The organism is Pseudomonas sp. IT-P4 (genome assembly GCF_949767755.1).
GTDB classification, from domain to species: Bacteria; Pseudomonadota; Gammaproteobacteria; order Pseudomonadales; family Pseudomonadaceae; genus Aquipseudomonas; species Aquipseudomonas monachiensis.
Genome location: NZ_CATKPX010000111.1, coordinates 115,343 through 209,276 on the forward strand (window position 1 = coordinate 115,343; position 93,934 = coordinate 209,276).

At 61.8% G+C, this 93,934-nt stretch carries 86 protein-coding genes and 5 pseudogenes (1 of these 91 only partly in view); 45 read left to right on the forward strand and 46 right to left on the reverse strand.

From position 1 onward, the window contains the following. Positions 1–183, forward strand: partial view of an SDR family NAD(P)-dependent oxidoreductase gene (locus tag ACM6IT_RS28500; protein WP_414912749.1) — the 3' portion only. 564 nt of this gene lie to the left of the window's left edge; 183 of the gene's 747 nt are visible here — the last part of the coding sequence; its start codon lies off the left edge, out of view; it ends in the stop codon at positions 181–183. Between the two features lie 72 nt (positions 184–255). Continuing rightward, the gene (locus tag ACM6IT_RS28505; protein ID WP_056722382.1) at positions 256–1,836 is read left to right on the forward strand and encodes a FadD3 family acyl-CoA ligase; all 1,581 of its coding nucleotides are present in this window, start codon (positions 256–258) and stop codon (positions 1,834–1,836) included. Between the two features lie 97 nt (positions 1,837–1,933). Here the strand turns inward: ACM6IT_RS28505 and ACM6IT_RS28510 are convergent, their stop codons facing one another. Then, positions 1,934–2,812: an SDR family NAD(P)-dependent oxidoreductase gene (locus ACM6IT_RS28510; protein WP_414919146.1), complete on the reverse strand. Its 879-nt coding sequence runs from the start codon at positions 2,810–2,812 to the stop codon at positions 1,934–1,936. Then, the gene (locus ACM6IT_RS28515; RefSeq protein ID WP_414919147.1) at positions 2,809–4,551 is read right to left on the reverse strand and encodes an FAD-binding protein; all 1,743 of its coding nucleotides are present in this window, start codon (positions 4,549–4,551) and stop codon (positions 2,809–2,811) included. Before ACM6IT_RS28515 ends, ACM6IT_RS28510 begins: the two co-directional genes overlap by 4 nt. A 264-nt stretch (positions 4,552–4,815) precedes the next feature. Between ACM6IT_RS28515 and ACM6IT_RS28520 the strand changes: the two genes are divergently transcribed. The 3 genes from ACM6IT_RS28520 to surE all read left to right on the forward strand — a co-directional run bounded on the left by ACM6IT_RS28520 (position 4,816) and on the right by surE (position 8,853). After that, positions 4,816–6,393, forward strand: coding sequence for a DUF1302 domain-containing protein (locus tag ACM6IT_RS28520; RefSeq protein ID WP_414912752.1), 1,578 nt, complete (start codon positions 4,816–4,818; stop codon positions 6,391–6,393). Positions 6,394–6,416: 23 nt separating this feature from the next. Beyond that, positions 6,417–7,796 carry a DUF1329 domain-containing protein gene (locus tag ACM6IT_RS28525; RefSeq protein ID WP_160389981.1) on the forward strand — a complete coding sequence of 460 codons (1,380 nt, stop codon included), beginning with the start codon at positions 6,417–6,419 and terminating at the stop codon, positions 7,794–7,796. Between the two features lie 79 nt (positions 7,797–7,875). Next, positions 7,876–8,853, forward strand: coding sequence for a 5'/3'-nucleotidase SurE (surE, locus tag ACM6IT_RS28530; protein WP_414919148.1), 978 nt, complete (start codon positions 7,876–7,878; stop codon positions 8,851–8,853). A 144-nt stretch (positions 8,854–8,997) separates the two neighbouring features. Here the strand turns inward: surE and ACM6IT_RS28535 are convergent, their stop codons facing one another. The 3 genes from ACM6IT_RS28535 to ACM6IT_RS28545 are packed head-to-tail and all read right to left on the reverse strand — an operon-like array spanning position 8,998 to position 11,856. After that, positions 8,998–10,107: a 3,4-dihydroxy-2-butanone-4-phosphate synthase gene (locus tag ACM6IT_RS28535; protein ID WP_414919149.1), complete on the reverse strand. Its 1,110-nt coding sequence runs from the start codon at positions 10,105–10,107 to the stop codon at positions 8,998–9,000. Continuing rightward, positions 10,104–11,030: an alpha/beta hydrolase gene (locus ACM6IT_RS28540; protein WP_414919150.1), complete on the reverse strand. Its 927-nt coding sequence runs from the start codon at positions 11,028–11,030 to the stop codon at positions 10,104–10,106. The genes ACM6IT_RS28535 and ACM6IT_RS28540 overlap by 4 nt, the downstream gene beginning before the upstream one ends. Further along, positions 11,017–11,856 carry an SDR family NAD(P)-dependent oxidoreductase gene (locus ACM6IT_RS28545; protein WP_414919151.1) on the reverse strand — a complete coding sequence of 280 codons (840 nt, stop codon included), beginning with the start codon at positions 11,854–11,856 and terminating at the stop codon, positions 11,017–11,019. The genes ACM6IT_RS28540 and ACM6IT_RS28545 overlap by 14 nt, the downstream gene beginning before the upstream one ends. Positions 11,857–12,002: 146 nt before the next feature. On the opposite strand from ACM6IT_RS28545, the gene ACM6IT_RS28550 reads away from it, so the two are divergent. From ACM6IT_RS28550 to ACM6IT_RS28565, 4 genes are all read left to right on the forward strand, one after another. Then, positions 12,003–13,046, forward strand: coding sequence for a Rieske 2Fe-2S domain-containing protein (locus ACM6IT_RS28550; RefSeq protein ID WP_223541594.1), 1,044 nt, complete (start codon positions 12,003–12,005; stop codon positions 13,044–13,046). A gap of 135 nt (positions 13,047–13,181) precedes the next feature. Beyond that, positions 13,182–14,312 carry a helix-turn-helix transcriptional regulator gene (locus ACM6IT_RS28555; RefSeq protein ID WP_056722410.1) on the forward strand — a complete coding sequence of 377 codons (1,131 nt, stop codon included), beginning with the start codon at positions 13,182–13,184 and terminating at the stop codon, positions 14,310–14,312. 87 nt (positions 14,313–14,399) lie between these two features. Next, a complete protein-coding gene (gene nudE, locus ACM6IT_RS28560) occupies positions 14,400–14,948 on the forward strand; it encodes an ADP compounds hydrolase NudE (protein WP_414912757.1) in 549 nt (182 codons plus the stop codon). Between the two features lie 203 nt (positions 14,949–15,151). Then, positions 15,152–15,319, forward strand: a complete 168-nt coding sequence (locus ACM6IT_RS28565; RefSeq protein WP_414919152.1) for a hypothetical protein — start codon at positions 15,152–15,154, stop codon at positions 15,317–15,319. A gap of 64 nt (positions 15,320–15,383) precedes the next feature. Here the strand turns inward: ACM6IT_RS28565 and dmpG are convergent, their stop codons facing one another. Genes dmpG through ACM6IT_RS28585 form a run of 4 tightly spaced genes read right to left on the reverse strand, consistent with a single transcriptional unit; the run spans position 15,384 to position 18,990 of the window. After that, a complete protein-coding gene (gene dmpG, locus ACM6IT_RS28570; protein ID WP_223541595.1) occupies positions 15,384–16,418 on the reverse strand; it encodes a 4-hydroxy-2-oxovalerate aldolase in 1,035 nt (344 codons plus the stop codon). 13 nt (positions 16,419–16,431) lie between these two features. After that, positions 16,432–17,340, reverse strand: coding sequence for an acetaldehyde dehydrogenase (acetylating) (locus tag ACM6IT_RS28575; RefSeq protein WP_056722416.1), 909 nt, complete (start codon positions 17,338–17,340; stop codon positions 16,432–16,434). Positions 17,341–17,359: 19 nt separating this feature from the next. After that, positions 17,360–18,151: a fumarylacetoacetate hydrolase family protein gene (locus ACM6IT_RS28580; protein ID WP_056722418.1), complete on the reverse strand. Its 792-nt coding sequence runs from the start codon at positions 18,149–18,151 to the stop codon at positions 17,360–17,362. Next, entirely contained in the window at positions 18,148–18,990 is an 843-nt protein-coding gene (locus ACM6IT_RS28585; protein ID WP_056722420.1) for an alpha/beta fold hydrolase, read from the reverse strand. The genes ACM6IT_RS28580 and ACM6IT_RS28585 overlap by 4 nt, the downstream gene beginning before the upstream one ends. A gap of 158 nt (positions 18,991–19,148) precedes the next feature. Here ACM6IT_RS28585 and ACM6IT_RS28590 point away from each other — a divergent pair, with 158 nt between their 5' ends. Together ACM6IT_RS28590 and ACM6IT_RS28595 are read left to right on the forward strand one after the other, a co-directional pair. After that, a complete protein-coding gene (locus ACM6IT_RS28590; RefSeq protein WP_414919153.1) occupies positions 19,149–19,919 on the forward strand; it encodes an SDR family oxidoreductase in 771 nt (256 codons plus the stop codon). Between the two features lie 113 nt (positions 19,920–20,032). Further along, positions 20,033–20,530, forward strand: a complete 498-nt coding sequence (locus ACM6IT_RS28595; RefSeq protein ID WP_414919154.1) for an SRPBCC family protein — start codon at positions 20,033–20,035, stop codon at positions 20,528–20,530. 55 nt (positions 20,531–20,585) lie between these two features. Here ACM6IT_RS28595 and ACM6IT_RS28600 read toward each other — a convergent pair whose 3' ends face one another. From ACM6IT_RS28600 to ACM6IT_RS28630, 7 genes are read right to left on the reverse strand one after another with little or no spacing between them, the layout of a single operon-like run. Then, a complete protein-coding gene (locus tag ACM6IT_RS28600) occupies positions 20,586–21,020 on the reverse strand; it encodes a nuclear transport factor 2 family protein (RefSeq protein ID WP_056722426.1) in 435 nt (144 codons plus the stop codon). Next, entirely contained in the window at positions 21,017–21,406 is a 390-nt protein-coding gene (locus ACM6IT_RS28605; protein ID WP_414919155.1) for a steroid Delta-isomerase, read from the reverse strand. Before ACM6IT_RS28605 ends, ACM6IT_RS28600 begins: the two co-directional genes overlap by 4 nt. Beyond that, complete coding sequence (locus tag ACM6IT_RS28610; protein ID WP_056722430.1) at positions 21,407–22,609, reverse strand: acetyl-CoA C-acyltransferase; 1,203 nt, start codon at positions 22,607–22,609, stop codon at positions 21,407–21,409. It abuts the gene before it with no gap. Between the two features lie 29 nt (positions 22,610–22,638). Then, positions 22,639–23,097: a MaoC family dehydratase gene (locus ACM6IT_RS28615; protein ID WP_414919156.1), complete on the reverse strand. Its 459-nt coding sequence runs from the start codon at positions 23,095–23,097 to the stop codon at positions 22,639–22,641. 2 nt (positions 23,098–23,099) lie between these two features. Next, entirely contained in the window at positions 23,100–23,882 is a 783-nt protein-coding gene (locus ACM6IT_RS28620; RefSeq protein WP_414919157.1) for an SDR family oxidoreductase, read from the reverse strand. A 13-nt stretch (positions 23,883–23,895) separates the two neighbouring features. Further along, on the reverse strand, positions 23,896–25,089 hold the full coding sequence (locus ACM6IT_RS28625; protein ID WP_414919158.1) for an acyl-CoA dehydrogenase family protein: 1,194 nt from the start codon (positions 25,087–25,089) through the stop codon (positions 23,896–23,898). Beyond that, positions 25,086–26,258 (reverse strand): acyl-CoA dehydrogenase family protein, encoded by a 1,173-nt coding sequence (locus ACM6IT_RS28630; RefSeq protein ID WP_056722437.1) that lies wholly within the window; start codon positions 26,256–26,258, stop codon positions 25,086–25,088. The genes ACM6IT_RS28625 and ACM6IT_RS28630 overlap by 4 nt, the downstream gene beginning before the upstream one ends. Positions 26,259–26,430: 172 nt before the next feature. On the opposite strand from ACM6IT_RS28630, the gene ACM6IT_RS28635 reads away from it, so the two are divergent. Continuing rightward, positions 26,431–27,075, forward strand: coding sequence for a YceH family protein (locus ACM6IT_RS28635; RefSeq protein WP_414912763.1), 645 nt, complete (start codon positions 26,431–26,433; stop codon positions 27,073–27,075). 130 nt (positions 27,076–27,205) lie between these two features. Here ACM6IT_RS28635 and ACM6IT_RS28640 read toward each other — a convergent pair whose 3' ends face one another. Next, entirely contained in the window at positions 27,206–27,724 is a 519-nt protein-coding gene (locus tag ACM6IT_RS28640) for a cupin domain-containing protein (protein WP_056722441.1), read from the reverse strand. A gap of 9 nt (positions 27,725–27,733) precedes the next feature. Then, positions 27,734–28,552 (reverse strand): shikimate 5-dehydrogenase, encoded by an 819-nt coding sequence (locus ACM6IT_RS28645; RefSeq protein ID WP_056722443.1) that lies wholly within the window; start codon positions 28,550–28,552, stop codon positions 27,734–27,736. A gap of 246 nt (positions 28,553–28,798) precedes the next feature. Between ACM6IT_RS28645 and ACM6IT_RS28650 the strand changes: the two genes are divergently transcribed. The 3 genes from ACM6IT_RS28650 to ACM6IT_RS28660 all read left to right on the forward strand — a co-directional run bounded on the left by ACM6IT_RS28650 (position 28,799) and on the right by ACM6IT_RS28660 (position 29,910). Beyond that, positions 28,799–29,173 (forward strand): hypothetical protein, encoded by a 375-nt coding sequence (locus ACM6IT_RS28650; RefSeq protein WP_056722445.1) that lies wholly within the window; start codon positions 28,799–28,801, stop codon positions 29,171–29,173. Positions 29,174–29,408: 235 nt separating this feature from the next. Then, positions 29,409–29,603: a hypothetical protein gene (locus ACM6IT_RS28655; RefSeq protein WP_056722446.1), complete on the forward strand. Its 195-nt coding sequence runs from the start codon at positions 29,409–29,411 to the stop codon at positions 29,601–29,603. Positions 29,604–29,718: 115 nt separating this feature from the next. Then, positions 29,719–29,910, forward strand: a complete 192-nt coding sequence (locus tag ACM6IT_RS28660; protein WP_414912765.1) for a hypothetical protein — start codon at positions 29,719–29,721, stop codon at positions 29,908–29,910. Here the strand turns inward: ACM6IT_RS28660 and ACM6IT_RS28665 are convergent. Further along, positions 29,907–30,968, reverse strand: coding sequence for an AI-2E family transporter (locus ACM6IT_RS28665; RefSeq protein ID WP_414912766.1), 1,062 nt, complete (start codon positions 30,966–30,968; stop codon positions 29,907–29,909). The genes ACM6IT_RS28660 and ACM6IT_RS28665 overlap by 4 nt on opposite strands. A gap of 164 nt (positions 30,969–31,132) precedes the next feature. On the opposite strand from ACM6IT_RS28665, the gene yegQ reads away from it, so the two are divergent. Beyond that, on the forward strand, positions 31,133–32,458 hold the full coding sequence (gene yegQ, locus ACM6IT_RS28670; RefSeq protein ID WP_414912767.1) for a tRNA 5-hydroxyuridine modification protein YegQ: 1,326 nt from the start codon (positions 31,133–31,135) through the stop codon (positions 32,456–32,458). A 102-nt stretch (positions 32,459–32,560) separates the two neighbouring features. Here yegQ and ACM6IT_RS28675 read toward each other — a convergent pair whose 3' ends face one another. After that, positions 32,561–33,424, reverse strand: a complete 864-nt coding sequence (locus ACM6IT_RS28675; RefSeq protein WP_414919159.1) for a LysR family transcriptional regulator — start codon at positions 33,422–33,424, stop codon at positions 32,561–32,563. Between the two features lie 96 nt (positions 33,425–33,520). On the opposite strand from ACM6IT_RS28675, the gene ACM6IT_RS28680 reads away from it, so the two are divergent. Beyond that, a complete protein-coding gene (locus ACM6IT_RS28680) occupies positions 33,521–34,432 on the forward strand; it encodes a DMT family transporter (protein WP_414919160.1) in 912 nt (303 codons plus the stop codon). A 157-nt stretch (positions 34,433–34,589) separates the two neighbouring features. Here ACM6IT_RS28680 and ACM6IT_RS28685 read toward each other — a convergent pair whose 3' ends face one another. After that, on the reverse strand, positions 34,590–35,300 hold the full coding sequence (locus tag ACM6IT_RS28685) for a FadR/GntR family transcriptional regulator (protein WP_056722458.1): 711 nt from the start codon (positions 35,298–35,300) through the stop codon (positions 34,590–34,592). A 280-nt stretch (positions 35,301–35,580) separates the two neighbouring features. Between ACM6IT_RS28685 and ACM6IT_RS28690 the strand changes: the two genes are divergently transcribed. The 5 genes from ACM6IT_RS28690 (at position 35,581) to ACM6IT_RS28710 (ending at position 43,917) form a co-directional block, all read left to right on the forward strand. After that, positions 35,581–36,927 (forward strand): MFS transporter, encoded by a 1,347-nt coding sequence (locus ACM6IT_RS28690; RefSeq protein ID WP_414919161.1) that lies wholly within the window; start codon positions 35,581–35,583, stop codon positions 36,925–36,927. A gap of 12 nt (positions 36,928–36,939) precedes the next feature. Continuing rightward, on the forward strand, positions 36,940–38,283 hold the full coding sequence (gene gudD, locus ACM6IT_RS28695) for a glucarate dehydratase (RefSeq protein ID WP_056722463.1): 1,344 nt from the start codon (positions 36,940–36,942) through the stop codon (positions 38,281–38,283). A gap of 160 nt (positions 38,284–38,443) precedes the next feature. Beyond that, entirely contained in the window at positions 38,444–39,553 is a 1,110-nt protein-coding gene (ampC, locus tag ACM6IT_RS28700; protein ID WP_414912857.1) for a class C beta-lactamase, read from the forward strand. 143 nt (positions 39,554–39,696) lie between these two features. Then, the gene (locus ACM6IT_RS28705) at positions 39,697–40,320 is read left to right on the forward strand and encodes a response regulator transcription factor (protein WP_056722467.1); all 624 of its coding nucleotides are present in this window, start codon (positions 39,697–39,699) and stop codon (positions 40,318–40,320) included. A gap of 3 nt (positions 40,321–40,323) precedes the next feature. Then, positions 40,324–43,917 (forward strand): ATP-binding protein, encoded by a 3,594-nt coding sequence (locus tag ACM6IT_RS28710; protein WP_414919162.1) that lies wholly within the window; start codon positions 40,324–40,326, stop codon positions 43,915–43,917. A 4-nt stretch (positions 43,918–43,921) separates the two neighbouring features. Here ACM6IT_RS28710 and ACM6IT_RS28715 read toward each other — a convergent pair whose 3' ends face one another. The 3 genes from ACM6IT_RS28715 to ACM6IT_RS28725 all read right to left on the reverse strand — a co-directional run bounded on the left by ACM6IT_RS28715 (position 43,922) and on the right by ACM6IT_RS28725 (position 46,572). Beyond that, positions 43,922–44,473, reverse strand: a complete 552-nt coding sequence (locus tag ACM6IT_RS28715; RefSeq protein WP_414912773.1) for a DUF4174 domain-containing protein — start codon at positions 44,471–44,473, stop codon at positions 43,922–43,924. A gap of 435 nt (positions 44,474–44,908) precedes the next feature. Further along, the gene (locus ACM6IT_RS28720; protein ID WP_223541409.1) at positions 44,909–45,694 is read right to left on the reverse strand and encodes a sulfite exporter TauE/SafE family protein; all 786 of its coding nucleotides are present in this window, start codon (positions 45,692–45,694) and stop codon (positions 44,909–44,911) included. Between the two features lie 128 nt (positions 45,695–45,822). Next, a complete protein-coding gene (locus ACM6IT_RS28725; protein WP_414919163.1) occupies positions 45,823–46,572 on the reverse strand; it encodes a hypothetical protein in 750 nt (249 codons plus the stop codon). A 279-nt stretch (positions 46,573–46,851) separates the two neighbouring features. Here ACM6IT_RS28725 and ACM6IT_RS28730 point away from each other — a divergent pair, with 279 nt between their 5' ends. Further along, positions 46,852–47,673 carry an aldo/keto reductase gene (locus ACM6IT_RS28730; RefSeq protein WP_414919164.1) on the forward strand — a complete coding sequence of 274 codons (822 nt, stop codon included), beginning with the start codon at positions 46,852–46,854 and terminating at the stop codon, positions 47,671–47,673. 25 nt (positions 47,674–47,698) lie between these two features. Next, the gene (locus tag ACM6IT_RS28735; protein ID WP_414912776.1) at positions 47,699–48,169 is read left to right on the forward strand and encodes a DUF1810 domain-containing protein; all 471 of its coding nucleotides are present in this window, start codon (positions 47,699–47,701) and stop codon (positions 48,167–48,169) included. Here the strand turns inward: ACM6IT_RS28735 and ACM6IT_RS28740 are convergent. Continuing rightward, positions 48,134–50,494 (reverse strand): DNA polymerase II, encoded by a 2,361-nt coding sequence (locus ACM6IT_RS28740; protein ID WP_414919165.1) that lies wholly within the window; start codon positions 50,492–50,494, stop codon positions 48,134–48,136. The two genes, ACM6IT_RS28735 and ACM6IT_RS28740, sit on opposite strands and share 36 nt — an antisense overlap. Before the next feature lie 330 nt (positions 50,495–50,824). Here ACM6IT_RS28740 and ACM6IT_RS28745 point away from each other — a divergent pair, with 330 nt between their 5' ends. Continuing rightward, positions 50,825–51,265 (forward strand): CBS domain-containing protein, encoded by a 441-nt coding sequence (locus ACM6IT_RS28745; RefSeq protein WP_056722481.1) that lies wholly within the window; start codon positions 50,825–50,827, stop codon positions 51,263–51,265. A 59-nt stretch (positions 51,266–51,324) separates the two neighbouring features. Here ACM6IT_RS28745 and ACM6IT_RS28750 read toward each other — a convergent pair whose 3' ends face one another. Continuing rightward, positions 51,325–51,948: a glutathione S-transferase family protein gene (locus tag ACM6IT_RS28750; RefSeq protein ID WP_056722483.1), complete on the reverse strand. Its 624-nt coding sequence runs from the start codon at positions 51,946–51,948 to the stop codon at positions 51,325–51,327. A gap of 261 nt (positions 51,949–52,209) precedes the next feature. Between ACM6IT_RS28750 and ACM6IT_RS28755 the strand changes: the two are divergent. Further along, a pseudogene (locus tag ACM6IT_RS28755) lies at positions 52,210–52,485 on the forward strand (hypothetical protein); the annotation flags it as partial. Positions 52,486–52,572: 87 nt separating this feature from the next. Here the strand turns inward: ACM6IT_RS28755 and ACM6IT_RS28760 are convergent. Further along, on the reverse strand, positions 52,573–53,664 hold the full coding sequence (locus ACM6IT_RS28760) for a DUF1615 domain-containing protein (protein WP_414919166.1): 1,092 nt from the start codon (positions 53,662–53,664) through the stop codon (positions 52,573–52,575). Between the two features lie 137 nt (positions 53,665–53,801). Here ACM6IT_RS28760 and ACM6IT_RS28765 point away from each other — a divergent pair, with 137 nt between their 5' ends. Further along, a complete protein-coding gene (locus ACM6IT_RS28765) occupies positions 53,802–55,337 on the forward strand; it encodes an FAD-dependent oxidoreductase (RefSeq protein ID WP_414919167.1) in 1,536 nt (511 codons plus the stop codon). 117 nt (positions 55,338–55,454) lie between these two features. Here ACM6IT_RS28765 and ACM6IT_RS28770 read toward each other — a convergent pair whose 3' ends face one another. Beyond that, positions 55,455–56,165 (reverse strand): glutathione S-transferase family protein, encoded by a 711-nt coding sequence (locus ACM6IT_RS28770; RefSeq protein ID WP_414919168.1) that lies wholly within the window; start codon positions 56,163–56,165, stop codon positions 55,455–55,457. A gap of 367 nt (positions 56,166–56,532) precedes the next feature. On the opposite strand from ACM6IT_RS28770, the gene ACM6IT_RS28775 reads away from it, so the two are divergent. Continuing rightward, complete coding sequence (locus ACM6IT_RS28775; RefSeq protein WP_414919169.1) at positions 56,533–57,204, forward strand: histidine phosphatase family protein; 672 nt, start codon at positions 56,533–56,535, stop codon at positions 57,202–57,204. A gap of 137 nt (positions 57,205–57,341) precedes the next feature. On the opposite strand, the gene mnmH is transcribed toward ACM6IT_RS28775, so the two are convergent. From mnmH to ACM6IT_RS28790, 3 genes and pseudogenes are all read right to left on the reverse strand, one after another. Then, complete coding sequence (gene mnmH / locus ACM6IT_RS28780) at positions 57,342–58,445, reverse strand: tRNA 2-selenouridine(34) synthase MnmH (RefSeq protein WP_414912782.1); 1,104 nt, start codon at positions 58,443–58,445, stop codon at positions 57,342–57,344. Further along, a complete protein-coding gene (gene selD / locus ACM6IT_RS28785; protein WP_056722495.1) occupies positions 58,445–59,479 on the reverse strand; it encodes a selenide, water dikinase SelD in 1,035 nt (344 codons plus the stop codon). Before selD ends, mnmH begins: the two co-directional genes overlap by 1 nt. A gap of 99 nt (positions 59,480–59,578) precedes the next feature. After that, positions 59,579–59,680, reverse strand: a pseudogene (locus ACM6IT_RS28790) (zinc-binding alcohol dehydrogenase family protein); the annotation flags it as partial. 94 nt (positions 59,681–59,774) lie between these two features. Here ACM6IT_RS28790 and ACM6IT_RS28795 point away from each other — a divergent pair. Next, positions 59,775–60,002, forward strand: a complete 228-nt coding sequence (locus tag ACM6IT_RS28795) for a DUF6555 family protein (protein WP_056722497.1) — start codon at positions 59,775–59,777, stop codon at positions 60,000–60,002. Positions 60,003–60,035: 33 nt separating this feature from the next. Further along, entirely contained in the window at positions 60,036–60,314 is a 279-nt protein-coding gene (locus ACM6IT_RS28800; protein ID WP_414919170.1) for a hypothetical protein, read from the forward strand. A 27-nt stretch (positions 60,315–60,341) separates the two neighbouring features. On the opposite strand, the gene ACM6IT_RS28805 is transcribed toward ACM6IT_RS28800, so the two are convergent. The 5 genes and pseudogenes from ACM6IT_RS28805 to ACM6IT_RS28825 form a co-directional block, all read right to left on the reverse strand. Next, positions 60,342–60,497 (reverse strand): metallothionein, encoded by a 156-nt coding sequence (locus ACM6IT_RS28805; protein ID WP_079246731.1) that lies wholly within the window; start codon positions 60,495–60,497, stop codon positions 60,342–60,344. A 119-nt stretch (positions 60,498–60,616) separates the two neighbouring features. Next, a complete protein-coding gene (locus ACM6IT_RS28810; protein ID WP_414919171.1) occupies positions 60,617–61,363 on the reverse strand; it encodes a C1 family peptidase in 747 nt (248 codons plus the stop codon). 154 nt (positions 61,364–61,517) lie between these two features. Continuing rightward, positions 61,518–62,339 carry a methyl-accepting chemotaxis protein gene (locus ACM6IT_RS28815; RefSeq protein WP_414919184.1) on the reverse strand — a complete coding sequence of 274 codons (822 nt, stop codon included), beginning with the start codon at positions 62,337–62,339 and terminating at the stop codon, positions 61,518–61,520. A 36-nt stretch (positions 62,340–62,375) separates the two neighbouring features. Then, positions 62,376–63,200, reverse strand: a pseudogene (locus tag ACM6IT_RS28820) (cache domain-containing protein); the annotation flags it as partial. A gap of 169 nt (positions 63,201–63,369) precedes the next feature. After that, on the reverse strand, positions 63,370–64,686 hold the full coding sequence (locus ACM6IT_RS28825) for a Na+/H+ antiporter family protein (protein WP_056722503.1): 1,317 nt from the start codon (positions 64,684–64,686) through the stop codon (positions 63,370–63,372). A 442-nt stretch (positions 64,687–65,128) separates the two neighbouring features. Here ACM6IT_RS28825 and ACM6IT_RS28830 point away from each other — a divergent pair. The 3 genes and pseudogenes from ACM6IT_RS28830 to ACM6IT_RS28840 all read left to right on the forward strand — a co-directional run. Continuing rightward, positions 65,129–66,199: pseudogene (locus tag ACM6IT_RS28830) on the forward strand (HAMP domain-containing protein); the annotation flags it as partial. Between the two features lie 264 nt (positions 66,200–66,463). Continuing rightward, a pseudogene (locus tag ACM6IT_RS28835) lies at positions 66,464–67,057 on the forward strand (methyl-accepting chemotaxis protein); the annotation flags it as partial. 215 nt (positions 67,058–67,272) lie between these two features. Beyond that, positions 67,273–68,949: an MFS transporter gene (locus ACM6IT_RS28840; protein ID WP_056722507.1), complete on the forward strand. Its 1,677-nt coding sequence runs from the start codon at positions 67,273–67,275 to the stop codon at positions 68,947–68,949. Positions 68,950–69,000: 51 nt separating this feature from the next. On the opposite strand, the gene ACM6IT_RS28845 is transcribed toward ACM6IT_RS28840, so the two are convergent. The 3 genes from ACM6IT_RS28845 to ACM6IT_RS28855 are packed head-to-tail and all read right to left on the reverse strand — an operon-like array spanning position 69,001 to position 71,303. Next, complete coding sequence (locus ACM6IT_RS28845) at positions 69,001–70,314, reverse strand: sensor histidine kinase (RefSeq protein ID WP_056722509.1); 1,314 nt, start codon at positions 70,312–70,314, stop codon at positions 69,001–69,003. Further along, positions 70,311–70,979: a response regulator transcription factor gene (locus tag ACM6IT_RS28850; RefSeq protein WP_414919172.1), complete on the reverse strand. Its 669-nt coding sequence runs from the start codon at positions 70,977–70,979 to the stop codon at positions 70,311–70,313. The genes ACM6IT_RS28845 and ACM6IT_RS28850 overlap by 4 nt, the downstream gene beginning before the upstream one ends. A gap of 3 nt (positions 70,980–70,982) precedes the next feature. After that, complete coding sequence (locus ACM6IT_RS28855) at positions 70,983–71,303, reverse strand: PepSY domain-containing protein (protein WP_056722513.1); 321 nt, start codon at positions 71,301–71,303, stop codon at positions 70,983–70,985. A gap of 269 nt (positions 71,304–71,572) precedes the next feature. On the opposite strand from ACM6IT_RS28855, the gene ACM6IT_RS28860 reads away from it, so the two are divergent. From ACM6IT_RS28860 to codA, 4 genes are all read left to right on the forward strand, one after another. Next, entirely contained in the window at positions 71,573–72,652 is a 1,080-nt protein-coding gene (locus ACM6IT_RS28860) for a patatin-like phospholipase family protein (RefSeq protein WP_414919173.1), read from the forward strand. Between the two features lie 75 nt (positions 72,653–72,727). After that, the gene (queD, locus tag ACM6IT_RS28865; protein ID WP_046042818.1) at positions 72,728–73,084 is read left to right on the forward strand and encodes a 6-carboxytetrahydropterin synthase QueD; all 357 of its coding nucleotides are present in this window, start codon (positions 72,728–72,730) and stop codon (positions 73,082–73,084) included. A gap of 122 nt (positions 73,085–73,206) precedes the next feature. Further along, positions 73,207–74,037, forward strand: a complete 831-nt coding sequence (locus ACM6IT_RS28870) for an alpha/beta fold hydrolase (protein ID WP_414912787.1) — start codon at positions 73,207–73,209, stop codon at positions 74,035–74,037. A 95-nt stretch (positions 74,038–74,132) separates the two neighbouring features. Further along, positions 74,133–75,377 (forward strand): cytosine deaminase, encoded by a 1,245-nt coding sequence (gene codA, locus ACM6IT_RS28875; RefSeq protein ID WP_414919174.1) that lies wholly within the window; start codon positions 74,133–74,135, stop codon positions 75,375–75,377. A 131-nt stretch (positions 75,378–75,508) separates the two neighbouring features. Here the strand turns inward: codA and ACM6IT_RS28880 are convergent, their stop codons facing one another. After that, positions 75,509–76,501 (reverse strand): diaminopimelate epimerase, encoded by a 993-nt coding sequence (locus ACM6IT_RS28880; RefSeq protein ID WP_414912788.1) that lies wholly within the window; start codon positions 76,499–76,501, stop codon positions 75,509–75,511. A gap of 165 nt (positions 76,502–76,666) precedes the next feature. Here ACM6IT_RS28880 and ACM6IT_RS28885 point away from each other — a divergent pair, with 165 nt between their 5' ends. After that, a complete protein-coding gene (locus tag ACM6IT_RS28885; protein ID WP_414919175.1) occupies positions 76,667–77,818 on the forward strand; it encodes an MFS transporter in 1,152 nt (383 codons plus the stop codon). Positions 77,819–77,901: 83 nt separating this feature from the next. Here the strand turns inward: ACM6IT_RS28885 and ACM6IT_RS28890 are convergent, their stop codons facing one another. The 3 genes from ACM6IT_RS28890 to ACM6IT_RS28900 all read right to left on the reverse strand — a co-directional run bounded on the left by ACM6IT_RS28890 (position 77,902) and on the right by ACM6IT_RS28900 (position 82,053). After that, the gene (locus tag ACM6IT_RS28890) at positions 77,902–80,325 is read right to left on the reverse strand and encodes a TonB-dependent siderophore receptor (protein ID WP_414919176.1); all 2,424 of its coding nucleotides are present in this window, start codon (positions 80,323–80,325) and stop codon (positions 77,902–77,904) included. 98 nt (positions 80,326–80,423) lie between these two features. Further along, positions 80,424–81,407 (reverse strand): FecR family protein, encoded by a 984-nt coding sequence (locus ACM6IT_RS28895; RefSeq protein WP_414919177.1) that lies wholly within the window; start codon positions 81,405–81,407, stop codon positions 80,424–80,426. Between the two features lie 145 nt (positions 81,408–81,552). Continuing rightward, positions 81,553–82,053, reverse strand: coding sequence for a sigma-70 family RNA polymerase sigma factor (locus ACM6IT_RS28900; RefSeq protein ID WP_056722530.1), 501 nt, complete (start codon positions 82,051–82,053; stop codon positions 81,553–81,555). 233 nt (positions 82,054–82,286) lie between these two features. Here ACM6IT_RS28900 and tynA point away from each other — a divergent pair, with 233 nt between their 5' ends. Continuing rightward, positions 82,287–84,575, forward strand: a complete 2,289-nt coding sequence (gene tynA, locus ACM6IT_RS28905) for a primary-amine oxidase (RefSeq protein WP_414919178.1) — start codon at positions 82,287–82,289, stop codon at positions 84,573–84,575. A gap of 93 nt (positions 84,576–84,668) precedes the next feature. Here tynA and feaR read toward each other — a convergent pair whose 3' ends face one another. From feaR to paaY, 3 genes are all read right to left on the reverse strand, one after another. Further along, on the reverse strand, positions 84,669–85,583 hold the full coding sequence (gene feaR, locus ACM6IT_RS28910) for a transcriptional regulator FeaR (RefSeq protein ID WP_414919179.1): 915 nt from the start codon (positions 85,581–85,583) through the stop codon (positions 84,669–84,671). Between the two features lie 101 nt (positions 85,584–85,684). Next, complete coding sequence (paaX, locus tag ACM6IT_RS28915; RefSeq protein ID WP_008003007.1) at positions 85,685–86,608, reverse strand: phenylacetic acid degradation operon negative regulatory protein PaaX; 924 nt, start codon at positions 86,606–86,608, stop codon at positions 85,685–85,687. 139 nt (positions 86,609–86,747) lie between these two features. Further along, positions 86,748–87,344 carry a phenylacetic acid degradation protein PaaY gene (gene paaY / locus ACM6IT_RS28920; RefSeq protein WP_414912794.1) on the reverse strand — a complete coding sequence of 199 codons (597 nt, stop codon included), beginning with the start codon at positions 87,342–87,344 and terminating at the stop codon, positions 86,748–86,750. Between the two features lie 349 nt (positions 87,345–87,693). Here paaY and paaF point away from each other — a divergent pair, with 349 nt between their 5' ends. The 6 genes from paaF (at position 87,694) to paaK (ending at position 93,902) form a co-directional block, all read left to right on the forward strand. Continuing rightward, positions 87,694–88,467, forward strand: a complete 774-nt coding sequence (gene paaF / locus ACM6IT_RS28925) for a 2,3-dehydroadipyl-CoA hydratase PaaF (protein WP_414919180.1) — start codon at positions 87,694–87,696, stop codon at positions 88,465–88,467. Between the two features lie 51 nt (positions 88,468–88,518). Further along, positions 88,519–89,310 carry a 2-(1,2-epoxy-1,2-dihydrophenyl)acetyl-CoA isomerase PaaG gene (gene paaG / locus ACM6IT_RS28930; protein WP_414919181.1) on the forward strand — a complete coding sequence of 264 codons (792 nt, stop codon included), beginning with the start codon at positions 88,519–88,521 and terminating at the stop codon, positions 89,308–89,310. Between the two features lie 3 nt (positions 89,311–89,313). Next, positions 89,314–90,831 carry a 3-hydroxyacyl-CoA dehydrogenase PaaH gene (paaH, locus tag ACM6IT_RS28935; RefSeq protein WP_414919182.1) on the forward strand — a complete coding sequence of 506 codons (1,518 nt, stop codon included), beginning with the start codon at positions 89,314–89,316 and terminating at the stop codon, positions 90,829–90,831. Beyond that, positions 90,824–91,273, forward strand: a complete 450-nt coding sequence (gene paaI / locus ACM6IT_RS28940) for a hydroxyphenylacetyl-CoA thioesterase PaaI (protein WP_409078891.1) — start codon at positions 90,824–90,826, stop codon at positions 91,271–91,273. The genes paaH and paaI overlap by 8 nt, the downstream gene beginning before the upstream one ends. Next, positions 91,266–92,477 carry a 3-oxoadipyl-CoA thiolase gene (gene pcaF, locus ACM6IT_RS28945; RefSeq protein ID WP_414912798.1) on the forward strand — a complete coding sequence of 404 codons (1,212 nt, stop codon included), beginning with the start codon at positions 91,266–91,268 and terminating at the stop codon, positions 92,475–92,477. Before paaI ends, pcaF begins: the two co-directional genes overlap by 8 nt. 99 nt (positions 92,478–92,576) lie before the next feature. Next, positions 92,577–93,902, forward strand: coding sequence for a phenylacetate--CoA ligase PaaK (gene paaK / locus ACM6IT_RS28950; RefSeq protein WP_056722547.1), 1,326 nt, complete (start codon positions 92,577–92,579; stop codon positions 93,900–93,902). Positions 93,903–93,934 lie beyond the last annotated feature (32 nt).

Genomic DNA, 93,934 nt, shown 5'->3' on the forward strand with positions numbered 1-93,934 from the left:
AATGACGCGTTCCACGCGTTTTTCGCTTCGCAACACATGCTCAGCCGCTCCGGGCAGCCGGAAGAAGTGGCCAACGTCGCGCTGTTCCTGGCCTCGGACGAAGCGTCCTTTGTCAGCGGCCAGATGATCGCCGTGGACGGTGGTTTCTCCGCCGGTCGCCGTTTCGCCCCGCCCGCCCAGTAATTCGTTATCCGGCCGGGCGCCCTGCCCGGCCTACTCCCTTTTTCGCAACTGTCTTCTAACCGGGGAGGCCCCATGCCGCCTGTCGCCACCGCACTGACCATCGCTCAACTGTTCGCCAACGCTGCCCAGGCCTACGGCGACCGCCCGGCCATCGAGGACGCGGGCCACGTCATCAGCTACCGACAACTGGACCAACTGCGTCGCCAGGCTGCCCGCGCACTGCTGGCCCTCGACGTACAGGTCGGGGACCGCGTGGCGATCTGGGCGCCCAACGTGTGGGAATGGATCGTCGCCGCCGGCGCCCTGCAAAGTGTCGGCGCCGCCCTGGTGCCACTCAACACCCGAATGAAGGGGAGTGAGGCCGGCTACATCCTGCGCGAAAGCGGCACCTGCGTGCTGTTTGCCATCGGCGAATTCCTTGGCGCGGACTACCCCGGCATGCTGGCGTCGGAAGACCTGCCTGAGCTGCGCCACATTGTCAGCCTGCGCAGTGCCAATCCGGGCACCCTGGCTTGGGAACGGTTCATGGATCTGGCGGCCGACGTGCCACACCTGGCCCTGCGCACCCGCGAACAGAGCGTTGGCCCACAGGCCTTGTCCGACGTGCTGTTCACCTCGGGCACCACCGGCAAACCCAAAGGCGTAATGACCAGCCACGGCCAGAACCTGCGCATCGTGCGCGACTGGAGCGATATCGTCGGCTTGCGCGAGAGCGATCGCTACCTGATCGTCAATCCGTTCTTCCACTCCTTCGGCTACAAGGCCGGTTGGCTGGCCGCCTTGATGCGTGGCTGCACCCTCCTGCCGCAGCAAGTGTTCGACGTGCAGGCCGTGCTCGAATGCGTGCAGCGCGAACGCATCACCGTATTGCCAGGGCCGCCGACGTTGTATCAATCGTTGCTGGCCCATCCGCAACGCAGTGCCTTCGACCTGAGCTCCTTGCGCGTGGCGGTGACCGGGGCAGCGGCGATCCCCGTGGAGATGATCCACCGCATGCGCGACGAACTGGGCTTCGCGACCATCGTCACCGCCTATGGCCTGACGGAAGTCTGCGGTTTCGCCACGATCTGCCGCGCCGGCGACTCCGCGGAACGGGTCGCCAACACCAGTGGCCGGGCGATGCCGGGGGTAGAAGTACGCTGTGTCGGCAACAACGGCCGCAGCCAGCCGGCGAACATTCCCGGTGAAGTGCAGATTCGCGGCTACAACCTGATGCAGGGCTATCTGAACAACCCCGAAGCCAGCCAGGAGATTCTCGACGCCGACGGCTGGCTGCACACCGGTGACATCGGCATGCTCGACGAACAGGGTTACCTGCGCATCACCGACCGCCTCAAGGACATGTTCATCACCGGCGGCTTCAATGTGTACCCGGCGGAGATCGAACAGTGCCTGCTGACCTATCCGGGCGTGGCCCAGGCAGCGGTGATCGGTATTCCTGACGAGCGCATGGGTGAAGTGGCGATGGCGTTCCTGCTGCCTGCTCCCGGGATGGAAATCGAACAGGTGCGGTTCCTCGCCTGGTGCCGTGAGCAGATGGCCAACTACAAGGTGCCGCGCCGGGTGCAAGTGCTGCAGAGCATGCCGATCAATGCGGCGGGCAAAGTGACCAAGAATGTGTTGCGCGAGTGGGCACTTCAGCCAGTCAATTAAGACCGGGGCCTCAAAAAAGATCGCAGCCTTCGGCAACTCCTACTGGTGTACACCGATCCCTGTAGGAGCTGCCGAAGGCTGCGATCTTTTGCTTGTTTCAGACCACCCGCGCTGGATGCTGCTGGCGCGGATCGCCGAGCATGGCGCGATGGGATGGTGGCTGGCGGCCTTCGGCTTCGCTGATGCCGTAGCCAGGGGCGATTTCGGCGGTGATCAGGGTCTGCCCGGACAACGCCATCAACTGCGGATCATTGAGCAAGGCATGAATCACCCGCCCGTTGAATTGCGGGGTTTCGGCGTGGGCCAGGAATGCCTGGTACTGCTCTCCATGCTGCTCGCCGGCAATCTTCGTGCGTTCGGTCAGTTGCGGGCCGAGCCACAGCGACAACGCCGCCACGCCCTGCCCCTCAAAATCGATGGCCATGTCCGCTGCCAGCTTGTCGACCCCGGCCTTTTGCGCGCCGTACGCCGGGCCATGCATGTAGCAGCCGGCGCCGAATGACGAGGTAAAGCAGATCAGCCCCTGGGCACTTTTCAGCAACAACGGCGCGGCGTAGAAGCTGGCGATGTAGGCCGAACGCAGACCGACGTCGAGAATGCGCACCAGCTCCAGCGGCTTGGCCCAGAACGGCCCTGGCTCGATCAACCGGTCATGGATGAACGCGGCGTTGTTCACCAGCAGATCCAGATGCCCGCACTCGTCTTCCACACGGCTGAACAGCGCCTGAACCTGCGCGTCATCGGCGTGATCACAGACCACCGCGATACCGCGCCCACCGGCGGCGGTGATCGCCGCGGCGGTGTCCGCAAGCGAACCGCGCAAGGCATGCCCGTACAAATTCGATCCGCCCTGCGCCGGGGCACGACCGGTGACATACACCGTCATGCCCGCCGCCCCGAGGGCCAGGGCAATGCCCTGCCCGACTCCGCGACTGGCACCGGTCACTACGGCGATCAGTGGATGCTGGTTGTTCATTCGACACTCCCGAACAAGGTTTTCGCCGAAGCGGTTTCGCTCTGGCGCTTGATGTGATTGGCGGCCAGGTAACCGAAGGTCATGGCCGGGCCGATGGTCGAACCGGCACCCGGATAGGTGCGGCCCATCATCGAGGCTGCGCTGTTGCCGATGGCGTACAGGCCGTTGATCGGTTCGCCGTCTTCATGCAACACGCGGGCGTGCACGTCGGTCAGCAGGCCACCCTTGGTGCCGATGTCGCCGGCGTCGATGCGCACGGCGTAGAACGGCCCTTTGAGCAACGGCGCCAGGCACGGATTGGGTTGCACGTTCGGGTCGCCGTAGTAGCGGTCGAACAGCGATTCGCCCTTGTGGAAATCCTCGTCGACGCCCTCCACGGCCATGCCGTTGAAACGCTGCACGGTGCGCATCATCCCCCCAGCGTCGACGCCGATTTTCGTCGCCAGTTCTTCCAGGCTCGACGCCTTGTGGAAGTAATCACGCAAATGCTCGGGCAACTGCCAATCGCGCTGGGCATAGCCCGGCAACAAGGCGCCACACGGGTATTTGCGGCGGAACTCGGCGTCGAACACCATCCAGCACGGCACGCTCGCGGCGCCTTCGCGGTTGTTGGCGTACATCGCGTAAACGATATCGGTATAGGGCGCGGCTTCGTTGACGAAACGCTCCCCCGCCGCGTTGACCATCACGCACCCCGGAAGAGTGCGTTCAACGAACAGCGCACGCTGTTTTTCTTCACCCTTGACGTAGGTGGTCGGCGCCCACCAGCTGTGCTCCATCAACGCGGTCCGCGCACCAAGGGCCTGGCCGGCGCGGATGCCGTCGCCGGTATTGTTGGGCGGCGTGGCACTCCAGTTCGCCCGGGACGGCTGCGGCAGGTACTGCTCGCGCATCGCCTGGTTCCGCTCGAAACCACCGGCGGCGATGATCACCCCATAGCGTGCCTTGACGTTGAGCAACTGACCGTTGCGATTGACCCGCGCCCCACCAACCCGGTCGCCGACCAGCAGCAGTTCTTCCAGCGCACAGTTGAGCCACAGCGACTTGCCGCGATCCTGCAACGAACAGCGCAAGGCACCGATCAAGGCATTGCCCAAGGTCAGGAAACGATCGCGGCGGGACAAGCGCCGGCCTTCGCGGTCCTTCCAATAACGCCACATCACCCGCAGGGTCAGGCGCAACCAGCCGGGGCCACGGCACAGCAGCACTTGCGCCTCTTTCATGGTCATCGCCATGCGCCCCATCATCAGGGTGCCAGGGGACGGTGCGCGCATGCGCAAGAATTCTTCTCCGAGTTCGGCGGCATCGAACGGTTGTGGATCCATCGAGCGATAGCCCGGTTTTCCGCCCTCGACTTCCGGGTAGTAATCGGCATAGCGCGGTTGCGCCTCGAAGCGCACGCGGGTGTGTTGTTCCAGGTACTCGACCATCTCCCGGCCATGCTCGACATAGGCTTCGATACGCCCGTCGTCGATCTCGCCATGGGTCACCGCGCGGATGTAGGCAATCGCTTCGGCCGCCGAATCACTGCCGCCGATCGCATTGATCCGGTGGTTGTTGGGGATCCAGATGCCGCCGCCGGACACCGCCGAGGTGCCGCCGTACTCGCCGCTCTTTTCGATCAGCAGCGCATTGAGGCCCAGGTCGTGGGCGCGCAGCGCAGCGGTCATGCCTCCGGCCCCAGAGCCAATCACCAACACATCACAGCACTCGTCCCATTTGATCCCGGCAGCGTTCATGCGATCACCCTTGTTCAGCGCCCATCAGGCAGAAACCGCCACCGCCGGATCTTCGCCCGGTGCAGTCGGTCTCGGGATTGTTCGCCGCGCGCGCCGGGTGTTCATCGTCCGATAAGACTAAGGCCAGGCCTGCTGCCACCCCGTACAAATCGCTTAGTCCGCTTGGACGATGTTGCGCGCAAGTCGTGACTCCATAGTCGCCCACAACACCAATCCCCCCTGAAATGCAGGTCGGGCAGGTCTGACCTGGGCCATGAGGACGACATGATAAAAACAATAATCGCCCCACCAACACAGCACACTCGCACACAGCTTGTTCTATTGATGCTGGCTGGCGGACTTAGCGCTCACGTTAACGCCATGAGCTTTCAGCCAAGCGAAGACTTGAGCATCGACTGGGACACCACACTGACATACAGCCTCGCCTGGCGGACCGAATCTCGCGATCACAAATTGACCGCCAATGCCAACGGCAACGACGGTGACAACGCGTTCGATAAAGGCAGCCTGATCAACAACCGCAGTGGCTTTCTCACCGAAGCCAACATCAAGTGGCAAGACGACTACGGCGTGTTCGTGCGGGCGACGGGCTTCTACGACAACGTCTACGATCAGGACAACGACAACACCACCGGCACTTCCAACTGCTTCGCCGGCGGCCATTGCAGCAAGCCTGACCGCTTCTCCCAGGACACCATCGACCAGCACCGCAATGAACTGCGCATGCTCGATTACTACGCCTATGGCACCTGGGACCTGAGCGGCCATGCCTTCAACGCGCGCCTGGGTAACCAGGTGGTGAGCTGGGGTGAGAGCCTGTTCTATCCGGGCATTTCCGCGGCCCAGAGCCCGGTGGACGCGACCAAGGCGACCACCCCGGGCGTCGAGGTCAAGGAAATCCTGCTGCCGGTCGGCCAACTGTTCACCCAGTTCGCCCTGACCGAAAGCCTGGGTATCCAGGCCTACTACCAATACAAGTGGGAAAAGACCGAGCTGTTCGGCGTGGGTAGCTACTTCTCCACCACCGACTTCATCGACGAGGGCGGCTTCAACGACGCCTCCGGTTTCGTCACCCGTATGAAGGACGACAAGCCGAGCGACAGCGGCCAGTACGGTGTGGCCTTCACCTACGCCGCCGAGTCGTTGAACAACACCGAGTTCGGCCTCTTCTACTCGCGTTATCACGACAAAACGCCGTCACTGGATTTCGCGACGAACCTGGGCCGCTACCAGGTGCGCTACTTCGACAACATCGACCTGTTCGGCGCGAGCTTCGCCACCGTGCTGGGCGACGTCAGCTGGGCCGGTGAAGTCAGCTACCGCGACGGCACGCCGGTGATGGTCGACAACGGTTTCTCCAGCCCCGTGCGTGGCAAGACCGTGCAAGCGCAAACGTCGATGATCTACGTGCTCGGCCCGACCGCCTTCGCCGACAACACCAGCCTGACCGGCGAGTTGGTCTACAACACTGTGGTCAGCAACGACAAGTCGCAGCCGGTGACCCTGGCACCGGGCTTCGCGCTGCCGGGAACCGACAGCCTGGTCTATGACCGCGATGCCTGGGGCTACACGGTGCAGGCGAACTTTGACTACAACGACGTGTTCAGCGGATGGGACATGTCGGTGCCTGTCACCTTCAGCGCCGCCGCCCACGGCGACAGCTCGATGGTCGGCTCGATCAACGCCGGCCAGAACGATAACCGCGCCAGCATCGGCAGCTCGTGGCGCTACCTGGGCAACTTCACCGTCGAGGCCCGCTACAACGCCTACCTCGGCAGCGCCAACAACAGCCCGTTGGCCGATCGCGACAACGTCGCGCTCAACTTCAAGTACCGGTTCTGATTCCCCAATCGGAGGAGCACAGCATGTCCAGATTCACCCAAACATTATTGAGCACCGCGCTGACCGTCGGCCTGCTCGGCAGCGGCCTGGCCTACGCCAAGGTCAGCCCCGAAGAAGCCGCACGCCTGGGCCAGGACCTGACCCCGATGGGCGCCGAAAAGGCCGGCAACGCCGACGGCAGCATTCCGGCCTGGTCCGGCAAATGGCTCGGCCTGCCGCCAGGCCTCAAGTTTGACGGCCCCGGCACGCCATACCCGGACCCCTATGCAGCGGAAAAACCGTTGTTCGTGATCGACTCCAAGAACATGGACAAGTACGCCGACAACCTCACCGATGGCCAGAAGGCGCTGCTCAAACGCTACCCCGACACCTTCAAGATCCCGGTGTACCCGAGCCACCGCGACTTCCGCGTTGACCCGAAACTGGTCGAGGCGGTCAAGCACAACGCAGTCAACGCCGAGTTAGCCAACGACAACAACGACACGAAAAACGCCTGGGCCGGTTCGCCGTTCCCGATTCCAAAAAACGGCAGCGAGTTGATGTTCAACCACACCCTCGCCGGCCGTGCCGCCGCCGAAGAGGCCAACTACCGGCAGGCCGTGGTGTACTCCAACAAGGAGCGAGTGCTCGAAGAGGTCAACTACAAGATTTTCTCGATCTGGTCCAACCCGGACAGAACCCTGGAGACATCCAACGGCATCCTCACCAACTTCCTGATCACCACGCTGGAACCGGTGCGCAAGAAAGGCGAAATCGTCGTCGGGCACGAGTTCATCAACCCGACCGCCTCCCCGCGCCAGGCCTGGCAGTACAGCCCCGGTCAACGCCGGGTACGTCGCGCACCGACCGTGGGCTACGACTCGCCGACCGGCGCGGGAGGTTTTCGCGTGTACGACGAAGACCGTTTGTTCAACGGTGCACCGGATCGCTACAACTGGACCATCGTCGGCAAAAAGGAAATCTACATTCCTTATCACAACTACAAGATCGATGACCCGAGCGTAAGTACCGATCAGATTCTGGCCACCACCGGTCATATCGATCCGCAGTACATGCGCTATGAAAAACACCGCGTCTGGGTGCTGCAAGCCACCCTCAAGGAAGGTGCCCGCCACGTGTACGCCAAGCGTGTGATGTACCTGGACGAGGACACCTGGGCCGCGACCCTGGCCGACAATTACGACAGCCGTGGCCAATTGTGGCGCACCAACATGCAGACCTCGATCTACGCCTACGAGATGCAGCGCTACCACGCTCGCCTCGGGATCTACCACGACCTGATCGCCGGCTCGTATCTGGTTGACCGGATGCTGATCGATCAGAAACCGGCCAAGCTCAACGCCACCGCCTTCACCGAAGACGAATTCACCCCTGGCAACCTGCGCAAACTCGGCACCCGCTAAACTCACCGCGCCCCGACCGAATCATTCGGTCGGGGCGTTGTGCTTTGTAAAATCCGCTCCTTCCACGGAAGACTGCACCATGAACAAACTCCTCACCGGCATCATCGCCATGGCCAGCGTTGGCCTGTCGCTGCAAGCCAACGCCCTGAACATCCTGCTGACCAACGACGATGGTTGCCGCGCACCCGGCATCGACGCGATGTACCGCGCCCTGACTGCTGCCGGGCATAAAGTCACCCTGGTCGGCCCGTTGAACGACAGCAGCGGCATCAGCGCCGCCAGCGTGGTCGTACCCGGGCAGACCCTGGCGGTGACCGAACTGGCGCCGGGCCGGTTTTGTGTCGGCCCGCCGGAAGGCTACACCCCGCCCGCCGGCAAGACCTCTGCCATTGGTACACCGGTGGATGCGGTGAATGTCGGCCTCGACGTGATCCTCAAGGATTCGCCACCTGACCTGGTGGTGTCCGGCAGCAACTTCGGCGAAAACGTGGGCCCGCTAACGCAGATGTCCGGCACCCTTAACGCTGCCGTGCGCGCCATGTTCAAGGGGATTCCGGCGGTGGCGGTGTCCACGGCCATCGACATGGACCTGATCATCCGCGACCAGCAGGCCGGTTATCGCAAGACGTTGGGCGCGATGGATGACACGGCGCGCTTTGCCGTGAAGGTCATCGAACAGGCGAGCCAGGCCGGTACTGAGGCCAGACAGGCCTGCGCCAGGAACAAACATCAGTGTGATTTGAACGTGCTCGGCCTGCCCGGTGTCAGCGGCTTGAACCTCAACTACCCACCCCTGAAACCCGAAGATGTCAAAGACGTAAGCTTTGCGCCGATCGGCAACTGGGACCGCGTGAACTTCACCTCACAGCGAGGCGCCGACGGCGTGGTCCACGTTAACCTGGCCCCACCGCCGACACCCACCGAAGCCCAGCAACAGGCCGATGCCTATCAACTGTGGCAAGGCCACGCGGTGATCACCGTGATCGACGGCAACATGACCGCGCCGCAGGCGATGCAGGATCAGGCGAAAAGGATATTGCGAGGCATCAAGCCTTAAGCCAACCCGGAACCTGTGGAAAATACAAACATGTGGCGAGGGAGCTTGCTCCCGCTCGGGCGCGAAGCGGCCGTAAGATTTTTACGACTGCTGCGCAGCCGAACGGGAGCAAGCTCCCTCGCCACAGGTGTATGTCAATTCAAGTCACGATTGAAACGGCACGAACTCCGTCACTTCCAGATCAAACCCGGAAACAGCGGTGTACGGCACCGGCGAGCTCATCAGGCGCATTTTGCGCACGTTCTGGTCCCGCAGGATCTGCGCGCCGATGCCCAGGGTCCGTTGCGGAAACTGTGGTGCCCGGTGCTTGCCTCCACTGCGCTGACGCAGTTGTTCGAGCACGCCCTCGGCGGATTCTTTTTGCGCCAGCAGCACCAGCACACCGCTACCGGCCGCCGCGATACTGGCCAGCGAACGCTCCAGGGTCCACTGCTGCGGCCCGCCTTCATTTTCACACCCAAGAACGTCACGCAACGTCTCGATGCTTTGCACCCGCACCAGCGCCGGTTGCGTGCTGTCGATCCGGCCCTTGACCAACGCCAGGTGCAGCGAGCCCTGGTAGGTGTCCTGATAGGTGGTCACCTGGAACTCGCCGTGGCGGGTTTGCAACGGATATTCGCCGCCGCGTTCGATCGTGCCTTCATGCAGGATGCGATAGTGAATCAGGTCGGCAATGGTGCCGATCCGCAAGCCATGGCGTTGGGCGAAGTCATGCAGCTCGGCACCACGGGCCAGTTCGCCGTCCTCGTTGAGGATGCCCACCAGGGTTGCCGCCGGTTGCAGCCCCGCCAGTCGCGTCAGGTCGCAAGCGGCCTCGACATGGCCGGCCCGCTGCATCACGCCACCGGGCAAGGCTTGCACCGGGAAGATATGCCCCGGTTGCACCAGGTCCGTCGGAACGCTGGCCGGGTCGACCGCCACCTGGATCGACCGCGCCCGGTCCGCTGCCGAGATGCCCGTGGACACTCCGGTGGCGGCTTCGATCGAGCGGGTAAAACCCACGCCATGTTGCGCCCGGGAGTTGGGCACCATCAGGTCCAGGCCCAGTGCGCGGCAGCGCTGCTCGGTCAGGGCCAGGCAAATCAGCCCGCGTGCCTGCACCGCCATGAAGGTGACAGCCTCGGCCCCGGCCTGTTCGGCGGCCATCAGCAACGAGCCTTCGCCGTTGTGTTCATCGTCGGTGATCACCACCATCCGACCGGCTCCGATGGCCTCGATCAGTTGCGGCACCGTGTTGAAAGCCAGGTCGTTCATTTGAGTGCCCCGCGCAGGTCGGTCGCCGCATCGGACAAAGCCTGTGCCGCCCCTTCGACGAATGCCGCCATGCTGATAAAGCCGTGGATCATGCCGTCACAACGCTGTACGCGCACAGGTACGCTGGCCTCGCGCAAGCACTCGGCCATTGCCTCGCCTTCATCGCGCAACGGATCGAATTCGGCGGTAATCAGGGTCGTTGGCGGCAATCCCGCCAGGCTCTCGGCGCGCAACGGCGAGGCCAATGGGTCCTCCGCCTGCCCGACGTCTTGCAGGTACTGCTGCCAGAACCAGCGCATCATCCCGGCGGAAAGCAGATAGCTCTGGGCAAAGTCTTCGAAGGACTGACTGTCGCAACCGGCGTCAGTGACCGGATAAAACAGGCACTGATAACTGATCTTCGGCCCCTGGCGTCGTGCCGCCAACTGACTGACCGCCAGCGCCAGATTGCCCCCGGCGCTGTCCCCGGCCACAGCCAGCCTGCTGCCATCGACGCGCAGTTCAGCTGCGTGCTCGACCAGCCAGCAAGTGGCCGCATAACAATCGAGAGGTGCAGCCGGGAACTTGCTTTCCGGCGCCAGTCGGTAGGCGACTGACACCACCACCGCCTCGGTCTGGCGGGCCAGCGAGCGGCAGAGATTGTCGTGGGTATCGAGGTTGCCCATGACAAATCCGCCGCCATGGAAAAACACCAGCAACGGCAGGTCGGGTTCTTCCGATGGCCGGTACAGCCGTGCGTCCAGTTCACCGTCCGCGCCGGCCACCCGCAGGTCGCGCACTTCGCTCATCGGTTCGCCGGGCATGGCCGGCAGCAGGTTGTCGGAGAACTGCCGGTATTGAGCCGCATCGACCTGGCTGAAATCGGGCTCCGGGATGTCGCGAAACTGCTGTAGCACTCCTGCGATCTGCTTATCGAGCGGCATGGGCATCGTCCTCTACGTCGGCCATTTGAAACTGCGGATTGGTCTCGCCCAGGATGCTTTGTACCCGGCGCTCAAGGGCCGGCTTGAAACCCTTGTGGGGCAGGATCCAGAAGCGTTTTTGCGCGACGGCGGCGAACACTTGCGCGGCCAGTTCCGCCGGGGTCATACCCTGGCGAATGGTGCTGTCGAGCAGCTGGCTGAAGTCGGATCCGGCGCTGTCCACCACCTGGTTCGACGCCATGATTTCACTGGCCACCGGTCCCGGGCACAGCACCGAAACCGACACCGGCGCACCGATCATGGCGAGTTCGTAATGCAGGGTTTCCGAGAGCGCAACCACCGCCTGCTTGGTCACGTTGTATGGCGCCATCAGCGGGCTGCTGACCAGCCCGGCAAGGGATGCCGTGTTGATCACATGGGCGGCCCGGCCCTGGCTGAGCAACAACGGCACGAAACTGCGAATGCCGTTGATCACGCCGTTGAGGTTGACGTCGAGCATGCGCTGCCATTGCGCCTCGGTAATTTCCCAGCTGAAGCCGGTTTGCATCACCCCGGCGTTGTTGAACAGCAGGTCGACCCCGCCAAAGTGCTCGACAGCCCGGTCACGCAAGCGCTCGACCTGCTTCACATCACCGACATCGGTGACGCAGGCAATCGCTTGCACACCACTGGCCGTCAATTCATCGCACAGGGTTTGCAAGCCCGCTGCATCCCGATCCGCCAGCACCAGGCGCATGCCCAGCGACGCCGCGTGTTCGGCCAGGCCACGGCCAATACCACTGGCGGCTCCGGTAATCACCGCTACCGGCCTTTGTTCATTACTCATCGCCAACTCCTGCCATGGGTCTAATGGCGCCAGTAGAGCGGGCCTACTTGAAGCAGCCATCGTCCATTCAGACGATGCCCGCTTTTACAGGGGCGGCAGAATCCGTTACATGCGCCAACCCCGTGATCCCTTGGGAGAATAATAAGATGAGTACCCTGCACCGCATCGAAGCCAAACTGCTGGAAGACCGCTACGCCCGTGGCTGGCATTGCCTGGGCCTGGCCGCGCAATACCGCGACGGCAAGGCCCACCGCCTGGAGGTGTTCGGCACCCGTCTGGTGGCGTTCCAGGGTGAAGACGGCGATCTGCATATTCTTGATGGCTACTGCCCGCACATGGGCGCCGACCTGAGCACCGGTTGCGTTGAAGGCAACTCGATCCGCTGCCCCTTCCACGCCTGGCGCTGGGGCGCCGATGGCGTGTGCGATGACATCCCTTATGCCAAGCGCATCCCGCCACGGGCCAGGATCAAGAGCTGGCCGATCATGGAAGAGAACCAACTGCTGTTCGTCTGGAACGACCCCGAAGGCAACCCGCCGCTGCCGGAACAACGCATTCCGCGCATCGACGCCTGCTACAGCGACGAATGGGCGGAGTGGGAAGTCGCCGAACTGCAGATTGGCACCAACTGCCGCGAACTGATCGACAACATCGCCGACATGGCGCACTTCGGCACCGTCCATGGCGCGCCGGTCGACGAGTTCATCAACATTTTCCAGGGCCACCTGGCCACCCAGATCATGCGCGCCCGCAGTGAGCGCCTGTCCGGCGATAGCGTGCTGACCACCGAAGCCACCTATTTCGGCCCGGCCTATCAGATCACCGAAATGAACGGCGCCATGAACGGCCAGCCAATCCATTCGATCCTGCTCAACTGTCACGTGCCGATTGACCTCGACAGCTTCACCCTGCGCTACGGCGTGCTGGTGAAGAAGATCCCGGGGCTCAGCGAAGAGCAGAACCAGGCAATGGCCAAGGCCTACGTGGCGCAAGCGCAGGCAGCCTTCTACGAAGACGTGGCCATCTGGCACAGCAAGACCCGCGTCGACAACCCGCTGCTGTGTGACGGCGACGGTCCGGTCTATCAGTTGCGCCGTTGGTACGAGCAGTTCTACACCGACGTCCAGGCGCTGTCGACGGACGTTGCCGAACACAAGAAGTTTGTCGTGCGCGCCAGCGAACGGGTCTGACATCAGCGGCTTTTCGCCCGCCCCGGGCCTGAGCGGCAGCCGCCGGTCAGGCCCTGAGCCCGAGCGTTGCAAGGAGTCGATACCGGCGCTTATTCTCGGCCACCGCCAACGCTAATAATAAAAACGGTTTTCCCTATGCAGCAGAGCCTCAGCCTCGATACGTTCAGTGATTTGCTCGGCAACCTCTATCAGGGGCCGCTGGAAACCATTCCCTGGGCGACTTTTCTCAACCAGCTCAATGTGCATCTGAACAGCAAGTACGTGACCTTCATCCTGCGTCCGCCCAGCGCCCATGTGGATGGCCTGATGGTCAACACCACCGGTACCTCGACCGAGGCGACCGCGTCGTATAACAAGCACTTTTTCAGCCTCGATCCGTTTGTCGACCTGCCCAACCGCCAGGTCGTGACCCTCGCCGAGTTCGTCTCCAACGACGACTGGCAGAACTCCGAGTTCTACAAGAACTTCCTTGAACCGGTGGACGTGTTCCACATCCTCGGTGCCGACATCAACACTGTCGACGGCGCCCAGTGCCGCATTCGCATCAGTCGCGGGCGTGACGACAAGCCTTTCGGCAATGAAGAAAAGGCCATGCTCACGCATTTCATCCCGCACCTGGAACGCTCGATCAAGATCCACATGCAACTCAACCGCATCGAAGCCGAGCGCAACCTGTACGCCGGCGCGGTGAACCAGATGGCGGTTGGCACGATCATCCTCGACGAGTCCGGCAAGGTGCTGCAGACCAACCAGGTTGCCGACCGGCTGATCCAGGAAAAGGACGGCATCAAACTGGTCAACGATGGCCTGCAGGTCGGTACCGCCCGGGACACCCAGGAGTTCCGCCGACTGGTCAAGCAGTCGCTGCTGTCGCAAAAGAGCGGCAATCCATCAGTGGTTGAAGCCCTGCGCGTACAGCGGCCGTCCGGCAAAGCGGATCTGGGGATCATCGTGCGCTCGGTGCCCTTGAGCGACTGGAGCGAAGGCAAGCAGTGCCCCACCGTGGTGATTTTCATCAGCGACCCGGAGCAGCAGTCCACCGCGCCCCAGGATATAGTCCGCGCACTGTTCGACTTCACCCCGGCGGAAACCCAGCTGGCGATGTTGCTGGCGAACGGCTTGACCCTCGATGAAGCCTCGGAAGAGCTGGGCATCAGCCGCAACACCTCCCGGGCGCACCTGCGCTCGACCTTCTCCAAGACCGGCGTGACCCGCCAGACCATGCTGGTGCGCCTGATCCTGCGCAGCGTGGCGACCCTCGGCTGACCCTCATTGCCGCCCTCGTCCGCTCGGACGATGGCGGCTCCCGTTGTACAGCGCACAGTGTCTTTATCCCAAACAGGGGACTGCCCCATGCGCAACTGCCCAACCATCCTCAAGACTGAACTGCTGGCGCAAAGCGGCCACTTTCAGATCGAAGCCCTGCACCTGCAATTCAGCAACGGCCAGCAGCGGGTCTACGAACGCCTGCGCGGCACCGGTTATCGCTCGGTGATGCTGGTGGCGATGCCCGATCCTGCGCATGTGCTGCTGGTGCGTGAATACGCGGTCGGTGTGGAAAAAACCATCCTCGGCCTGCCCAAGGGTGGCGCCGAGCCCGACGAAGACTATCTGCAGGCGGCGCAGCGCGAGCTCAGCGAAGAAGTCGGCATGCGCGCCGCCCGCCTCACCGAGTTGGGCGAGCTGACACTGGCACCGGGGCATTTGTGCCATCGCTACCGGGTGGTACTGGCCGAACAACTGAGCCCCTGCCAACTGCAAGGTGACGAACCCGAACCCCTGGAATGCCTGAGCGTGCCACTGGCGCAAATCCCCGAACTCGTGGCCCGCGGCGACCTGCATGAAGCCCGGGCGATTGCGGCGCTGTTCATGGCCATGGGCGCCATAGCACGCCGTGGCTGATGCTCAATTTTTTGTAGGAGCTGCCGCAGGCTGCGATCTCTTGACCTTGCTCTAAAAATCAAAAGATCGCAGCCTCGTTGCACTCGGCAGCTCCTACAGGGGATTTTGGCCAGGCACAGATCCCTAGTCCATTCGGACGAAGCCGCTCGCCCTCCACCGCCATAACCTGTCTCTACAACAATAAAACCGTGTCGAGACCCATCATGCGCAAATCTACTTGTGCTCTGTTCATCATCCTCTGTGCGGGTGCTTCCACCAGTCTGTGCCAGCTGTTCAAGAACGAAGCCTACCAACCGACCACCGCCTACTTCAGCTGTTCGAGCACGGCGATCAATTGCTATCCGCCCGTGGTGCGCAATCTGCTGCCTTGAACACGGTTTCCACCGGCCATAAAAAACCACCGAATCATCGGTGGTTTTTTCGTTGCCGCAATAATCAGGTCGGCAGTACCCCCCTGGCCCGCGACAGGGTCAGCGCCAGGTCTTCGATCATGTCTTCCTGACCACCTACGGTTCCGCGTCGGCCCAGTTCCACCAGCAGCTCGCGAGCAGCAATCCCGTACTTCTGCTCGGCGCGCTTGGCGAACAACAGGAACGAGCTGTAGACCCCGGCGTAACCCAGCGTCAGTGCGTCGCGGTCGAGGCGGATCGGCTGGTCCATCATCGGCACCACCAGGTCTTCGGCCACGTCCATGATCTTGTACAGGTCCACGCCACTATTGACGCCCATCCGCTCCAGCACCGCGACGAACACTTCCAGCGGCGTATTACCCGCCCCCGCGCCAAGGCCCGCGACCGAGCCGTCGATGCGCGCGGCACCGGCCTCGATGGCGGCCAGGGAGTTAGCGATGGCCATGCCCATGTTGTGATGCCCGTGGAAACCGACTTCGGTCCCGGCGTTCAGGCCGGCACGCAGGGCCCCGATTTTTTGTGTGACTTCATCGGGCAGCATGTAGCCGGCCGAGTCGGTGCAGTAGATGCAGTTGGCACCGTAGCTCTCCATCAGGCGCGCCTGCTCCAGCAACTTCTCCGGGCTGACCATGTGCGCCATCATCAGGAAGCCGACGGTGTCCAGGCCCATCTTCGCTGACATGCCGATGTGCTGGCCGGACACGTCCGCCTCGGTGCAGTGGGTGGCGACACGAATGGTCGACACGCCGTGTTCATGGGCCATCTTCAGGTGATCGAGGGTACCGATCCCCGGCAGCAACAGGGCCGAGACCTTGGCCTGTTTCATCTGCGGGATCACCGCGCAGAAATACTCCTCGTCGCTGTGAGCCGGGAAGCCATAGTTCAGCGACGCACCGCCCAGGCCATCGCCGTGGGTGATTTCGATCAGCGGCACACCGGCCGCATCGAGACCGGTGGCCACCGAAACCATTTGCTCAATGCTGATCTGGTGCTGTTTGGCGTGCATGCCGTCGCGCAGGCTCATGTCGTGCAGACGGACGCTCTTACCTTGCAAATTCATCGGGATTCTCCACTCAACGGACGGGCAGTTGCAGGGTGCCCTTGTGGGCTTCTTCGGCGAACATCTCGGCCGTGCGCAATCCGGCGGCGGTCATGATGTCGAGGTTGCCGGCGGACTTGGGCAGGAAATCGCCGAGGCCTTCGACCTCGATGAAAATCGACACCTTGCGCCCATCGAACACCGGCCCGTTGATCAGCTTGTAGCCGGGCACATAGCGCTGCACTTCACGGACCATCTCCAGCACCGAGGTGCGGATCGCGTCCTGGTTCGGTTCGTCATCGGTCAGGCAGTGGATGGTGTCGCGCATCATCAACGGCGGCTCGGCCGGGTTGATCACGATGATTGCCTTGCCGCGTCGGGCGCCGCCGATCTTCTCCACCGCACCGGCCGTGGTGCGGGTGAACTCGTCGATGTTCTGCCGCGTGCCCGGGCCGACCGAACCGGAAGAGACCGTCGCGACGATTTCGCCGTAGCTCACCGGCTGCACCCGCGACACCGCCGCCACCATCGGGATGGTCGCCTGGCCACCGCAAGTGACCATGTTGACGTTCATCGCCAGGCTCGACGCGTGCTCCTTGAGGTTGACCGGCGGCACGCAGTACGGGCCGATGGCTGCTGGCGTGAGGTCGATCATGATCACGCCCAGTTCATTGAGCTTGCGGCTGTTCTCCGCATGCACGTAGGCCGAGGTGGCATCGAAGGCGATGCGAATGTCATCGTCGAGGACGTGGGGCAGCAAGCCGTCGACACCGCCGGCGGTGGTTTTGATGCCCATTTCCCGAGCACGTTTCAGGCCCTCGGATTCAGGGTCGACACCCACCATCCACACCGGCTCGATCCATTGCGATCGGCACATTTTCATCAGCAGATCGGTGCCGATATTGCCCGGGCCGATAATGGCCGCTCTGAGTTTTTTGCTCATTAGGTTAAAACTCCAAAAGTCAGGCGCAGAAAGACACCCGGGCACTGCCCAGGCCATCAATGGTCAGTTCAAAACGGTCACCGGCACGGGCTGGTTCCAGCGGTACCAGAGAACCGGACAGGATGATTTCCCCGGCCTTGAACGGAATGCCGAAGGCACCCAGGGTGTTGGCCAGCCAGGCCACGGCGGTCAGCGGATTGCCTTGCACCGCCGAACCCAGGCCTTCGCTCAGGGGCTCACCGTTCTTGAACACGCGCATGCGCAAATTCGGCAGGTCCAGCTCGCGCGGGTCGACCTTGCTGTCGCCCAGCACGAATACGCCGCAGGAGGCGTTGTCAGCGACCGTGTCCTGGATGCGGATGCGCCAGTCGTGAATCCGCGAGTCGACGATCTCGAAGCACGGCATCACGTATTCGGTGGCGGCCAGCACGTCGGCTTCGGTGATGCCGGGGCCGACCAGGTCATGCTTGAGCTTGAAGGCGATCTCGCCCTCGGCACGGGGCTGGATCAGTTTGTTGGCGGACAGGGAAATCCGGGCATCGTCATCGAACGACATCTGCCGCGTGATGAAGCCGAAATCCGGCTGATGCACGTTGAGCATTTGCTGCACCGCCGCCGAGGTCACGCCGATTTTCTTGCCGACGATCTGGTCACCGGCCGCCACCCGACGCTCTATCGCGTACAGGGAAATGTGATAGGCGTCTTCGATGCTGATCGACGGCCAACGCTCGGTCAGCGGCGCCAGGGTGGAGCCGCTGAGCAGCGCCTGATAAAGCTCTTCGCCGAACTCACGGCGCAATTGCACGCTCATCCGCGGGCCTCCTGAAGAAACGCCAGGCACTGGCGGTTGAACAAGTCACGGTGCTCGACCTGGACCCAATGCCCGCACTCGCTGAGCATCACGAAACGGATGCCGGTGCAGTTTTCAAGCATGGTCTGGGCACCGGAGGACGGGCAGAACTTGTCGTTCATGCCCCAGAAACCGAGGATCGGGCACTGCAATTCACCCAGGCGCGACGTCATGTTCGGCACCTGCATGGTCGACAGCACACACACCGGTTGCTGTTGCACCACCGCCACCCGTTCGTTGACCGTTTCGTCGCTGATCAGGCTTTCATCGAACAGTTGCAGGGCCAGCAGGCGACGCATGCCCGCGGCGTCGTTCAGCTCACCTTTGGCGAAGGCCGCACCCATTTTCTGGATGCCTTCCATCTGCAGGTAATACTGTTCCTTTTCCATCAGGCCACCGGGCGCCATCAGCACCAGACGGCTGACACGCTGCGGTTGGTCGAGGGCCAGTTTGATCGCGATCGCGCCGCCCAATGAGTTGCCGATGAGCGCGCAACGCTGGATATCCAGGGCGTCGAGCAAGCCGCTCAGGGCCGCGACGAAGAAGTCCAGGGTGTAAAGGGTGTCAGGCTTGTCCGAAGCGCCGTAGCCCGGCAGATCCGGGACGATCACCCGGTAACCGGCCTCGGCGAACACCGGGTAGTTCTGCTTGAAGTTGCTGTGACCGCTGGCGCCCGGCCCGCTGCCATGGATGAAAATCACCGGCTCGCCGTTGCCGGTGTCTTGCCCGCCGATGTCTTTATAGTGCAGCTGCAAACCATCCGGCAGCGTAACGAAGTGCCCTTGCGCTGAAGCGCCCATAAGGTGTCCTCCCGGCCTGTTGTTGTAGCGGGATTATTCCGAGGGGCCGGGTGATCAACATCGTCCGACAAGACTACCTAGTCCCTTTGGACGTTGGCCTGCACAAGGCTGCGGACCTAGCATCGACGGCATTCCCGAGCGACAAAAAGAGAACTCCCATGCTTGATCCGATGGACTTTCGCGGCAAAGTGGTACTGGTCACCGGCGGTGGTAAAGGTGTCGGACGCGGCATTACTCAGCGCTTTCTGGACTGTGGCGCCGAAGTGGTGATTTGCGGTCGCGAAGCCCCGCCAACCCTGCCTTCCAGTGCCGGGCGTGAGGCGCTGTTCGTGCCCTGCGACCTGCGCGACGTCGAACAGTCCGGGCGCTTGATCGCACAAATCGTCGAGCGTTTCGGTCGCCTCGATGTGCTGGTCAACAACGCCGGGGGTTCGCCGAGTGCCGACGCGGCCACCGCCTCGCCGCGTTTCAGCGAGGCAATCATCCGTTTGAACCTGATCGCACCGCTGAACCTGTGCCAGCAGGCCAACGAGGTGATGCAGGCCCAGGCCGACGGCGGTGCGATCATCAACATCTGCAGCGTCAGCGCCACCCGCCCTTCCCCCGGCACCGCCGCCTATGGCGCGGCCAAGGCCGGACTGCTGAACCTGACCACCTCGCTGGCGGTGGAATGGGCACCGAAGGTGCGGGTCAATGCGGTCACCGCCGGGCTGATTCTCACCGAGCAGGCGGCCATGCATTATGGTGACGACGCGGGCATTGCCCGGGTGGCGGCGACCATTCCATTGCAACGACTGGCGACCCCGGAAGACATTGGCGACACCTGCCTGTACCTGGCCTCGAAGCTGGCCCGTTACGTCAGCGGCGCGGACATTGCGGTGCATGGCGCGGGCGAACGCCCGGCGTTTCTCGACGCGGCCCAATCCTGAAGTGATCGCAGCCTTCGGCAGCTCCTACAATTGAACCTCAATCTCTGTAGGAGCTGTCGAGTAAAACGAGGCTGCGATCTTTCAAGCATTCAAATAACAAGAGGAATTCCGACATGCCCGCAATCGCCAGCCACAGTGTTTTGCTCGATCTCCCACCTCAAGCCGTCTGGGCCAAACTGCGCGACCTGAGCCTCGCCCCGCACTACGTGCCGGGCCTGACCGGTTGCCAGTTTCATCCAGGCGCAATGGAAGGCCTTGGCACCAGTCGCCGGGTGTTGCGCAAGGGCGGTCAGTATCTGGATGAAAGCGTGGTGCAGTGGCAGGAAGGCTCGGGGTTCGTGTTGCGGTTGCACAAGGGCGGCAATGACTCGCCCTTTCCTTTTCGCCAGGCGAGTTTCAGTTATGCCTTGCAAGCCGATGGCAACGCGACCCGCATCACCCTGCAAATGAATTACAGCCTGCGCGGTGGCAGGCTGTTTGAAAGGTTGCTGGCCAAGTCCTTCAACAAGGTCGTGCAGCAGATTGCCGAGAACCTCAAGGCTTACTACGAAACCGGCCGAACGCAGAATCCGGATATGGCTGTCAGCACATCCAACATTGATGTCGCCTGACACGCCGCCTTCGCGAGCAGGCTCCCACAGGGGCCACCTCGGGGGTGAGCCGCCTTCAGGAACGCGCCACTTCCGAGTGAGCGGTAAAACGGGTGGCGACGATCTTCCATTGGCCGGCGATACGCTGGTAACGGTCCTGATAGAACCCACCCAACTGCCGCGTCGCCCCGCTCTCGCCATCCAGATTGAAATACCACAGGGCCCAACGGCCCTGGGCCTGATCCTCGCTCAGCACTTCGATTTCCGGGTTGGCGCCGTGATGCAGGTCGATCACCCGCTCATGGCAAGCCAGTTCGCGGTACAGCGCGACAAAACTGTCGCGCTCGCGGAAGATTCCCAACGGCCCATAATCGATCAGCACTGCACCTTCGGCAAAGCAGTCGGCAATCACCTCGACCTGCTTGAGGTCGCAGGCGTTGAGATAGCGGTGCTTGAGCTGGCGGATGTCCTCCAGCGCTTCCAGGCGGGCGATCCGCTGCTCCAGATTCATGCTGCACCTCGCGCCGTCACATTGACTTCACTCCAGAAGGCTTTCATCGAACGGATCTTGCCGTCGGCGTCGAACTCCATTACGTCGATCACATGCAACGAGCACGGTTGCCCGCCCCACTCCATGTCGACCCGGAACGGCATCGCCCCGCAACCGTTGAGTGTCGCGCGCACCGGGCCGGTGCGGGTTGCGGAGACTTTCATCGCACCCAGTCCTTCACGGTAAAAGCGCGCGATGGCGTCGATGCCCTGCAACGGCGCCTGGCCGACCGGGTCTTCAACGGTGGCGTCTTTGGCGTAGAGCGCGAGGATGCCCTCGATGTCGCTGGCATCCACCAGTTCCACATAGCGAGCCATGGTCGCCTGGATATGTTGTGCGCTGATCATTCAGACCACCTCGAACAGAGCAGCAGCGCCCATGCCGCCACCGATGCACATGCTCACCACCACGTAACGCAAGCCGCGACGCTGGCCTTCGACCAACGCGTGACCAACCATCCGCGCACCGGACATGCCAAACGGATGGCCGATGGAGATCGCCCCGCCGTTGACGTTCAGGCGCTCGGCCGGAATGCCCAGGGTGTCGCGGCAGTACAGCACCTGACAGGCGAACGCTTCGTTCAACTCCCAGAGGCCGATGTGGTCCATGGTCAGGCCGTGGCGCTTGAGCAGCTTGGGGATGGCGTACACCGGGCCGATGCCCATCTCGTCGGAATTGCAGCCGGCGACAGCCATGCCGCGATAGATCCCCAGCGGTTCCAGGCCACGTTTCTCGGCCATTTTCGCGCTCATCAACACCGAAGCCGACGCGCCATCGGACAACTGCGAGGCATTGCCGGCGGTGATGAAACGCCCCTTTTCGCTCCACTGCCCGCCCGGCCATACCGGCTCCAGCGCTTTCAGGCTCTGGAGACTGGTGTCGATGCGGTTGCACTCGTCGCGCAGCAAGGTGACGGTTTCATAACGGGTTTCGCCGGTGGCCTTGTCGAACAGGGCCTTGCGGCTGGTCAGCGGCGCCAGCTCGCGGTCGAAGCGCCCGGCGCTCTGGGCCTGTGCGGTGCGCAGCTGGCTCTGATAGCTGTATTCGTCCTGCTCGTCGCGGGAGATGCCGTAGCGCGCGGAGACGATCTCGGCGGTTTCGATCATCGGGATATAGGCGTGCGGGTCCAGCTCAATCACCGAAGCCGACTGGTTGCGATACAGGTTCTTGTGCTTGTTCTGCACCAGGGAAATCGACTCCAGGCCACCGGCCACGGCGATGTCGATTTCGTCGCACATGATGCCTTTGGCGGCCATGGCGATACTCATCAGGCCCGACGAACACTGGCGCTCGACGGCCATCCCGGCAACCGACGCCGGCAAGCCGCCGGCAATCGCGCACAGGCGGCCCAGGTTATAGGACTGCGTACCCTGCTGCGCCGCGGCGCCGATGATCACGTCGTCCACTTCACCCGGCTCGATGCCGGCACGGCGCACGGCTTCGCGCACCACGTGGCCGCCCAGTTGCGGCGCTTCGGTGTCATTGAACGCACCGCGAAAGGCTTTGCCGATCGGAGTGCGGGCGGTGGAAACGATGACGGCTTCTTTCATGCTGGATTCCTCGAAAATGCTGTTGAAGGTCAGGCCGGGTAATAGCGACTGATGGTGTCGACCACGACGCCTGGACGTTCCTCGCTGTCGATTTCGACGCTGACACGGATGGTCGCCTGCACGCCGCCTTTCACTTCCTCGACCGCGATCAGTTGCGCACTGCCGCGCACCCGCGAGCCGACGCGCACCACCGAGGGGAAGCGCACCCGCTCACAACCGTAATTGACGCCCATGGCCAGGCCGCGGACCTCAACGATCTGCGGCAAGAACAGATTGACCAGCGCCAGGCTCAGGTAGCCGTGGGCGATGCAGGTACCAAACGGGCCGCTGGCGGCCTTGAGCGGATCGACGTGAATCCACTGGTGATCGCCGGTGGCATCGGCGAACTGGTTGATTCGGTCCTGTTCCAGCAACAGCCAGTCACTGGCGCCGAGTGATTCGCCCACGGCGTCGAACAAGGCCATCGGTGTGTCGAAAATACGTGGCATGGTCACGCCCTCTGGCTGGACACCGACAACACTTCGCCGGTCATGTAGGAGCTGTAGTCGCTGGCCAGGAACATCATCACGTTGGCCACTTCCCAGACTTCGGCGGCGCGGCCGAACGCTTCGTTGGCGGCCAGTTGATCGAGCACCGCCTGGGGCGCGGATTTGCGCAGGAAATCGTGCAGGGCAATGCTCGGGCTGACCGCGTTGATGCGGATGCCGTAGTCGGCGGCCTCGACCGCTGCGCAGCGGGTCAGCGCCATCACCCCGGCCTTGGCGGCGGCGTAGTGCGCCTGCTCTTTCTGCGCGCGCCAGCCCAGCACCGAGGCGTTGTTGACGATCACCCCGGCACGCCGCCCCATCATTTTCGGCAGCATGGCGCGGGTCATGCGCATGGTGCCGGTGAGCGTCACGTCGATGACCCGATTCCACTCTTCGTCGGCCATGTCCACCAGCAAGCGCGAGCCGCCAAGCCCGGCGTTGTTGATCAGCACATCGACGCCTTGCAGGTCACGCTCGGCGCAGGCGACCAACTGCTGCACCTGGGCTTCGTCGGCGACGTTGCAGACCTGGCCGAACACCTGTTGCAGCCCGGTGGTTTCGCGGATCTTCAGCACCGCCTCGGCCAACCGGCCTTCGTGGATATCGCTGATCATCAACGCACGGCAGCCTTCTTCGGCAGCGCGCACGGCGGCGGAAAAACCGATCCCGGCACCGGCGGCGGCGGTAATCAGTACCGACTTGCCGCGCAGCAGGCCGCGACCTTCAACATATTGAGGTACAGACATGAACTCTCTCCTTTCAGGCGCGCGGACGCGGCTCTTTGGGCATGCCCAAGGCACGCTCGGCAATGATGTTGCGCTGGATTTCGTTGCTGCCGCCGTAGAGGGTGTCGGCGCGGCTGAACAGGTACAGCGACTGCAAACGGGTGAGTTGGTAAGGTCCGGCTTCGAGCAATTCCGCCTCGGCGCCGAGGACGTCCATCGCCAACTTGCCGAGGCTGGCGTGCCAGGTCGACCAGAACAGCTTGTAGATGGTCGCCTCTTTGCGCAGCGAACCGTCCTGGCTACCCGAGAGCATGCGCAGCGAGTTGTAGCGCATGATCCGCAAACCGCTCCAGGCTTCGGCCAGGCGCTGACGCAGGATCGGGTCGCGGTCGGCGCCGTTGGCGCGGGCCTTGGCGATGATTTCGTTGAGTTCATTCTGGAACTGCATTTGCTGGCCGAGGGTCGAGACGCCGCGCTCGAACCCCAGCAGCGCCATGGCGATCTTCCAGCCTTCGCCCGGCTCGCCGATGATGTTGGTGGCGTCGGTGCGGGCATCGTCGAAGAACACTTCGTTGAATTCCGAGGTGCCGGTCAGTTGCTCGATGGGGCGTACGGTGATTTCCGTCTGGGCCATCGGCACCAGCAGGAACGACAGACCGCGATGGCCGACGCTGCCTGGTTCGGTGCGGGCGATGACAAAACACCAGTCCGACTCGTGGGCCAGGGAGGTCCAGACTTTCTGGCCATTGATGATCCAGCTGCCGGAGGTTTCATCCAGCGTTGCACGGGTCTTGACGTTGGCCAGGTCGGAACCGGCGCCCGGCTCTGAATAGCCCTGGCACCAGAACGACGTACCGCTGACGATCCCCGGCAAAAAGTGCTGTTGCTGCTCGACCGTGCCGAACGCGGCGATGGTCGGCCCGGCCAGGCCTTCGCCGATATGGCCCATGCGGCCGGGGCCGCCGGCGCGGGCGTACTCCTCGTTGAAGATCACCTGCTGGGTGATCGACAGGCCACGCCCGCCATGTTCCGGCGCCCAGCCGACGCAGGTCCAGCCGCCTTCGGCGAGCTTGCGCTCCCAGGCTTTTCGTTCTTCGGGAAACATGTGCTCGTCGCCCGGCCCGCCGCGAAAACGCAGGGCTTCGAACTCGCCGCGGAGGTTGGCGCTCATCCAGTCGGCCACTTCCCGGCGGAAGCACTCGTCCTGCTCGCTGAAACTGATTTTCATGGCTGCTCTCCCAGAATCACCGAAGCAATGCGCTCGCGATGCCAGGCCGGCAGCCCGAGGAAACTCTCGCTGGCACGGGCGCGCTTGAAGTAGAGGTGCGGGTCGTATTCCCAGGTGAAACCGACACCGCCATGCAACTGGATCGATTCGGACGCACAAGAGAAGTAAGTCTCGGAGCACTGCGCCTTGGCCAGCGCAGCCGCCAGCGGCAGTTCGGCCGCGACTTGGGGATCACCCTGGGGATCGAGGACTTCCTGGGCCACGCATGCGGCGTAATAACTGGCCGAACGGGCACATTCGACTTGCAGCATCATGTCGGCGGCGCGGTGTTTGAGGGCCTGGAAACTGGCAATCGGGCGACCGAACTGCTGGCGTTCCAGCATGTAGGCCACGCTGAGATCGAGTACTTGCTGCGCGCCGCCGGTCTGCTCGGCAGCCAGGCCGATACAGGCCAGTTGCAGGACTCGTTCAAGGTGCGGCCAGCCATTGCCGAGTTCACCCAGCAGGCAGTCGGCTTCAAGGTACAGGCCCTTGAGCTGGATCCGCGCCTGACGCCGAGTCTGGTCCATGGTCGGCAACATTTGCCGTTCGATGCCTGCGCGTGCGGCGTTCACGGCAAACAGGCTGATGCCCGTTTCGCCAGTGGTTGCGGGTTGGCGGGCGGCAATGATCAACAGGTCGGCACCATGGCCGTCGAGCACATGCTTGAGGGTACCGTCGAGGACGAACCCGTCGCCTTCAGCCACCACCGTTGCCTGGACATCATCGGCCGACCAGCCGTTGGCACTGCTGAACGCCAGGGTCGCGGTCACGCTGCCGTCGGCAATCGACGGCAACCAGCGCTGCTTCTGTTCATCATTGGCCGCCAGCAATAGCGCAGGGGTGGCCATGCAAGCGGTGGCGAAAAACGGCGAGCACAGCAAACGGCGGCCCATCTGTTCCAGCAGGATCGTCAGCTCGACAAAGCCGAGGCCCAGGCCACCATAGGTTTCGGGGATATGAATGGCCGGCCAGTACATTTCCTGGCACAGACGCTGCCAGAGGGCTTCGTCGAAACCCCGTTCACTGACCATCGCCGCGCGTACGGCGGCAGAATCCGAGACATCGGCGAGGAAGCCCTCGGCCGATGCGCGGATCATTTCCTGTTCGTCGCTGAATGCAAACTCCATCGCGGCGCCTTCTGCTCGTTTGGCGGGGCACGCGTGGCGCAACACCCCTTTGAGCATGAAGTTTGGCGCCAGCAGGAGGCGGCAGAATCGTTAGCCTTGCCTAGTCCGAACGGGCGATGTCAAAGTGCGCCCACGCAAGTGAAAAACATGAATCGGCTAAGGATGCAGAACCATGAGCACTGAGCAAGAGACGACTTTCGACGAGCCGCGGCTCAACAGTACGGAAATCCGCATTCTGGGTTCGCTGATCGAGAAACAGGCCACCAGCCCGGAAACCTATCCCCTGACCCTCAATGCCCTGGTGATTGCCTGCAACCAGAAAACCAGCCGCGAGCCGGTGATGAACCTGACGCCTGGCCAGGTTGGCCAGAGCCTGCGCGCCCTCGAAGGACGCGGCTTCACCAGACTGGTGATGGGCAGCCGCGCCGACCGCTGGGAACACAAGGTGGACAAGGCCCTGGAGCTGGTACCGGCACAGGTCATCCTGACCGGGCTGATGTTTCTGCGCGGCCCGCAGACCGTCAATGAACTGCTGACCCGCAGTGGCCGCATGCATGAATTCGAAGACACCGAACAGGTGGTGCATCAACTCGAACGCCTGATTGCCCGGGGCTTGGCCGTGCTGATTCCACGTCAGGCCGGTCAGCGCGAAGACCGCTATACCCACGCCTTGGGTGATCCGGCGGATATCGAGGCGATCATGGCGGCACGGCAAAACCCGACCGAACGGGGTGGCAGCGGGGTTTCGGTTGAACGGATCGAAGAACTGGAAGCGCGGATTGCTGCCCTGGAAGAAAGGCTGGCTCGGCTCGAGTAATCAGGCTACAGAGATCCCGATGTGGGAGCGAGCCTGCTCGCGATGGCGGACTGTCAGTCACATCAATGCCGGATGGGCCGACGCTTTCGCGAGCAAGCCCGCTCCCACAGGGGTTTGGCGGTGTTCGCGCCTATTCGCCGTCCCAGTAATCCACTCCATCGGCTTGCCGGGCAACGGCAACAAAGCCTGACGCATTACCCTCGGCATCCACCTTGAAGTCATCCATCACGGCATACTTGCCGGAATCCGGGTACTCACAGATCTCCGGTGATTGCTGGGTGCTGACGGCCAGGTACCGCAACTCGCCGTTGCTGGTATTGATGATCTGGTGCGCCTTTTCAGGCCCGCCCGGTGGACAGGCGATCACATCACCGGTGCGGATCGGAAAACGTTCGGTTCCCAGGCGGACCTCTCCCTCCCCGGCCACAACGTAGAACATTTCCTCATTGACCCGATGACTGTGGAACGGGCTGCCGCGCATGCCTGGCTCCAGCGCATACAGGCGATAACCCAGCTTTTGCGCCCCCAATTGCTGACCGACTCGGGCCAGGCGCTGTTGATAGCGCCCGGCGGTTTCACCGCCCGGCGCAAACGCTTCGGGCAGCGGTTCAAGTTCGACTGAGTCCAGATTGAGAATGGGGGGATGCATGGACACCTCCTAGCTGCGGGCAAACGCCACGGCCTTCTGGAATTGCTCGTCTGTCGGCCGTACACCGGTATAGAGCACAAATTGCTCCAGCGCCTGGATCGCGATCACTTCAAGCCCGGTGATGACCCGCTTGCCTTCGGCGCGAGCACGCACGATCAGCGGTGTTTCCGATGGGATCGCCACCACATCGAAGACAGTTTCTGCTTTTTCGATCACTTCAGGCTCAAAAGCCAGTTGCTCGGCCTCCGGTCCTCCCGTCATGCCGATCGGGGTAACGTTGACCAGCATTTGCGGGCGACGGCTCCCCAGCTCGGCCTGCCACTCATATCCCAATGACTGCGCCAGCGCCTGTCCGGCGCGCTCGTTGCGGGCCACGATCACGCCGTTTTCATAGCCGCCATCGCGCAAGGCGCTCGCTACGGCCTTGGCCATGCCTCCACTGCCGCGCAAGGCAAAGGTCGAGTCCTTGGGCACCTGGTGTTTTTCCAGTAACTGGGCCACGGCGATGTAGTCGGTGTTGTAGGCCTTGAGATGACCGTCGGTGTTGACGATGGTGTTGATCGATTGAATGGCGGCGGCAGACGCGTCGAGTTCATCCACCAAGGCAATGCAGGCTTCCTTGAATGGCATCGACACGCCACAGCCACGAATCCGCAGGGCGCGAATCCCGGCAACGGCCCCCGTCAGGTCCTGGCTGGCAAAGGCCTTGTAGTAAAAATTCAGGCCCAGTTGTTCATACAGATGATTGTGAAAACGCAGACCAAAGTTCCCGGGGCGTGCTGAAAGGGACATGCACAGCTGGGTGTCTTTGTTGGGGTTCATCTGCATGGGCAAGCTCCTTCAAATGCACTTTTCGGATGGACGGGATTAGCCCTCCATCGGGTTCTGATCGATCATTTAAGTGTGTTATCGCGGCCTTACACGGGTCGGTAAAAAAGTCGCTACAGACCTTACACAAAATTTACCTCGCGGCCGTGCTGTTTTTCGAAAAAAAGCTGTCTTAGAAGTATCCCCGCGACAATCCCTGGGTCTATTGCAGACACAGGCGCCGGGTTGAAGAACCGAGGAACTATCATGATCCGTAAAGTCCCCACAGTAGCCTTGCTGATCGGCACCCTCGCTATCGCAGGACAGGCGCAAGCCGGTCATGGTAATGACGCCGCGGTATTTGGAGCGATCGTCGGTACTGCCATCGTCGGCTCGGCTCTGATCAACGCCAACCGCCCGGTCTATGTCGCACCGCAACCGGTCTACTACCAGCCCGCGCCGGTTTATTACGCGCCACCGCCTCCGGTTTACTACCAGCCGGCCCCGGTCTACGTGCAGCAACCGATCTACTACCGTCCGGCCCCGGTGTACTACGGCCCACCCCGTGGCTACTACGGTCCACCCCGTGGTTACTATGGCCCACCACGGGGCTACTACGGCCACGGCCATGGTCGCTGGTAACGAACGCTTCAAGCCCCGCTGAACCAGCGGGGCTTTTTTATCCCCGTTTGTCGGTACAGGTCTGGATAAATCTCGCCAAGGTCGCTATCGGGACAGTGCCCGTGGCAGAAGTTGGCAAGATGGACTCGACCCGTTTTCTGCCGTGCGGCAAAAAACGGTCATATTTTTGTCATGACAGTTCCGCAAGCTCGGTGCTGTCCGTCGAAAACAGGTTGATAACAACAAGGACGACCACATGCCCACGCAAAACCCGCACCGCATCGTCGGTCTGTGCACCTCCGGCAAGGTGTACAACGCACTGACCGAACTCAAGCACCTGGAAGGTCATCGCAGCGCCAAGTTTCTCTCGCTGCTGGCGCAAAGCCTGGTGCGCAAGGGCCTGCTCAACGAGCAGGAAGTGGTTCATATGCTCGATCAGGTGGTCGACTGACCGACCAACGGTCGTTTGCCCCATCCGGCATCAATGACCACTATCGAAAGCGTTGATTACCCCTCAAGGCACCCGGACCTTAAAGTAACTCCACAGATTGATGGAGGTACTTGTCATGTCCAAGGTTCAGATCATGTCCGTTATCGGCAGCGCCGTCCCCGCACAGCTCAGGGAACTGGGCATGCTCGCCTGCTGGTATCTGGTGCGGGACGGCGTGCAGATCAGCGGCCCGCTCACTTCGCTGCCCGCGGCAAAGGAGCTGTCGCAACGCATCGGCACTGGCCAGTCCGGCAGGCTGAGCGCTTAAGGCAGCTGCACCCGCGGTTTGGTTTCAATGAAAATGGCCCAGCTCGACATGAACAGGGCCGCGATCAACGGGCCGATGACAAAGCCGTTCAGTCCGAAAATCGCCAGGCCGCCGAGGGTCGAGATCAGGATCATGTAGTCCGGCATCCTGGTGTCTTTGCCCACCAGTAACGGCCGGAGCAGGTTGTCCACCAGCCCGATCACGAAGACCCCGAACAATACCAGCACCACGCCCTTCCAGATCGCCCCGGTAAACAGGAAAAACACCGCCACCGGCACCCAGACTATTCCCGCTCCCACCGCCGGCAGCAGCGACAGAAACGCCATCAACACCGCCCAGAGCAATACGCTGGGAATGCCCAGGAACCAGAAGATCAGACCGCCCAGCGCGCCTTGGGTGATCGCCACCAACAGGTTGCCTTTCACAGTGGCCCGCACCACACGATTGAACTTGAGCTGCAATCGGCGTTTCTGCTGCTCCTGCAACGGCACCGCCTGGCGCACCTTGCGCGCGAGTTCCGCACCGTCGCGCAGGAAGAAAAACAGCAGGTACAGCATGATGAAGATACTGACGATGAACTCGAACGTGCCCTGGCCGAAACTGAACGCCTGGGAGGCCAGCACCTGCCCACCGGTCATTGCGCTCTTGACGATTTTCTCTCGCAGCCCGCTCAACTCGCCCAAGCCGAAGCGATCCAGCAGATACTGGAAATACGGTGGCAGGCTGTGCTTGAACTGCGACACGTACCCGGCGATGTCGAGTTCACCGCTCTCGACGCGCTTGTAGAGTACCGCTCCCTCCTGGACCAGCAAGGTGCTGATGATGATCACCGGTAGAATCGCGATCACCAGGCAAATGCTCAATGTGCACAGCGTCGTGAGGTTGCGTTGCCAGCCGAACTTCAGTTGCAGTCGGCTCTGCAGTGGCGCAAAGACGATGCCGAGGATCACCGCCCAGAACGCTGCGCCGTAAAACGGCAGCAGGATCCAGATGAAGGCAGCGCTCACCAGCACCAGTAAAACCATCAAGGACTTGTCTTGCAGTGTCGTTTCGTTCATGTCCGATCCGTGCCAGCCAGTCAGGACGAAAAACTTTCGCCTTGATGTTTAGTCCGCCACGGCTCGCGCGAGTGCCATCAGTTTATTGATCCGGCATAGATCCAGGTCAATAAAGCCTTGGCACAGGGCATTTACCCTGTGCGGCTTTTGCGACCGACACTGCCATGAACCTCACCGCGCCTGAACTGCTCGCCCCCGCCGGCACCTTGAAAAACATGCGTTACGCCTTCGCCTACGGCGCCGATGCCGTGTACGCCGGCCAGCCGCGCTACAGCCTGCGGGTGCGCAACAATGAATTCGACCACGCCAACCTGGCCCTCGGCATTCGCGAGGCACAGGCCCAGGGCAAGCGCTTCTACGTGGTGGTGAACATCGCGCCGCACAACGCCAAGCTCAAGACCTTCCTCAAGGACCTTGAACCGGTGATCGCCATGGCCCCGGATGCGCTGATCATGTCCGACCCTGGCCTGATCATGCTGGTGCGCCGGCACTACCCGCAAATGCCGGTCCACCTTTCGGTGCAGGCCAATACGGTGAACTGGGCGAGCGTCGAGTTCTGGCAGCAGCAAGGCCTGAGCCGGATCATCCTGTCCCGGGAGCTGTCCCTGGAAGAAATCGCCGAGATCCGCAAGCAAGTGCCGGCCATGGAACTGGAAGTGTTCGTGCACGGCGCGTTGTGCATGGCCTATTCCGGGCGCTGCCTGCTGTCGGGCTATATGAACAAGCGTGACGCCAATCAGGGCAGTTGCACCAATGCCTGTCGCTGGAAATATTCGGCGCAACCGGCCACAGAAAACACTCTCGGCGAGATCGTGCAGCAGTATCAACCGGAACCCACCCTGGGCATCGGGGCGCCCACCGGGCAGGTGTTCCTGTTGCAGGAAGCCAATCGTCCCGGCGAACAGATGCCGGCCTTCGAAGACGAACATGGCACTTACATCATGAACGCCAAGGACCTGCGCGCCGTGCAGCACGTCGAACGCCTGGCCCACATGGGCGTGCACTCCCTGAAAATCGAAGGCCGGACCAAATCGCACTTTTATTGCGCGCGCACCACCCAGGTTTATCGCCGCGCCATCGACGATGCGCTGGCGGGCCGGGCCTTCGACCGCGGCCTGATGACCGACCTGGAATCCCTCGCCCAGCGCGGCTATACCGAAGGCTTTCTGCGCCGGCATGTGCATGACGAGTACCAGAACTACCAGAACGGCAGCTCGGTCTCGGAGCGCCAGCAGTTTGTCGGTGAACTGACCGGGCAGCGGCGGGATCGCCTGGCCGAGGTCAAGGTGAAGAACCGTTTCGGACTGGGCGATCACATGGAGCTGATGACGCCCAAGGGCAACTTCCACTTCGATCTGCATCAGTTGCAAAACGCCAGGGGCAAAGGAATCGAGGTAGCGCCGGGGGATGGGCATACGGTGTATTTGCCGATACCGGATGCAGTGGATCTGGGTTTTGGCCTGCTAATGCGGGATATCGGCACACCGTAACCCCCCCTGTAGGAGCTGCCGAAGGCTGCGATCTTTTGACGTTGCCTTTCAAGATCAAAAGATCGCGGCCTTCGGCAGCTCCTACATTGGCTGATCCTGAACCTAGGCAAACTCCTCGCGCAGCATCGCCACAAACGCTTCACGCGCCGGGTGCACCCCGGCGTTTTCGTGCCAGTAGAACAGGTTGTCGACGGCGGTCAGTTCGGGGAATTCAAACCCCACACAGCCGGCGCCTTTGGCGTATTGGTCGAACACGCCCTTGGGCACCAGTGCCACGCCGGCCCCGGCACTGACGCAACCGACAATCGCACCATAACTGGCCAGGCTGACAATCGGCAGCGCCTGGCCCTGTCGCAACAACCAATGCTCCAGCGCCGCCCGGTATGGGCAACCCTGGGGCCACATGAACACGGTCTGGTCTTGCAGATCGCTGACGTTCCGCAGCCGCCCCAGGGAGGTCGAGGCGATCAGTAGCAGCTCTTCGCGGTACATCGGCGTGCGCTTGAGGTGTGAACGCTCGACATCCACCGCCACGATGGCGCCGTCGAGCTTGTGATTGAGCGTGTCGTCGAGCAACTGCCCCCAGGAGCCGGTGGTCAGCTCCAGCGCCACCTGCGGGAAACGCTTGTGGAATTTCGCCAGCAGGCGCGGCAATCGCCCGGTGGCCGACGACTCGATGGCACCGATGCGCAACGGCCCCGAGGGCTCGGCCGACGGGTCGACCGCGCGCTTGGCCTCGGCGGTGAGGGCAAGAATTTTCGAGGCGTAGGCCAGGAAGGTTTGCCCCGACGGGCTGATGCGCAGCCCTCGGCCCTCACGCAGAAACAGCGCGACACCCAGTTCGGCCTCAAGGGCCTTGATCCGTGCCGTGATGTTCGACGGCACGCAATGCAGTAATTCGGCCGCGCGGGCGATGCTGCCGACATCGGCCACGGTCTTGAACATGCGAATCTGTGCCAGCTCCATACATCACCCATAGTGAACGATCAGAGCAGTATAAGTCAGTTGTGGCGAACGATCCGCTTTCTGATACTCGGTGCATCCGCCCACAGGTGCACGACCATGAAGCCGCTCACACCCTCCCCCGTTTCCCCCTGGAAAATCATTCTGGCCATGGCGTTTGTCGTGGCGTGCTGGGGCTATTCCCCGACCGGCATCCATATCGGCTTGCAGGCCTACGACCCCGTGCACCTGGCGCTCCTGCGCTTCCTGCTGGCTTCTGTGTTCATGGCGGTGGTCGCGATGTTCAAGAGCATTCGCCTGCCGAGCCTGCGCGATCTGCCGCTGATGTTCGGCCTGGGTTTCTTCGCGGTGAGCCTGCACCACGTGGCGATCAACTTCGGGCAGCAAGGTGTCAGTGCTGGCGCTTCGAGCGTCCTGGCCCAGACCACGCCGCTGTTCAGCACGCTGATCGCGCGCTTCGTGTTCAAGGATCAGGTGAGCCAGTGGCGCTGGGGATGCGTGCTGCTCGGGTTGTTGGGCGTGGTGATTGTGGTGGCGGGCGATCATGGCCTGGGCAGCATTGATGCCCACGGTTTGCTGATCCTGCTGGCGGCGGTGTCCTGGAGCCTCTACTTTGCCCTGCAAAAGCATCACACCGGACGTTACGACGGGCTGACACTGGTGTGTTACACGGTGTGGTCCGGGACGGCGCTGTTGCTGGTTTTCTTGCCCGGCCTGGCAGATCAAGTCGCCCTGGCACCGATGCGCGTGCAGTTTGCGGTGATTGCCCTGGGGATATTCCCCAGCGCCCTGGCGTACCTGGCCTGGGCCTATGTGCTGGCGCATGTCGATTTGAGCCGGGCGACGATGACCCTGTATCTGACGCCGCCGACGGCGATGGTGATTGCATCCTATGCGCTTGGTGAGCGGCCGACATTGATGATCGTGGTCGGCGGGCTGGTGGTGTTGGCGAGTGTGCTGGCGCTGAATCTGGAGCGGCGGGCTTTGGTTGTTAAGGCTGTCAGGGTCTGATCCAGGTTTTTTGCTGCCTGGACTGACGTCTTCGCGAGCAAGCCCGCTCCCACAGGTTTTGAGTCGTACTCAAGCACTACGGCATGGATAAAACCCCTGTGGGAGCGGGCTTGCTCGCGAAGAACGATGACTCGGTGCCACTGAAGAACAGACAACCTCAGCTAGCCGAAAACCGGTCGCGACTGTTGGTCAGGTGCAGCCACATCGCCGCCCGCGCCGCGTCCGGGTCCTGGCGCTTGATGGCATTGAGAATCGCCTCGTGCTCGAGGTTGGCCAACTGGCCGAGCTTGCTCAAGTCCACCGCGCCACGCTCGGCGGCATTGACCCGGGTGCGCGGGATCATTGCACTGCCCAGATGCTGCATGATTTCAGTGAAGCAAACGTTGCCGGTGGCTTCGGCGATCAGCAGATGAAAACGCCGGTCCGCTTCGACACAGCTGTCGTTGTTGGCCAGCAGGCTTTGATAGTCGTCCAGCGCTTCACGCATCTGCGCCAGTTGCAGGTCGGTACGGCGCGTTGCCGCCAGCGCCGCCGCCTGTGTTTCCAGGCCCATGCGCAACTCCAGAATGCTGCGCACCCCCAACGCGGTATCGACATTCAGCCGCAGCCCCTGCTCCGGCGCGCGCTCGATCACGAACGTGCCAATGCCGTGCCGGGTTTCCACCAGCCCCGAGGCCTGCAACTTCGAGATCGCCTCACGCACCACCGTGCGACTGACCCCGTGTTCCTGAACGATGGTGTTTTCCGACGGTAGCTTGTCGCCGGGCAACATCTGGCCGAGCAGGATGCGCTGGGTCAGTTTCTCCACCAGGTCATGGGCCAGGTTGTGGCTGCGCTTGCGAGCGGGTACTTCGAGGTCTTCTTGCATGGTGGTGTCCGGAAATCAGGGCTATCGAATCGTAGCACCGCGCCAGACGGGAATCCTGAAAAAATCTCGGCATCTTGTATGACAACACTCAACAACCAGCCCATTTTGATTCGTTTCAAGGGCTATCCGCCACCACCAATAGAATAAAAAACCTCTGTTAAAGCGCCATTTCATTGAATAAACGTGGTTGCAAGATGAAAAAACCTAGTTGTATGATGTCTATCAACAACGTAGCACCCAGCTTCACCCCGCATAAAAATAACGAGTGGGAGAAAACGCAGTGAATACATCCATCCCCGGGATGCACGACGACGCCAATCCAGCGCTGAAGTCCGCCATCGCCAAAGTCAAACGTCACGTCTTGCCGCTGTTCGTCATCATGTTCATCGTCAATTACATTGATCGCGTGAACATCGGTTTCGTCCGCGCCCACATGGAACACGACCTGGGCATTGGCGCGGCCGCCTACGGCCTGGGCGCCGGTCTGTTCTTCATCGGTTATGCACTGTTCGAGGTGCCCTCCAACATCCTTCTGCAGAAAGTCGGCGCTCGCATCTGGCTGACCCGGATCATGCTGACCTGGGGCCTGGTCGCCGCGGGCATGGCGTTCATCCAGAACGAAACCCACTTCTACATCCTGCGTTTTCTGCTGGGCGTGGCCGAAGCCGGGTTCTTTCCCGGGGTGATCTACTACTTCACCCGCTGGTTGCCCGGCGTGGAGCGCGGCAAGGCGATTGCCATCTTCCTCAGTGGCTCGGCGATTGCCTCGTTGATCTCCGGCCCGCTGTCCGGGCTGCTCCTGCAAATCAGCGGCCTGGGCATGCACGGCTGGCAATGGATGTACTTCATCGAGGGCATGTTTTCGGTGGGGTTGTGCGTGTTCGTCTGGTTCTGGCTGGACTCCAGACCCCATGACGCCAAATGGCTGAGTCGCGAAGAGCAGGACGCGCTGGTCAAGGCCATCGACGATGAACAATTGGCCCGGGAAGCCGCCACGCCGATCAAGCCGTCGCTGGGCAAGTTGCTCAAGGATCGCCAGATCATCCTGTTCTGCCTGATCTACTTCTTTATCCAGCTGACCATCTACGCCGCGACCTTCTGGCTGCCGAGCATCATCAAGAAGATGGGCGACCTGAGCGATGTCCAGGTCGGGCTGTTCAACTCGATTCCGTGGTTGCTGTCGATTGTCGGCATGTACGCCTTCGCTTCCCTGTCGGCCAAATGGAAACACCAGCAAGCCTGGGTCGCCACCGCCCTGCTGATCGCCGCGGCCGGGATGTTCATGTCCACCACCGGCGGGCCGGTCTTCGCCTTCGTTGCGATCTGCTTTGCCGCACTGGGCTTCAAATCGGCCTCGTCGCTGTTCTGGCCGATTCCCCAAGCCTATCTGGATGCGCGCATTGCCGCTGGCGTCATCGCGCTGATCAACTCGGTGGGCAACCTCGGCGGCTTCGTTGCGCCGACCACTTTCGGCCTGCTGGAAGAACGCACCGGCTCCATTCAGGGCGGGCTGTACGGCCTGGCCGCGACCTCGATCATCGCCGCCATCATCGTGTTTGCCGCCCGCAACAAACCCAAATCCGCGCCTGCCGTCGAATCGGCCAAAGCTGCGCCACGTCACGCCTGAAAGGATAAGAAAATGACTGCACAAGAAATCGCCAAGGCCCCGATCATCACCAGCATGCAGATTGTTCCGGTGGCCGGCCACGATGGCATGCTGCTCAATCTGAGCGGCGCCCACGGCCCGTTTTTCACTCGCAACATCGTGATCCTCAAGGACAACGCCGGCCATACCGGCGTCGGCGAAGTGCCGGGGGGCGAGCGCATCCGCCAGACCCTCGAAGACGCACGCAGCCTGGTAGTCGGCAGCCCAATCGGCACCTACCAGAAGATCCTCAATCAGGTTCGCCAGACCTTCGCCGACCGCGATGCCGGTGGTCGCGGCTTGCAGACCTTCGACCTGCGCATCACCATTCACGCCGTCACCGGCCTGGAAGCCGCATTGCTCGACTTGCTCGGCCAGCACCTGGACGTACCGGTGGCCGCCCTGCTCGGCGAAGGCCAGCAGCGTGATGAAGTGAAGATGCTCGGCTATCTGTTTTATGTCGGCGATCGCAACGAAACCGACCTCGCCTACCGCAGCGAACCGGACGCCGACAACGACTGGTTCCGCGTGCGGCACGAGAAAGCCATGACCGCCGACGCGGTGGTGCGCCTGGCTGAGGCGGCTCACGCCAAATATGGCTTCAAGGACTTCAAGCTCAAGGGCGGTGTGCTCAGCGGCGACGCCGAAATCGAAGCGGTCACGGCCCTCGCCGAGCGCTTCCCCGATGCGCGCATCACCCTCGACCCGAATGGCGCCTGGTCACTGAAAGAAGCCATCCGCCTGTGCCGCGATCAGCACCACGTGCTGGCCTATGCCGAAGACCCGTGCGGGGCGGAAAACGGCTACTCGGGACGCGAAGTCATGGCCGAGTTCCGCCGGGCCACGGGCCTGAAGACCGCGACCAACATGATCGCCACCGACTGGCGGGAGATGGGCCACGCGATCCAGTTGCAGTCGGTCGACATTCCCCTGGCCGACCCGCACTTCTGGACCATGCAGGGCTCGGTGCGCGTGGCGCAGATGTGCCACGAATGGGGCCTGACCTGGGGTTCGCACTCCAACAACCACTTCGACATTTCCCTGGCAATGTTCACCCATGTCGCGGCAGCCGCGCCGGGCGAGATCACCGCCATCGACACCCACTGGATCTGGCAGGACGGCCAACGCCTGACCAAGGCCCCGCTGCAAATCGTCGACGGCTGCGTGCAGGTGCCGCAGAAACCGGGGCTGGGGGTCGAACTGGACATGGATCAGGTCGCCAAGGCCCATGAACTGTACAAAGGCATGGGCCTGGGGGCCCGGGATGACAGCGTGGCGATGCAGTTTTTGATTCCCGGCTGGAAGTTCGATAACAAGCGTCCGTGCCTGGTGCGTTGAATCGGCAAGCGCGTTGAATCAAGGGGTGCGCGTGGCCGCCTGTTGGCGGCCGATTTTAAAAAGCGCTCGGAGCATGGCGCTTCACGCCCTAAAATGACGCGCAACTGAATCAACGACGGATGAAACCAACATGGACAGGCTGAAAAACATCGCCGCTTGCATGGCGATATTCGCCGCGGGCCAATGCGTTGCGCAGGATCAAATCGAGACAGTGGTGAACGCCGCTGTACAGCCGGTGATGCAAGCCGAGGGAATTCACGGCATGGCCGTGGCGATCACCGTCAACGGCCAGGCGCATTACTTCAACTATGGCGTCGCCTCGAAAGAAACCGGCACTCCCGTCACGCAAGACACCCTGTTCGAAATCGGCTCCGTCAGCAAAACCTTCACCGCCACCCTCGCCGCCTACGCCCAGGCCACGGGCAAGCTGTCGCTGTCGGACAAGGCCAGCCAGGTCCTGCCAGCCTTGCGCGGCAGTGCGTTCGACCAGATCAGCGTGCTGCAACTGGGCACCTATAGCGCTGGCGGCCTACCCCTGCAATTCCCCGCTGAATATGATTCGGCCGACAAAATGCTCGGCTACTACAAGCAATGGAAACCGCTCTACGCTCCCGGCAGCCACCGACTGTATTCGAACCCCAGCCTCGGCCTGTTCGGCTACCTCGCCGCGCAAAGCATGGGCCGGCCGTTTGATGACCTGATGGAGAAAACCCTGCTGCCAAAACTCGGCCTCAAGCACACCTATGTGCACGTGCCGCAGGCTCAGATGGCGCTGTACGCCCAAGGCTACAACAAGGAAGGCCAACCGGTACGGGTCACTCCGGGTGCGCTGGATTCCGAGGCGTACGGGGTGAAAACCAGTGCCGCTGACTTGCTGGCCTACGTCGGCGCGAACATAAAGCCGACGTCTCTGGAAAAACCATTGCAGCAAGCCATCGCCTTGACCCATAGCGGTTACTACACCGTTGGCGGTATGACCCAGGGCCTCGGTTGGGAGATGTATCGCTACCCGATCACACTGGATCGCCTGCTGGACGGCAACTCTACGCCAATGGCCATGCAGGCCCATGAAGTCCAGTGGCTGAACCCGCCACAAGCGCAGCCGCAGGACGCGCTGATCAACAAGACAGGCTCAACCGGTGGTTTTGGGGCTTACGTGGCGTACGTGCCATCGAAGGACATTGGCATTGTGATGCTGGCCAACAAGAATTATCCCAATGCAGAACGGGTCAGGATTGCTCATCAGATTCTGAGCGCCCTTACCCGGTAAGACCGCCCCGCCTTGCATACCCACATAAACCAAGTAGGATTCGCGCCTCTTTTTTGCGTCACCTGGCCACGCATCAGGTCTGCCGAATCCTTTGGGGGGGGGGGTGGCGGGACTATGCTGAAACAGGACATGAGGATTGATCCATGAAAGTGCTGTTGGTCGATGACCACGCTGTCGTGCGCATGGCGATCGGAATAATTCTGGCCCGTGAAGGCCATGTCATCGTCGGCGAGTGCGACAACGGTGTGGACGCGTTGAGCAAGGCCTTCGAGCTCAAACCCGATGCAATAGTGCTTGACCTGGATATCCCGCAACTCGATGGCATGGCGGTGATCGATCGCCTGCGCATCGGCGGCAGTCCGGCTCATGTCCTGGTTCACACGGGGCTGAAAAGCCAGTCGTACGCCGCGCAATGCATGCGGGCCGGTGCAGCAGGCTTTCTGTCGAAGGCCGATGACCCGGTGGAGATCGTGACGGCACTCAAGGCGCTAGCCAATGGCAAATCCTGGTTCCCGGTCGGTACGCTCAAGTCGGTGCGCCACAGCGATTTCGCCCGCAACGATGTGCAACTGCTCAGCGGCATTACCCGGCGCGAACTCAAGGTGTTGCACGGCCTGGCCCAAGGCCTGAGCAACAAGCAGATCGCCGACGACATGTTATTGAGCAACAAGACAATCAGTACCTACAAGACCCGCCTGATGCAAAAGTTGAATGCCAGTAATTTGCTTGAGTTGATCGAGTTCGCCAAACGCAACGACCTGGCCTGACCCATGAATCGACTGGTCCTGCGGCTGTCGGGAGTGCTCGGTCTGATACTGGTGGCCCTGAACGCCTGCGCCGATCCCCTGACGCTGCTCAGCCGTGCGCCCACGAGCGACATGAGCCTGGCGCTCAACACGGCGCAGCGTCAGTGGCTGGAGCAGAAGGACGTCTTGCGCGCCGGCGTTTATCTGCCGGACCGTCCGCCACTGGACATCACTGCCAACCAAAAGGACTACGAAGGTCTTTCAGCCGACTACCTCGACTGGCTCGCGCGAGCCTTGGGCGTACGTGTACGCGTCGAACGCTATGCCAGTCAGGCCGATGCGTTGAGTGCTTTGCAACGGGGCGAAATCGACCTGGTGCCGCGGATCAATCACCTGGAAACGCAGTACAGCGACCTGCGCCTGAGCGCACCCTATGCCTACGACCAGGCCGTGCTGGTCAGCCGTTTCGGCACGCACTGGATGAACAATGAACTGCCGCCGGGAACCACGGTGCTGTTCGATCCGGACTGGATCCAGCAGGATCGGGTAATCTCGCTGTTTCCCGACCACCCGGTGCAAACCGTCGATTCGACCCAGCACGGCCTCGGCATGGTGGCCTATGGCGAAGGCATGGTGCTGCTCACCGACGCGATTTCCGCACAGTACCTGCTCGAACGCAGTTACCAGCAGAGCCTGAAACAGACTGTCCAGCGCGATTCCGAAGGCCTGGGCTTCAGTTTTGCCATGCAGCGCCAGAACACCCGCCTACTGACCCTGCTCAACAGCGCGCTGGCAACCCTGTCGCCCCAGGAACGCGTGGTCATTGCCCGCCACTGGGGCATTGGCGCCAACCCGGGGCTCGGCTACAAGCGCTTGCAGTTGACCGCCACCGAGCAGCAATGGATCAAGGACCATCCGCAGATCGAAGTGCTGGCCAACGACCTGTATTCGCCCTTCAGCCTGTTTGATTCCCACGATCAGATGCGCGGCATGGCGGCGGATCTGCTGGAGATGATCAACAATCGTACCGGCCTGGTGTTCCGCCCGCGCAAGATTTCTTCGGTGCAAGCCATGATCCGCCGCACCGAACGCGACCCGCCCGCTCTGATTGCGGCACTGACCTACAGTGACCGGCGCGAGGAACGGCTGGCGTTCTCCCGGCCCTATATGATCAACCCGTTCGTGCTGGTCACCCGGGTGCAGCCTGAACATGAGGGCCTGGTCCGACTCAAGGGGCAGTCCGTGGCGATCATCAAGGATTCCGCGGCGGCCAACTGGCTGGAGCGCGAATGGCCCGACATCAAGGTGGTCGAAGTCGATACACCGATCGAGACTTACGAATTACTCGCCGAAGGTCAGGTCGATGGCGTGATTCAGCCACAACTGGGCGCCGGCTACCTGATCGACCGGTTCTTCCGTGGCCAGTTGCAGATCGATTCGGTGCTCGGCGCGCAACCGGCGCTGATCGCCTTTGCCAGCGGCAAACAGAACGCCGAACTGGTATCGATCCTCGACAAGGCGTTGCTCGACATCTCGCCCGATGAATTGAGTGGCCTGGCGAGCCGCTGGCAGAACCCGCAGCAAAGCCACGGAGGCTGGAGCGCCTACAAGAACTGGTTCTTTCGGGCAGTACTGGGGATGGTGCTGGTGCTGTTGGTGGTGCTTGCCTGGAACTTCGGACTTCGCCGGCAAATCGCCGAACGCCTCAAGGCGCAAAAAGCCTTGAACGACCAACTGGAATTCATGAAGGTACTGGTGGACGGCACACCGCACCCGATCTATGTCCGCGACCGCAGAGGCCTGCTGCTGACCTGCAATCGTGCCTACGTGCAAACGATGCAGGTCGAGTTGGATCAGGTGCTGAACAAAGGCTTGATCGAAGCCGATATCCTGCCCCTCGACGACGCCCACAATTACAAGCGGATTCACCGTACGACCCTTGAGAGCGGGGAGCCGTCCTTCGACAACTTCACCATGACAGTCAAGGGCCAGAAGCGCCACGTCTACCACTGGGCACTGCCGTACCGCGATTCCAATGGCACCATGACCGGCGTCATTGGCGGCTGGATCGACCTGACCGAGCAACACCACCTGCAACATGCGCTGATCCAGGCCAGGAAACAGGCCGAATCGGCCAATCGCGGCAAAAGCCATTTCCTGGCGGTCATGAGCCACGAGATTCGCACGCCCATGAGTGCACTGGTGAGTGTGCTTGAATTGCTGCGCGAAAATCAGCCCGAACAGAATGCCGATGCAGGACTGATCGACATCGCGCAGAAATCCGCCAACGGCATGATGGAGTTGATTGGCGAGATTCTCGACCTGTCGAAAATCGAGTCGGGGCAGTTTGAGTTGCGCAGCACCAGCAGCTACCCGCAACGCCTGGCGCGCACGGTGATGCAGAGTTTCGCCAGCCTCGCCCAACAGAAAAACCTCGCACTGGAGTTTGTCAGTCATGGCCCGGACATCACGGTGCAACTTGACGCGCTGCGCTTTCGGCAAATCCTGTCCAACCTGGTGAGCAATGCCATCAAATTCACAACACAGGGTACGGTGACCGTCGAGCTGAGTCTGAGCAGCGATACGCCGTTCGCGCACCTGCAACTGGTGGTACGAGACACCGGTATCGGCATGGACGAACAGCAACGCCAGCGCCTGTTCCGACCCTACACCCAGTTCGCCGACCAGGACTGCGAATTGCAGACCGGTACCGGTCTGGGCCTGGCCATCTGTCAACAACTGACCCAACTGATGGGTGGCCGCCTGGACTGCACCAGCACCCCGGGCCAGGGCTCGTGCTTTACGCTGACGCTGCAGGTGACACCCGTCAGCGAAGGCGACGCACCCTCGCCCATCGATACCGCGCCATTACCACCGCTACCGCCGCTCTACGTGCTGATTGTCGAGGATCACGAGTTCAATCGCGTGGTATTGCAACGCCAGCTCGAATCCCTGGGGCTGCGTGTCACCTGCGCCGAAAACGGCCTGGAAGGCTTCAATCTCTGGCGCCAGGACAGGTTCGATTACCTGATCACCGACTGCAGCATGCCGCTGCTCAACGGCGACAAGATGACCCGCCAGTTGCGCGCCATCGAAGTGGCCGAAGGTCGCACGCCGACCCATGTGGTGGGGCTGACCGCCAATGCCCAGCCAGAGGAAATCCAGCGTTGCCTCGAAGCCGGGATGAACGCTTGCCTGTTCAAGCCGCTCACGCGTAGCGCGCTGGAACGTTACCTGCACGAGTCCGAACGGACGCGCCAGGCCAGCGAGCCGTGCTTCGACCTGTCCAGGGTCACCGACATTACCGCTGGCGATGCGCTGATGAGCCGCCAGTTGTTGACGACCGTGCTGCGTACCAACCAGGAAGATTTCGACGCCATGCAGGAACTGTTTCGCGCGGGCGACTTCCGGGCCATGGGCCGGCGTTGCCACAAAATCCTTGGCAGCGCGCGGATCATTCATGCAACGCCGTTGATCAGGGCCTGCGAACAGCTGGAGTCAGGTTGTGAGGCAACGACCACCCAACAGGAAGTGCATCGTTTGTTCGAGGCCTTTGCTCGCCAGATGAAGCGTCTGCAGACGCACATTCAGTGCGTCATCGACAGCGATAGCGTGTAGGACATCAATCATCCGGCATTTCAGGCGGCTTGGCGGGCTTGGCCGGTTTGCCTGGTTTTGTACCTTTGGCGCCTTTGGCCGCCGGCTCGGCTTCAGTGACGGGAGCCGCCACGGTCGCTGTAAACTCTTTCTCGGCCGCCGGCAACTGATCGACAGCGCTGAAAATCTCGTCCAGCTTGAAGGCGTCCGATTGTTCAAGTTTCTTTTCGCCGTCCTTGCCGACCAGAATCACCTTGGTCTTGGCGCCGGCACCCAGTTTGAGCGAGCGGATCAGCGCCGCCGTGTCCTGTGGCCCCAGGTCCTTGCCGTCGCGCTGGCCCATCAGGTTGAGTACGGTGTAGAGCACCATGTTACGGTCGGTGAATCCCTTGCGGTTGGCCGGCTCATCCAGGGACTTCTTCAGGCTGGTCCAGGCCGGATCAACGGTGCTTGGAGCGATGACAATCAGTGGTCGGGCCCTGCCCTTGTCCATGTCCAGCGGTGAGTCGCCATCGGCGGCGAACGAGGTGCCAGCAATCGCCAGCAAGGTAGCCAGGGTCAGTGACCTGATGAGCATGCGCATCTCCTTTTGATATCCACGCTCTAATGATTGCGCATCGCGGCGATCGTTCCGGGTGACGTACCGCAATATTTTTCGCCTTGCCCCAAGCTTAGGTCAGGGCGGTCATTGCGCAATAGGCTGGGTGAATCATGAGGCTCATGACAACCCACCGATCCGTGATGGGCCGAGCCTGGCGAGCGCCAGGCAGGCCAATGATCAGGCGGGAGGACGGCGGGTGTGCCTGGGAGCTGAACATCAACCTGCCGAATACCGCCAACCCCCAGGTAGGAGCTGCCGCAGGCTGCGATCTTTTGATCTTGATCTGACATTTCTGCATACACCGCATGATCCGCAACAAGATCGCAGCCTGCGGCAGCTCCTACAGGATCCGGTTCATCCCGCCAAACGGGTAACCGATCCGGAGCTCCCACAGGGCATTGCGTGCAGGGGTTAAAACGCCAGTTTGTAGCCGATCAACAACAGCATGGTCGCCAGGCAAGGGCGCAGCAGTTCGTCGGAGATGCGCCCGGTCAGGTGGCTGCCCAGGTAAATCCCCGGCAACGAGCCCACCAGCAAGTAACCCAGGACGTGCCAATCCATGTTGCCCATGCTGGCATGGCCAAGGCCCGCGACCAGGGTCAGCGGCACCGCGTGGGCAATTTCAGTCCCCACCAGACGGCGGGTCGGCAGCATCGGATAGAGAATGAACAGTGCCACCGTGCCCAGTGCGCCGGCGCCGATGGACGTCAGCGCGACCATCGTGCCAAGGACCAGCCCGGTGATGACCGTCATCACGTTCAAGCGCAGTCCGCTGGGGTTGTAGTTGCCGCCCGCACGCTTGTGGGCGAAGTCGAGCAGGCGCTTCTTGAACAGGATCGCCAGTGCCGTGGCGAACAACACAAACCCGAGGGCCTGCTTGATGATCGCGTTCATCGCCTCGGGGGCGCTGTGCAGGGTACTGAGGAACCACAGCGTCAACACCACCGCAGGCACGCTGCCCAAGGTCAGCCAGCCGGTAATCGCCCAGTCGATGTTGTTGTTCTTGCGGTGAACCAGGACACCGCTGGATTTGGTGATGGCGGCGTACAACAGGTCGGTACCGACCGCCGTCGCCGGGTTGATGCCGAACCAAAGCAGGATCGGGGTCATGAGCGACCCGCCACCTACGCCAGTCATGCCGACGATGAAGCCGACAACCAGCCCGGCAACGACCAACCCGATGTTCACTAAATCCATGAATACTTCCACAAAGATCGCAGGGGAAATCTGGCCCGCAGCATAGCGATATTTCTTATAACCAGTTATATCGATACGATCTATCTTTATACCCTGAACTCAATTCCCACAAGGAATATGTGTCGTGCTCACTGCACCGGCAGGAAATTCAGGAACAGCAGGCTCTGCGCATAGTTCAGGCCGATGCGCCGGTAGCGTTCGTCGAGCATCTGGGTCAGCAGGTCCAGCCGGGCGACGATTTTGCCGAACTCCACGGCAAAGCTCAGGTTGCTGCCCTCCTCCGAGATTTCGTTGGAGAACAGCAAGGGCTGGCCTTCTTTGTTCTGTCGCTGACTGAGGATCCAGGTGGCGATCTCGATGTTGCGCGCGGCATTGCTGACGAATACCGGGTTGATCGTATCGGTCATGTAGAACTCGAGGCGATTGCCATGGGCGGTCACCAGCATGCTGCCGATGGCATAGATGAACGCCCCGACCCGGTCGCCGAGAAACTCCGGGCTCATGGCAAAACGCAGGGCCGCGAGGTCCTTTTTGCCGCCCAGGGTCGGTAGTGGTTGCTGCAGCTCGATGGCCATGCGCACTTGCTTGCCGGCGGTGCGGGCATCGAGGAAACCGGATTTTTTCAGTTCATCGGGGTTACGCAGGTAAAGCTTGCTCATCAGCAGGTAAAGGCTGTCGAGGTTGTCGCGCATGGTCAGGGTGGCCATGCGATCGACGCTGGTCTGCAGGAACTCCTGGGGTTTGCCTTCGCGCATCTGGTCAATGATGTCGCCGCCCTGTTGCTGGCTGCAACCGGTGACGAAGAACATCGACAAACCTGCCAGGAGCAGGCAATGACGGCGGATTTTAGTAGTGATTGCGGGTGAAACTCGAGCCATGGGTTCTTGGACTTGGGCATGGGCCGGCGGTGGGGATCGCCGCAGGCTGCCATGGATAGAGCCGGACATTTCGAAAAAGTGCAGTACCGGGTGGCACCAATCGATCACTGGCAGGGGAATGTTCAAAGAAAAAACGGATCAGAAAATCATCAGGTCGGTGCACACGCCGTGTAGGAGCTGCCGCAGGCTGCGATCTTTCGATCTTGAACAATCAAAGTCAAAAGATCGCAGCCTGCGGCAGCTCCTACACTATTCACCGAGTACACACAGGAGGTTTGCATGCGCACGCTTGAACTGGCAGGCACCAGGGTCCCGGTGATCGGCCAGGGGACCTGGCAGATGGGCGAAGACCGCTCACGGCACACGGAAGAAGTCGCGGCACTGCGCCTGGGCATCGAACTGGGCATGACCTTGATCGACACTGCGGAAATGTACGCCGAAGGCGGCGCCGAGGAAGTGGTCCGCGATGCCATCGCCGGCCAGCGCGACAGCGTCTTTCTGGTCAGCAAGGTGTACCCGCACAACGCCAGTCGCCAGGGCATTCCCCAGGCTTGCGAGCGCAGCCTGCGCAGGCTAGGCACCGAGTACATCGATCTGTATCTGCTGCATTGGCGCGGCCAGTATCCCCTGGAAGAAACCGTCGAAGCCTTCGAGCGCCTGCGCGAAGCCGGCAAGATCGGTCGTTGGGGTGTGTCCAACTTCGACCTTGACGACCTGCTGGAACTGGACGCCCCGTCTTGTGCCACCAATCAGGTGCTCTACAACCTGGAACAACGGGGCATAGAATTTGATTTACTGCCATGGAGCCAGCAACGGCGGTTGCCGGTCATGGCGTACTGCCCGATTGGCCAGGGCGGTAAACTGCTCTTCGACGCCACGCTCAGGCAGGTGGCCGCACGGCACAGCGCTACAACGGCACAGGTGGCGCTGGCCTGGATACTGCGTCAGGAAGGCGTGATCGCCATCCCCAAGGCGGTCCGACCCGAACATGTACGCCTCAACGCCCAAGCCGCCACGTTACAGCTTGAGCCCGGGGATCTGGAGGCGCTGGACCAAGCGTTTCACGCGCCACAACGCAAACAGCGGCTGGCCATGGTCTGAACCACCGCAGTCAGAGAGCTTCGCCATGAGAAGCACCGACCACCTGGACCCGTTCGATCTGCAACGCTTTCTCCAGGCTCAGGACCCGGTATTCGACCGGGTTCAAAACGAGCTGAACAACGGACACAAGCGCAGTCACTGGATGTGGTTCATTTTTCCCCAGTTTGCCGGGCTCGGCGGCAGCGAGATGTCGCGCCGCTTTGCCATCCGCTCGCGGGAGGAAGCCCTGGCCTACCTTGAGCACCCGTTGCTGGGCGCCCGGCTACGCACCTGCACCCAGGAAGTACTGAACATCCGGGAACGCTCGGTAGCGGGGATTTTCGGTCATCCCGACGACCTGAAGTTTCATTCCTCGATGACCCTGTTCGCCCAGGTCGCCGACGCCGACAGCCTTTTCCAGCAAGCGTTGAACCAATACTTCCACGGCATCCTGGACGACTGGACCCTGTCGCTGATGGACTCAAAACAGGCCCAGTTGCCCACCCACCAGGGTTGAGAAGTCGTCGTCGACAAACGGCAGTATCGCGTCCGCCACCGGTTGCAGCTGCCGGGTGATGTAGTGGTCGTAATCGATGGGCGAGCTGCTCACTTCCAGTGGCTCAGGGCCGGCGACGGTGATCACGTAGCTGATCCAGCCGCCGTTCTGGTACTGGCGCGGGCGCCCCTGCCGATCGTTGTACTCGTCGGCCAGGCGCGCCGCGCGCACATGGGGCGGTACGTTGCGCTGATAGTCATCGAGGGTACGGCGCAGGCGTTTGCGGTAGATCAGCCGGTCATCGAATTCACCGGCCAGGGTCTTGCGCACATAGTCACGCACATAATCCTGATAGGGCTTGCGCAGGAAGATCCGCGAATACAGTTCCTGCTGAAATTGCCGGGCCAGCAGCGACCAGTCGGTGCGCACGGTTTCCAGGCCTTTGTAGACCATTTCGTCGCTACCGTCCTCCCGGGTGACCAGCCCGGCATAGCGTTTTTTACTGCCCTCTTCGGCGCCGCGAATGGTCGGCATCAAAAAGCGCTTGTAGTGGGTTTCGAACTGCAATTCCAGAACGCTCTGCAGGCCGTACTCCTGCTGCACGTGCTCGCGCCACCACTGATTGACGTGCGCCACCAGCGCGTGGCCGATCTGCGCCGCCTCCTGCTGGCCATGGGCGCGACGCAGCCAGACGAAGGTCGAATCGGTGTCGCCGTAAATCACCGCATGCCCCTGGGCTTCGATCAACTGGCGGGTACGCAGCATGATTTCGTGCCCGCGCAAGGTGATGGACGACGCCAGGCGCGTGTCGAAGAAGCGACAACCGCTGGAGCCGAGCACACCGTAGAAGGCGTTCATGATGATTTTCAGCGCCTGGGACAGCGGCGCGTTGTGTTCGCGCTTGGCGGTTTCCCGGCCTTCGGCCACCCGGGCGACGATGGACGGCAGGCAATGTCGGGTGCGGGAAAAGCGCGCACCACGAAAACCCGGCACCGACTCGCTGTCGTCCGGGTGCTTGAGCCCTTCAATCAGCCCCACTGGATCAATCAGGAAGGTGCGGATGATCGACGGATAAAGGCTTTTGTAGTCGAGCACCAGCACCGATTCGTACAGCCCCGGCTGCGAATCCATGACAAAACCGCCGGGGCTGGCTTGCGGTGGCTTGCCACCGAGGTTCGGCGCAACGAAACCCTGACGGTGCATCAGCGGCATGTACAGGTGCGTGAACGCCGCCACCGAACCGCCCATGCGATCGGCCGGCAAACCAGTGACGCTGGCCCGCTCCAGCAGGAAGGTGAGCAACTCGGTCCTGGCGAAAATCCGTGTGACCAGTTCGCAGTCCTTGAGGTTATATGTGGCCAGCGCCGGTTTGTCCTCGGCGAACATGCGATTGATTTCGTCCATGCGCTGGTACGGGTTGTCGATGGACTTGCCTTCGCCGAGCAAGGTTTGCGCGACGTTTTCCAGGCTGAACGAGGGAAAACTCCAGGTCGCCGAACGCAGGGCCTCGATACCGTCGATGATCAAGCGGCCAGCGGCTGAAGCGAAGTAATGGTTTCCGCTGCCGTGTTCACGCCACTGCATTTCCTCGCCGCCACGCCCCAGCTTCAACGGCACCGCCAGGCGCCGGGCGTGTTCGTGGAGCACCCGCAAGTCGAACTGCACGACGTTCCAGCCGATGATCGCGTCGGGGTCGAACCGGGCAAACCAGTCGTTGAGCCTTTTCAGCAACAGGGTGCGCGAATCGCAGTATTCGAGATGGAAATCCACCTGGCTGGCATCGCCATTGGGCGGACCGAGCATGTACACCTGACGCTCGCCGCAGCCTTCCAGGGCGATGGAGTACAACTCGCCCTGGGCGGTGGTCTCGATGTCCAGGGACACCAGTTTGAGGTTCGGCCGGTAATCGGGATCGGCTTTCATCTGCGCATCGAGCAGCAGGCCCTCGGCATTCGCCGTGCCACTGAAACGCACCGACGCGGTAATGAAGCGTTCCATCATGTAGCGTTCCGGCGGGCGCACATCGGCTTCGAACACCTCGACCCCAGCCCGGCGCAGCGCGGTTTCCAGGCGCATCAACTGGCCGTGTTGCTGGCAATAGAGACCGAGGACCGGGCGATGTTCGAAATCCTGCAGGGCCAGGGGCCTGAGCTCGACGTTCTTCTCGTCATGCAAAATGCGTTCGGCGGGCTCGCGCTGCGCAGCGGGGATGAACGCCACCGACGGTTGATGAGGCAGGCGGATACGCCGGGGACCGCTGTCGGTCGCCAGCCAGAATTCGACTTCCGTACCGGCCGGGGTGTCGCGCCAATGCCGGGTCAGGACGAAGCCCTGCTGTAGATCCACCACTGCAAACCTCGAAACTGATTCAGAGGGTGATTCTACCCGTCATCCGTCGCGATAGCGCGTTTGCCGCCGGTCTACCAGGCAGACACCGACCCTGTGGGAGCGGGCTTGCTCGCGAAGGGGCCATAACATTCAACATCTTTGTTGGCTGACAGTCCGCTTCGCGAGCAAGCCCGCTCCCACAGGTAAGGTGCTGGCCCGAAATGTGAGGTTTGCCAAAGAAAATCCGGCAAATGACGTTTTTTGCGTGTTATCTGCCGCATTCGCCCTTGCCCTGAACGCTCGCGTCTACGATTCTTCAAGAACAACGACAACACCCGAGTAACCACCATGAAAACCGTCGCCCAGCTGCTCAAGCTCAAAGATCAGAAGAATCAGGAAGTCCACCAGATCAAACCCGACCACATGGTGCTCGAAGCGCTGATGAAGATGGCCGAGAAAAACGTCGGCGCCTTGCTGGTGGTAGAGAATGAAGAAGTGCTGGGCATCATCAGCGAACGGGACTATGCGCGCAAACTGGTGCTGCACGGCCGCTCTTCGGTGGGCACGCCGGTGCGCGACATCATGGTGTCTCCGGTGATTACCGTTGATACCCACCAAACCGTGGAGACCTGCCTGGGCATCATGTCCGATAAGCGCCTGCGTCACTTGCCGGTGGTCGAAGGTGGCAAATTGATCGGCCTGCTGTCGATCGGTGACCTGGTCAAGGAAGCCATTGCCGAACAGGCGGAACTGATCAAGCAGCTGGAACAGTACATTCGCGGGGAATAGTCGACACGCCGAGGATCCCTTGTGGGAGCAGGCATGCTCCCACATTGGGTTTTGGGAGTTCAGGCCGGCCAATGCCGGGCGAACACCGGTGCCAGTGCCGGGTGGCGGTCGATTCGTTCCAGCCAGGCGAAAAACCCCGGCCGGGCGTTGCGCAAATGCTCACGACTGCCCGCCCACCGTGAGATCACCGCCGCCAGCACATCCAGGGCTCCTGGCTTCTCGCTGCCCAGGTACAACTCGCCCGAGAACTGATCGGCAAACACCTCCCAACTCCAGTGCAGGCGCCGGCGGGCGCCCTCCATGAGGTTCTGCCTGGACAACTCATCCGCCTCGGCCAGCCAGCGCTCGGGGTAATCAATGATGCCGATGGCCGCATAACAATTGCTGACGATGTATGCCATGCCGCGAATGGCCTGGCCTCGCTCGGCTGGATCCTGCGGTAACAACCCCGATGCGGGAAAGGTCAGCCCGAGGTGGATCAGGATCGCCGCGCTCTCGGTCAGGACAGCGCCATCGGGCAGCTGCAAGGTTGGAATCTGTTTGAGCGGGTTGAGCTTCTGCAGCGCCTGGGCCGCCTCCGCGGACGACTCGACATCGATGAAGCGATAAGGAACATCGCAGAGTTCAAGTGCAGCCTCGATGGCCGCTGCGCCAGAGTTCTGATGGCCGTAGAGCTGGTACATACACGTCTCCTTGCATACCGTGACCTCTGCCGGGCCACATCGACCGTCGCGGCAGAGGAACGCGCCAGCTAACCAGTGTAGAAGCCACCACCCACCACACAGCGATCATCCGACGATCGCACCATCACGCTCACCAGGGGTGTGCCGCAAGTCCTATCATTGCCGTCGATGTTCACCATCACTTCAATGAAGTTCTCTTAAAAAATCCCCGGCGTAACATCTGCTCCATACCAACCCATAAGCACCCCGGAGCACACCATCATGAAACGCCAGACCCTCCTCGGCATCGCTTTCTCGGTTTTCGCAGTTAACGTTTTCGCCGCAAACTCCGCTCAACCTGTGGTCGCTGAAGGCGGCTCGGATCGTCTGATTGAAAGCCGTGTGGCCGAGGGTGGTTCCGATCGCCTGATCGAGAATCGCGTGGCTGAAGGTGGTTCGGATCGCCTGCTGGAAAACCGCGTCGCTGAAGGTGGTTCGGACAAGCTCCTGCAAAACCGCGTCGCCGAAGGTGGTTCGGACCGCCTGATCGAAAGCCGCGCTGTCTGAATGCAGTGCCTGAGCGCAGGACTCAAAGAAAACCCGGCCTCATCCGCCGGGTTTTTTATTCTCTTTGATACGGCGCGATTACTGCACTGCACGTGCCATGCAGCGCTGGTAGCGTTCATCGACTCGCTTGGCAAACCACGCAGTGGTGAGCTTGCGGGTGATTTTCGGGCTTTGTAGCACGATCCCGGGCAACACTTCGCGGGGTAACGGCCGGCCCTCGGCCCGTTCGGCCAGTTCGAAAACCCGCCGATAGAGCTTGCTGTCTTCGAACGCCAGGGTATTCCCCTCTTCCAGTTGGTCGCGGATCGTCGGATTGCGCATGTCCAGTTGCTTGCCAAGGGTACGCACGGCCAGCTCCGTGGTGCCGGGCATGATCGAACCGTAGCGCACCAGGTCGCCATCCAGCGCCAACGGGATACCGGAAGCCCGGCTCACCGCGTTCTGGAACGCAGCGTTACGGCTGGCGTACCAACCCGCGTTGAAGTCCGCAAAACGGTACAACGGCTGTGGGTAACTCACCGGATAGCCGAGCAGATGCGCGATGCCGAAATACATGCCGCCGCGCCGGGTGAACACTTCATGACGAATCGAGCTCTTCACCGGGTACGGATAGCCCTTGGCCTGCTGTTCGGCAAAGTCAATGCTGACTTGCATCGGTCCGCCGGTATGCACCGGGTTGAAGCCGCCGAACAGCTTCTTGCCCATTGGCACCATGCCGATGAAGTCGTCGAAAACAGCGCTCAGTTCCTTTTCACTGCGCGCGGCATTCAGGCGACTGCTGTAGCTTTTGCCATTCGGCGAATCGAGCATTAACGCACCGCTCACCAGCAGGCCGGGAATGTGCGCCTTGGCGGCACGGCGGTCGATCTCGTCGCGGGCGATCTTGCCCAGGCCCGGTACGCTCGGGTCGACCTGAAAGGTCGACTCCTGTTCGGTCACGGCCAGCACCGAGCACAGGTTTTGCGTGGTCGGCGAGATGGCTTGCGCGGTAAACGCCACCTGGATATCCGTGGCCCAACCCTGGGGATCGGCGGCCTTGGCCGGCAGTAAACGTACAATCTCGGCCTTTACTTCGGCCGGGCTGCGGGCCGCCGATTCCTGGGTCCGCTGGCTGCCGCAACCGGCCAATATCAGCAACACGGCGACGCTTGTGATCAATCTGATTTGCATGTCGTTCCATCTAATCCGTTTGTCCGGGCCAACCATACGACCAATGGCAGGTCAGCGGCTACGTCCGTGGCAGTCCGACGGTTGTCGCCCTCCCCGACTGGACCATACTTGATTCACACAGCGAAGAGGACAGGCTCATGCACCGCAGCGACGTGTTGATCATCGGCGCCGGCCCCACCGGGTTGGTCCTGGCGTTGTGGCTGAGCAAACTGGGCGTGCGCGTGCGGATCGTCGACAAAACCTCGGCCCCCGGCACCACGTCCCGGGCGCTGGCCGTCCAGGCACGGACGCTGGAGTTATATCGCCAGCTCGGACTGGACACCGCCGTGGTGCAACACGGCCATCAAGTAAAGGCCGGCAACTTCTGGGTCAAGGGTGAGCTCGTGGCGCGCCTGCCTCTGTCCCGGATCGGTGAAGGCCTGACCCCCTACTCGTTTCTCGAGATCTTCCCCCAGGACGAACACGAACGGCTGCTGATCGAGCGCCTGGAAACCTTCGGCATCACGGTGGAACGCAACACCGAACTGGCAGGCTTCGAGCAAACCGCAGACGGCATCACGGCCACGCTGCTCCTGCCCGACGGCCAGCAGGAAACCTGCCAGGCCTGTTACCTGGCCGGGTGCGACGGTGCCCGGTCGATTGTGCGCAAGACCCTCGATACCGGGTTTCCCGGCGGGACTTACCAGCAGATTTTCTACGTCGCCGACGTGCAGGCCAGCGGCCCGACATTCAACGGCGAACTGCATGTGGATCTCGACGAGGCGGACTTCCTCGCCGTGTTCCCGCTGGCCGACAGTGGTCGTGCCCGCCTGATCGGCACAGTGCGCGACGAGCGCGCCGAACACGCCGAGACCCTGCGCTTCGAGGACGTCAGCAGCCGGGCCATCGAACATATGAAAGTTCAGATCGAGCAACTGAACTGGTTTTCGACCTACCGCGTGCACCATCGGGTGGCGGATCACTTCCGCAAGGACCGGGCGTTTTTGCTGGGTGATGCCGCCCATGTGCACAGCCCGGCGGGCGGCCAGGGCATGAACACCGGGATTGGCGATGCCATCAACCTGGCCTGGAAACTGGCGGCCGTGTTGAGCGGTGGTGCCCAGGCCAGTCTGCTCGACACCTATGAAACCGAGCGCATTGCCTTTGCGCGCAAACTGGTGGCGACCACCGACCGGGTCTTCACGTTCGTCACCGCCGACGGGCCGATTGCCGATTTGCTGCGTACGCGCCTGGCCCCGTTCTTGTTACCAAAAATGACATCGTTCGAAACCTCCCGCCAGTTCCTGTTTCGCACGGTGTCGCAGATCACCCTGAATTATCGCGCAATGCCGCTGAGTACCGGCGTTGCCGGGCACGTGCATGGCGGCGATCGCCTGCCCTGGGCCCATGACGGTGAGGGGGATAATTTTGAGTCGCTCAAGTGCCTGACCTGGCAGGTGCATGTCTATGGCGACACCAGCGACGAGATGATTGCCTGGTGCCACGAGCACCATCTGCCGCTACACGTGTTTGACTGGCGACCGGCGTTCGAAGCGGCGGGCCTTGGGCGCAACGGCTTTTATCTGTTGCGGCCCGATACCTATGTGGCGATTGCCGAAACCTGCTCGGACCCGAAAGTGATCGAACGGTATTTCCGCGATCACGGGATCCGGCCGTTTTTTGGCACGACCTGATTCAACACAGATCAAAATGTGGGAGCGGGCTTGCTCGCGAATGCAGTGTGTCAGTCAATACATCTGTCACTGACACTCCGCTTTCGCGAGCAAGCCCGCTCCCACAGGGGATGGGGTTCAACCTGAAACGGGGCTCGGAATCTGCAACCCGCGCACCACCGCCGGCCGCGCCAGGAAACGTTCCAGTACCCGCGTGACGTTAGGGAAGTTCTGGATGCCCACCAGATCGCCCGCTTCATAGAAACCGATCAGGTTGCGCACCCATGGGAAGGTGGCGATGTCGGCGATGGTGTAGCGCTCGCCCATGATCCAGTCACGCCCTTGCAGACGGCCGTCCAGCACCTTGAGCAGGCGTTTGCTTTCCTCGACGTAGCGGTCACGGGGACGCTTGTCTTCGTAGTCCTTGCCGGCGAATTTGTTGAAAAACCCGAGCTGGCCGAACATCGGACCAATACCGCCCATCTGGAACATCAGCCACTGGATCGTTTCATAGCGCGCTGCCGATTCCTGGGCCAGCAGTTGTCCGCTCTTGTCGGCCAGGTAGATCAGAATCGCGCCCGATTCGAACAGCGCCAGTGGCTGGTCGTCCGGACCGTGGGAGTCGAGGATCGCCGGAATCTTGTTGTTGGGATTCAGGGAAAGAAATTCCGGGGACATCTGGTCGTTGGTGTCGAAGCCTACCCGGTGAGGCTCATACGGCAGGCCGATCTCCTCGAGCATGATCGAGACCTTGACGCCGTTGGGGGTCGGCAGGGAGTACAGCTGAATCCACTCCGGATACTGGGCAGGCCATTTGCGGGTGATGGGGAATGCGGACAAATCGGTCATGGGCGGGATCCACGAAGACATTGAGAGTGACGATCATAATGTAGATATCGGCTCAGCGATCCCTTGAAGCCATCGATCTCACTGATAGCCGAGATCAAAAGAGATCACGACCGTTTCAACGTCATTAGGTGTAGCGTGTCCACAATTGTGCAACATCCTGTCGATAACCTTCGCTGCAAACCTGTGAAGGTTACCGGTACATTGCCGCGCATTCGGCCGGAATCGAACCAATCGGGTTCAGGGGACTCTGAGCAACACCCCTTGGATAACGGACCGACTGCAATGACATGGAAAACACCCGACGCAGGACAATCGAGGTGTAAAGGTTTGTCAGCCTTAACCGAATTGCGCTGAAGAACCTTTACTCATGAACCTGTTCAATTTTGCCAACCGCTTCAAACATCGCGCTTACCTTTTGTTGCCCGCCTTGTTGGTAGTCACCGCCATGTTTCTGTCGCTGGAGTCCGGCCTGAGTCGCGCCCAACCGATGGATGGCATCCAGACGCTGGTTTTCCTGCGCCACGGGGAAAAACCCGACGGTGGCCTGGGCCAGCTCAATTGCCAGGGACTGAACCGCGCCATCGACCTGGCCACGTTGCTGCCGGAAAAGTTCGGCAAGGCCAATTATGTGTTCGCGGCGAACCCGACCCGTAACGTCGAGGAAGGCGAGCTCGACAATTCCTACAGTTACATCCGCCCCCTGATGACCATCAGCCCCAGCGCCATCAAGCTCGGCCTGCCGGTAAACATCAACTTTTCCGCCAATGACACCAGTGACCTGGCCGATGAACTGCTCCACGACAAGTACCACAACTCGATCATCTACACGGCCTGGTCCCACGGCTACCTGCCGGAACTGATCAACAAGGTGGCCGGCGACGCCACCGGCAAGAAAATGACCATCACGGATGACTGGGAGTCCAGCGACTATGACTCGCTGTACGTACTCACCCTGACCTGGCACGACGGCAAGGCCAGTTTACAGAGCCATGTGTACAAGCAAGGTCTGGATAACGGTGCTGAAACCTGCCCGACTTGAGGCATGCGTTGTCTGAGCGGGCGCCTTCGCGAGCAAGCCCGCTCCCACAGTAGATCTTCAGTGAACACAGATTTCGTGTACGACGCAGATCCAATGTGGGAGCGGGCTTGCTCGCGATGAGGCCGGCAAAAACACCCTCAACCCTTCTGATTCACCCGCTCGCGCAGATACTCGAGAACCGCCCCCCGCTCCCCGGCAAACTCGATCCGCGGGTCTTTCTTCTCTCGCTGAAACGCATACATCGGATCGTAATACTCGCACAGCAGCCCTTCGATCCAGCCCCGGTGCAGATCCACCGCGCCACTGCGGGCCTGCTCGGCCAACGCATCCTCCATCAAGACCAGCATGCGTCGATGACGTTCGCCACCCAGGCGCTTCTGCACATTGTTCAGGCTTGCCAGCAAGCGCTCGGAAAACAACGCAAAGCCCTCCTCGCCATGCACGTCGATGAATTCGGCGCACAGATCCACCACGTAATCGCGCAGGATCCGCTCTACCCGCCCTTCCAGGCTGTCTTCCAGCCACACCATCGGGAACTGCTGCATGCCTTGGTACAGCGGCAACGGCAGCGCACAACTGCCCACCGCGCGGCTTTCGTCTTCCAGTACGAACTGCTCGATGCCCCGGGCGCGCTTTTTCAGCACGTCCACGGCCAAGCGGTTTTCGAAATCGATATTCGAGGGTTGGCCCGTGGCGCGCTTGCCGAAACTGGAGCCGCGGTGGTTGGCATGACCTTCAAGGTCCACGGCGTTGCCCAGTTGCGTGAGCACCTCGGTCTTGCCGGTGCCGGTCATCCCGCCCAACAGGACGAAATCGCACTGGGTCACGGCTTGATCAAGGGTGTCCAGCAGGAAGGTACGCATGGCCTTGTAGCCGCCGCCCACCCGTGGATAGTCGATGCCGGCCTCATCCTTGAGCCATTGCTGGACGATCTGCGAACGCAGGCCGCCGCGAAAGCAGTACAGCAAGCCATCCGGATGCGCCCGGGCAAAATCGGCCCAGGCCTGGATGCGTTCGGCCTTGACCGCGCCCGACACCAGTTGATGCCCCAGCACGATGGCCGCTTGCTGGCCGTGCTGTTTGTAGCAGGTGCCGACCCGCTGGCGTTCATGGTCGTTCATCAACGGCAGGTTGATCACGCCGGGAAACGCGCCCTTGTTGAATTCGACCGGCGCGCGGGCATCCATCATTGGTCGGTCGTTGAGGAAGATGTCGCGGTAATCAGTGCAGTCGACGAACATCAAAACACCTCGACTGCGTTGCTCTGTCGCTCGACCAGTTCACCGATCGGTTCCAGGCTCAGGCCCAGTTCGGCGGCCACCGAAAGGAATTGCTCGTTGCCTTGCGGCGTCACGGCAATCAGCAGGCCGCCGCTGGTCTGCGGGTCGCAGAGCACGCGTTTGTGCAGTTCCTGAAGGCGTCCGAGCTTGCTGGCGTAGCTGTCGAAATTGCGCAGCGTCCCACCCGGTACGCAACCCTGTTCCAGGTAATACTCGACCCCCGGCAGGCGCGGTACGCGGTCATATTCAATGCGCGCCGTGAGCTGGCTGCCGTCGGCCATTTCCACCAGGTGCCCGAGCAGGCCGAAACCGGTGACGTCGGTCATCGCGGTCACGCCGTCGAGCTTGCCGAAACGGCTGCCGGGTTTGTTCAGGGTGCACATCCAGTCCCGGGCCAGGCCAATGTCGGCGTTGCGCAATTTGCCCTTTTTCTCGGCCGTCGTCAGGATGCCGATCCCCAGGGGCTTGGTGAGATACAGCAGGCAACCGGCGGTGGCGGTGTCGTTGCGCTTCATGTGGCGTTTTTCCACCAGACCGGTGACGGCCAGGCCGAAGATCGGTTCTGGCGCATCGATGGAGTGCCCGCCTGCCAGCGGGATGCCAGCCTCGTCACACACTGAACGACCGCCGCGTATCACTTCCCGGGCGACTTCCGGCGCCAGCACGTTCACCGGCCAGCCCAGGATCGCAATCGCCATCAACGGATCGCCGCCCATCGCATAGATGTCGCTGATGGCATTGGTGGCGGCAATTCGGCCGAAATCGAAGGGATCGTCGACGATCGGCATGAAAAAGTCAGTGGTCGAGACCACACCGCGTTCTTCATCGATGGCATACACCGCCGCGTCATCGCGCGATGCATTGCCGACCCAAAGCTTCGGATCGAGGTTCTGCGCCCCGCTACCGGCCAGGATCACTTCCAGCACCTGGGGGGAGATCTTGCAGCCGCAACCGGCGCCGTGGCTGTATTGGGTCAGGCGAATCGGCTCGCTCATGGGGTTACCTCTTGGAGTCTAGGTAACTAATCCTACAGCAAATGAGCCTTTTTCTTTGCAGGAGATGCGGTGGTGAGCAGTGCCTCTGTGGGGGTATGGTTATGGCAGCAAAATCACCTTCTCACCGCTGCCCTGATTCACCTCGGCATAACGCTCCAGGCCTTCAGCCAATGGCGATTCGAACAATCCTGGTGGCAGGGGCTGTCGCCAGCAACCGCCGCCGTTCGACAATCCGAGTGAATTTTCCTGATGGCGCGCGATCCTTCTATGTACAACAGGGAGGAACCGGGGCTTTATGAACAGTGCAAAATTATTCGTCATTGAGTACACCCTCCATGGCGCTGCGAAGTCATTCATCATCCGCCTGGAAAAAATGGATAACGCAGAAGCCTGGCATTGGGCGAGCTGTGACGCGGGGGTGGGGCGAATCCCCCGATTCGGACGCGAGAAGGTGCAAAAGACCAGCAAGCCGATGGCTGAAAAATTCGGCGTGGAAAACGTCAAGTGGCGGCCAGCGAACTAATATCCGTTGACCATCAGGTTCGGGGGAAGGGATATGAGCGCAACACCCGTCAACAGCCCTGCGCAGCTGGACTACGGCCTGGACACGCCGACCGGCCGCATCACCAGGAGCGCCGAGTGCCGGATCGGGCTGGAGCAGGTCGAAAATGACCCATTCTGCTTCGCCATACGCGTCCCGGCACCACTGCCGGAAGATCTGGAGCAGGCCAGGACGTTGGTGCTGCGGGTCGAAGGGCGGCGCTTGCAAGGCATCGTGCGCCACAGCGAACGCCTGGAGGATGACAGCCTCAGGCTGGAAGTGGAGCCGGACTAGGCCCCACTTTTGCGTGCGCCGTGGGGTTCAGTGGGCACACTTGCAGCCTTGGGAGGCGCACTCCTCACCGTGCTCGTGATGCTTGGCGCAGGCTTCACAGCAATAGTGCTTGCCGTGACGCACGATCGGGTGTTCGCCGAGTTTGCAGGAACACTTCGGACAATCGCATATACGCTCAGTCATGGGTTTGACTCCTGTGGGTGGTGGTCGTCGGGGGGAGATGAAAACAACCCGTGCTTTTCAGTGTAGGGGTCGACTGCAACACCGCAACACCGCAACACCGCAACACCGCGTATGGCGCACTACTTGAGTCCTTGATGAATTATCCGTTTCGCGAGGACAGGAAATGACGCGTAAGAGGCGATGCCACACTGATTATCTTTGTTTCTGGACATCCTTATATATCCGGCCTCCCCCCACTCCGGCCCCCTGCTATTTTTCACCAGCCAATAATCCTCGCCATCTTCGGTGCCATAACCAACAATAAGCACGGCGTAATTCAAATCATCGTCATCGCAACTTTCATCATCCAATACCCCGCCGGAGTATTTTTCAAAGTTGTCGGAAGCGTCAATCGCCGCCGATACCGGCCCTTTGGCTACGGCCTGGCGCAGTGCCTCCTCGTCGCCACGAGGAATATTGGTATAGGTCACCGTATTGGCGGCGACAGCCTTGATCATGCCTGCATTACAGCGTCCCCCGCCGCCTGTGTAAGGGTAATATTCTTCTGACTGAATACCGTTTTGCTTGACGTAGTCATAGGTGTAATCCATCAGCCCCCCATCACATCCTTGATTACCTTGCTCACTGCTGCAATCAAGAATCTGCTGCTCGGAAAGCTCGACCAGTCTTTCGGTTTGCAAAAACAATGCGCCCTCCAGGGCACCCACCGCTGAAAAAGCATAACCGGAGCCACAAGTCCCCAATTGCTTGACTCTGGTAACAGCTCCCTGGGTACGCCAGTCCACTGAGCTTGGTATCTCCAGAGCCTGCGCCGTCACGGCACAGCCGCCAACCAGGATGAAACATGAGAGTTGCCAAAATCTCATACTTAGCCCCTGTTTCCATATGGTTTGCAGTTACCTCGCTATGTCATTGAAATGAAAGACCAATAAGCCAACGGCAACAACTGTCAAATATGACAGTTACTCAATACTGTTTAGTTATAAAAACCACACCATTTCGCGTTGTTAACCATAACTGTCAAATACGGAACTGCCCGACCAGACTGCCCAGGCGCTGGCCGAGGTCGGCCAGGCTGCGTGAAGTCTGCGCGCCGAGTTGGGTTTCATCGGCGACGCTGTCCACGGCCACGGCAATCTGGTGCACGCTGCGATTGATCTCTTCGGCCACGGCGGTCTGTTCTTCGGCGGCACTGGCGATCTGCGCGTTCATCGAATTGATGGTCGCGATCAGTTGGGCCATGGTGTCCAGCGAAGCCCCCGCCTCATTGGCCTGGGCCGAGGTGCCGTCGCCGGCCTCGCTGGAGCGGCGCATCGCCTCCACCGCTGACTGGGTGCCGGCCTGCAAACGGTCGATCATGCCCTGGATTTCCTGGGTGCTGATTTGCGTGCGGCTGGCCAGCGCCCGCACTTCATCGGCCACCACCGCAAAGCCGCGCCCGGCCTCGCCGGCGCGGGCGGCTTCGATGGCCGCGTTGAGCGCCAGCAGGTTGGTCTGCTCGGCAATCGAGCGGATCACTCCGAGCACGCTGACTATCGACGACACATCCTTTTGCAGGCTGTCCAGGGACACGCCGCTGCTGCGGATATCGTCCACCAGGGCATGGATCTTCTCGATGCTGCCGACCACCACGCGCTTGGCGGCCTGCCCTTCTTCGTCGGTCTGCTGGGCGGCGACCGCGGCGTTCTGCGCGCTCTTGGCCACTTCCTGGGCGGCCGCCGACATTTCGTTGATCGCCGTGGCCACCTGATCGGTTTCGTGACGCTGGCGCTCCATGGCCTGATCCGAGCGATTGGCCTGGTCGGACACCTGAGTCACCAGCCCGGTCAGTTGCGAGGTCATTTCAGTGATCTGCCGTACCAGGCCGTGGATCTTGTCGACGAAACGGTTGAACGAGCCGGCCAGTTCACCGAGTTCGTCCTGGCTGGTGATGGTCAGGCGGCGGGTCAGGTCGCCCTCGCCTGCCGCGATGTCATCGAGGTTGGCTTTCATCAAATGCAGCGGACGCACAATGGTGTTGGCCAGCAGCATCCCGACGGCAGCGATCACCAGCAGCACCACGACCGCCACGCCGACGATGCTCAGCACCATGCCTTGCATGCGGGCCTGGACCTTGGCTTCGACCACGGCCACCTGTGCTTCGATGCCATCGAGGTTGACCGAGGTGCCGACCGCCATGTCCCACTTCGGCAGATATTCGGTGTAGCCGAGCTTGGGCACCAGCACCTGGGTGTTGCCGGGCAATGGCGAGCTGTATTGCAGGTAGTGGGTACCGTCCCTGGCGACTTTCACCAGGTCGCGGTTGACGTAGACACCGTTCGGGTCGCGGTTGTCCTTGAAGCTCTGGCCCACGCCTTCGGGGCTGTTGGCCTTGAACAGGCGCACGGTGTTGGAGTCGTAGCCGAAGAAGTAGCCGTCCTTGCCATAGCTGATGCTCGACAGCAGCTTGATCACCTGCGCCCGCGCCGCCTCATCGCCAGGGGCGGCCGCGTCGTAGAGCGGTTTGATCGTGGTCATGGCCACGGCCACGTAGCTTTGCAGGGTCGCCTTGGCATCGCTGAGCAGGCGCTCGCGGGTCTGCTCGACTTCCTTGCGCGCCTGATCCTGCAGAATGAACAGCGTGGTCAGGCTGATGACCAGCGCAAACAGCAACACCGGGAGGACGGCAAGGGACAGGACTTTGGCCTTGAGGCTCATGCGCATGACGTTCACTCTTTTGATTTTGTTGTCGTGGTTAAAGCTTTAACGGCACGCCGGGTCAAAAGTTGAACGCCCCAAAAAGATCGCAGCCTTCGGCAGCTCCTACAGATGAACACCCTTCCCATGTAGGAGCTGCCGAAGGCTGCGATCTTTTGATCTTTTGCTTGTTAGATCACAGAACCATCGCCGCTACCCAGCCAAACGCCAGCAACGGCAGGTTGTAGTGCAGGAAGGTCGGGACCACGGTGTCCCAGATGTGATGGTGCTGGCCGTCGATGTTCAGGCCGGAGGTCGGACCCAGGGTCGAGTCCGAAGCCGGCGAACCGGCGTCGCCCAGGGCACCGGCCGTGCCGACGATGCACACGATCGCCAACGGGCTGAAGCCCAGTTGCACGCACAGCGGCACGAAGATCGCCGCCAGGATCGGCACCGTGGAGAACGACGAGCCGATGCCCATGGTCACCAGCAACCCCACCAGCAACATCAGCAAGGCGCCAATGCCCTTGCTGTGATCGATGTACGACGCCGACGACTCGACCAGCGTCTGCACCTCACCGGTGGCCTTCATCACTTCGGCAAACCCGGAGGCGGCGATCATGATGAAGCCGATCATTGCCATCATTTTCATGCCTTCGGTGAACAGGTCGTCGGTGTCGCGCCATTTGACGATGCCCGACACCGAGAAGATCAGGAAGCCGACCAGCGCACCAATGATCATCGAATCGAGCAACAACTGAATAATGAACGCCGCCGCGATGGCCACGCCGGCCACCATCAGGCTCAGCGGGTTGTATTGCACCGCCACTTGTTCGACCTGTTCAATCTTCGCCAGGTCGTAGACACGCTTCTTGCGGTAGCTGACAAACGCGATCAGCAGGCCCGCCACCATGCCCAGGGCCGGAATGCCCATGGCGTGGGTCACATTGATGCCGCTGATGTCCACGCCGCTGCGGGCAACGTTGGCCAGCAGGATCTCATTGAGGAAGATGTTGCCAAAGCCCACCGGCAGGAACATGTAGGGCGTGATCAGGCCAAAAGTCATGACGCAGGCGATCAGGCGACGGTCCAGTTGCAGCTTGGTCAGCACATAAAGAAGCGGCGGCACCAGCAACGGAATAAACGCGATATGTATCGGCAAGATGTTCTGCGAGGCGATGGCCACGACCCAGAGCAGGCCGATCAGCAGCCATTTGACCTGGCCACCGCCGCTGGCGTGCTGGCGATCGACCATGGCCAGGGCCTTGTCGGCCAGCGCATGGGCCATGCCGGACTTGGCAATGGCCACGGCGAAAGCACCGAGCAAGGCGTAGGACAACGCCACCGTCGCCCCGCCGCCGAGGCCGCTGTTGAAAGCCTTGAGCGTCGCTTCGATCCCCAGGCCACCGGTCAAGCCACCGACCAGCGCGCCGACGATCAGGGCGATCACCACATGCACGCGGGACAGGCTGAGGATCAGCATGATGCCGACCGCGGCAATTACTGCATTCATTGTCATACCTCTGGGCAAGCAAAAAGAGTCCGGCCGACAGTCTGCGAGAGCCGCCAGCGGATAAAAAATGGGTTTTATTAGAGGGCGCGCACTTTGCCGGACCGCTGTCGCCTTGTCAAAGCCAACCCGGGGTATTCGATATTCATTGGCCCGGCTTAAAGAAAGCCGAATCCCGGCCGCTACAGTGCAAAGTCTCAGATATTTATCGAATAAGGACGTCTCCATGTCGCTCAGACAACTTTCCATTCAATGGAAAATCACCCTGCTGGCCGGGCTGTGCCTGGCGGGCATCGTGACCCTGCTGGTGGGTCTTTCGCTGTATCGCATGGAGCACAGTTCCGAGTTGGTGAAAGCCTCGAGCATGGAGATGCTGACCGAAGCGGCCCAGGCGCGGATCGAGTCCCAGGGCGAAAACCAGGCACTGGGGATTCGCCAGCAGTTCATGGACGCCTATCAGTACGGCCACGGCTTCTCGCGGCAGGTGCTGTTCCTGCGTGACCAGGCCGAGAAGCGTTTTCTCGATGCCTTCGACCTGCGCGAAGACCTGACCCGCCAGGTCAAGTCGGCCCTGCAAGCCAACCCGGACCTGCTCGGCCTGTCCCTGGTGTTCGAACCCAATGGACTGGACGGCAAGGACGAACTGTTCGCCGGTCAGGCCGAGCTTGGCAGCAACGACAAGGGCCGTTTCGCCCTCTACTGGTCGCAGCCGACGCCGGGCAAGTTGACGTCCATGGCGCTGCCGGAAAAGGACATGGCCGACACCAGCACCGGTCCCAGCGGCGAAGCGGCCAACGCCTGGTTCACCTGCCCGCGCACCACCCTCAAGCCGTGCGTGATCGAACCCTACTTCTATGAGATCGACGGTCAGAACGTGCTGATGACCAGCATCGTTTTCCCGCTGATGGTCAATGGCAAGGTCATCGCCTCGCTCTCGGTGGACATCAACCTCAACAGCCTGCAAGCGGTCAGCCTGGGCGCGAGCAAGAAGCTCTATGATGGCCAGACCAGCGTCAGCATCATCAGCCCGGCCGGCCTGCTCGCCGGCTACAGCCCGGACGCCGGCAAACTCAGCCAGCGCCTGGACGCCGTGGACCAGGCCAGCGGCGCCGAACTGCTGCGCATGCTCGCCGCCAGCAGCAAAACCGCCAGCCTGTACAGCCAGCAGCAACTGAAAGTACTGGCGCCCTTCCAGCCGATCCCCGGCGGTAAATCCTGGGGCGTGCTGCTCGACGTGCCGGAGAAAGTCCTGGTCGGCCCCGCCGAAGCCCTGAAAAAGCAACTCGATGACAGCAACACCGCCGGTACGCTGGTTGAACTCGGCCTGGGCGTGCTCGCCGCGCTGCTCGGCCTGGTGCTGGTGTGGCTGATGGCCCGCAGCGTCACCCGTCCGATCCTCGGCGTGGCGCACATGCTCGAAGACATCGCCAGCGGCGAAGGTGACCTGACCCGCCGCCTGGCCTACGACAAGCAGGATGAGCTGGGCCAGTTGGCCGGCTGGTTCAACCGTTTCCTCGACAAGCTGCAACCGATCATTGCCGAAGTGAAACGTTCGGTGCAGGACGCTCGCAGTACCGCGGACCAGTCGTCCGCCATCGCCACCCAGACCAGCGCCGGCATGGAACAGCAGTACCGCCAGGTGGATCAGGTCGCGACCGCCTCCCACGAAATGAGCGCCACCGCCCAGGACGTCGCCCGCAGCGCCGCGCAAGCGGCCCATGCCGCGAGGGATGCCGATCAGGCGACCCGTCAGGGCCTGACCGTGATCGACCGCACCACCGCCAGCATCGACAATCTCGCCGCCGACATGAGCGCGGCCATGGTCCAGGTCGAAGGCCTGGCCGCCAACAGCGAGAAGATCGGCACGGTACTGGAAGTGATCCGCGCGATTGCCGAACAGACCAACCTGCTGGCCCTTAACGCCGCGATCGAAGCGGCTCGTGCCGGTGAGGCTGGACGCGGGTTTGCCGTGGTGGCCGATGAAGTGCGCAACCTGGCGCGGCGTACCCAGGAATCCGTCGAAGAAACCCGTCTGGTGATCGAACAACTGCAAAACGGCACCCAGGAAGTGGTGGGCTCGATGAGCAACAGCCATCGTCAGGCCCAGGGCAGTGTCGAGCAGGTTGGCCAGGCGGTAACGGCGTTACGCCAGATCGGCGACGCGGTGACCGTGATCAACGACATGAACATGCAGATCGCCAGTGCCGCCGAAGAGCAAAGCGCGGTGGCCGAGGAGATCAACAACAACGTGGCGACCATCCGCGACGTGACCGAGTCGCTGTCGGGCCAGGCCAATGAATCGGCGCGGGTCAGCCAGTCGCTCAACAGCCTGGCGAACCAGCAGCAGAGCCTGATGGATCAGTTCCGCGTTTAAGCCCGCTCCCACAAATTTTTCTGTGCCCGACTCAACCAAATGATGGCGAGTGGATATCTGCCAGACCTTGATTATGCTTCATGGAACCTTGCAGCGTTTTCTGGCGTCAACCTGAATGCAAGCCACGTAATCCGATGACTTCAGCCCCAGGGCCTGGGTACGGTAAGTGTTGGTGGGAACTCCGGCCTACAACAAGAGCAAGACGGAGAATACTCATGGCAGCAATCGACAATACAACCACGGGCAGCGCGCCCAACCGCGGGCTCACCCGGGAGGAGCGCAAGGTCATCTTCGCCTCCTCCCTGGGCACCGTGTTCGAGTGGTACGACTTCTACCTGTACGGCTCCCTCGCGGCGATCATCGCCAAGCACTTCTTCGCCGGTGTCAACGAAACGACGTCCTTCATCTTCGCCCTGCTCGCCTTCGCCGCCGGCTTCGCCGTACGCCCCTTCGGCGCCATCGTGTTCGGTCGGTTGGGCGACATGATCGGGCGCAAGCATACGTTTCTCATCACCATCGTGATCATGGGTATCTCCACGGCCGTGGTGGGTTTGCTGCCCGGCTATGCGACCATCGGCGTCGCCGCGCCGATCATCCTGATCAGCCTGCGCCTGTTGCAAGGCCTGGCGCTGGGGGGTGAGTACGGCGGCGCCGCGACCTACGTGGCCGAACATGCACCCAAGGGCAAACGCGGCTTCTTTACCTCGTGGATCCAGACCACGGCAACCCTCGGCCTGTTTCTTTCACTGCTGGTGATCCTCGCCTGCCGTACCCTCCTGGGCACCGAAGCCTTCGAAGCCTGGGGCTGGCGGATTCCGTTCCTGCTGTCGATCCTGTTGTTGATCGTCTCGGTGTACATCCGCCTGCAGCTCAGCGAGTCGCCGGTTTTCATGAAAATGAAGGCCGAAGGCAAATCCTCCAAGGCACCGTTGACTGAATCCTTCGCCCGCTGGGAGAACCTGAAGATCGTGATCATGGCCCTGCTCGGCGGTACCGCCGGCCAGGCGGTGGTCTGGTACACCGGGCAATTCTATGCACTGTTCTTCCTGCTGCAGACGCTGAAGATCGACCCGCAGACCGCGAACCTGCTGATTGCCGGCTCATTGCTGATCGGCACGCCGTTCTTCGTCATTTTCGGCAGCCTGTCCGACCGCATCGGGCGCAAGGGCATCATCATGGCTGGCTGCATCCTCGCGGCCCTGACTTACTTCCCGATCTTCCATGCGCTGACCCAATACGGTAACCCCGACGTGTTCATTGCGCAGGAGAAGAATCCGGTCACGGTCGTCGCCAATCCCGCCCAGTGCTCGTTCCAGTTCGACCCGGTGGGCAAGGCCAAATTCACCAGTTCCTGTGACCTGGCCAAGACCGTACTGGCCAAAAGGGCCATCCCCTACAAGAACGTGGACGCCGAACCGGGCGCCGTTGCGCAGGTGCGCATTGGCGATAAAGTGATCGAGAGCTTCGAGGGCACCGGCATGCCGGCCGCCGATTTCAAGGCCAGGAACGACGCCTTTACCGCCACCCTCGCCACCGCCCTCAAGGACGCCGGTTACCCAGAGAAGGCCGACCCGGCCAAGACCAACTACCCGATGGTGTTGCTGCTGCTGACGATCCTGGTGATCTACGTGACCATGGTCTACGGGCCGATTGCCGCCTGGCTGGTGGAACTGTTCCCGGCGCGCATCCGCTACACCTCGATGTCGCTGCCCTACCACATCGGCAATGGCTGGTTCGGTGGCTTCCTGCCGACGGTGGCATTCGCCATGGTGGCGGCCACGGGGGATATCTACTACGGGCTGTGGTATCCGATCGTCATCGCGGTGATGACGGCGGTGCTGGGTATTTTCTTCATGCCGGAAACCAAGGATCGGGAGATTCATCACACCTGAGCAGGGGGAGGTTCTATGTGGGAGCGAGCAAGCCCGCTCCCACAATGGACCTCAGTGTCTGGGCAATTCGATGACGACCTTCAGCCCGCACCACTCGCTTTCCAGCAACGACAGTCTGCCGCCCCAGCTATCGACGATGTCGCGCACGATACCCAGCCCCAAACCATGCCCATGGGTTTGCTCGTCCAGGCGCGTGCCTCGGCCGAACACCTGATCGCGACGCTCTTCGGGAATCCCCGGGCCGTCATCTTCCACGCCGAGTTCAAAGCCCTCTGCAGTCTCGGCCACACTCAGGCGAACCTCGGCATCGGCCCACTTGCAGGCGTTATCCAGCAGGTTGCCCAACAGTTCCAGCAGATCTTCGCGATCCCAGGGCAATTGCAGGCCGGCGGGTGCGCGGTAGCTCAGTGCCAGGTGGTCGCCATGGATCATGTTCAGCGTGGCCAGCAAGCCGGGGAGCTCGGCATCGCAATCAAACAGGGCGCCCGGCAACGCATCGCCGGACAACCGCGCACGATTGAGTTCCCGATTGAGTCGCTGCTGGACTTGTTCCAGTTGTTCCTTGAGGGTCTTGCGCAATTGTGGGTGCGCGTCGAGTTGCTCGCTTGAAGCCAGGCTCAACAGCACCGCCAGCGGGGTTTTCAAGGCGTGGCCGAGGTTGCCCAGGGCATTGCGTGAGCGCTTGAGGCTGTCCTCGGTGTGGGCCAGCAAATGGTTGATCTGCGCCACCAGTGGCTCCAGTTCCACCGGCACCCGATCGTCGAGTTGCGAGCGCTGGCCCTGTTGCAGCTGCGCAATCTGCTCACGGGCCTGCTCCAGCGGACGCAAGGCCCGGCGCACGGTAATCCGTTGCAGCAGCAGAATCAGCAACAGCGCTGTCAAACCGAGGCCAAACCCGAGCTGTTGCATGCGCCGGAAGCTTTCGCGTATCGGCGTGTAATCCTCGGCGACACTGATGGAGATCGGCACCCCCGAACGTCGATAGTCCGTGCGCAGCACCAGTAACTGTTGCCCTTCCGGCCCCAGTTGCAGGTTGCCATGCAGACCGGGTTGATCGAGCACCGGCAGTTCCTGATCCCAAAGGGAACGGGAACGCCAATGGCCATCGGTGAAATCGATGCGGAAATAATGCCCGGAGAATGGCCGCTGATAGGCCGGTGACAGGCGCCGCTCATCCAGCTGCAAACCTTGCGGCCCGCGCACCAGCGCCGCCAGCAGGTTCTCGCTGTCATTGCGCAACCCGGCTTCGAGGTAACGCTGCAACCCCATTTCGAACAACCACAGGCTGGTTTGCGCCAGCACCAGGCCAACGACCACCATCACGCTGATCAGGCCCAGGCTCAAGCGGCGCTGGATCGATCTCACCGGGCTTGCCCGCCAAACAGGTAACCCTGGCCGCGACGGGTTTCAATCACACTTTTGCCGAGTTTGCGGCGCAAGTGGTTGACGTGGACTTCCAGCACATTGGAATCGCGCTCGGTTTCACCGTCGTAGAGGTGTTCGGCAAGGTGGCCTTTGGAGAGGATCTGCTCGGGGTGCAGCATGAAATAACGCAACAGGCGAAACTCCGCGGCGGTCAGCTGAATGTCCGCACCGTCGCGCACAACGCACTGGCGACCTTCGTCCAGATGCAGCCCGGCAGCCTTGAGCGTTGGCTGGTTGACCTGGCCATGGGAGCGGCGCAGCAACGCCTGGATGCGCAAAAACAGCTCTTCGGGATGAAATGGCTTGGTCAGGTAATCGTCGGCGCCGGCCTTGAGGCCTTCGATGCGTTCGGCCCAGGAGTCCCGGGCCGTCAGGATCAGCACCGGCGTGGCCAGCCCCGCCGCCCGCCATTGCGCCAGCACTTCAAGCCCCGGCACGCCCGGCAGACCGAGGTCGAGGATGATCAGGTCATAAGGCTCGGTGCTGCCCTGATGCACAGCATCGCGACCATCGGCCAGCCAGTCCACCGCATAGCCCTGGCGACTGAGGCCGGCCAGCAGTTCGTCGGCCAGGGGCACATGGTCTTCCACCAGGAGCAAACGCATGGATCAGTCTTCCTCGTCTTTCAATAATCGGCCGTCAGTCGCATCGATGTGCAGCTCACGGACCACGCCTTCGGGGGTCAGCAATTCGACATCATAAAGGTAGATGTTGTGCTTCTCTTCGAGTTCGGCTTCCAGCAGTTTTGCGCCGGGGTAGCGATCCATCGCTTGCTGCAGCAGTTGCTCCAGCGGCAGGATCACGCCCTGTTGACGCAGGCGCAGGGCTTCATCCTGATCCAGGTCGCGGGCCATCACTGCCGAGCAAAATGCCAGAAGCAGCAGCGCCATTCTGCGTGCGACACATCGATTGAGTAGAAACACCTTCATTACCAATCCTGATGATCCTTGAGTCACTGCCCGCTGACCGCGTCTAATTCCAGAGCGAAAACCACAATGGTACCAGCGTTGCGTCGGGGGTATAGGCGAGCCACCTTAACCCGCTGAACTTAATTGAAACTGAATTGCCATCATTGCTGACACCACAACCCCGTAGGAGCTGCCGAAGGCTGCGATCCTTTCTCACTTTCACTTGAGTCGCCAGGCAAAAGACCAAAAGATCGCAGCCTTCGGCAGCTCCTACACACTTCGAGAGCGCAATGACCGCCATCCACATCAAGTTCCCGTCCCTGACCCTCAAGGCCGGCCCACGAGCCTTTGCGCGCATCCGGGACAACGGTTTGAACGCCGCCGACGTCGGCACCTTGCCGGGCGCGGCTGGCGGGCCGAAGGCGCTGGGGATTCAGGGTCTGGACCTGGCGCTGTTCGGCGAGTGGCTGCCGGCGGCACCGCGGGAGCGTTCGCTGATTGGCGCATCGGTGGGTTCCTGGCGCTTCGCCAGCGCCTGCCTGCCGGACGCCGCCGAGGGTATCCGGCGTCTCGGGCAGCTGTACACAGAGCAACACTTTGCCAAGGGCGTGACCATGGCGCAGATCAGCCAGAGCTCACAGCGCATGCTCAATGACCTGCTCGACGGTCGCGATGCCTCGATCCTCAGTAACAGCCATTACCGCCTGAACATCATGGTGGTCAAAAGCCACGGTTTGCTGGCCGACGATCATCGCGGCCGCCTGGGACTGGGCCTGTCATCGGTCATCGCCGACAACCTGCGTGGCCGGGCGCGGCTGGCACGACACTTCGAACGCCTGATCATCCACGACCCGCGCCTGGCGCCGCCGGTCGATGCCTTGAGTGACTTCCCCTCGCGCTTCGTCGCCCTCAATGCCGGCAATTTGCGCCAGGCCCTGCTGGCCTCGGGCTCGATCCCGATGGTGATGCAAGGCGTGCGCGACCTGCCGGGCGCCGGCGCCGGGACCTTCCGCGACGGTGGTCTGCTGGATTACCACCTGGACCTGCCCTACAGCGGCAACGACATCGTGCTGTACCCGCACTTCACCGACCGGGTGATCCCGGGCTGGTTCGACAAGACCCTGCCGTGGCGCCGCGCCTGCCCGGCTCGCTTGCAGAACGTGCTGTTGCTGGCACCATCGAAGGAATACCTGGCGCGCCTGCCCTACGGCAAACTGCCGGACCGAAACGACTTCAAGCGCTTCATGGGCGATGCCCCGAGCCGGCAGAAATATTGGCGCACGACCATGGACGAAAGTCGCCGCCTGGGGGACGAGTTCCTCGAACTGGCCGCCAACGGTCGCCTCGGCGAGCGCTTGCTGACCCTTTAGTCAGGACAAACTGCTAAACTCGCCGCCTGCCCGAATCGCTGCGGCGAACGCCACCTGAACAGAGCTGAAAACACTGTGGAAATCTTCAAGGAATTTACTTTCGAATCCGCCCATCGCCTGCCCCACGTCCCGGACGGCCACAAGTGCGGGCGCCTGCACGGTCACTCGTTCAAAGTGGCCATCCACCTGAGCGGCGACCTCGACCCGCACACCGGCTGGATCCGTGACTTCTCGGAAATCAAGGCGATCTTCAAGCCGCTGTACGAGCGCCTGGACCACAACTACCTGAACGACATTCCCGGCCTGGAAAACCCGACCAGCGAAGTGTTGGCCAAGTTTATCTGGCAGGAATTGAAGCCTCTGCTGCCGGAACTGAGCGCGATCCGTATCCACGAGACCTGCACCAGCGGTTGCATCTATCGCGGCGAGTAATCTTCAGACAACACTGCTCCCACAAGGGATATGCGTTTCGTCAGTGACATGAAAAACAGCCTTCATCGGCTGTTTTTTTATGCCTATGCTCTTTGCCTCTTCCCCGCCAAGAGGACAAGCCCATGACTGACTGGCCACTGGATCAGGTCTTCGAGTTCAACGGACATCAGGTACGCTACACCATACGCGGCGACGGCCCGCCGCTGGTGTTCGTGCATGGCACGCCGTTTTCTTCTTTCGTGTGGCACCGGATCGCGCCGTATTTCATGGCGACTCACCGCGTCCACTACTTCGATCTGCTGGGCTATGGGCAGTCGGCACAACCCGAGGACGATGTCTCGCTCGGTGTGCAAAACCTGTTGTTGACGCAGTTGCTGGAGCATTGGGACCTGGACTGCCCCGACGTGGTGGCCCATGACTTTGGCGGTGCCACGGCGCTGCGCACGCACCTGCTCAACGACAAGGATTACCGCAGCCTGACGCTGATCGACCCGGTGGCGCTCACACCCTGGGGCTCGCCATTCGTGCAGCATGTGCGCCAGCATGAAGCAGCCTTCAGCGGACTGCCCGATTACATCCAGCGCGCCATCGTGCCGACCTATATACGCGGGGCGATCAAGCGGGAAATTCCCGATACCGAACTCGCCCCCTACGTTCAGCCGTGGCTGGGGGAACCGGGGCAGGCGGCGTTCTACCGGCAGATCGCGCAGATGGACGAGCGCTATACCCGTGAGGCCGAGGGCCTATACCCGACGATTCGCTGCCCGGTGCAGATTCTCTGGGGTGAAGACGACCAGTGGATTCCCATCGAACGCGGGCAGGCGCTGCATCGGATGATTCCCGGATCGCTGTTTTATCCGATACCCAACGCCGGTCATCTGGTTCAGGAAGATGCGCCCGAGGCGGTCGTCGCCGCTCTTATGGGATTTTTACCCCTGCAACAATCCTCCTGAACAAACCCGCTCCCACATTTTGAACTGGCGGGATTCGCCGCTGGCGAGCTAACGTAAGGGTATCGCCTGTACGATTCGCCAAAAGGATCTGCCCGATGCACATCATCAACGCCCGTCTGCGCAACCAGGAAGGCCTGCATGAGTTGAACCTGGAAAACGGCCTGATCAGCAGCATCGGCCGCCAGATCGAAGCCCCGACCCTGGGCCCTGACGATCTGGACGCCGGTGGCAATCTGGTGGTGCCCCCCTTTGTCGAACCGCACATCCACCTCGACGCCACCCTGACCGCCGGCGAACCGCGCTGGAACATGAGCGGCACGCTGTTCGAAGGCATCGAATGCTGGGGCGAACGCAAGGCCACCATCACCGAAGAAGACACCAAGGCCCGGGCCAAGAAAACCATCCAGGCCCTCGCCGCCCACGGCATCCAGCATGTGCGCACCCACGTCGACGTCACCGACCCGCAACTGACCGCGCTCAAGGCCTTGCTCGAAGTGCGCGAGGAAAGCCGGCACCTGGTCGACCTGCAAATCGTCGCCTTTCCCCAGGAAGGCATCGAGTCCTACCGCAATGGTCGCGAACTGATGGAAGAAGCCATCCGCATGGGCGCGGACGTGGTGGGCGGCATTCCGCATTTTGAATACACCCGCGATCAGGGCGTCAGCTCGGTGAAGTTCCTCATGGACCTGGCCGAACGCAGCGGTTGCCTGGTGGACGTGCATTGCGACGAAACCGACGACCCGCACTCACGTTTTCTCGAGGTGCTCGCCGAAGAGGCCCGCAGCCGCGACATGGGTTCGCGGGTCACGGCCAGCCACACCACGGCCATGGGCTCTTACGACAACGCCTACTGCGCCAAACTGTTTCGCTTGCTCGGGCATTCGGGGATCAGCTTTGTCTCCTGCCCCACCGAAAGCATCCACCTGCAAGGTCGCTTCGACAGTTTCCCGAAACGCCGGGGTGTGACCCGGGTCAACGAGTTGCTGGAAGCGGGCATGAACGTGTGCTTCGGCCAGGACTCGATCGTCGATCCGTGGTATCCGCTGGGCAACGGCAACATTCTGCGGGTGCTCGAAGCCGGCCTGCACATCTGCCACATGCTCGGTTATCGCAACCTGCAAAGTGCGCTGGACCTGGTGACGGACAATAGCGCCAAAGCCATGAACCTCGGCGATCGTTATGGCCTGGAGCGCGGGCGGCCGGCGAATCTGCTGATTCTGTCGGCGGAGAGCGATTACGAGGTGATCCGCAGCCAGGGGTTGCCGCTGTACTCGGTGCGCGATGGCAAGGTGTTGATGAAGCGGACGATGCCGGTGCTGGAGTTCAGTGGGCTGAGCTGAGTCTGGTGTTGACCGAGCTGGCCTCTTCGCGAGCAAGCCCGCTCCCACACGGGTTCTTTGTCGTACACAGATGTTGTGTTCACTGAAGATCAACTGTGGGAGCGGGCTTGCTCGCGAAGGCTATTTTGAAGTCAATCAATTAACCGAGCCGTACCAAACAGACTGACCCGACTCAATTCCCCATGCTCCTCTTCCAGCAAGATCGGCGCCGTGCCACCCGGCATCGTCACCTTGACCTCCCCGGCGCTGACCCAACCTGCCCGCCAGGCCGCACAGGCGACCGCGCTGGCACTGGTCCCCGACGACGCCGTCGGCCCCTCGCCCCGCTCGAACACCCGCGCGGCGATGTGCCCCTCAGACACACGCATTGCCCATTGCAGGTTGATTCCCGCCGGACAAGGTTTGCCTGCACCGACCGGCATGGCGTAGGCAATCCGCGTCAGCCCATCACCCAGCGCCGGCTCGCGCATCTGCTCGTTGCTCGGCAGGTCCCCGGCACTTTCCACCAGCGTCACGCAATGGGGATTGCCTACCCGCGCGAATTGGCTGCGCGACCATGCGCTGTTGAGTGCCGACAATGGTTCAACGTGGCTGAGTTCGCGACCGTTGAACATCGCCGTTGCAACCCCGTGAGCACTGACCGCCGACGGCCCGAATCCCGGCTGGCCCAGATCGAGCCAGAACCCCTTCACGCCCTCGACCTCTGCGGTTCTCACTGAAGTCTGCCCCGGCGAAGGCGTATCAGCCTTGTCGTGGTGAACCCTGAGCAGACAGGCTTCGCTCTGCGGCAATAGCCCTTGATCGCTGAGGGCCTGGGAAAAAATCGTCAGCCCGTTGCCGCTGCGCTCGGCCAGGGTACCGTCGGTGTTGACGATCAACAGATCAAAGGGTGGCGACGCCTGAAATGGTCCGACCAGCAAACCGTCGCTGCGATGATCCTTGCTGCCGGGTGGTTGAGTGCCTGGAGCCCAGCTGCAACAAGCCTCGATCGCGGCTAGCGCCCAGGCTTCGAGGGTTTGCGCTGCCTGGCTGGCCTGATCGGGCAGGTCGATACCCTGGCGGCGCAGTTCTTCGGGCGCTACCACGATGTAAATGTTGCCCCGTGCATCGTACCGCTGCGCCATGGCGCCCTCCGTGTGTCGTTGGAATGGTTCAACATATCGCGAAAAACAGCGGCGCTGTGCAACCATGTCGCCCTGTTTGACCGTAAAACTTTCCGGGCACTGATCGAACCCTCCCAGGCCGATCACTGTCCGTTGAGGACGCGACGCTTTTTGCCAAGGATTGTTATGACCAGCCTCAACAGCCAGACCACCTTCGTTCCCGGCCGCCTGGAACAGATGTCCACGCGCATCGGATTTTTCATCGCCGGGGTCGGCATCGCCGCGTGGGCGCCGCTGGTGCCCTATGCCAAGGCCCGGGCCGGACTGGATGAAGGCACTTTGGGATTGTTGCTGCTGTGCCTGGGGGTGGGTTCGATACTGGCGATGCCGTTGGCCGGGATCCTGGCCACACGTTTCGGCTGCCGGCGGGTGACGGCCGGCGGGACCCTGCTGATCTGTGCCGCCCTGCCGCTGCTGGCGACGGTGTCGTCGATTCCGGCGCTGGTCGCCGCGTTGTTCATGTTCGGCGCGGGGCTCGGCACCGTGGATTCGACGGTCAACCTGCAAGCGGTGATCGTCGAGCGCGCCAGCGGTAAAAACATGATGTCGGGGTTCCATGGCCTGTTCAGCCTGGGCGGGATTGTCGGTGCGGCGGGTGTCAGCGGGTTGCTTGGCCTGGGAATTTCACCCCTGGGGGCGACGCTGGTGGTGATCATGTTGCTGCTGATCGCGCTGGCCAAGGCCGTGCCGCATCTGCTGCCCTACGGCAGCGAGAGTTCGGGGCCGGCGTTTGCGGTGCCCCATGGCATCGTTCTGTTCATCGGCGGCATGTGCTTCATCGTGTTCCTCGCCGAAGGCGCGGCGCTGGACTGGAGTGCGGTGTTCCTGACGCAGGAGCGTGGCATCGACACGGCGTATGCGGGGCTCGGTTATGCCGCGTTTGCCCTGACCATGACGGCCGGGCGCTTGACCGGTGACAAAATCGTGCGGCGCCTGGGCGCGACGCAGGTGATTGTGTTCGGCGGGCTGACAGCTGCTACAGGCTTGTTTCTGGCGACATTCGCACCGAGCTGGGAGGCGGCGCTGGCGGGTTATGCGCTGCTGGGTGCCGGTTGCTCGAACATTGTGCCGGTGCTGTACACCGCGGTCGGCAAACAGACGGTCATGCCCGAAAGCATCGCCGTGCCGGCCATTACCACCCTGGGTTATGCGGGCATCCTGGCAGGCCCCGCCGTCATCGGCTTCGTCGCCCATGGCAGCAGCTTGAGCTTTGCCTTTGCCTTGATGGCGCTGTTGCTGGTGGCAGTGGCCGTTGGCGGGAAAGTGTTGAAGGTCTGAAAAGCTTCCACCGGTAAGCCCCGTACCCAATGTGGGATCGGCGGTGCGGCGATCCCACAGGGTTCTTGGTACACCTCGGTCTATCAGAACCCGACACTGGCCTGCACAAAGAACGTGCGCGGCGCACCGACGTACATGCCCGAGTTGTTGTCGCTGGAACGGGTGAAATACTGCTTGTCGAAGATGTTCTTCACCCCCGCCCCCAGTTTCAGGTTCGACACCTGCGGACCGAAGTCATAGCCGGCACGTGCGTTCCAGAGCACGTAACCCGGGATATCACCGAACTGGCCGTCAGCGGTGCCTTCGGTGATGTAGTTGCCGTTGAAGCTGCCATCGGCGTTCACGCCGGTGCCCGGCGAGCGCTGCTTGGACTGGGCGAACGCATCGAGGTTGTAAGTCCAGCGGTTGACGTCGTAACGCAGGCCGGCGGTGGCCACCTGGCGAGAGTAGAACGGCAGGTCACGGCCCTTGAAGCCCGGGATCTCACCTTCGTAGGTGGCACGGGTGTAGGTGAAACCGGCGTTGGCGGTCAAGCCGTCCAGCATCGGGTTCAGCGCGGCCATGTCGTAGTGCACCGAGGCTTCGATCCCCTGGTGCTTGGTCGCGCCGAGGTTGGTCCAGCCCACGTCATTGCTGATGTATTGCAGTTCGTCGTCGAAGTCGATGTAGAACAGCGTCACCTCACCGCCCCACACGTCATCGTTGTAGCGCGTACCGATCTCGTAGGTCTTGGCCTTTTCCGGCTCCAGGCCGTTGGCGGGCTCATCACCGATACCGCCCTGCCCCAGTTGGAAATACTGCAGCGCGCCGAATGAGGTTTCGTAGTTGGCGAACAGTTTCCAGGCATCGGACATGTGATACATCACACTCAGGGCCGGCAGCGGTTCGTTGCTTTCGATGCTGCGTTTTTTCTCCGGCACCCGCTTACCGGCGTTATCCAGCACCGGGCGGTCGTGCCAGTCGGTGCGGATGTGCTCGAAGCGAATACCCGGGGTGACGGTCCAGTTGCCAACGTCGATCTTGTTGTCGACGTAGACCGAATTGGCCTCGGTGCCACCGGTGCGGTCCTGATAGACATGGCCGTCCGCCCCCGGACGCACCACTGGCTGGTTGTCGACCAGCGCCACTCGGCTGGCCTCTTCGTGCATGGCCTCTTTCAGGTAGCGATAACCGACACTGACTTCCTGGGTGGTCGGGCCCACATCAAACACATGGGACACCCGTGGTTCGATACCGTAGGTGTAGTAGCTGCGCGGATAGGAGTTGAGTGTGTTCAGGTCCCGCGAGGCAATGGTGCTGCCACGAAAGCTGTCGGTGTAATAGGTCAGCACTTCGGCCTGGGTGCGATCGTCGATCTGCCGCGCCCACTTGAACGACACATCCTTGCGCCGGCCGCTGAAGCTGTCGTAGTCGCGTACCGACTGGAACGGGTCGGCGTCGTACTGCGCCTGGTTCAGGCCGCCGGGCATGTCGGCCTTGGCATCGTAGTAGTGGAAGTTGAGGCTGAAATCGTCGACATCGGTCGGCGCCCAATGGGTCTTGAGGATCACGTCGTCGATGTCGTTGCCGTTGTTGCTTTCACGGTAACCGTTGCCGTTCACCCCGGAGTACAACAACGCCACGCCCATGCCGTTGTCGGCGGTACCACCCATGAACGCGGTGTCGATGTGCTTCCAGCCACCGTGCCGGGAAGTTTCCAGGGTGGTGCCGATTTCCGCCGAGGCTTGCTCCGGGATCGCGCGGGTCACGAAATTGATCACGCCACCGACGTTTTGCGGCCCGTAGCGTACGGAACCGGCACCGCGCACCACGTCGATGCTGTCGAGGTTGCCGGAGGAAATCGGCGCCATGGACAGTTGCGGCTGGCCGTAAGGCGCGAACGCCGCCGGGATGCCGTCGATCAGCACGGTGGAGCGTGGCGACAGGCGCGAAGTCAGGCCGCGCACGCCGACGTTCAGGGAAATGTCGCTGCCACCGGTACCGTTGGCATCCTGCACTTGCACGCCCGGGACACGTTTGAGTACGTCGCCGACGTTCATCGCGCCCTGCTCGACCATGGCTTCGCGGCGCACCACGGTGCGTGCGCCGGGGTGGTTCTGCACCACGGCGGCATCGGCGTCGCCGAGCCAGTCGCCGACCACCTTGATGTCAGTCACGCCCAGTTCCAGTGGGCCGTTGGCCGCCGAAGCGGGCGCCGGCATCAAGGTCACCGAACCTTCATCAATCTGGTATTGCAGGCCGCTGCCTTGCAGCAACTGGCGCAACGCGTCTTCCGGGGAAAGGTTGCCATCCACCGCCGGGGCCTGCTTGCCGGCAACCAGTTCAGGGCTGAAGAACACCTGAAGCGAGGTTTGCTGGCCCAACTGACTCAGGGCTTGTCCCAGAGGTTGCGCCGGGATACGGATGCCGTCGGCGGCAAGGGCCTGAGGCAGCGCAATATTGACCGCCAGCGCAAGGGCCAGCGGCAACCAGGGGAGTTTGTTGTTTTTAGCGGTGGAGATTTTCACGTCGAACGTAATCCTGTGGATCGCAAGAGTGCGCGCTTGTTAATGCAAACCAGTTGCAGTTGAACAGGAAGACGATGAACTCGAAAAAAACCTGAATTTTATTTTGAAATTATTTCCTGGCTGCCATCGCCAAGGGTGCGCACGGCCACCGGCAGGATGCTCGGCAAGGCCTTGAGCAGCGCATCGGTGTTGTCGGATTTGAACACGCTGGTCAGGCGCAGATCGCCCACCGCTGCGCTGGCGACCTTGAGCGGCTTCTCGCGATAGCGCGAGACCTGCTCGGCGACATCGGCGAGGCTGGCGTTGTTGAACACCAGTTTGCCGCTGCGCCACGCGGTCATTTCCGTCGGGTTGACGGCATAAGCGGCGGCAACTCTGCCCTGGGCATCGACGTGGGTGCCGAGGCCCGCCGTCAGATTGATGAAATCGTTATCGCCCGCGTCGTGCCCTTGAACCTTGACGGTGCCCTGCTCCACCACCACCCGGGTTTCGCGGGCGCCATAGCGCACGTCGAAGCGGGTGCCGGTGACCGTGACCTTGCCGCTGCCCGCCGCGACAACAAAGGGTCGGCTGGTGTCATGCTCGACGCTGAACATCGCTTCGCCTTCGGTCAGCTCAACGTGGCGTTGCCCCTTTTCAAAGCGCACCTGGATCCGGCTGCGGCTGTCCAGGTCGACCACCGAGCCGTCCGGCAACGCCACATGGCGGCGCTCATTCAGGGCTGTTGAAAACTCGGCGGTGTAAGGCGCCGGATGATTCAGGCCGCTGAACAAGCCCAGGCCGAGCGCCACGGCCAGCACGCTGGCGGCCACCGCATAGCGCAACACCGGACGAGGTTTTTTCAGCACCGGCGGAGTTTCACACAGGGCCTGCAAACGCGCGGCCGGCACCAGGTCGGCGGCACTCCACAAGCCCTGGAGCACTTCGAATTCGTTGCGGTGCTGGGGGTGTTGGTCCAGCCAGAGCTCAAACCGGTGCCGCACTTCGACATCCACAACAGGCTCCTGCAAACGCACAAACCACTGCGCCGCGTCATCGCGAACCGCTGTCTGCCCGCACGCACAATCACGAGTATCCATCATGGAAGTTCCTGTTTGGCTGGGGAGGAGAATTCACGCCGCATCCTGGTGTAGGAGCTGCCGCAGGCTGCGATCTTTTGGCTGCTTTGAGACCGCTGAAGATCAAAAGATCGCAGCCTTCGGCAGCTCCTACGCAAGCCACCACACATCATGATTGCAGTCCTTCAAGGCGATCACGCAGGTGCCGAAGCGTGCGGATCATATACTTTTCCACCATGTTCCTGGACAGTCCCAGGCGTTCGGCGATTTCTGCCTGGGTCAGGCCCTCGATTTTCTGCCAGACAAACACCTTGCGGCAGTTGACCGGCAACTCGGTGAGCGCCTGCTCGATGGAATCAGCCAGCTGGATCGCATGCATGAAATGCTCCGGGTCGCCGGTCGGCGACTCACTGAGATCAATCGCCTCCGACTCCATGGCGCCCCGCCGGTCCTCACGCCGATAACCATCCACGGCAATATTGCGCGCGGTCTGGTGCAAATACGCCCGGGGCTGTTGCACCACCGCCGAATCGGACTCAAGCACCCGCACGAAGGTGTCGTGGGCCAGGTCCTCGGCCTGCTGACGATTCCTCAGGCGACGGGTCCAGGTGCCAACCAACTCTTCGTAATGCTCGAAAAAGCCGTGTCTGCGGGGCAGCTTGAGGGTCATTGCGGCGTGCTGTGGAGACGGGGCGTGAATAGTAATGCTTCCTATTAACTTGAAGCAATGGTTTGCGGCCCCGTGGACGGGTACTTTGTCTGCTTGCCAATCTGCCTTCCGTCAGGAATGCTCAATTGCGGCACGCAACCAAAGAAATCTGGCAGGCATTCAAATGCAGCCATTGACGGGTTGTAACAAAGTGCAGGAATGCCCGTACCCGGCTTTTCCCCAGGAATTCACCCATGTTCAGCCCCAATGCGTCGCCCAAAAGAACACCGCTTGCCCGTCTGGCCCTGGCCATCACCCTGAGCACCCTCGGCCTGCCTTTCTGGGCGAACACTGCCCAGGCCCACGGCGGTCAAGCAGAAATGGTGCCGCTGCAAGCGGGCCTTGAGGAGTTTGGCGCCACGGTGAAATGGGACGATTACGCCAATCTGTTCACCATTGCCAAGGACGGGGTCTACCTCAAGGTCAAGCCCGACAGCAAAGTGGCGATGCTCAACGGCAAGCGTATCGAGCTGACGGTGCCGGTGGTGTTCAAGGACCATACGGCGTTCATGTCCAAGGACTTTATCAACCAGGTGTTCCAGTCCGGGCTGGACAAGACCTTCGTCGTCGAGACCCGCCCCAACCCGCTCAATCCCCTGAGTGCAGCCGAAATCAACACGGCCGTGGACATCGTCAGGAAATCGGAAAACTACAAGCCCGGTTTCCGCTTCACCGAAGTCTCGGTCAAGGAGCCGCCGAAGGATCAGGTGTGGAACTTCGTCTTCACCGGGCAGAACGTCGCCCAGGCGCGTGAGGCCTCAATCGTGGTGCTCGACGGCAAGCACGTGATCGAAGCCCTGGTCGACCTCGACAAGAAAGAACTCAAATCCTGGAAACCGATCGAGGGCGCCCACGGCATGGTGCTGCTGGACGATTTCGCAACGGTGCAAACCGCCGTCGAGACCAGCCCGGAATATGCACAGGCCCTGGCCAAGCGCGGCATCGACGACGTGAAGAAGGTCGTAGCCACGCCGTTGACCGTCGGCTACTTCGACGGCAAGGACGGCCTGGCGCAGGACAAGCGCCTGCTGAAAATCGTCAGCTACCTCAATACCGGTGACGGCAACTACTGGGCGCACCCGATCGAGGGCCTGGTGGCGATTGTCGACCTGGAACAGAAAAAGCTGATCAAGATCGAAGACGAAGCGCTCATTCCGGTGCCGATGAAACCCACGCCTTATGACGGGCGCGGACGCCAGGGCGTGGCAGTCAAACCGCTGGAAATCATCGAGCCCGAGGGCAAGAACTACACCATCAGCGGCAACAGCATTCACTGGCAGAACTGGGACTTCCACGTTCGCCTCGATTCGCGGGTCGGCCCGATCCTGTCCACCGTCACCTACGACGACAAGGGCAGGAAGCGCAAAATCATGTACGAAGGTTCGCTGGGCGGCATGATCGTGCCTTACGGCGACCCGGACGTCGGCTGGTACTTCAAGGCCTACCTCGACTCCGGCGACTACGGCATGGGCACCCTGACGTCACCGATTGCCCGTGGCAAAGACGCGCCGCAAAACGCCGTGCTGCTGGACGCGACCATCGCCGACTACACCGGCGCACCGACCGCGATCCCGCGCGCCATGGCGGTGTTCGAGCGCTACGCCGGCCCCGAATACAAACACCAGGAAATGGGCCAGCCCAACCTCAGCACCGAGCGCCGTGAACTGGTGGTGCGCTGGATCAGCACCGTGGGCAACTACGATTACATCTTCGACTGGGTGTTCCAGCAGAACGGCACTATCGGCATCGACGCCGGCGCCACCGGCATCGAAGCGGTCAAGGGCGTGAAGTCCAAAAGCATGCACGAAGACACCGCCAGGGAAGACACGCGCTACGGCACCCTGCTGGACCACAACATCGTCGGCACCACGCACCAGCACATCTACAACTTCCGCCTCGACATGGACGTGGACGGCGAGCAAAACTCACTGGTGGAAGTGAACCCGGTGGTGTTGCCGAACGACCGTGGCGGCCCGCGCACCAGCACCATGCAGACCGAAACCAAAGTCGTCACAACCGAGCAACAGGCGGCGCAGAAATTCGATCCGTCGACCGTGCGCCTGCTGACCAACTTCAGCAAGGAGAACAAGGTCGGCAACCCGGTTTCCTATCAGCTGATTCCTTATGCCGGTGGCACGCACCCGGTGGCCAAGGGCGCCAACTTCGGCAAGGACGAATGGCTCTACCACCGCCTCAGCTTCATGGACAAGCAGCTGTGGGTGACGCAATACAACCCCGAGGAAAAGTACCCGGAAGGCAAGTACCCGAACCGCTCGGACAAGGACTCGGGCCTGGGGCAGTTCACCCAGGACAACCACTCCATCGAGAACACCGACGATGTGGTCTGGCTGACCACCGGCACCACCCACATCGCCCGCGCCGAGGAATGGCCGATCATGCCGACCGAGTGGGTGCATGTGCTGCTCAAACCGTGGAACTTCTTCGATGAAACGCCGACGTTGAACCTCAGCTCGCCGAAGTAAACACAAAAAGATCGCAGCCTTCGGCAGCTCCTACAGGATCGGGTTTACACACCATCAATGTAGGAGCTGCCGAAGGCTGCGATCTTTTAAACTTCAACCATGCCGCTTGCGATACTCCCCCGGCGCAATGCCGAAGCGCGACTTGAACGCGGTGGAAAAGTAGCTCGAATCAGAAAACCCCCACGAATACCCCAGCACCGACAACTTCTCCTCCTTGCCCGACCGGCGCAGGGATTCGGCGCACAAATCCAGGCGTCGGTTCTTGATGTAGCGCGCCACCACCAATCCTTTCTTGGCAAACATCCGGTACAGGCCACGGGTGGACATGCCGACTTCCCGCGCCAGCCATTCCGGGCACAGGTCTTCGGAGCGAATATTTTCGTCGATGCAGGTCAGCGTCTTGCGGAAGATCCGCTCATGGGAGTCGCTGCTGTCGTCGGCCTGGCTGATCGCCGGGCGCAGCAGGCTGACGATCGCTTCCAGGGTCGCTTCGCTTTCCTGTCGGGTCAGGTGCTGCTGGCGGGTGGCATCAAGGATCAGCCGGTGCGAGAGCATTGCAATGGGCGATGTGGCGGCGATCCGGTGGCCGCACTTGACCTGATTGAAGCGCAGGGTTTGCTCGACCAGTTGATACGGCAGGATCAGCGACAACTGCCGGGAGTTTTCGCCGTAGGTGAAGTCGCTGGGCCGCGCGGCATCGATCAGCGTGATGTCGCCGGGGGACAGCAAGACCTTGTCGTCGCCCTGGGCCATGCCCGCTGTGCCTTCGAGCTGGAACACCGCAAAATACTTGCCGCCCTCGCCCGCCGCGACCTCCTGGGGCGTACGGTACAAACGCGCCTGGCACGCGTCGACGAAACTGAGCTTGAGCCCATCGCTCTGGTATTCGCGGATGCGCCCGGCAAATTCGCTGCCCAGGGGTTGTGCGTTGAAGGCGCCACAGATCTGGTTGATCTGATGGATCCACTGGTCGAACCCATCATGGCGCTGTGCTGTTGTAGAAATCATGTCAGGCCTCACGCAGGCTTATTTTTATTGTCTACGTCAATCCACACGACATCGGATGCTTCGAGTCTCCTGAACCGCACCATTCCCTGAACAATGACGTGCTATTTCAGTCCGCCAAAACGCCGATAGAAGCTTTCACCCACATCCGGCAACGGGCCGTCGGCCGTTTCCAGCGCGGCGTTCAGCCATTCTTCGGCCTTGGCATAGATCAAACGGTAAATGTTGCGGCACAACTGGCGGGCGGCGCGGCCTTCCCAATCGCCGGGCAGCAACTCATCCGGCAGTTGCGGGTCGCGCAGCAGCAGCTTGCGGTACTCGTGAATCAACAGCACCCGCGCCAGGAAACAGTCGGCCGGTTGCAGGTTTTCCTGCTCGCGCAGGGCTTGCCATAGTGGTCGGAACAGCTGGATGAACTCGCTGTAGTGCGCCGCCAACTCCTCGATGTTCCAGCTCTCGCGCACTTGCAGGCGCAGGGCCTTGGAGGCCAGTACGTCCTGGGCGGTGGTTTCGAAGACGATGGTGTCTTCCTGGACGCCGAGGTCGAGCAGGGTCGCGTTGACGTCGGAACGGTCGCTGCGCGGACAGGCCAGTACCACCGGCGATATCGCGCCGAAGCCCTGCCACTCCAGCTCCTCGCGCACCTGTTTGCGTTTGTCCTGGGTCAGCTGCGAGAGCATCACCAGGCACCAGGAACCATCCCAGGCCGGCATCGTGGTGCTGTAGACCCGCTTGAAGGCCTTGTCGAAACGGCGGCGACCGGTGCCGGTCAGGCTGTAGTAACTGCGACGACCGACTTTCTCGGCGGTCAGCCAGCCTTCCTTGGTCAGGCGGAAAATAGAGGTACGGATCAGCCGCTCGTTGATGCCGATGGGCTCGAGCAACTGAATCAGGCTGCCCAGCCACACAGTGCCGCCATGGGGTTCGATGGCATCCCCGTACAACGTGATGATCAAGGAGCTGGCGCGGATCGGCGTCTGCTCCTGGAAGCGGGTAATCAGATGGTTCAAGGGAGTCAGGGACGACATGGGCGTTCCGTGGGAAAAAAGAAAAGGAATATACCGAAACTCCGTAGGAGCTGCCGAAGGCTGCGATCTTTTGATTTTGTTTTTTGAAAGATCAAGATCAAAAAATCGCAGCCTTCGGCAGCTCCTACAGGGGTGGTGTTCATGAGGTACTGTCCTTTGGCCGCAACCCACTGTCACTGATCCGCGGGCGATCAGGCTCCGGTTCGCTCAGCGGTTCGCAGACCTGCATCTGCGTCAGGCAACGCTGGGCCAGTTGCTGATATTCCCGGGTGCCGGCCTGTTTCCATGCCACTTCCTGATCGCTGAGGCTGCGCTTGATGCTGGCCGGTGCGCCCATGACCAGCGACTGCTCCGGGCATTCGAAACCGGCCTTGACGAACGCCGCCGCCGAAACGAATGAACGCGGGCCGATCCGGGCGTTGTCCATCACCACCGCATTCATGCCCACCAGCGCATCGGCGCCGATCCGGCAACCGTGCAGCACCGCGCCGTGGCCGATGTGGCCGTTGCGTTCGACCACGGTGTCGCTGTCGGGAAAACCGTGCATCACGCAGGTGTCCTGCAGGTTGGCGCCCTCCTCCAGCACGATCCGCCCGAAGTCACCGCGCAGACTGGCCAGCGGACCGACATAGCAATGGGGGCCGATGATCACGTCACCGATCAATACGGCGGACGGGTGCACATAAGCGCTCGGATCAACCACCGGAGTCAGGCCATCAAGGCTGTAGCAGGTCATGGAAGCTTCCTTCACAAAGCGATGCAAATAATGACTCATCTTGTATCACATCACTTTTAACAGCACAAAGACTAAAAACCGTATCACTTGAAACGCACCTTTCCGACGAATACCCGTGCGCCCCTAAAATCGCCATAAAACCTAATGTTTTCTAGGTAAAATCCGCTATCCACCACCTTTAAGCAGAAAGCCTTAAAATCAAAACCACCACCAATAAGACACATTAAATCTATTTTTGTATTGCATTTACGTATCACGTTATAGCTATACTTGGGCAAAACCGGCCCCCTGCGGCCGATCCAATAACGAGCCGGCACCACGCCGAGCGTGCACCGTGAGAGCATCCGCCATGCCTCTGACCCTTGCCGTCGAATTGATCGAGCCTGGCGTCCGCCTGATTACCCTGCAGCGCCCACAAGCCCTGAACGCCCTGACCACCGAGTTGCTGGGCGAGCTGGCCGCTGAACTGAACATCGCCCAAGCCGACCCCGACACCCGGGCCGTGGTCCTTACCGGCAGCCGCAAGGCCTTCGCCGCCGGTGCCGACATCAAGGAAATGGCCGAGCGCAACCTGGTCGGCATCCTCGACGACCCGCGCCAGGCTTCGTGGCAAACCATCACCCGCTTCAGCAAACCGCTGATCGCCGCGGTCAACGGCTTCGCCCTCGGTGGTGGCTGCGAACTGGCGATGCACGCCGACATCATCATTGCCGGTGAAGACGCCCGCTTCGGCCAGCCGGAAATCAACCTCGGAATCATGCCCGGCGCCGGTGGCACCCAACGCCTGCTGCGTGCCGTCGGCAAATCCATGGCCATGCAAATGGTGCTGACCGGCGAACCGATCGACGCCCGCCAGGCCCAGCGCGCCGGCCTGGTCAGCGAAGTCACCCAGCCGGAATTCACCGTCGAGCGCGCCCTGCACATTGCCCGCAGCATTGCGGCCAAGGCACCGCTGGCGGTGCGCCTGGCCAAGGAAACACTGCTCAAGGCCATGGACACCGACCTGGCCAGCGGTCTGCGTTTCGAGCGCCACGCCTTCACCGTGCTGGCCGGCACCCGCGACCGCGACGAGGGCATTGCAGCCTTCCAGGAAAAACGCAGCCCGACTTTCACCGGGCAATAAAGCGGCCACTGACATCCGAATTCGAACGACTGCCAAGAGAACGCCAAGACCATGAACTTCGAACACATCCTGTTTTCCATCGACGCCGGCGTCGCGCTGCTCAGCCTCAATCGGCCGGAACAGCTCAATAGCTTCAACACCCAGATGCACGGCGAAGTGAAGGAAGCGCTCAAGCAAGTGCGGCAGAACCCGGACGTGCGCGTACTGCTGCTGACCGGTCAAGGGCGCGGCTTCTGCGCCGGGCAAGACCTGAGCGACCGCAATGTCGCGCCGGGCAGCGCCGTGCCGGACCTGGGCGAGTCCATCGAGAAGTTCTACAACCCGTTGATCCGCCAGTTGCGCGACCTGCCGCTGCCGGTGATCTGCGCGGTCAACGGTGTGGCGGCCGGGGCTGGCGCCAACATTCCGCTGGCCTGCGATCTGGTACTGGCGGCACGTTCGGCCAGTTTCATCCAGGCGTTCTGCAAGATCGGCCTGATCCCGGATTCCGGCGGCACCTGGACCCTGCCGCGTCTTGTCGGCATGGCTCGGGCCAAGGCTTTGACACTGCTGGGCAATCGCCTTAGCGCCGAACAAGCCGAGCAATGGGGCTTGATCTACCAGTGTGTGGACGACGCCGATTTGCGCGACGAAGCGCTGAAACTGGCCCGCCACCTGGCGACCCAGCCGACCTACGGCCTGGCGCTGATCAAGCGCAGCCTCAACACCAGCCTGAGCAACAGCTTCGACGAACAGCTTGAGCTGGAAAAAGACCTGCAACGCCTGGCCGGGCGCAGCGAGGACTACCGTGAAGGCGTCGGTGCCTTCATGGAAAAACGCACCCCAAGTTTCAAGGGGCGCTGAGTCATGAGCGCACTGAACACCAACGCACGCATCGCCGTGATCGGCGCCGGGGCCATGGGTGCCGGTATCGCCCAGATCGCGGCCCAGGCCGGCCATCCGGTATTGCTGCTGGACAATCGTCCCGGCGCTGCTGCTCAAGCGATTGAAGGCATTGATCGCCAACTGGGCAAGCGAGTCGAGAACGGCAATCTGTCGGCCGAGTCGCGCAGCGCAACCGTCGCCCGCCTGCAAGCGGTGGAAGCCATCGAAGTCCTGGCCGATTGCGATCTGATCATCGAAGCCATCGTCGAGAACCTCGAGGTCAAGCGCGCGCTGTTCCGCCAGCTCGAAGGCATCTGTGGCAAGCATTGCATCCTCGCCAGCAACACCTCGTCGCTGTCGATCACCAGCATCGCCGCGCAGCTTGAGCATCCACAACGCCTGCTCGGCCTGCACTTCTTCAACCCGGCACCGGTGATGGCGTTGGTGGAAGTGGTCTGCGGCCTGGCCAGCGATCCGACACTCGCCGAGTGCCTGTACGACACCGCCAGGGCCTGGGGCAAAAAACCGGTGCACACCCGTTCAACGCCGGGTTTTATCGTCAACCGCGTGGCCCGGCCGTTCTATGCCGAAAGTCTGCGTCTGTTGCAGGAAGGCGCGGTCGATTGCCCGACCCTGGATGCGCTGATGCGCGAAGCCGGTGGTTTTGCCATGGGCGCGTTCGAACTGACGGATTTGATCGGCCACGACGTCAACTACGCCGTGACCTGCTCGGTGTTCGACGCCTATTACCAGGACACGCGTTTCCTGCCGTCGCTGATCCAGAAAGAACTGGTGGACGGCGGGCGCCTGGGACGCAAGAGCGGCCAGGGTTTCTACAGCTACGCCCAAGGCGCGGAGCGCCCGCACGCCACTGAAATCAGCAGCGCTGCAAAGGTCGGGGTTTGTGCCGTGGAAGGCGACCTCGGTATCGCCAAAGGCTTGCTCCCACGCTTGCATGAACAAGGCGTCGAGATCGTCCAGCGCGACGGCCAAGGCTTGCTGCGGGTCGGTGATGCCGTGCTGGCCTTGAGCGACGGGCGCATGGCCTGCCAGCGGGCTCGCGAAGACGGGCTGCGCAATCTGATCCTGCTGGACCTGGCGTTCGATTACGGCAATGCCAAACGCATCGCCATCAGCCATGCGGCAGGCATTGATCCGCAGGCCCTCGAACAAGGCGTTGCCCTGCTGCAACGGGCCGGCCTCAAGGTCAGCCTGCTCAGCGACAGCCCGGCCCTCGCCGTCCTGCGTACCGTGGCGATGCTCGCCAACGAAGCCGCCGACGCCTTGCTGCAAGGCGTGGCCTCGGCCGCCGACATCGATCTGGCCATGCGCGCCGGGGTCAATTATCCGCAAGGGCCACTGGCCTGGGCCGATGCCATTGGCCTGTCGCACATGCTTGAAACGCTGGAAAACCTGCAAGCCAGTTATGGCGAAGAACGCTACCGGCCGTCGCTGCTGCTGCGCCGTCGCGTCGCCGAAGGGAGAACATTCCATGACTAACCATGAATCCATGACCCTGGCCAGTGAATGCGCGCAATCGCTGTTCCAGCGCGACGCCGCCAGCCAGGCCATGGGCATGCGCCTGCTCTCGGCCGGCCCCGGTTGCTCGCGAGTGGGCATGACCGTGCGCGCCGACATGGTCCAGGGCCACGGCACCTGCCACGGCGGCTACCTGTTCGCCCTCGCCGACTCGGCATTCGCCTTCGCCTGCAACAGCTACAACGAAGCCACCGTGGCCATCGGCTGCAGCATCGACTACATCGCTCCGGCGCGCCTGGGCGACACGCTGAACGCCGACTGCATCGAGCAGAGCCGTTCCGGGCGCACCGGCAACTATGACGTGCGCATCGAAAACCAGCAGGGCCAGTTGATCGCCCTGTTCCATGGCAAATCCTACAAAGTGCGCGGCCCGGTGCTGGCGCAGGAGACTCCCAATGAATGACGCCCTGATCATCGACGCCGTCCGGACCCCGATTGGCCGTTACGCCGGTGTCTTGAGCGGCGTGCGCGCCGACGACCTCGGCGCGGTGCCGCTGCGCGAACTGCTGCGCCGTCACCCGCAAGTGGACTGGAACACGGTCGACGACGTGATCTACGGCTGCGCCAACCAGGCCGGCGAAGACAACCGCAACGTCGCGCGCATGTCGGCGTTGCTGGCCGGGTTGCCGGTCAGCGTGCCGGGCACCACCCTCAATCGCCTGTGCGGCTCCGGGCTGGATGCCATCGGCACCGCCGCCCGGGCGATTCGCAGCGGCGAAACCGGGTTGATGCTGGTCGGCGGCGTCGAATCCATGTCCCGCGCGCCGCTGGTGATGGGCAAGGCCGAGCAGGCGTTTTCCCGTGCGGCCGAGATCTTCGACACCACCATCGGCTGGCGCTTCGTCAATCCACTGATGAAAAAGGCCTACGGCATCGACTCCATGCCGGAAACGGCAGAGAACGTCGCCGAACAGTTCAACATCTCCCGGGCCGATCAGGATGCGTTCGCCCTGCGTAGCCAGCAACGCGCTGCCGCTGCCCAGGCCAACGGACGTCTGGCCAGGGAAATCGTCGCGGTGGAAATCCCCCAGCGCAAAGGCCCGGCCAAAGTGGTCGAGCACGACGAACACCCGCGTGGCGACACCACCCTTGAACAGTTGGCCAAACTCGGCACGCCGTTCCGCGAAGGCGGCAGCATCACCGCCGGCAACGCCTCCGGAGTCAACGACGGGGCCTGCGCCCTGCTGCTGGCCAGCCCGGAAGTCGCCAAACGCCACGGCCTGACCGCCCGTGGCCGGGTCGTGGCCATGGCCACTGCCGGCGTTGAACCACGGATCATGGGCATCGGCCCGGTGCCGGCCACCCGCAAGGTGCTGGAGGTGGCCAACCTGAGCCTGGCCGACATGGACGTGATCGAACTCAACGAAGCCTTCGCCGCACAAGGCCTGGCGGTGCTGCGCGAACTGGGCCTGAGCGACACCGATCCACGGGTCAACCCCAACGGCGGCGCCATCGCCCTGGGCCATCCACTGGGCATGAGCGGCGCACGTTTGGTCACTACTGCCCTGCACGAACTGGAAGAACGTAACGGCCGCTACGCCCTGTGCACCATGTGCATCGGTGTAGGCCAGGGGATCGCGCTGATCATCGAGCGTCTATCCCACTAAAGAATCGCGATTCCCAAAGAGCCGAGAGGTATCCTTGGGGCATGCACTCAAAGCCCTTGTGCAAAAGGGCTGGAACACAAAAACAATTCGAGTGAACACATGAACATGCCAATAGCCAAAGCCGTGCTGGATCCTGTGCTGGACCCGCTGGAAACCGCCAGCATCGACGAGTTGCGCCAGCATCAGCTGGAGCGCCTGCGCTGGAGCCTGAACCACGCCTACAACAACGTGCCGCTGTACCGTCAGCGTTTCGATGCGTTGGGCGTGCACCCGGACGACATCAAGTCCCTGGACGACCTGGCGAAATTCCCTTTCACCACCAAGTCCGACCTGCGGGACAACTACCCCTATGGCATGTTTGCCGTGCCGATGCACGACATCGTGCGCCTGCACGCGTCCAGCGGCACCACCGGCAAACCCACCGTGGTCGGCTACACCCAGAACGACATCGACACCTGGGCCAACGTGGTGGCGCGCTCGATCCGCGCTGGCGGTGGCCGACGTGGCGACAAGGTGCACATTTCCTATGGCTACGGCCTGTTCACCGGCGGCCTCGGCGCGCACTACGGCGCCGAACGCCTGGGTTGTACGGTAATTCCGATGTCCGGTGGCCAGACCGAAAAACAGGTGCAACTGATCAAGGATTTCCAGCCGGACATCATCATGGTCACGCCGTCCTACATGCTCAACATCGCCGATGAAATCGAGCGCCAGGGCATCGACCCGCACAAACTGGCCCTGCGCCTGGGCATCTTCGGCGCCGAGCCGTGGACCGCCGAACTGCGCAGCGCCATCGAACAACGCCTGGGCATCACCGCCCTGGACATCTACGGCCTGTCGGAAATCATGGGGCCAGGTGTCGCCATGGAATGCGCGGAAACCAAGGACGGCCCGACCATCTGGGAAGACCACTTCTACCCGGAAATCATCGACCCGGTCACCGGCGAAGTGCTGCCGGACGGGCAGATGGGCGAACTGGTGTTCACCTCCCTGAGCAAAGAAGCCCTGCCGATGATCCGCTACCGCACCCGCGACCTGACGCGCCTGCTGCCGGGCACCGCACGGCCGATGCGACGCATAGACAAAATCACAGGGCGCAGCGATGACATGCTGATCATCCGCGGGGTCAACGTGTTTCCGACGCAGATCGAGGAACAGGTTCTGAAAGTCAAACAACTTGCCGAGTGCTATGAGATTCATCTGTATCGCAATGGCAACCTGGACAGCGTGGATGTGCATGTCGAGCTCAAGGCTGAGCACCAGCACCTGACCGATGAACAGCAGAAGGCTGTTTGCGGGGAGTTGAGCAAGCACATCAAGACGTACATCGGGATCAGTTCGCGGATTGTTTTGCAGCCGTTTCATTCGATCAAACGGTCGGAGGGCAAGGCTTGCCACGTGCTGGATAAACGTCCTAAAGCATGACTGCTGCACCCTTTATGGCCCCGCTTTTTGCG

Bases quoted from the DNA above. Each gene is read 5' to 3' on its own strand.
- ACM6IT_RS28610 (WP_056722430.1), bottom strand. From the start codon at position 22,609: ATGAAAGAAGCCGTCATCGTTTCCACCGCCCGCACTCCGATCGGCAAA.
- paaX (WP_008003007.1), bottom strand. From the start codon at position 86,608: ATGTCGTCCCTGACTCCCTTGAACCATCTGATTACCCGCTTCCAGGAG.
- ACM6IT_RS28765 (WP_414919167.1), top strand. From the start codon at position 53,802: ATGCACCGCAGCGACGTGTTGATCATCGGCGCCGGCCCCACCGGGTTG.
- ACM6IT_RS28795 (WP_056722497.1), top strand. From the start codon at position 59,775: ATGAACAGTGCAAAATTATTCGTCATTGAGTACACCCTCCATGGCGCT.
- surE (WP_414919148.1), top strand. From the start codon at position 7,876: ATGAACAAACTCCTCACCGGCATCATCGCCATGGCCAGCGTTGGCCTG.
- ACM6IT_RS28745 (WP_056722481.1), top strand. From the start codon at position 50,825: ATGAAAACCGTCGCCCAGCTGCTCAAGCTCAAAGATCAGAAGAATCAG.
- dmpG (WP_223541595.1), bottom strand. From the start codon at position 16,418: ATGAATTTGCAAGGTAAGAGCGTCCGTCTGCACGACATGAGCCTGCGC.
- mnmH (WP_414912782.1), bottom strand. From the start codon at position 58,445: ATGTTCGTCGACTGCACTGATTACCGCGACATCTTCCTCAACGACCGA.
- ACM6IT_RS28515 (WP_414919147.1), bottom strand. From the start codon at position 4,551: ATGAACGCTGCCGGGATCAAATGGGACGAGTGCTGTGATGTGTTGGTG.
- paaI (WP_409078891.1), top strand. From the start codon at position 90,824: ATGACTAACCATGAATCCATGACCCTGGCCAGTGAATGCGCGCAATCG.
- ACM6IT_RS28855 (WP_056722513.1), bottom strand. From the start codon at position 71,303: ATGAAGGTGTTTCTACTCAATCGATGTGTCGCACGCAGAATGGCGCTG.
- ACM6IT_RS28885 (WP_414919175.1), top strand. From the start codon at position 76,667: ATGACCAGCCTCAACAGCCAGACCACCTTCGTTCCCGGCCGCCTGGAA.
- ACM6IT_RS28850 (WP_414919172.1), bottom strand. From the start codon at position 70,979: ATGCGTTTGCTCCTGGTGGAAGACCATGTGCCCCTGGCCGACGAACTG.
- ACM6IT_RS28575 (WP_056722416.1), bottom strand. From the start codon at position 17,340: ATGAGCAAAAAACTCAGAGCGGCCATTATCGGCCCGGGCAATATCGGC.
- ACM6IT_RS28615 (WP_414919156.1), bottom strand. From the start codon at position 23,097: ATGCCACGTATTTTCGACACACCGATGGCCTTGTTCGACGCCGTGGGC.
- ampC (WP_414912857.1), top strand. From the start codon at position 38,444: ATGGCGATATTCGCCGCGGGCCAATGCGTTGCGCAGGATCAAATCGAG.
- ACM6IT_RS28555 (WP_056722410.1), top strand. From the start codon at position 13,182: ATGCAGCAGAGCCTCAGCCTCGATACGTTCAGTGATTTGCTCGGCAAC.
- selD (WP_056722495.1), bottom strand. From the start codon at position 59,479: ATGAGCGAGCCGATTCGCCTGACCCAATACAGCCACGGCGCCGGTTGC.
- nudE (WP_414912757.1), top strand. From the start codon at position 14,400: ATGCGCAACTGCCCAACCATCCTCAAGACTGAACTGCTGGCGCAAAGC.
- ACM6IT_RS28540 (WP_414919150.1), bottom strand. From the start codon at position 11,030: ATGCCGCTCGATAAGCAGATCGCAGGAGTGCTACAGCAGTTTCGCGAC.
- ACM6IT_RS28645 (WP_056722443.1), bottom strand. From the start codon at position 28,552: ATGCAGATGAACCCCAACAAAGACACCCAGCTGTGCATGTCCCTTTCA.
- ACM6IT_RS28750 (WP_056722483.1), bottom strand. From the start codon at position 51,948: ATGTACCAGCTCTACGGCCATCAGAACTCTGGCGCAGCGGCCATCGAG.
- ACM6IT_RS28685 (WP_056722458.1), bottom strand. From the start codon at position 35,300: ATGCAAGAAGACCTCGAAGTACCCGCTCGCAAGCGCAGCCACAACCTG.
- ACM6IT_RS28510 (WP_414919146.1), bottom strand. From the start codon at position 2,812: ATGAACAACCAGCATCCACTGATCGCCGTAGTGACCGGTGCCAGTCGC.
- ACM6IT_RS28705 (WP_056722467.1), top strand. From the start codon at position 39,697: ATGAAAGTGCTGTTGGTCGATGACCACGCTGTCGTGCGCATGGCGATC.
- ACM6IT_RS28860 (WP_414919173.1), top strand. From the start codon at position 71,573: ATGACCGCCATCCACATCAAGTTCCCGTCCCTGACCCTCAAGGCCGGC.
- ACM6IT_RS28600 (WP_056722426.1), bottom strand. From the start codon at position 21,020: ATGAATCTGGAGCAGCGGATCGCCCGCCTGGAAGCGCTGGAGGACATC.
- ACM6IT_RS28715 (WP_414912773.1), bottom strand. From the start codon at position 44,473: ATGCTCATCAGGTCACTGACCCTGGCTACCTTGCTGGCGATTGCTGGC.
- ACM6IT_RS28810 (WP_414919171.1), bottom strand. From the start codon at position 61,363: ATGAGATTTTGGCAACTCTCATGTTTCATCCTGGTTGGCGGCTGTGCC.
- ACM6IT_RS28665 (WP_414912766.1), bottom strand. From the start codon at position 30,968: ATGAACGAAACGACACTGCAAGACAAGTCCTTGATGGTTTTACTGGTG.
- ACM6IT_RS28730 (WP_414919164.1), top strand. From the start codon at position 46,852: ATGCGCACGCTTGAACTGGCAGGCACCAGGGTCCCGGTGATCGGCCAG.
- ACM6IT_RS28655 (WP_056722446.1), top strand. From the start codon at position 29,409: ATGCCCACGCAAAACCCGCACCGCATCGTCGGTCTGTGCACCTCCGGC.
- codA (WP_414919174.1), top strand. From the start codon at position 74,133: ATGCACATCATCAACGCCCGTCTGCGCAACCAGGAAGGCCTGCATGAG.
- ACM6IT_RS28725 (WP_414919163.1), bottom strand. From the start codon at position 46,572: ATGGCTCGAGTTTCACCCGCAATCACTACTAAAATCCGCCGTCATTGC.
- ACM6IT_RS28660 (WP_414912765.1), top strand. From the start codon at position 29,719: ATGTCCAAGGTTCAGATCATGTCCGTTATCGGCAGCGCCGTCCCCGCA.
- ACM6IT_RS28760 (WP_414919166.1), bottom strand. From the start codon at position 53,664: ATGCAAATCAGATTGATCACAAGCGTCGCCGTGTTGCTGATATTGGCC.
- ACM6IT_RS28580 (WP_056722418.1), bottom strand. From the start codon at position 18,151: ATGAGCGTGCAATTGCGCCGTGAGTTCGGCGAAGAGCTTTATCAGGCG.
- ACM6IT_RS28595 (WP_414919154.1), top strand. From the start codon at position 20,033: ATGCCCGCAATCGCCAGCCACAGTGTTTTGCTCGATCTCCCACCTCAA.
- ACM6IT_RS28520 (WP_414912752.1), top strand. From the start codon at position 4,816: ATGATAAAAACAATAATCGCCCCACCAACACAGCACACTCGCACACAG.
- ACM6IT_RS28650 (WP_056722445.1), top strand. From the start codon at position 28,799: ATGATCCGTAAAGTCCCCACAGTAGCCTTGCTGATCGGCACCCTCGCT.
- ACM6IT_RS28735 (WP_414912776.1), top strand. From the start codon at position 47,699: ATGAGAAGCACCGACCACCTGGACCCGTTCGATCTGCAACGCTTTCTC.
- ACM6IT_RS28900 (WP_056722530.1), bottom strand. From the start codon at position 82,053: ATGACCCTCAAGCTGCCCCGCAGACACGGCTTTTTCGAGCATTACGAA.
- ACM6IT_RS28815 (WP_414919184.1), bottom strand. From the start codon at position 62,339: ATGACCTCGCAACTGACCGGGCTGGTGACTCAGGTGTCCGACCAGGCC.
- ACM6IT_RS28635 (WP_414912763.1), top strand. From the start codon at position 26,431: ATGAGCACTGAGCAAGAGACGACTTTCGACGAGCCGCGGCTCAACAGT.
- ACM6IT_RS28625 (WP_414919158.1), bottom strand. From the start codon at position 25,089: ATGAAAATCAGTTTCAGCGAGCAGGACGAGTGCTTCCGCCGGGAAGTG.
- ACM6IT_RS28895 (WP_414919177.1), bottom strand. From the start codon at position 81,407: ATGATGGATACTCGTGATTGTGCGTGCGGGCAGACAGCGGTTCGCGAT.
- ACM6IT_RS28805 (WP_079246731.1), bottom strand. From the start codon at position 60,497: ATGACTGAGCGTATATGCGATTGTCCGAAGTGTTCCTGCAAACTCGGC.
- paaK (WP_056722547.1), top strand. From the start codon at position 92,577: ATGAACATGCCAATAGCCAAAGCCGTGCTGGATCCTGTGCTGGACCCG.
- ACM6IT_RS28525 (WP_160389981.1), top strand. From the start codon at position 6,417: ATGTCCAGATTCACCCAAACATTATTGAGCACCGCGCTGACCGTCGGC.
- paaH (WP_414919182.1), top strand. From the start codon at position 89,314: ATGAGCGCACTGAACACCAACGCACGCATCGCCGTGATCGGCGCCGGG.
- ACM6IT_RS28620 (WP_414919157.1), bottom strand. From the start codon at position 23,882: ATGTCTGTACCTCAATATGTTGAAGGTCGCGGCCTGCTGCGCGGCAAG.
- ACM6IT_RS28590 (WP_414919153.1), top strand. From the start codon at position 19,149: ATGCTTGATCCGATGGACTTTCGCGGCAAAGTGGTACTGGTCACCGGC.
- ACM6IT_RS28630 (WP_056722437.1), bottom strand. From the start codon at position 26,258: ATGGAGTTTGCATTCAGCGACGAACAGGAAATGATCCGCGCATCGGCC.
- paaY (WP_414912794.1), bottom strand. From the start codon at position 87,344: ATGACCTGCTACAGCCTTGATGGCCTGACTCCGGTGGTTGATCCGAGC.
- ACM6IT_RS28880 (WP_414912788.1), bottom strand. From the start codon at position 76,501: ATGGCGCAGCGGTACGATGCACGGGGCAACATTTACATCGTGGTAGCG.
- pcaF (WP_414912798.1), top strand. From the start codon at position 91,266: ATGAATGACGCCCTGATCATCGACGCCGTCCGGACCCCGATTGGCCGT.
- ACM6IT_RS28565 (WP_414919152.1), top strand. From the start codon at position 15,152: ATGCGCAAATCTACTTGTGCTCTGTTCATCATCCTCTGTGCGGGTGCT.
- ACM6IT_RS28605 (WP_414919155.1), bottom strand. From the start codon at position 21,406: ATGATCAGCGCACAACATATCCAGGCGACCATGGCTCGCTATGTGGAA.
- ACM6IT_RS28535 (WP_414919149.1), bottom strand. From the start codon at position 10,107: ATGAACGACCTGGCTTTCAACACGGTGCCGCAACTGATCGAGGCCATC.
- ACM6IT_RS28550 (WP_223541594.1), top strand. From the start codon at position 12,003: ATGAGTACCCTGCACCGCATCGAAGCCAAACTGCTGGAAGACCGCTAC.
- ACM6IT_RS28770 (WP_414919168.1), bottom strand. From the start codon at position 56,165: ATGACCGATTTGTCCGCATTCCCCATCACCCGCAAATGGCCTGCCCAG.
- yegQ (WP_414912767.1), top strand. From the start codon at position 31,133: ATGAACCTCACCGCGCCTGAACTGCTCGCCCCCGCCGGCACCTTGAAA.
- ACM6IT_RS28675 (WP_414919159.1), bottom strand. From the start codon at position 33,424: ATGGAGCTGGCACAGATTCGCATGTTCAAGACCGTGGCCGATGTCGGC.
- ACM6IT_RS28870 (WP_414912787.1), top strand. From the start codon at position 73,207: ATGACTGACTGGCCACTGGATCAGGTCTTCGAGTTCAACGGACATCAG.
- ACM6IT_RS28840 (WP_056722507.1), top strand. From the start codon at position 67,273: ATGGCAGCAATCGACAATACAACCACGGGCAGCGCGCCCAACCGCGGG.
- ACM6IT_RS28545 (WP_414919151.1), bottom strand. From the start codon at position 11,856: ATGAGTAATGAACAAAGGCCGGTAGCGGTGATTACCGGAGCCGCCAGT.
- feaR (WP_414919179.1), bottom strand. From the start codon at position 85,583: ATGATTTCTACAACAGCACAGCGCCATGATGGGTTCGACCAGTGGATC.
- paaF (WP_414919180.1), top strand. From the start codon at position 87,694: ATGCCTCTGACCCTTGCCGTCGAATTGATCGAGCCTGGCGTCCGCCTG.
- tynA (WP_414919178.1), top strand. From the start codon at position 82,287: ATGTTCAGCCCCAATGCGTCGCCCAAAAGAACACCGCTTGCCCGTCTG.
- ACM6IT_RS28505 (WP_056722382.1), top strand. From the start codon at position 256: ATGCCGCCTGTCGCCACCGCACTGACCATCGCTCAACTGTTCGCCAAC.
- ACM6IT_RS28775 (WP_414919169.1), top strand. From the start codon at position 56,533: ATGAACCTGTTCAATTTTGCCAACCGCTTCAAACATCGCGCTTACCTT.
- ACM6IT_RS28710 (WP_414919162.1), top strand. From the start codon at position 40,324: ATGAATCGACTGGTCCTGCGGCTGTCGGGAGTGCTCGGTCTGATACTG.
- ACM6IT_RS28800 (WP_414919170.1), top strand. From the start codon at position 60,036: ATGAGCGCAACACCCGTCAACAGCCCTGCGCAGCTGGACTACGGCCTG.
- ACM6IT_RS28825 (WP_056722503.1), bottom strand. From the start codon at position 64,686: ATGAATGCAGTAATTGCCGCGGTCGGCATCATGCTGATCCTCAGCCTG.
- paaG (WP_414919181.1), top strand. From the start codon at position 88,519: ATGAACTTCGAACACATCCTGTTTTCCATCGACGCCGGCGTCGCGCTG.
- ACM6IT_RS28640 (WP_056722441.1), bottom strand. From the start codon at position 27,724: ATGCATCCCCCCATTCTCAATCTGGACTCAGTCGAACTTGAACCGCTG.
- gudD (WP_056722463.1), top strand. From the start codon at position 36,940: ATGACTGCACAAGAAATCGCCAAGGCCCCGATCATCACCAGCATGCAG.
- ACM6IT_RS28680 (WP_414919160.1), top strand. From the start codon at position 33,521: ATGAAGCCGCTCACACCCTCCCCCGTTTCCCCCTGGAAAATCATTCTG.
- ACM6IT_RS28585 (WP_056722420.1), bottom strand. From the start codon at position 18,990: ATGGGCGCTTCAGCGCAAGGGCACTTCGTTACGCTGCCGGATGGTTTG.
- ACM6IT_RS28720 (WP_223541409.1), bottom strand. From the start codon at position 45,694: ATGGATTTAGTGAACATCGGGTTGGTCGTTGCCGGGCTGGTTGTCGGC.